The following is a 114,665-nucleotide window of genomic DNA, read 5'->3' as shown; positions in this document are numbered from 1 at the left end:
TGATTTCGCCGAGGATGCGCGCCTTGCCCAGATCGGAGGGCAGCGCGGGGCCGATGGCGATATGGATCGGGCCGGGGCGCTTGACGAAGGCGTTGCGCGACCAGCGCAGGCCGGAATCGGTCGCTACCGGGATGATGGGCAGGCCGGTATGGGTAGCCATGGCGACGATGCCGGGATGCAGCCGCCTTGTCTCGCCGGCCTGGGTGCGGGTGCCCTCGGGGAAGATCACGATCTGCCGCCCGTCGGCGGCGGCCTGAGCAGTGGCCGTGAGCAGGGCGCGCAGGGCCTTGGCGCCGTCGGCGCGGCGGACCGGGATCATGCCCGCCAGCAGCAGCATCGGGCCGACCAGTGGGATGCGCGTCAGTTCTTCCTTCATCACATAGGCCGGGCGATCGACCAGGTTCATCCAGACCAGCGTATCGAAGGCCGACTGGTGCTGCGAGGCCAGGAGGCAGGGGCCGGCGGGCAGGTGTTCGCGGCCCGTCACCACGACCCGGATGCCGCAGATATGGCGGAGCCCCGCCACCGAAAGCCGCGTCCACAGCTTGGCGTAGGGCAGCGCGTATCGCCGGGCGAACGCGCGGATGGGCATCGCGGCGATGCCCATCACGATCGTCAGCAGGACGAAATACAGGTTGAACAGGCACGCGCGAACGAAAATCATGGCGGGCGGGGGCGTTCCGGACAGGTGAGGCACGGCATGCGTGCGGCGTGGCGCGTACACCAGAAAAACGGCTGGGAGACAAGGGTACGAAGGCGGGGGGCTGGTCGCCGCCGGGATTGGCGTCAGTTCTGGGCCCTGATCGCCATGTTGCGGGCCAGGCCCAGGCTGGCCATCAGCCATTTGTCGTATTCCGTCGCCATCAGCCGCAGCGACGAGCCGCGCAGCGGTGAGCGCAGGGCCGGCGGGCGGACCGCGTAGGGATAGAGCGCCACGTCGGGCAGCGTGCGGTGGATTTCCATGATCGCGCGGCGGATGTGGTAGCCGGCCGTGACCACGATCAGCGAATGCAGACCGTTGTCACGGGCCCATTGGGCGGTTTCGTCGGCATTGCCGATGGTGGAGGTGGCGTGCCGGCCCAGCGTGACCTGCCGCCAGAGCCCGGCCGGCAGGCTGGCCGCGAGGTCGGGCTGGAGGGCGCCGGCGACGGTGGCGGTCGTGGCGTGGGGGGCGACGCCGGAGATCAGCAATTGCCGTGCCTGGCCCTGGGCCAGCAGCCGCAGCGAGGCTTCGATACGGCCCTGGCCGCCGGTCAGGGCCACGATGCCGTCCGCTACCGGTGGGCGGAGGGGGGATGTGAGCGCGTCGTTGACGAACCATGCGAAGCCCGCGCCCCACAGGAGCATGCAACCCAGCAGGCCCGTCAGCGTGCCGAGGAGAAATCGTCTGGCCGTGCCGCCGCCCTGCCTCATTACGGCAGGGTTCGCAGCCAGGCGCGCACCGTGGCCTGGGTGGTCAGCCAGCCGATCAGCGCGGCGGCGGGGGCCAGGGCCAGCAGGGTGGCGACCAGCGGCGCGGGCAAGGTGTCGAGCAGCATGTGAGCGCGCATCGTCCAGTCCGTCGCCGCCGCTGTCGCGGCCGGTGCGGGAGACGGGGCGGCGGTCGCGAAGGGGGCGGCGACGTGGGACAGCAGCACCAGGAGCGGCAGCGCCAGCACGCTGCCGGCCAGCCCGCCGATGAAGGCCAGCAGGGCGGTGCGGCGGGCGAAGCGCCCGGCGATGTAGCCATCGGTGGCACCCATGGCGTGGATCAGTTCGATCGGCATGCGGCGCGCCGCCAGCCCGGCGCGGGTGGTGGCCATGATCAGCACCACCGCGATCCCGGCCACGATTGCCACCGCCAGCAGCGCGCAGCCATGCAGGCTGTCGGCCAGCCTGCCCAGCCGCTCGCCCCATTCGGCGTTGCGCTCGACCAGCGTGCCGGGGGCGATGGCCGCCAGCCGCTGGGCCAGCGCGCCGGCCTCTTCGGTGGGGCCGGCGGCCAGGTGCAGTTCGATGATCGCGGGCAGGGTGAGGGCGAAATCGTTGTTCTGGCCCAGCCAGGGGGCCAGCAGGGCGTCCAGTTCCGTCTTGTCCAGCCGGTGGACGCGGGCGGCGCCGGGGCTGTCGGCCAGGGCGGCCAGCACGGCGTCGGAGCGGGTCATCGGGGTGGGGGAGGTTTTTGCCGCTGCCGGGGCGTCGGGGTCCGGGACCTGGACGGTGAGCAGCGATGCGGCGCCGCTAGACCAGCGGGCGGACAGGATCTGCGCGCCCGTGGCGCCGGCCAGCGCCAGCGCGGCCAGCACCGCCATGGCCGCCACCAGCAGGGGCAGCAGCCGGTCGGGCAGGGCGTGGCGCAGGGCCAGCCCGTCGGCGCGCCGGGCCTGGTTCCAGCGGGTGAAAAAGCCGCTGCGGTGCGTGCGTTCAGCCATCGCGCACCAGCCTGCCCTGGGCCAGTTCCAGCGCGTGGGCCGGGTAGCGGCGGATCAGGGCGTCGTTATGGGTGGCGACCAGGATCGTGGTGCCCAGGTCCGACAGGTCGCGGAACAGTTCCATCAGCCGGTTGGCCTGGCGTTCGTCCAGCGCGTTGGTGGGTTCGTCGGCCAGCATCAGGGCCGGGCGGTGGATCACGGCGCGGGCGATGGCGACGCGCTGCTGCTCGCCGCCCGAAAGCTGGGGCGGCAGGGCAGCGGCGCGGGAGGCGAGGCCGACCCAGTCGAGGATGGCGTGGACTTCGTCGCGCACTTCGTCTTCCGGCCGGCGTTGCAGGCGCAGGGGCAGGGCGATGTTGTCGAAGACCGGCAGGTCGGGCAGCAGCCGGAAATCCTGATGCACGACGCCGATGCGCCGCCGCAGCCGGGCCAGCGCGGCGCGGCTGGCGTGGCCGATCGTGCTGCCCAGGATCTCCAGCGTACCGGCGGTCGGGCGGGCCCCCAGGGCCAGCAGGCGCAGCAGGCTGGATTTGCCGGCGCCCGACGGGCCGAGCAGCCAGCGGAAACCGCCCTGCGGTACCTCGAACGAGACCTGGCGCAGGGCGACCGGGGCCGAAGCGCCGGAAGCGCCCGAGGCATCGTAGCGGAAACCGACGTCGCGGAGCCGGATCACGGGAGAAGGTCGGGCGGTCGGTGCGTCACATCTCGCGCGCCGCGACGGCGGCGAGCGTGGCGCAGAGGGCGGCCGCCGCCATCATCAGCAGCCCGTCGGTGACCAGCGAGCCGGCCGTGACGACATGCGACCCGATGACGATCTGGTGCGGAATGGTGCCGGCGACGTGGGTGACGATGTCGCGCGTCTGCGGATCGGCGGAGGCGGCGCTGGTGCCGATGGCGCCGACGATGTGGGGGAGCGCGCTCCAGCCCACGCCCAGGATCAGCACCAGCGGGGCCAGGAGCTCCGTGACCTGCTGGACGAAATAGAAAAGCCCGTAGAAGACGGCGCAGATCGCCACGCGCACGATGCGGGCGATGGGAAAGCGCGACGTTCCTTCCGCGCGGGGCGGCAGGAACCGGTCGGTGGCGCGGTCCGAATTGAAACTGTCCATGACGGTCGGATCTCCGGCGGCGGCTGCGGCGCGCCCGATCTGCCGGGAACGCATCCCTGCCGGAGGTAGCCGTCACTTGTATTAAATGCAATCTTCGGGGAGAAAAGGAGGCAGGGAACGCGCCGGAAAGGCTTTGCCGGACCGGCTCGGATGGAAGGCAGCAAAGCCCCCGTGTCAGTGGCCGTCGTCATCTTCCGTCTCGTGGATACGTGCTACGGCCTGCCCGCGCCCGCGGTGCGGGAATGCATGTCCATGCCGGCGCTCGTCCGCCCTGCCGGGACGCCCGCGCCGGTGCTGGGGTTTTTTCGCCTGGGTGCCGAACGGGTGGTGGCGATCGACCTGGCGGCGCTGCTCGGCCTGCGGGGGTGGAGCGTGCCGGACGATGACGCGATGCTGTATCGCCCCCTGCTGCTGTGCGGCCCGGCCGACGGGGTGAAGGTGGCCTTCATGGTCGACAGCGTGCTGGATGTGCGGCAGACGGCTGGGGCGGTGACGGCGTTGCCCGCCGAGGGGGTGCCCGCCGGCGGCTGGCTGACGGGGGAAGTCGAACTGGCCGGAGGAATGAGCGCCTTGCTGATGGACCCGGACCGGCTGCTGATGGAACGCGAACGGCGGCGGATCGAGTCCCTGGCCCTGGATACGGCATTGCGCGACGCCCTGTGGGAGAGCGCGGATGGCTGACCGGCAGCGCGCCCTCGAACGGCTGGCCACCCGGATCGTCGCGCGGACCGGGCTGCATTACTACGCCGACAAGATGGACCTGCTGGAGATGGTGCTGCTGCGGCGCATGGACGCCTGCGGCTGCGCCCGGCCGATGGATTACCTGGCGCTGCTTTCGGACGATGCGGCGGGCGAGGCCGAGTGGCGGGCGCTGGAATCGGCCGTGACGATCGGCGAGACGTTCTTCTTCCGCTATGCCGAGCAGTTCCATGCGCTGGAACGCACGATCCTGCCCGACCTGATCACCCGGCTGCGGCCGCTGCGGACCATCCGGATCTGGAGCGTGGGCTGTTCCAACGGTGCCGAGCCCTATTCGCTGGCCATCCTGATGCGGCGCCTGCTGCGGATGCGGGGCGAGCAGGACTGGACCGTCGATATCCTGGGTACCGATATCAGCGAGCAGGCGCTGGAGCGGGCCCGCGCCGCCGAATATGGGGCGTGGTCGCTGCGCGATGTCGGCGCCTCGGAGCGGCGGCAATGGTTTCGCCCCGCCGCGTGCGGACGGCAATGGATCCTGCGTGACGTCTTTCGCCGCATGGTGCGCTTCGAATACGGAAACATCATGGACCTGCCCGCGGGCGGGGGGCCGGCGGGGCCGTTCGACCTGATCCTCTGCCGCAACGTGCTGCTTTATTTCGAGGAGACGCAGGCGCTGGAGCTGGTGCGGGCGCTGGCGGACCGGCTCTCGCCGCCGGGATGGCTGCTGCTGGGACATTCGGACCCGATCAGCGAATGCGGCGGCATTCTGGAAACGGTGACATTCGCCGGCACGGTGGCGTTCCGGGCGGCGGGCTCGCGCCAGGGGCCGGCCGCGCCCCGCCGCTGCGTGCTCTCCCGGTCGCCCGATCCGCGGCCTGCCGTGCCGGTGCCGCGCCCCCCGGTGCGGGAGGGGGCGCCCGATATCGTTGCCCGCGCGGATGCGGGGCTGGCGCGGGCCGAGGTGCGGGCGCTGGCCGATCGCGGGGCGGTGGCCGAGGCGCGGGCCAGTTGCGGCGCGGCGCTGGCGTTGCATCCGCTGGATGCGGGGCTGCATTTTCTCTCGGCCGTGCTGGCGGAGGATGCCGAAGCCGCCGGGGAAGGGTTCCGGCGCACGCTCTATCTGGATCGCGAGCACATCATGGCGCATGTCCATCTCGCCCGGCTGCTGCGGGATGCCGGGCAGGCGGACGAGGCCGAGCGGATGTTGCGGCAGGCACGGGCCCTGCTGCACCGTCTGCCGCCCGGCGCGGCGGTGCCCGATGGGGATGGCCTGACGGTTGCCGGATTGCTGCGGCTGGTGGGCGAGGATGCCGACGACATGGCTGAGGACGGATCGTCGCTGCTGGCGCGGAGCGTGTTCTGAGCGGTCGCGCTTTCATGCCCACGCCGCATGAGGCGGGCGACGATGCCGCCGGGAGCGCGGAGGGCTATGCCCGCCGGGTGATGGCGGAACGCGCGCGGCTGCTGGCCGCGCGGGGGCAGGCGCCGATCGACGATGCGGGACGGCGGGCGGCGGTGATCCTGGATGTGGGCGGGCAGATTCATGCCATCGACCTGCATCATGTGCTGCGCATGACCGAACCGGCCTGGAGCGTCATGCCCCGGCGCCTCGACTGCCCGGCGGCGGTGCGGGGTGTCTTTGGCCATGTCGGCCATCTGTATACAGTGATGGATCTGTCGGTTCTGCTGGGCGGGGCGCCGATGGATCATGCCGGGGCGATGGCGCTGCTGCGCCCGGTGGCCGGCCTGCCGGTGGCGCGGATCGCGCTGCTGGCCGGGCGGACGCTGGGGGTGGACGATGTGGTGGATGCGCCCGCCGCCGTCTCCGTGCCGGGCCACCCGATGGCGGCCCTGCCGGACGGGCGGCTGGCCGCAGTGCTCGACCCCGCCCGCCTGTTTGCCGCGCGTTCATTCGGAGTCTGACCTGTCGTGACAATCGCCAATCGTCTTCTGTTCGGGTTTCTGGTCGGCGTGATGCTGATGGTGTCGATCGGCGTCTATGCGCTGGGGCAGATCCGCAATGTCCGCGACGAGATGACGGTGATCGTGACCCGCGACCTGCTGGTCTATCGTCATCTGAACCATCTGCGGGTGCTGGAGAATGATCTGGTGGCGCGGCGGCTGTCGATCCTGTCGCATTATTACGCGCGGGATTACCAGAAGGACCCGGCGATGCTGGATGCCGCGATCGCGGACTGGACCGGGATCGACCGGCAGGCCGAGGATACGCTGGTGCAGGCGCTGGCCGCCGCCAGCCAGGCCGACGACGAGGCGCGGATCGACGCGCGGCGCGCCATGTTCGCCACCATTTCGACCCGCCTGCACGAGGCGCTGGACCAGGCGCGGCAGAATGCCGAGGCGGCGTCGGACCTGTTCGCGGCGATCCATCAGGGCGACGACGCGGCGGTGCGCCAGCAATCGGCGCGATCGGACACGCGCGACCAGACCATCGACCGGCTGATCTCGGAGGCCGGGACCACGCTGGATGGTGGGGTGCAGGCCGGGGAGACGCAGAGCAGCGCGCTGTATGAATTCAGTCGCCGGTCGCTGATCCTGGGGCTGGCGGTGGCGGTGATCGTGGCGCTGATCGTGACCTTCTGGACCCGGCGCTCGATCCTTGCCCCGCTGGCGGCGCTGATGCGGGTGATGGAACTGGTGGGGCAGGGAGACCTGTCCACCCATGTGGCGGTCGGCGGGTCCGGCGGGGGGCGGGACGAGTTCGAACGGCTGGCCAGCGGGCTGAACCGGATGATCGACGGCCTGCGCGAGATCGCGCAGCAGAGCCGGGATGCCACGCGCAACCTCGATGCGGCGGTGGCCGATATCCGCGCCTCCGCCCAGCAGCAGGCGGCGAGCGTGGAGGAACAGTTCGCGGCGGTGCAGGAGACGGCGGCGACGGTGGACCAGATTACCCATTCCGGCGCGCAGATCAGCAAGCGCGCGCGGGAGGTGATCTCCTCGGCCGAGACCATCGTCCATAGTTCGGCCAGCGGGCTGGAGGCGGTCGAGGAGACCGCGCGGGCCATGGAGCGCACGCAGGAAGGTGCCGAGGCCGTGGCGTCGAACATCGTGGCGCTCTCGGAGCGGACGGATGCGATCAGCGAGATCATCACCGCCGTCAACGATCTTTCGGAACGCTCGCACCTGCTGGCGCTGAATGCCGCCATCGAGGCCGCCGCCGCCGGGGAGCATGGGCGCTCGTTCGCCGTGGTGGCGGCCGAGATGAAGATCCTGGCCGACCAGTCGCGCGATGCCACCCAGCATGTGCGCTCGATCCTGGGGGATATCCAGCGCGGCATCAACACCTCGGTGATGCTGACGGAAGAGGCGGTGAAGCGTGTCTCGGCCGGCAAGGAGCGGACCGATATCGCCTATCGCACCATCGAGCGCATGACCGGCGGCATCGAGGAAGGGGTCAATGCCTTCCAGCAGATCGTGGCCTCGACCAACCAGCAGCAGATCGGCATCGAGCAGGTGATGACCGCGTTGCAGAGCATCCGCCAGGCCAGCCAGCAGACGGCGGCGGGAACCCGCAACCTGGAAGCCTCGGCCAGCAATCTGGGCAGCCTCTCGCACCAGCTTCTGGCCATTTCCGCCCGTTACCGGACCTGACGGCCGGCCGTGGAGGCTCTGCGACAGGAACTTCTGGCGGTCTTCGATGCCGAATATCGCGACCATCTGCGGGTGGTGCGCGATATTCTCGCCGCAGGCCCGCTCGACGGGCGCGGGATCAGCGAGATTTTCCGGCGGGTGCATTCGCTGAAGGGGGCGGCCCGCGTCGTCGAGCGCGCGGATATCGAGACCATCGCCCATGCGCTGGAAAGCCGGCTGTTCGGGCTGCTGGAGGGGCAGCAGCCGGTGACGGCGGAGGATCTGGCGGCCATCGGCACCGCGATGGACCAGATCGACGCCCGTATGCAGGATGTCGAGGAGCCTCCGGCCGGGCCCGAGCCGGGGGCGGCGGGCCCGTCGGCGCGCGAGGAGCCGGCCGACAGCTATGTGCAGGTGCCGGTGTCGCGCCTCGATGCGCTGGTCGGCGTGGTGCATGACATGATGGGCATCGCCGAGCGGCAGGAGCGGCTGTGGGCGGACCTGGAGGACCTGACCGCCGCTGCCGCGCGGCGGATGGGGCCGACCACCGATCCGGCGGCGGAACTGGCGCGGCTGACCCGTGCGCTTTCCGCCCTGTCGCGCGAGCGCGGGCGGATCGCGGGGCAGGCGGACCGGGCCATGATGCGGCTGGACGAGGAAGTGCGGGCGGTGACGCTGGTGCCGGCCGGGACCGTCTTCGGGTCGTTGAGCGGCATGGTGCGGCAGATCGCGCGCGAGCATGGCGGCAGCGAGGTGACGGTGCGCCTGCTGGGCATGGATGTGCGGGCCGACCGGCGGGTGATGCAGGCGCTGCGCGACCCGGTGATCCATCTGCTGCGCAATGCCATTATCCATGGGATGGAAAGCCCGGCCCGGCGGCAGGCCGAGGGCAAGCCGGCGGAGCCGGTGCTGACGCTGTCGGTGCGGATGCTGGGCGTGCGGCTGCTGGTTTCGGTCAGCGACGACGGGCGGGGGCCGGACCTGGAGGCGATCGCCGCGCGGGCGGTTCGCCAGGGGCTGATGCAGCCCGACGATCCGCGCCTGCCCGAGACGCTGCTGGGCATGGTGTTCGCGCCGGGCTTTTCCACCCGGGCGGCGGCCGACCGGATCTCGGGACGGGGGATGGGCCTGTCGGTGGTGGCCGAGGCCGCGCGGGCCTTGCAGGGGTCGGTCCGCATGGAGGCGGGCAGTCCTTGGGGGACGGTGGTGACGATGGCCGTGCCGGTCTCGCGCCGGCAGCGCACGACGCTGGTGGTCGAGGCCGGGGAGATGACGATCGGGCTGCCGGGGCGGGTGATCGAGCGGCTTGTGCGGGTGCGGCAGGCCGATGTGCGCATGGTCGATGGCCGCGCCTGTTTCGCGCTCGATCGGCGGCGGGGCGCGGCGAGTGGCGCGGCGGGCGCGGCGGTGCTGGTGCCGGTGGTGCCGCTGGCCGCTTTCCTCGGGCGGCCGGACGCGGCGCTGCCGGTGCATGACGGGGCGCTGTCGGTCGTGGTGCTGGGCATGGCGGATGGCGGGTGTTGCGGGTTTGCCGTCGATCAGATGCGCGAGGTGCGGATCCTGCATATTTCCGACGCCGAGGCGGTGGGGTTGGACAGCGAATTGATCCCCGGTGTGGGGTGGCCGCGCGGCGATCGGCCGGTTTTCGTGCTCAACCCCGATACGCTGCTGGAGCGGTGGCAGAAGGCGGGGGCGACCGGCGGGCATTTCGACGGGGCCGAGGACGCGGCGCCGGAGGACGGGGGGCTGGCGCCCCGGCAGGTGCCGACCATCCTGGTGGTTGACGATTCGATTACCACACGGACTCTCCAGAAGACGATCCTCCAGACCCATGGCTATGATGTGCTGCTGGCGACGGATGGCGTCGAGGCGCTGTCGTTGCTGCACCGGTCGTCACGCCGGATCGACGTGATCGTGACGGACGTGGAGATGCCGCGGATGGATGGTTTCGCATTGCTGGACGCGGTCAGGTCCGACCCGCGCCTCTCCCGGATTCCGGTGGTGCTGATGACGTCGCGCAACGAGGAAGCCGACATCAGGCGCGGGCTGGAAGGCGGGGCCCGGGCCTACGTGACCAAGCAGGGATTCGAGCAGGGCGAATTGCTGGATATCATCCGGGGCGTGCTGTGACCGGCGGGACCGGGCCGCGCGTCCGGGTGCTGGTCGTGGAGGATTCGGCGGTGGTCCGGCATGTGCTGGTGCGGCTGATCCGCGACGATCCCCGGCTTGAACTGCTGGAAGCGGTGGAAACGGCCGAGGAGGCGCTACGCCTGGTGCCGATGCTGCGGCCCGACGTGATTTCGATGGATGTGCGGCTGCCCGGCATGGACGGGCTGGAAGCAACCCGGCGCATCATGGCCGAGTGCCCGACGCCGATCGTGATCATCAGCGATGCCTCGACCGATCCGGCGTTGCGGATTTCGATGAATGCGCTGCGTTCCGGCGCGCTGTCGGTGGTGCAGAAGCCGGCCGGCTGGCCGGTCGATGCCGCCGGGGGGCGCGCGATCGCGACCCAGCTTTACATCATGAGCCAGGTGCCGGTGATCCGGCATCGGGTGCAGTATGGCGCGGTTGTGCCCGCCGCGGGGGCCGCGCCGCCGCCGCCGCGCCTGCGCCCGCGTCTGGTCGGCATGGCGGCCTCGACCGGCGGGCCGCAGGCTTTCGCGCATGTCATGGGGGCGCTGCCGGCCACGTTCCCCTGGCCGATCCTGCTGGTGCAGCATATGGGCATGGGGTTCATGGAGGGGTTCGCCGCCTGGCTCGATACCCAGACGAAGCTGCCGGTCGGGCTGGCCCGGCAGGGGGAAATCCTGCGGCCGGGGCATGTTTATGTCGCGCCGGCCGAAGCGCATCTGACTCTTGGGCTCGGTGATGAAATCCGCCTGGTGAACGCGCCGCCGGTGGGCGGGCAGCGGCCTTCGGCGACCGCCCTGTTTACCTCCATGGCGCGGGTGGGGGCCGGGGGGATCGGCGTCCTGCTGACCGGCATGGGTGAGGATGGGGCCGTGGGGCTGCGCGACATGCGCCGGGCGGGGGGATATACCATCGCCGAGGACCGGAGCACGTCGATCGTGCATGGGATGCCCGGTGCCGCCGAGCGGATTGGTGGGGTTTCGATCAGCCTGCCCCTGGGGCAGATCGCGCCGCATCTGGTTGCCGTCGCCTCGGCTGCTGCACCCATGCCGGTGGCGGCCGGGATGGAAGGACGGGCGTTATGACCGACGCTTCCGCCGAGGCGCAGGTGCCGCCGACGCTGTTGCTGGTCGAGGATTCCGACACCCAGGCGCTGCGGATACGCCGCATGCTGGAAGGCCATGGGTTCGCGGTGACGCGGGTGGCCAGCGGCGAGGCCGCGCTGGATACGCTGGATACGCGGATTCCGGACCTGGTGGTGGCCGATTACCATCTGCCGGGCATGAATGGCGGGCAGATGGCGCGCCAGCTTCGCATGAGTGCCGCCACCCGCATGATCCCGGTGCTGATGCTGACCGAGGGGGGCGAGCCAGGCCTGGAGCGTGAAGGGCTGGAGAGCGGCGCCGACGCCTATGTGCCGAAATCGGCCGAGCCGGACCTGATCGTTTTTCGCATCCGCGCGCTGCTGCGCGAGGGGGCGGGCACGGGGGCCGGGCAGCGGGATGCCAGCCCGCTGTTTCGCCGTGCGCGCATCCTGATCGTCGGGGGCGAAGGCGCGCGCGAGGAGGTGGTGGCGGGGCTGGCGGCCCTGATGCGCAATGACGGGCATGATGTGACGGTGATCGGCTCGCCCGGCGCGATGGTGCGGGATGACTGGTTCGACCCCGCACGCGCGCCTGACTGCGTGGTGGTCGATCTGGTGTCCGACCGGTTCGACGGCATCGCCTTCTGCCAGGCGCTGGACGATCTGCGGCAGGATGTGGTGGTGGCGGGCGGCGGGGCGCCGCGTATCCTGGGGCTGAGCGGGCCGGACGCGGCGCGGGGGGCTTTTCCCGCCCGGGCGTTCGAGGCCGGGGTGGACGATATCGTGGCCGACGATATCGAGCCCGATGTGCTGGCGTTGCGGATTCGCGCGCTGGTGCGGCGCAAGCTGTTGCAGGACGATGTGCGGCGCCTGGAACTGGACCGGCAGGCGCGCGAGATCGCGGTGGAGGCCGCGCGGGCCGAGGCGGCGGCGATTGCGTCCAAGGCCTCGCTGGCCGAGGCGCTGGAACAGGCGAATGCCGAACTGGCCGATGCCAACCGCCGGCTGATCGAAACCCAGGGCAAGCTGGTGCAGACCGCCAAGATGGCCTCGCTGGGCGAACTGGTGGCGGGGATCGCGCATGAGATCAATAATCCGCTGGCCTTTATCCTGGCGCACAAGGACACGGTGGCGCGGCTGCTGGCGCGGGTGATCGCCGAGGACGAGACGGCCGGGGATGCGGATGGCGACCGGCACGCCACGCTGATGAAATGCCGCGACCGTGTCGACTCGATGAGTCTGGGGCTGCGGCGGATCCAGAACCTGGTGCTGAACCTGCGGAAATTCTCGCGGCTCGACGAAGGGCTGTTCCAGGTGATCGACGTGCCCGAGGCGCTGGAGACGGTGCTGGCGCTGCTGACGCAGAAATTCGGCAACCTGATCGTGGTGGAACGGGATTATCGGGCGCCCGAGCGCCTGTACTGCCAGTCCGCGTTGCTGAACCAGGTGATGATGAACATCATCAGCAATGCCGCCGATGCGATCCATTCCATGCTGGAGGATGCCGGGCAGGGGGGCGACCCGGCGGGGCCGGCACGGGGGGTGATCAGGATCGCCACCGAATTGCGGGTGAGCGAGGGAACGGGCGAACAATCCTATGTCTTCATCGTGACGGATAATGGGCCCGGCATTCCGTCGGAGGTGAAGGAGCGGATCTTCGAGCCGTTCTTCACCACCAAGCCGGTCGGAGCCGGGACGGGGCTGGGGCTGGCCATCGCCTACAGTGTGGTGCAGGCCCATCATGGGACCATCACGATCGCCGATGCGGTGCAGGGTGCCGATAGGGGCGCCAATTGGGGCGCCAGTGGAGGACGGGGAAGCGTGTTTACCATTTCGGTGCCGTGGCAGCCGCATTTCGAGGCGATGGCCGAGCCTGCCCGTGGCATGACGGAGATGCAGGCGTGACCGATCGCCCCGTTGTGCTGCTGGTGGATGACGAGCCCGAGATCCTGGTGGCGCTGACCGATCTGTTGGAGGATGATTTCACCATCCTCTCCACCACCTCGCCGGTGGAGGCGCTGGAGATCCTGGCCGGGCGGCGGGATGTCGATGTCATCGTGTCGGACCAGCGCATGCCCGAGATGGGTGGCGACGTGATGCTGGCGCGGGCGCGGGGGCTGTGCGACGCGCAGGCGATCCTGCTGACCGGGTACGCCGATATCGGCGCGGTGGCGGCGGCGCTGAACCAGGGGCGGATTTCGTTCTATTCGCACAAGCCCTGGGACGGGGATGCCCTGCGCGCGATGGTCGTGCAGGCGGCGCATCGCCACAAGCTGGAAGGCGAATTGCAGACCGAGCGGATGCTGCTGCGGGGGTTGCTGGGGAATCTGCGTGCGGGGCTGGCCTTCAAGGACCCGGATGGGCGGTTTATCCGGATCAATCGCAAGGCTGCCGCTTTCTATGGCCGGGACGAGGCGGATTGTCTTGGCCGGCGGGAGGAGGATCTGTCCGATCCCGCGCTGCTGCCGGCGGTGCGCGCGGCCGAGGCGCGGCTGGAGGCCGAGGGGCGGGACGAGGAAGTGATGTCGGTGCCCGGCCCCGGCGGCAGCGTGACGTGGCGGGAGTTCACCCGTGCGCAACTGGGTGTGAACAGTCGGGGCGAGGCCTATTCGGTTCTGATCAATCGGGACATCACCCGGCAGCGGGAGATGGAGGCCCGCCTGCGCCAGGCGGAGAAGATGCAGGCGCTGGGCACCATGGCCGGCGGCATCGCGCATGATTTCAATAATCTGCTGACGGCGGTGATGGGGTCTCTGGAACTGGCCGTCGATATGGGCGAGGGGCTGGACGAGCGCACGACCCATCTGCTGGACAATGCCATGGGCGCGGCGCGGCGGGGCGCCGACCTGACGCGGCGGCTGCTGAATTTCAGCCGGCCACGGGATCTGAGCCTGCAACCGGTCGATGTGAACGCGCTGTTGCGCGGCATGCATGACCTGCTGGTGCAGGGGGTTACGGCGCGTCGGCGCGAGGCGGCTTCGCGCGCGCCGGTCGAGATCGGGATCGAGACCACGGATGCGGCCGGGGATGTGCCGATGGTGCGGACCGACGCCGGGCAACTGGAACTGGCGCTGCTGAATCTGTGCCTGAATGCCAGCGATGCCATGCAGGATGGCGGCATGATCATGCTCTCGACGCGGGTGGCCCGGCTGGAGGCACCGGTGGCGGAAGGCGGTGTGCCGCAGCATGACCTGCCGGAGGGCGAATATGTGGTGGTGTCGGTGGCCGACCAGGGCACCGGCATGGCGCCGGAGACGCTCGCGCGGATCTTCGAGCCGTTCTTCACGACCAAGGATGTCGGGCGGGGGACCGGGCTCGGCCTGTCGATGATCTATGGCTTCGTGCGGCATGCCGGGGGCGATGTGCGGGTGAGCAGTGCGCCGGGGCAGGGAACGCGGGTGGATCTGTACCTGCCGGTCCATCGGTGCCCGGCGGCTGCTCTCGATCGGCCGGAGGTGCTGGTGCATCGGCCCGTTCGCAAGGGGCTGCGGGTGCTGGTGGTGGATGACGAGGATACGGTCAGGACCGTGACGGCGGGTTTCCTGCGCGGCATGGGGCATGAGGCGATCGAGGCGCCGGGTGGGGACGAGGCACTGGCGCGGATCGGTGCGATGGCGCCGCATCAGCCCGACCTGGTGGTGCTGGATGTCATGATGCCGAAAATGGGAGGGGAAGAGGCGGCGCGCCGGATCGGGGCATTGTGCCCCGACACGCGGATCCTGTTCCTGACCGGCTATGCCGACAATGCCGCGCTGCCGGAGGATGCGCTGGTGCTGCGCAAGCCGTTCACGCAGGCCGAATTGTCGGGACATGTCGCCCGCGCGATGGGCGGATGATGGGGCTGCTCTTGTCCTGAGGCGGGAACGGCCTATTTCTGTCAGTCATGCAGAACTTACACGCGACCCCCCATGATCCAGTCGGCTGGCATGGAACGACGATCCTGTGTGTGCGACGCGGCGCACAGGTGGCGATGGCCGGTGACGGGCAGGTGACGCTGGGCGCCACCGTCATCAAGGGCAATGCCCGCAAGGTGCGGCGGATCGGGCCGGCCGGCACCATCCTGGCCGGTTTTGCCGGCGCCACCGCCGATGCCTTCACCCTGCTGGAACGGCTGGAGGCCAAGCTGGAGCGGTTTCCCAACCAGCTTGAGCGCGCCTGTGTCGAACTGGCCAAGGACTGGCGGACCGACCGTTATCTGCGCCGGCTGGAGGCGATGATGGCGGTGGCCGATATCGAGCGCTCCTTTACCCTGACCGGCAATGGCGACGTGCTGGAGCCCGAGGATGGCATCATCGCCATTGGCTCGGGCGGCAATTATGCCCTTTCGGCCGCGCGGGCGCTGGCCGGGATGGATGGGCTGACGGCCGCCGAGATCGCGCGGCGGGCGATGCGGATTGCCGGGGATATCTGTGTCTATACCAACCATTCGGTGATTCTGGAGACACTGGGCGAGAAGGGCGGGGAGAACGCATGATGGATATTCCTAACCATTCTCCGCGTGAGATCGTCTCGGAACTCGATCGCTTCATCATCGGCCAGGGCGACGCCAAGCGCGCGGTGGCCATTGCGCTGCGCAATCGCTGGCGGCGGGCGCAGTTGCCCGACGGGATGCGCGACGAGGTGGTGCCGAAGAACATCCTGATGATCGGGCCGACCGGCTGCGGCAAGACCGAGATCGCCCGGCGGCTGGCGCGGCTGGCGCAGGCGCCGTTCCTGAAGGTGGAGGCCACCAAGTTTACCGAGGTCGGGTATGTGGGCCGCGATGTGGAGAGCATCGTGCGCGATCTGGTCGAGGTGTCGCTGAACATGCTGCGCGACCTGCGGCGTCGCGACGTGCAGGCGCGGGCCGAGCAGGCGGCCGAGAACCGGCTGGTGGATGCGCTGGTGGGCGAGGGAGCCTCGGCCGATACCAAGGGCAAGTTCCGCCGTATGCTGCGGGCCGGCGAACTGGAGGAAAAGGAGGTCGAGATTTCGGTCGCCGATGCCCAGAGCGGCCCCAGCATGGGCGAGATGCCCAACATGCAGCCCGGTACCGTCATCAATTTCTCCGACATGATGAAGGGATTGATGAACCGTGTGCCGCAGCGCCGGAAGATGACCGTGGCGGCGGCGCGCGAGGCGCTGACCCGCGAGGAAGCGGACAAGATGCTGGACAACGACGCCCTGGTCGGCGAGGCCGTGGCGCATGCCCAGGATCATGGCATCGTGTTCCTCGACGAGATCGACAAGGTCTGCGCCCGGTCGTCGGAAAGCGGGTTCCGGGGCGGGGATGTCTCGCGCGAGGGCGTGCAGCGCGATCTGCTGCCGCTGATCGAGGGAACGACGGTTTCGACCAAATACGGGCCGGTGAAGACGGACCATATCCTCTTCATCGCCTCCGGCGCGTTCCATATCGCCAAGCCGTCGGACCTGCTGCCGGAATTGCAGGGGCGGTTGCCGATCCGCGTGGAACTGGCGCCGCTGACGCGCGAGGATCTGCGGCGGATCCTGACCGAGCCGGAACATTCGCTGCTGAAGCAATATACGGCGCTGCTGGGGACGGAGGGGCTGGATCTCGCTTTCTCGGACGACGCGGTGGATGCGCTGGCGGAACTGGCGGCCGACATCAACGAGCGGGTCGAGAATATCGGGGCGCGGCGGTTGGCGACGGTGCTGGAGAAGCTGCTGGAGGAGGTGTCCTTCACGGCGGCGGATCGGTCCGGCCAGACCGTGCGGATCACCGCCGCCGATGTGCGCGACCGGGTGGAGCCGCTGGCCAGCAAGGGTGACCTCAGCCGCTTCATCCTCTGAGCTTGTGGTCGTAAACGCGCGCTGGCGGCGATCCGGCGCGCGTCTCTTGCGCTTCGGTGCTCACGGCCCATCAGGCCGCTCCGCTCCGATGCTCGGAAATGCACGCCGGGCGTGCCGCTGCGCGGCACTCTCGCTCGCCAGCTCACGGTTTCCGGCCACAAACCGGGGGCGGGGCGGGGCGGGCTTCTAGCGGGTGAGGATGTGTTTTAGTCTTTGTCCGTCCATTTGCTTATTCTTGTCAGGTAGCCTTGATGACTGATCCTTTCGTCTTGCCCCAGGATGCCACCGCCGCCGCCGCGATTGCGGCGATCGGCGAGGAACTGGACCTCTTCGATGACTGGATGCAGCGCTACCAGTACATCATCGAACTGGGCCGCACGATGCCGCCCTTTCCCGCCGAATGGACGAATGACGCCCATCGCGTGCCGGGTTGCCAGAGCCAGGTGTGGCTGGAAATGACCGACCGCGATGGTGTGCTGTTCTTTGCCGGTGCGTCGGATGCCGCCATCGTCTCGGGCCTGGTGGCGCTGCTGCTGCGGGTTTATTCGGGCCGGAGCGCCGAGGAAATCCTGGCGACCGATTCCGGCTTCCTGCGCGATCTGGGGCTGGTGCAGGCGCTTTCGACCAATCGTGGGAATGGGGTCGAGGCGATGGCGCGCGCCATCCGGCATGCGGCTTCGCAGGTCGTTCCCTGAACGGCGGTTTATGACGACCCGGCCTTATTCGCGGTCGGCCGGTTCGGCATCGGCGTCGTACAGCACTTGCAGCACGACGCACCAGGGGTAGCGCGGGTCGTAGCTGTGGCCGGTGGGGTCGGCCAGTTTGCCGTCCGGCCCGACGGGAACGTGGGTCAGGGCGACCGCGTCGTCGACATTGCCGCCGATGATGCTGATCTGATGGCCGAAGGGCTGCCCGTTCTGGTTGGTGGCGACGACGATGCCGCAATGGGCCGGGAAACCATAGCGGGTCGGCAGGTCGGCGAAGCGGACCGATTTGCTCGCGCCCCGCCCGACGCAGATCAGGTCGCCCAGCGCCGGGGCGTAGGAGACCGGGTCCTGGGCGCGGACGCCGCTTTCGGTACCGGCGGCGGCGGCGTTGATATAGGTGGAGTGATTCGGCGAATAGGCGAAGCGGTCGTTCGCGCCCGCGACCCGCATGACGTAGGAAATGAACGCCGCCGACCAGGCGAACATGCCGTCATGAACGTAGTTGGTGATCGCGCCTTCGGTATTGTGCTTGCCGGTCCAGGCGACCTCGCTTTCGCCCGGGTCCTGGCCGATCCACCAATATTCGCCCACGCGCTGCCACAGGCCGGGCATGCGTTCCGGCTTGACGGTCGCGCTGGCGGCCTCGGGGCGTTGTTCGGGGTCGTCGTCATTCACCGGCTGGCCGAACAGCCGCCATTCCCGCATCGCGATCGCGGCCACGTCCTGACGGGTGAAGGGTTCGAAATTGCGGCTGGCGAAGTCGGGCACGTGGTCGTCCACCACCAGCGCGCCCTGGCCGGCGGCATATTGCGCCGATGGCGTGTGGGCCGGATGGGGGGAGGGGTAGCGCGGGGCGCAGGCGGCGAGGAGTGCCAGGGGGGCCATCAGGGTGATCGTGCGTGATACCGTCGGGGCAACCTTGCGCGACATTGCTTCGCTTCTCCATTCAGCGCGGGCCGGTCGTGTCGCGCACACGACGCCGGCACCCTACCCATAGGACGCGACGCAGGACGGGGAAAGAGGCGGCGTTGCGTGGCGGGGCCGCGTGACGCTGCCGTTCACGGCAAAGATAACAAGATGAAATGCTTTTTCATTGTCGTGCGAGCGGTTCGGGTGCCGGATGGAACGTGACGGCTCGGCCGTCGCTTGCATACGAGGGAAAGACTTGGCCGGGGTGCTCGTGCGCTCCGGTCCTTTTTTGCGTTCTTTCCCGATTGCTGAGTCCGTCCTCCAAGGGAGGCGGGCAGGAAGGAGCATTTCATGCCGATGGAAACCATTGCCGTCTCGGGCATTCCCTTTCCGGTCTCGCGCATCGCGCTGGGCACCTGGGCGATCGGCGGGTGGATGTGGGGCGGGGCCGACGACCGCCAGGCCGTCGCCACGATCCACGAGGCGCTGGATCTGGGGATCAGCCTGATCGATACCGCGCCGGTTTATGGATTCGGCCATTCCGAGGAGGTCGTGGGGCAGGCGCTGGACGGGCGGCGCGACAAGGTGGCCATTGCCACCAAGGTCGGGCTGGACTGGAAGGACGGCAAGCCGTTCCGCAACTGTTCCGCCGCGCGCATCCGGCAGGAAATCGAGGATTCGCTGCGCCGGCTGCGCACCGACCGGATCGACCTCTACCAGATCCACTGGCCCGACCCCTCGGTACCGCTGGACGAGACCGCGCGCGTGCTGGAGGACCTGCACCGGGAGGGCAAGGTGCTGGCGCTGGGGGTGAGCAATTTCTCCGTCGCGCAGATGGAGCAGTTCAGCGCCGTGGCGCCGCTGGCGGCCGTGCAGCCGCCCTATAATCTGTTCGAACGCGCGATCGAGGATGATATCCTGCCCTGGTCGGTCAGGCATGGTCTGGCGGTGCTGGCTTATGGGCCGCTGTGCCGGGGGCTGCTGTCGGGCAAGATGACGGCGGCCAGCCATTTCGGTAGCGACGATCTGCGCAGTGCCGATCCGAAATTCCAGGCACCGCGCTTTGCCCAGTATCTGGCGGCAGTGACGGCGCTGGAGGTGTTTGCGAAGGAGCGGTTCGGGCGGTCGGTGCTGGCGCTGGCGATCCGTTGGGTGCTGGACCAGGGGCCGACCATCGCGCTGTGGGGGGCGCGCAAGCCCGAGCAGATCGCAGGCATCGACCAGGCCTGCGGCTGGCATCTGTCGGTGGACGACAAGGTGGAGATCGACCGTATTCTGGCCGCGCACATCACCGACCCGGTGGGGCCGGAATTCATGGCGCCGCCGGGCGGCTGATGGGGGGCGTGACCGGGCGGACAAGGCCTGATCGCGTCATTGAAAGGGGTCTTCTGTCGTGCGGGTGGAATGGCGGCCTGGCGAAATTAATGTACGTCATATCGCTGCATCAACTGGCTGTCCGGGCCGCCAGAGTGATCTCTGGCCTCTTCGCGCTCGGCCATGACGGCCCATTCGCGCGTCATAATTTGTTCTATGGCGAATGGGTCAGCGTATTTGTTAATACCAAAATGACCTCGGCGCATCTCGATGCGTCAGATCTATCGCTGCGATGTCATGAGGCAGGCAACGAAATCTCGCCGTTCAGAAACCGTAGCTGACTTCTTTTGTTGCCCTGACCGGATTATCCTGCGCACCGCCTGCCGCGAGATTGAAAGGTTCCAGCAGTTCTCCCTGATCGCCGTTCCTTCAACAAAATGCGTGTGATGGAGCTTTCCAATTGACATATTCCGGTTCTCCATGAAAATTGAAATAATATAGAGGCATGCTAAAGAGGGGGTTTTATCTTCAAATAAAATTTGAAATATTCAGAATGTATGGTCCAAATTCTAACAAATATTTTGTGAGATCAAAATGAATAATTTACTTGTAGACACCCTTAATAAGGATTTGTCCAATGAAGATTTTGTCAAGGTCCTGTATAATATTATATTGAATCGACCGGCAGATGATGCAGGGTTATCTGCACATGTGAGTTCTCTAAAGAATGGGAGGCCTAGAAAAGATCTGATCAATGCCTTCACAAAGTCGCCGGAATTTCGTTCTGGGTACTATGCTGAGCCTGAGAACAGGTGGCCGGAATATTCCAAGGAAGATATAGATTTTCTTCAGTCTTGGGAAATCAAAGATCAGAAGCCACTTCCAGGATTTGTGACGGATTTCGTTGGGCAGAAAACCCGCATAAGTTCTCTGTGGCATGGATGCGAAGGATTGGACAATGTGGTCCTTGGTCTTCCCGTCCCTTCCGACTATCGTTCCGGCGCAGGAGAATGGATTGGTACTCTACGCGCGGTCGCGGCGACCAAAGGCGATAGTTTTTCCGCTATTGAACTTGGTGCAGGAAACGGGCCGTGGATTACGGCTGCAGGAAAAGCGGCGGAACTTCGCGGCATAAAAAATATTTATCTTGTCGGGGTGGAGGGAGATCCAGCCCGCTTTGAAACCATGCAGCAGCATATCAAAGATAATGCACTTGACAAATATTCAGTGGAATTAATTCAAGGGGCTGTCGGCATTGAAAATGGCACCGCCCGTTGGCCTATTCTTACAGATCCCAAAAATGAGGCCAGCGCACGGCCAATGCAGGAGGGTAATTCCGAAGACGAAAAATATCTCAGCTCTTCATTTAATCTTGAAAATATGATAGAAGTTAAGGTTTTATCTTTCTCTTATATTTTATCTAAACGTCCATTGTGGGACTTTATTCATATCGACATCCAAGGGGGGGAATATGATATTTGCAATAAAACCATTTCCATACTTAATGAGAAAGTCAGGTATATCATAATTGGAACGCATTCGAGGAAATTGGATGGGGATCTTATAGATCTTTTCTTCCAGAATGGGTGGTGTTTGGAAAACGAACATCCTACAGTTATGAATTATAATCCAAATTTAAATTCTTTGCTCAATGCTACCATTGCTGATGGTCTGCAGGTCTGGCGAAATCCGCGTCTCTGATCTTTAGAGCGCGTGACGAGTGGGGCGTTCAGGCCGACACGGGAAATGCGGTCGCGCTTTTTTCAATCCGAAGGAATCAGCTTCGAAAAAAGCGTGCTGCCCTGCGAGCAGGGTCAGTCTGACATTGCGCGTAAGCATAAGTTCTGGAAGCGATATCAGGCCGATATAGATCCCACCCGTCTGGTCTTCATCGACGAAACCGATTGACTATGAGACGAATGCAAGAGAGCATCACCCGGCCTTTGGTCGAGGACGCTCTCGGACTCGTTCTGTATTGCAATGACCGTTTGGCGTGCGGGGTGGTGAGAAGACGGTTTCTGCCTTATTCCGATACAAAACAGACGGTCAGGCTGCGGACGCCCTGGGCGCCGCGGATGAGGACGCCCTGGATGTCGGCGGTGGCTGAGGGGCCGCTCATGAGCACGCCGTAGCGGGCGGTGTGGAATTCCGGGCGCAGATAGGCGGTGTGCAGGTTGGCCGTGATCTGCGCCGGGTCCAGCAGGACTACCATGTGCTGGGTCAGGTGGGCGATGGCGTTGAGGTGGAGCTGGGCCTCGCTGAGGAAGATCGAGCCGGTTTCCGCGATGCCGAAGGCGGCGCGGACGATGGTGACGTCGACCGGTTCGGCGGCCTGCGGGGTGGGCAGGTCCTCGATGCGCACCGTGCCGGTGGCCTCGGGCACCAGCGAGCAGATCATCAGGCCGGGCTTGGGGAAGCGGCGGGCGATGGCCTGGTCGAGCGGTTCGTCGGGCTGGCGGTCCAGCATCGTGCCGCCCATCTGCAGCAGGCTGGCGCTGAAGCGTTCCGGGCTGGCGTCGGCTTCGCCCAGCACGGCAGGGTCGGGCAGGGGGTGGGCGGCCGGCGGGGGGCTGTTGCGGCGCAGGGTCGCCAGGATGCTGTCGCGGGCGCTCATGCCTTGGTCTCCGTTTTGGCGTTCTCTGGCGTGGCCTTGCCGTCCGCCGGGCGGTTGCGGCGGTACCAGCTATGGAAGGTTTCCTTGACCGGCTTGGGGAGTTCGCGATTCTTGCCCCACGGGTTCAGCCAGTTATAGAGCGCGAAGCGCGGCAGGGTGCTGAGGGCGGTTTCGGTGCCGTTGATGGCGGCGCGATAGAGCTTGGGCTGGCCCATCAGCTTGCCGGCCATGTGCATGATCTCGCGCTTCACGAACGGCATCTGGTGGTGCTCGACCAGCACCTGGCGCCATTTGTAAAGCTGCTCGTGGATGTTGATCTTGACCGGGCAGACATTGGTGCAACTGCCGTTCATCGTCGAGGCGTAGGGCAGGGTGCTGTATTTGCGCTCGTTGAAGGTGGGGTCGATGATCGCGCCGATCGGGCCGGAATAGACCGCGCCGTAGGACAGGCCGCCCGAGCGGCGGTAGACCGGGCAGGTATTCATGCACGCGCCGCAGCGGATGCATTTGAGCGAGGTCCAGAAATCCGCCATGCCCAGGCGGGCGGAGCGGCCGTTATCGACCAGCACCACATGCATCTCGCCGCCATCCTGCGGGCCGCGGAAATGGGTGGTATATTGGGTGATGGGCGAGCCGAGCGCGCTGCGCGACAGCAGGCGGATGAACACGCCGAGATCGGCCATGCGGGGGACGACGCGCTCGATGCCGATGGTGGCGATATGCACGCCCGGCACCGTGGCGCTGAGATCGGCGTTGCCCTCGTTGGTGCAGACGACGAAGGTGCCGGTTTCGGCCACGAAGAAATTGCCGCCGGTCATGCCCGCGTCGGCATGCAGGATGACCGGGCGGGCGGCCAGGCGCTGGGCCTCGGCGAGCTGGTGCGGGTCGTCGGCGTTGGGGTCGGTGCCGTAGGAGCGGGCGAAGATGCGCGCCACGTCGCTGGTCAGCTTGTGGACCGACGGCACGACGATGTGGCTGGGCAACTGGTCGTCGAGCTGCTGGATGCGCTCGCCGAGGTCGGTTTCGGTGACCGTGACGCCGCGCGCCGCCAGGTAGGGGCGGAGGTCGCATTCCTCGGTGACCATCGACTTGCTCTTGATGAGCGTCTTGGCGCCGCGTGCTGCCAGGATTTCGCCGACGATGCGGTTATGTTCGGCGCCGTCGGCCGCCCAGTGGACGTGGATGCCGTTGCTCTTGGCGTTGCGCTCGAACTCTTCGAGATAATCCGCGAGGTTCGCCAGCGCGTGTTCCTTGATGGCGGAGGCGCGGCTGCGCAGTTCCTGCCATTCGGGCAGCAGGTGCATCTGGGCGTCGCGCTTCTGGCGCATGTCCCACAGCCTGGCATCGTGGAAATCCAGATGCGGCTTGTCGGCGATGAAGGCGACGGCGGCGGCGGCGTGGTTGACGGGCTTTTCCTTCATTGCCGGGCTCCGTTCAGGATTTCAGCGATGTGAATGAAGCGGATGTCCACCCGGTTGCGTTCGGCACAGCCCTGCTGGTGCATCATGCATGAAGAGTCGGCCGAGACGATATATTCGGCGCCCGCGTGGAAATGATCGCGGACCTTGTCCAGGCCCATGCGGGCGGAGACGGCTTCCTCGGTGACCGAGAAGGTGCCGCCGAAGCCGCAGCATTCGTCGGGCCGCGCGGGCGTGGCGAAGCGGATGCCCTTGACTCCGGAGAGCAGGGTCATGGGCTTGGAGAAGGCGGGTTCGCCCAGTTCCGACATGCTGGCGGTGCGCAGCGCGCGCAGGGACGAGCAACTGTTATGCAGCCCGACCGTGTGGGGAAATTCCGCCCACGGGAAATCGCGCACCTTCAGCACGTCGTGCAGGAATTCGACCAGTTCGTAGGTGTTGGCGCGGACGTGGCGCACCGCGTCGGTCTGTTCGATCGCGTCGAAATGCGAGCGGACGTGATGAGTGCAGCTTCCCGAGGGCATCACGATGGCGTCGAAACCGGAGAACAGCTTGACGAACAGGGCCTCGGCCGCCGCCGAATCCGACACGCAGCCGGCATTGGTCATTGGCTGGCCGCAGCAGGTCTGCTCGGTGGGGTAGGTGACGTCCTGGCCCAGCCGTTCCAGCAGTTCGAGTGTCGCGATTCCGACGCCGGGGTAGAAGGCGTCGATATAACACGGCACGAACAGGCCTATTTTCATTCCCATCGGGTCTTTTCCCTCGGCGCCGCCGCTTGCGCGGGCCCTTGTGTGCGGACCATTCGGTCTTCTGAGCGTTCGGACAGGGTCTTGTTATAACAAGATGCCGGACGGACTCAACCGGGGGATTTTGCAGGGGGGCTCTGTCCGAGTCAGTGATCGTCCGGGCGGTCGCCGGGGGCGTTGCCGGTGATCCGTATCCATGCGCCCCGGCTTTCCATGCAATGGGCGTAGTACGTCTTCAGGCGCTTGAACTGGTTGCCGCCGCTGCCGGTCATCACGGCGCCGCTGGTCGCGGCGCTGACCGAGGCGTCGGTCTGGCAGAAACTGTCGGCGGACCGGTAGGCGTCGCTGTCGTGATCGAGGATCGCGCGATAGCCGGCAATGGAGCCGTAGATCGAATGTTCCTTGTGCGCGCGTGCCTGCGCGGGGCCGGCAAGGGCCGCGCCCGTTCCGGCCAGCAGCAGGAGCAGACGGCGGGCATTGAGGCGGATGATCATGGTCGTGGTCCCTTTTTCGTGCCCCAGCCTAGCGTGCCTCAGGCCGGGCGCGAAGCCGCCTGCCGGGCAGGCGCGCGTGCAGGATGGCAGCCTTGCGTGCGGGCTTACATTGACCGGTCGGCGGCTGCTCCCCATTATTTCAGACAGGGGGCGTGTCCGGATGATGGCGCGCCGGGGCGGAGCCGGGTGCTGCGCCCGATTTGTTCGATATCGCGTGCCGCCAGGGAGAAGACGCATAACCGTGAGTACCGATCCGTACGAGATCCTGGGCCTGTCGCGCACGGCCAGTCAGGACGACATCCGCAAGGCCTATCGCAAGCTGGCCAAGAAATATCATCCGGACCTCAATCCAGGTGACAAGGAGGCCGAGGAGAAATTCAAGGCGATCGGCTCGGCCCATGCGCTGCTGTCGGACGCCGACCAGCGCGCGCGTTTCGACCGGGGCGAGATCGACGCCGCGGGCCAGGAGCGCGGCTGGGCGGGCGGCGGTGGCAGCGGCTATCGCGACCATGCCGAGGGCGCGCAGGGCTTCCGGTATTCGGGCGGTGGATTTTCCGAGGACGATCTGGGCGACATGTTCGGCTCGATGTTCGGCCAGCAGCGCGGCTTCCGCCGCCGTCCGCAGGGACCGGCGCGGGGGGATGACCGGAATTTCTCGCTGACCGTCAGTTTCGAGGATGCGGTCAATGGCGGCACCTCGCGCGTGACGCTGCCGGGCGGCGGGACGCTGGACGTGAAGATCCCGCCGGGGATCGAGGACGGGCAGATCATGCGTCTGCGCGGCAAGGGCGGCGAGGGGCATCAGGGCGGGCCGGCCGGCGACGCGCTGATCACCATCACTGTCGCGCCCAGCGAGACCTATACCCGGGACGGCAACGACCTGCGCATGACCCTGCCCGTGGGGGTGAAGACCGCCGTGCTGGGCGGGCCGATCAAGGTGCCGACCCCCAGCGGGTCGGTCTCGATGAACGTGCCGGCCCATTCCGACACCGGCAGCGTGCTGCGGCTGCGCGGCAAGGGCGTGAAGGCCCATGGCGGGCAGGAAGCGGGGAACCTGTATGTGACCTTGCAGGTGACGATCGGCCCCGTGGACGCGGCGCTGGAGACCTTTCTGAAATCCTGGACCCCTCCGGGCGAGGCGAAGGGGGGAGGTGCCGCATGATCACGATCGAAACCCTGTGCGTCCGGGCGGGCAATGTCAGCGTGGTCGAGGTCCAGCACTGGATCGACAGCGCATGGCTGCGGCCGGAGGGTGAGCCGGGGGCGTATGTCTTTCAGGACATCGACGTGGCCCGGGCGCGGCTGATTGCCGAGCTGACCGGTGACCTGGGGATCGGGGAGGACGGCATGCCCGTGGTGCTGTCGCTGCTGGACCAGCTTTACGACGCGCGGCGCCAGATGCGGCATCTGCGCGCGGTGCTGGACCGCCCCCAGGCCGCCGACCTGCGCAAGCGCCTGCTCACCCTGCTGGACGCGCCGGAACAAGGACGCGGGTAGGTTTTTTCATCGAAGCTGACGGTGGCCGGGCAAAACCTGGTCGGAAATGTGGGCTGGTGAGCGAGAGTGCCGCGCAGCGGCACGCCCGTCGTGCGTCCGCGAGCACCGAAGCGGAGCGGCCTTGATGGCCGTGAGCATCGGAGCACAGCGGACGCGCGTCGGATCGCCACCAGCGCGCATTTCCGACCAGGTTTTTAGTTGTTGCGGCTTAGGGGGAGATTGACCATCTGCCCCGGCTTGGTGCCCTTGACCGTCAGGGTGGCGCTGTTGGCCGAGACCAGTTGCAGCGTGACCAGCGGGTCGTGGCCCAGCGATTGCAGATTGTCCTTGCCGTGGGGCGCCAGCGTGACCTGGTGCGGCGCGTAATTGTGCAGTTCGTCGGGCAGCGTGACCTGGACCTGATGGTGGGCATCGGGCGCGCCGACCACGACCGGGGAGAGGCCCATGGCGGCCCATTCGCCCGTGAACGGGCTGGCGGTGCCCGCCGCATGGGCCTGGCTGACGGAGAGGGCCAGCAGCGCGGCGGCGAGGGCTTGAAGGCGGGGCATGGCGTACTCTCCGGGTCTGTCTCGTTCCTGGGCGGACCTTACTGCTTCCGGTCCGCGTCCGACAGGGGCGCGCTGGCGTGGGCGTGCAGCACGGCGTTGGGCGGTTTGGGGCGGACCAGGAGACGCTTCAGGCCGTCGAACAGGCTGGTCCATGACAGGCGGGGCCGGCGGCCGTCCGGCATGACCATCGCGACGCTGGCCGTCATGCCCGCCGAGAGCGTGAGGCCGGCGGGGATGGTGTCGATATGGATGCGCACCGGGATGCGCTGGGCCAGCCTGACCCACGTATAGACCGGATTGACCGAGGGCAGGCCCTGGGTGGAGCGTTCGGCGTTGGTCGAGGAAATACCGCGCGTGATGCTTTCCACATGGCCCCAGAGCGGGGTCGGCACGCCCATCAGGTCGATGCGCATCAGGGCGCCGCGATAGAGGCCGCGCAGCCGCGTTTCCTCGAAATAGCCGTCGACCCAGAAGGAATCGGCGTCGATCACCTGGATGTCGGCCACGCCGGCGGTCGCGTAATCGCCGACGCGCATCGTCAGGTTGGTGACGTAGCCGTTGACGGTGCTGTGGATCTGGGTGCGTTCCAGGTTGATCCGTGCCTGCGACAGGGCGGCCAGGGCCTCGGCATACTGGGCCTTGGCCTGTTCCGCTACGGCTTCGAACTGCTGCTTTTCCTCGGCGGAGGCGGAGGCCGAGGAGAGTTGCTGGCGGCGCTGGTGCTGGGCCAGGCGCATGGTCATGTCGGCCTGGCGTTCGTTGACGCGGGCGGTGGCCTGCGCCACCGCGATGCGGAAATCGAACGGGTCGATGGTGTACAGCACGTCGCCGCGATGCACGTACTGGTTGTCGGTGACCTGGATCTCCACGATCTGGCCCGAGACGCGGGGGGCGATATTGGCCACCTGGACGCGCACCTGGCCGTTCCGGGTCCAGGGTGCGGCGGTGTAATATTGCCAGAGCGCCAGCAGGACGACCGAGGCGAGGGCCAGGATGGCCAGTGTGGTGGTAATCCGCATGACCATGCGGGCACGTTCGAACACCATCAGACCCTTTTAGAGAAGAAAGACATAGAAGCCGAGCAGGCAGATCAGGATGCCGAATTCGGCCAGCGGCACGTTCCACAGCCGCTTCTGCACCATGCGGCTGGCCAGCAGCGGGCGCAGGGCCATCAGGGTGAGGACCGCCAGCCCGGCATCGACGAGGAAGGAGGCGATTTCCACCCCGGCGATGGTGATGGTGGGCGTCATCGCGCGGTCTCCGGCACGGGCAGGATGCCGTAATGGCGCAAGGCGCTTGCGTTGCGGTCCAGCAGGCGGGCGGCGCCGAACAGGCCGGAGACGGCGCCGATCAGCGTTTCGCGGTCGGCGGGGGCCAGGCTGTCGGCCGCCGCCAGCAGGTGGGCGGCGTGGCTGAGGATGGGGGTGCCGGCCTCGGACAGGTTGAGGGTGCGCAGCATGTCCTGCGTGCGGGCGACCGGTTCGGCCACCGCCGGGATGGCGGCGGCGCGCATGAGGTGGCGGCGGGCGCGGGCCAGCGCGCCGTTGAGGTCGCCCAGGGAGACGATGCGGTCGAACACGCGCAGGGTGATGGGTTTCTGTGGCAGGTGGCCGCTCCAGGTGCGGGCCTGGAGCAGGCGGTCATATTGCCGGCTGATCAGCAGGGGACTGGCGATGTCGCCATGGCCGGTGAATTGCCGCCGCAGGGTCATGGCCACGGCCATGGCGATGCGGAACCGCCGGCGGCGGGCCGAGGGCGGTGCCAGCGTAAGGGCGAAATACAGGATGATCGAGGAGAGCATGTAATAGAGATTGCGGTCGACGAACTGGGTGGGATCGTAATTATGGAAATTGTCCAGGCCCAGCACGATGAAGAAGAAGACCCCGAAATTCAGCCCGATCGGCATCAGGCGCGGGTGGATCAGCAGCAGGCAGCTTGCGAAGATGATCGGGGCCAGCATCAGCGAGAAGAAGACCATGCCCGAGCCGTAGGGCAGGATGCGGGTATCGAGCACCATCGCGCAGACCGTGGAGAGCGGCACGCCGATCAGCGCGCCCATGCCGAAGGCGCGGGTGTCGAAGGTGGTGATCGACAGGGTGAGGATGGTGGCGACCTGCAACAGGGTGGTCGTCGTCTCCGGCAGGCCGCTGAGGATGCATATGAAGGCGGCGGCGGTGAAGCCCATCATGACCCGCGTGCCGTTCAGCAGGGCCAGCACCGGGTCCTGCTGGCGGCCGATCTGGACCTTTTGCGCGAGGCGGGGGGCGGTGCGGCCTTCCTCCAGCGTGCGGATGCCGTCGCGGACCCAGCGCCCGTAGGAAAGCAGGGCCATCGTGCGTTCGATCAGGTAGGCCTCGGCGGGAGTGAGGGGGGGCTCGCCGGGGTCGCGGTGCAGCAGGTCGGTCATCGCCTGGCTGGCCTCGTCTTCATCGGCGAAGGGGGTGCCGTCGCCGAAGCGCCGGCGTACGCGGGCCAGGAGGGCGGGCCGGACTTCCTCGTCCATGCGCAGGATGCCGCTGATGGCGCGGCTGCATGAGATCATGTCCAGCATCGCGACCATCGCCGAGCGGGCGCCGGTCATGCGCAGGGCGCTGTCGGCCAGTTCGGTGCGGGCGAAGGAGACCTGGCTGGTCAGCGCCATGATCCGCCCCGCCAGGGATACCCAGGTGACGTCGTCGGGGGCGGCGAGCCCGCTGACGGCATCGCGTCCGATCTGCTGCACCTGGGCCGCGCCGTGGCGCAGGCCGGTGGCCAGACGGTGCCAGGCGGTGGGGGAACCGGTGACGTCATTGACGATGGCGACCGAGACGATGCCGATCATGATGGCCGACACGCGGAAGATCGCGACATCGAAGACGTCCTGGGGGCGGTCGATGCAGCCGATGCCGATGATGGCGACGGTGTAGCCCGCCAGCAGCGCGCCATAGGCCCGGAAATCGCGTGCCAGCGTGCCCAGCACCACGCACAGCCCCAGCCACAGCCCGACGCCGCCCAGGAACATCATCCGGTCCTGCCCGAAGGTCGCGATCAGGCCTATGGCCACCGCCGCGCCGGCCAGGGTGCCGGCCATGCGGTACAGCGCCTTGGACAGGATCTGCCCGCGCAGGGGCTGGCTCAGGATCATGACCGTGACGCCCGCGCTGGCGGGAGAATCGATCTGCAGCCAGAAAGCCGCGCCCAGCGCCAGCATGACGGCGGCCCAACTGCGCAGGCAGAAGGCGACGCTGCCCGCCGGCAGCCAGGACGGGCGGGCTGCCGGCAGCCAGAGCCAGCGCGCGAGCGCCGCCGCCGTGGCTGTTACGCCGCCCTGTTCCATCGCCTTCATGGTCCTCCACATGCTCGCAAGCCGCGGACTATGGCGGCTGTGGGCGAGCCGTATATGTCGGGCTTGCGACAAACCGTATCAGACGCCGGAGGTTTCGGGGATTGGAAAAGAATGGATTGGAAAATTAATGATTGAATAAAGAAAGATTTCCTTCCGCCGGTTCGGCGTGGGTTTTGTCCTGCGATGACGATGGCTGGTATGCAGGAGGGGCATGCCCCATTGTGCCCTCTGGCCGTCGCCGCCGGATCGGGCGATAAGGGGGCATGCGCCTGCTTCATACGTCTGACTGGCAGATCGGCAAGGTCTTCCGCTTCGCCGACGACGACATCCTGCCCGTCCTGCAACAGGAACGGCTGGAAGCGATCGGACGGATCGGCCGCCTGGCCCGCGCCCAGGGGGCGGAATGCGTGGTGGTGGCGGGGGATATCTACGACCATCTGCGCCCGTCCGAACGCACGTTGCGCCAGCCGGTCGAGCGGATGCGCCAGTTTCCCGACCTGAGCTGGCACCTGATCCCCGGCAATCATGATTTCAACGAACGGGACGGGCTGTGGGACCGGCTGGCACGGACCGGGCTGCCGGATCATATCGTGCCGCATCTGGCCCATGTGCCGGCGCCCCTGGATGCGGCGGGCACGGCGTGGCTGCTGCCGGCGGGGCTGGGGCATCGGCATGTGATCGGCGATCCGACCGCGTGGATGGATGGGGCGGTGACGCCGGAGGGGGCGATTCGCGTGGGGCTGGCGCATGGGTCGGTGCGCAGTTTCGGTGAGGAGGCGCCGGGCCATAACCTGCTCGCCGTCGATCGGGCACGGCAGGCGGGGCTTTCCTATCTGGCGCTGGGCGACTGGCATGGCGCCGTGAAGATCGATGCCCGGACCTGGTATTCGGGCACGCCGGAGATCGACGGGTTCGATCTCGGCGGGACGGGGGGCGGCCAGGCGCTGCTGGTGACGCTGGATGGGCCGCGGGCCGAGCCGTTGGTGGAACCCCATGTCGTGGGGCGCTTTCGCTGGGAGCGCGCACAGGCGGTGCTGACCTGTGCCGATGATATCGCGGCGCTGGAAGGGCGGCTGCGTGCGCTCGACCCCGACGACCCAAGCCGGGTGCTGGTGTGGCTGGCGGTCAGCGGGGCGCTGGGGCTGTCGGACCTGGAGGGCTGGCAGGCGCGGATCGTGGACGGGCTGGGGTCGGCATTGCGGCTGCTGCGGATTGACGGCGCGCCGGGGCTGGCGCCGTCATCGGACGATCTGGAGGCATTCGGGCCGGGGGGCGCGGTGCGGGCCGCCGCCGAGACGCTGGCGCGGCAGGCCGGCGAGGGGGACGATGCGGCGCGGGCGATCGCGGCCGCGGCGTTGCAGCGGCTGTATCTGCTGGCGCGTGATGGGGCCGGGGGGATGGCATGAGCGGCGGCATGATCCTGCGGGGGCTGGAAGTCGAGCAGGTTCGTCGGTTTGGCGACGCGGTGCGGCTGGTGGGGCTGGGGCCGGGGATCAACCTGCTGGGGGCGCCGAACGAATTCGGTAAATCGACGCTGCTGGCGGCGTTGCGGGCGGTGTTTCTCCTCGCGCATGGGTCCAAGGCAGGACCGGTCGCCGGCCTGCAACCTTATGGAGGGAAAGGGGCGCCGCGTATCGCGGTCGATTTCACGCTCGATGGCTGCGACTGGCGGCTGGAAAAGCGCTTCATGCAGCGTGCCTTCGCTCGGCTGGAGGGCGGGGGCGAACGGCTGGATGGTGATGCGGCGGAAGCGCGACTGCACGATCTGCTGGGTGTGGAAGCGGGCAGGCGCGGTGCCGAGGCGATGGGCCTGCTGAACGCGCTGTGGGTGACGCAGGGGCAAAGCCTGGTGCAGCCGGATTTTTCGGACCCCGCGCGGGCGACCATCCGCTCGTGCCTGGAGGCGGATCTGGATGCCATGACGGGCGGGGATGCCGCCGCGCGGGTGCTGTCGCGGGTGGCGGCCGATCTGGCCGTGCTGCTGGACGGGCGGGGCAATCCGCGTGGCCGTTTTCGCGCGGCGAAGGAGGGCGAGCAGGAAGCGGCGGCCGAACTGGCGCGGCTGGAAGGCCGGCGGCAGGCGCTGGAAGATGATTTGAACGCCATGGCGGATTTGCGCCGCCGCCTGGCGCATGAGGACGATGCCGACCGGCGCGAGAAGGAACGGGCCGATCTGGCGGAGGCGGGCCGGGTGCGTGACCGGCTGCGCGATTACGATGCCCGGTATCGGGCCGCGCGCGCGGTGCGCGACCATGCGGCGGCGCAACTGGCGGCCGTGCGGCAGGATCTGGCGGGGCGTGTGGCCTGGGAGCGCGATCTGGTGGCGGGGACGGCGCGGGTGGCGGAACTGGAGGCGGCGTTCCTGGCAGCGCAGGGCGTGCAGGCGGCGGCGACGGCGGCGCATGCCGCGCGGCTGGACACGGTGCGGGTGGCCGATATCGCGCGCCGGACGGCACGCGAGGCGCTGGATCGGGCGGCCGGCCGGGTGGAGCGGGCGCGGCTGGCGCATGAGCGGCGCGAGGCGGCGGCGGCGCTGGATCGGCTGGAGCAGGCGGCGCGGGCGGTGACGCGGGCGGTGGCGGAGCGTGAAGCCTGCACGATCGACGATGCGCGGATGGACGCGATCCGGCAGGCTGAACGCGCATTGGATGCGGCGCGGGCGGCCAGCCAGGCCCAGGCGACGACGCTGGATATCGTGCTGGCCGACGGCGCGTACGGGCGGCTGGTGCTTGACGAGGTGGCGCTGGAGAGCGGCCGCGTTGTGGTGACGGACAATGCGCTGCTGCGGATCGAGGGGATCGGCACGATCCGCATCGCGCCGGCCAGCCATGGGCGGGATACGCTGCGTGCGGAACTGGCCGGGGCGGAAGAAGCGCTGCGCCGGGCGCTGGCAGAGGCGGGCTGCGCCGATATTGTCGGCGCCGAGGCTGCGTTGGCGGCGCGTCGGCAGGCTGAACTGGCTTTTCAGGCGGCACGGACGGTGCTGGGTGGGCTGCTGGCCGCCAGTGGTCAGTCGCCGGTGCATGCGACGGAGGCGGCCCGGCGGCGGCTGGCGGATCTGGATGTGCGGATCGCCCGGATCGGCGAGGCTGACGCGGAGGCGGCGGCGGGCGATCCGCTGGCGGTGCTGGAGGCGGCCCGTGAGGCGATGCAGGCGGCCGAGGATGGGTATGAAGCCGCGCATCGGGCGCTGCTGGCGCCTGACGAGACGATGCGGCGGGCGGCGGAGGATCTGGCGCGCCTGCGGGCCGAGGCGCAGGTGGCGCGGGATGGCGTGGCCCAGTTGGCGCGCGACCTGGAGGCCGCGCGGGCGGTGGAGGCGGATGACGCGCTGTCGGCCCGGCTGGCTGCCGACCAGAACGCTGCCGAGAGGGCGGAGCAGGCGTTGCTGCGCATCGAGGAGACGCGGCCCGAAGGGACCGAGGCCTTGGCCGATGCCGCGATCCAGCGGTTGGAGCGCACGATTCAGGATGGGCATGCCCGCCTGGCCGCATTGCGGCAGGAGATGGCGGCGCGTGAGGCTCGCATTCGCGCGGCGGAGGGCGATGGGCTGGACGAGCGGATTGCGGCGCAGGAGCGGTTGCGCGCGGCCCATGCCGCCGAGGACGCGGCGTGCGAACGCGAGGTGGCGATCCTGAAGTGCCTGCGCGATGCGGTGGCGGCGGCGGAGCGGGCGGCGACCGAGCGCTATCTGGCCCCGCTGGCCCGTGCGGTGCAGCCGGCGTTGAGCGCGCTGTTTCCGCGTGCCGTGGCTACGGTGGAGCCGGATTTCAGTATCTCGGCGCTGTCGCGGCGGATCGACGAGCCGTTCGTGAATCTCTCGGACGGGACGCGGGAGCAGATCGCGGTGCTGGCGCGGCTGGGGCTGGCCGACCTGATGCGGGCGCGGGGGCGGCCGGCGATGCTGGTGCTGGATGATGCCCTGACCTATGCCGATTCGGGGCGGCTGGACCGGATGTTCGACATTCTGACCGAGGCCGCCGGGCGGTTGCAGATCCTGATCCTGACCTGCCGGACGGAGCTGTTTACCGGGCTGGGGGCCAGGCGGCTGGCGGTTGAGCCGGTGGGTGGCGAGGCAACGGAAGGCCATTGACGCCGTTTCCGCCGATGGGGGAACATGGCGCCATGTCAAAGCTGGATCTTACCCGTCCCTTCCTGCCTGTTCGTATCGCGGTGATGACCGTGTCGGACACGCGTACCCTGGAAACCGATACCTCCGGCGCCTTGCTGGCCGAGCGGATCGTGGCCGCCGGGCACGAACTGGCGGCGCGCAGTATCGAGCCGGACGATGTGGACCATATCACCGGGTGCCTGAAGGAATGGATCGCCGATCCCGATATCGACGTGATCATCTCGACCGGGGGCACCGGCGTGACCGGCCGTGATGTGACGCCGGAAGCCTATGAGCAGGTGCTGGAGAAGCGCATCGAGGGGTTCGGCGAACTGTTCCGCATGCTGTCGTACCAGAAGATCGGGACCTCCACGATCCAGTCGCGCGCGCTCGCCGGGGTGGCGCGGGGCACTTATCTGTTCGCGCTGCCGGGATCGAGCGGAGCGGTGAAGGATGGGTGGGACGATATTCTGGTCTGGCAGCTCGACAGCCGGCATCGGCCCTGCAACTTCGTGGAACTGATGCCGCGCCTGCGTGAGCATCTGCCGGCTTCGCACGACTGAACGGACGACCGTAGAGAGAGGAACGCGATCCATGAGCGCGAAGAAATTGCTGCTGCTGGCGGGCGACTATGTCGAGGATTACGAGATCATGGTGCCCTACCAGGCGCTGTCGATGCTGGGGTTTACCGTCGATGCCGTCTGTCCGGGCAAGAAGGCGGGCGAGCATGTGCTGACGGCGATCCATGATTTCGAAGGGGCGCAGACCTATAGCGAGAAGCCGGGTCATCGTTTTGCACTGACGGCGGATTTCGAGGGGGTGAATGCGGCGGATTATGCCGGGCTGGTGATTCCGGGGGGCCGGGCGCCGGAATATCTGCGGCTGGATCAGCGGGTGATCGACCTGGTGCGGGCCTTTGCCGGGCGGCCGGTCGCCGCCGTGTGCCATGGGGCGCAGTTGCTGGCCGCCGCCCGCGTGATCGAGGGGCGCACCGTGTCGGCCTATCCGGCCTGCCGGCCGGAAGTGGAACTGGCGGGCGGGATCTATGCCGATATCGCGGTTGATGACGCGGTGACCGACGGGTGGCTGGTGACGGCGCCGGCATGGCCCGCGCATCCGCGCTGGCTGGCGCAGTTCATCGCCGTGCTGGGAGCAAAGGTGACGATCTGATCGTTTCGGGGCCGCCCATGTCGGGCCCCGGCATTGGCATGGGCGGATAGCTGTGCATCATGGACGGGCAAGGGCGGCGTTTCGGTCGCCCGGTCATGCTTGGGAGAATTCCGTCTTGCGCACCCGTCATCTTCTGGCCCGCTCGGCGCTGGCCGTTGCGATCGCCACCGGCTTTGCCTCCGCCGCGTTCTCCGGCCCGCAGGCCCTTGCCGCTTCGCCGCCGGCGGCCAATGCGCCGCTGAAGCTGAAATCGCTGGTCATTACCGGGAACAAGCAGGTCTCGACCGACGAGATCCTGGCGGCGCTGCCGTTCCATCAGGGTGATACCGTGACCCGCGACCAGATCACTGCCGGCGCGCAGGACGTGATGGGCGTGTATCAGAAGAAGAACGTGGGCCTGAAATTCGGCCAGAAGATGAAATTCGTCGGGGCCGCCGTCTATGTCGAGTGGGGGATCGAGGAGCAGGCGCCGGAGGTGGTGCAGACCGCGCTGGTGGTCGACCAGATCGTCTTTACCGGCAACAAGAAGCTGTCTGCCGCCGACCTGACCAATGCGACGAAGCTGCGTCCCGGGTCGCCGATCGATCAGGCGGCGATGGCGGCCGACCAGACGGCGGTGCAGAAGGCTTATCAGGCGCATGGTGTCAGTGCGGCGATCCAGGTGGTGCCGTCGCAGGCCGCCGGGAGCAACCATGTCGTGCTGACGTATCAGATCAGCGAGAAATAAGCGTGGTGGGCGCGGGGTGCGGCTGTTGGCCGTGCTCCGCGCTTTTTTCCGTATCGCCGTAGCGTGCGGTTTCGGGTGGGCTACTCAGAAGCGGACGGTCAGGGCTCCATTTTGGGGGATCGCGGCCCATTGAAGCGTCAGTTCGTCGATCCGCTTTCGGATTGCCGCTACATCATGAGATGAAATCGCGGCGATACCGTGTCCGCGCGCCGTGCAGGCATGCTCGTATGTGGCAAGGAAGTCCGCCACCGGGACGCGGCCGCCCCACATTTCGGCTTGAAACGTCTCAACCAGCCGCTCGACCGCTTCCTCGATATCTCCGCCACTGGTGGTGAATATTGCTGCCTGTCCTTCCTTTGCGAGGGAGAGGAAGCCGCGATGAGCGAGCACGCTCTCCACGGCGTAATGCATCATGTCATGCGGGATGATGCCTTGTTTCGGGCATGCGATCGTCTCCGTTGCGCCCCCGCTTCGCACGATGGTCAGCTCGTCATGTTTGCCGCTGCGTTTTACGAATGTCAGTTCCATCATGCCAGTCCATCCGGCCGAACGGCACGGTCTGATGCGCGGGAATGGTTTCGGCGCAGGTTCGATTGCTGAAATGGGGCGGATTTGCCGGTTGAATGTGGGGGAGTGTGCCGATGCACGCCGGATTGCTCCGGCGTGCGGTTGCGGGGTTGGGGTCAGTTCGGGTCCGTGCCCAGGATGCGGTGGTTGAGCATGGGGGTGATGTCGGGGTCCTTGCCGTAGAAGGCGCGGAACATGGGGCCGTAATCCTGCGTGTGGCCCTGGGAGAGGATCATGTCGCGGAAATGCTGGCCGTTTTCGCGGGTGAGGCCGCCATGTTCGCGGAACCAGGCGAAGGAATCGTCGGCCAGCATCTGGGTCCACAGATAGGCGTAGTAGCCGGCGGAGTAGCCGTTGGACCAGATGTGCAGGAAGTAGCTGGTGCGGTAGCGGGTAGGGACGAGGGCGGTGTTGAGGCCGGTCTTGTCCAGCGCCGCTTTTTCGAAGGCGTCGACATCCTGCTCGGGGGCGCTGGCGGGGAGGGCGTGCCAGGCCATGTCGAGCTGGGCCGCCGCGATGAGCTCGCCCATGCTGTAGCCGCGATTGAAGGTGGCGGCTTTCTTGATCTTGTCGACGAGGGCCTGCGGCATCGCGGCGCCGGTCTTGTAGTGGCGGGCGTAGTGGGCGAAGACGGCCGGGTCGAGCGCCCAGTGCTCGTTGAACTGCGAGGGGAATTCGACGAAGTCGCGCGCGACCTGGGTGCCTGAGACCATCGGGTAGGTCTGGTTGGCGAACAGGCCGTGCAGGGCGTGGCCGAATTCGTGGAACATGGTGACCACGTCTTCGAAACTGATCAGGTCCGGCTGGCCGGCCGCCGGCTTGGCGATGTTGGCGACGTTATAGATGACCGGCTTCGTGCCCAGCAGTTTGGACTGGCCGACGAAGTTCGACATCCACGCGCCGCCATTCTTGTTGTCGCGCTTGAAATAATCGAAATACATCAGCCCGAGCGTCGAGCCGTCCTTGTCGAAGACCTCGAACACCATCACGTCGGGGTCGTAGACGGGGATGTCCGTCCGCTGCTTGAAGGTGATGCCGTAGAGCTGGGTGGCCGCGAAGAAGACGCCGTCGCGCAGGACCGTGTTGAGCTCGAAATAGGGCTTCACCTGATTTTCGTCGAGCGCGTAATCCTGTTTGCGCACCTGTTCGGCGTAATGCGTCCAGTCCCAGGGCTGCAAGGTGAAGGACTGGCCGTCCTTGCGGATGGTTTGCTGGATGCGGGCGGCCTCGTGATCCTGCTGCGTGCGGGTGGCCGGGGCCAGTTCGGCGATGAAACGCTGCACGGCGGCCGGTGTGTCGGCCATCTGGTCGTACAGCACATAGGATGCGAAATCGGGGTAGCCGAACAGGGCGGCTTTCTGGGCCCGCGCGTGGGCCAGGGTCGCGATCGTGGCGCGGGTGTCGTTGGCGTCGCCCTTTTCGGCGCGCGTCCAGCTCTGCTGGAACAGGGCCTCGCGGGTGGCGCGGTCGGTCATGTCCTTGAGGTCGGGCTGCTGCGTCGTGTTTTGCAGCGGGATCACCCATTTGCCGGGCAGCTTGCGGTCGGCGGCATTTTTCGCGAAGGCGGTGATCGTGCCGTCATCGAGGCCGGCGAGGGCGGCCTTGTTGTCGACGACCAGCGCGCCGTCGCGGGTGGCGGCCAGCAGCTTCTGCTGGAACGCCGTTTCCAGCGTGGAGATCTGCGTATTCAGGGCGCGCAGCTTGGCCTGGTCGGAGGGGGAGAGCTTCGCGCCGGCATGGACGAACTGCTGGTAGTACAGCGTGAGGACCTGCGCCTGTTCGGGTGTCAGGTCCAGATGGGCGCGGTCGTTGTACAAGGTCTCGACGCGCTTGAAGAGTTTCGCATCGAGATAGATCGAATCCTGATGTTGCGAGAGCAGCGGGGCGATGTCGCTCTGGGTCTTGTCCAGCGTGGCGTTGGTGTTGGCCTGGTAGACGCCATAGAAGGTCATCGATACGCGATCGAGCATGCGGCCCGAGCGTTCCATCGCCACGATCGTGTTGTCGAAGGTCGGGGCGGCATGGTTGTTCGCGATCCGGCGCATCTCGCCCTTCTGGATCGCCATGGCCTGGAGGAAGGCCGGCTTGTAGTCGCTGTCATGGATCACGTCGAAACGCGGTGCCTGGAGCGGAAGCGTGCTGGGACTTGCAAACGGATTGGGTGCGGCCATTGCTGCGCCGGAAAGACCGGCAAGGGTGGTCGTGGCGACCAGTGCGCTGATGCGGAAAAATCGTGTCATTCGGGAAGCCCTTGGAACCCAGGCGGCGCCGGACGGTGCCGCTGGCGAAAGCCGGATGATTCGGCCGATGGTCATTTATAGGCAGGCTGGACCGGTGTGGGAACCCGCGCGGGGTGACAGGTACGCGACCGAAGGAAAGCGCGGGCGCGTGTGGATTTGTTTATGCTATTTAATATAGCATATTGCATATTTTGGTCCGGTACGATTGACTGCCGCGTGGCGTTCCGTTGCTCTGGTTTTCGGCCCGAAGCTGCGTTCGCTCCTTGAGGTCCCTTGGATGGTTTTTGGAATATCTATTGGAGAACGCATGTTTCCGATGTCTCGCCATGTATATAGCAAATGCTATATTTGTGAGTATATGCAGTTTCATGGCGGGTCGGGAAGTGCTCGTCTTCGGCTGGGTGCGGGAGGGTGGAAGGTCGTCTTTGCCTGCCTGGTGATCGGGACGGGTTGGCCGGGCAAGGGCGCCGCATCGGCGGCTCCGGCGAAGGGCATTGTGCCTGCGGCGGTGGATGCGACGCGGGAGAAGGGCGTGCGGCAAAATATCGCCGATGCGAGGGGCGTGCCGGATCGGGCTGGGAAGAATGCGCGGGGCCGTGGTACCGGAGGGGCATCGGTTGCCGCGTCGGCGCCGCCGGACGGTCGTGAGACGGTCAATGTCGTCGGGTACCTCAATCGGGAGCGGGCCCGCATCTTTCCCGGTCTGGGGGCCGTCGATTACAGGATCGACCAGCGCCAGATCGCGGCCACGCCCCAGGGGCAGAATGCGGCGTTCAATCAGATCCTGTTGCGTGTGCCGGGCGTCGTGCTGGACAGTTACGGAGAGGTGCATGTGCGCGGCGAGCATGGTGGCCTGACCTATCGCGTCAATGGCGTGCTGCTGCCGGAGGGGCTCAACGGGTTCGGGCAGGAACTGGATACCCGTATCATCCAGTCGCTCGACCTGCTGACCGGTACGCTGCCGGCGCAGTTCGGTTTTCGGACCGCCGGGGTCGTGGATGTCACGACCAAGACCGGCGACAGTCTGAAACATAATCAGGTTTCGCTTTACGGGGGGAGTTACAACAGCTTCGTCCCGTCGCTTCAGCTCGGTGGGCAGCGCGGCAGATTGGATTATTTCACGACGCTGTCGTTTACGCGCAACGCGATCGGGATTGAAAACCCGAGTGACACGTTTCGGGCTGTTCATGACGTAACGGAGCAGGAAAAGGCTTTTTCCTATCTGTCCTACCATATCGACGACGCCAGCAGGGTGACGCTGCTGACCAGTGCGTCCTATGCCGATTTCGAGATTCCGAATTCGTTCAAGACGTTCGATGTGAACAGTCCGGATTACACCAGCATTTATGATGTGGCGGGCGTCGATCGGCACGACCCGGCCATGAACTGGGCCAAACTGGATGACAGCCAGACGGAGCAGAATTATTATGCCGTGCTCTCCTATCAGCGGAGTACGGACAAGATGAATTTTCAGGCCTCGCCGTATTTTCGCTATGGCCGCATAGATTATACGCCGGATCGGGATCGTGACCTGATTTATCAAGGGGTTTCGGAGCATGAGGTCAACGACTTCACGACCGGCGGCATGCAGTTCGATCTGTCATATGAGATCGCCCCCCGTCATACCGTGCGGGCGGGGATTCTGGGGCAATATACGTCCGAACGGCTCGATACGAATACGCTTGCCTTTCCCGTCGATGCGCAGGGTGAGCAGACTTCCGACGTGCCGGTGCGCCTGATCGACAATACGGGAAACTGGTCGGTGGAGGCGGGGGCGTATATTCAGGACGAATATAGGATTACCCATGACCTGACATTCAATTACGGGATTCGCTACGACCGTTTTGCGTCGTCGTTCGGCAATGAGGGGCAGTTGAGTCCGCGTACGAACATGGTCTGGAAGCCGAACCGCAGCACGACCCTGCATATTGGGTATTCGCGCTATTTCGCGCCGCCTTCGCCGCAATACGTCTATCCCTCGACGCTGGCGCGCTTCGCGGGGACGACCAATGCGGCGGCGAACATGATCGACGACGCAACGAAGGTCGAAAAATCACATTATGTGGACGGCGGGATTCTCCAGCGCATTACCCCGGAATTTCAGATCACGCTCGATGCTTATGCCAAATGGGCGCATGACCTGACGGACCTTGGACAATTTGGCCGCGCGGTGATCCTCGCACCTTTCAGCTACAGGCGGGGACGTGTTTATGGCGTGGAATTCGGGAGTTCGTGGCGGCATGGTCCGTGGTCGGTGTTCGGGAATTTCTCTTATGTGAAAACATCCGCGCGGAACATCAATTCAGCGCAGTACCAGTTCGATATGGCGGAACTGGCCTACATAAAAGGCCATGCGATCCAACTGGACCACCAGGGGGAATATACGGCGACGGCCGGCGCCTCGTGGACCACGACGCATGACATGGCTTACGTCGATTTCGTGTATGGCTACGGCCTGCGCAGCGGCTTCGCCAATCTTGCGAAAGAGCCGGACTATGATGTGTTCAACATCGGCTACGAGCATCGTTTCACGAAGGTGCCGTTCGGGCATGACATCAGGATCCGTGCCGATGTCGTCAACCTGTTCGACAGGCGCTACCAACTCCGGAACGGGAGCGGTGTCGGGATCTATCAGGCGCAATATGGGCAGCGGCGGGGCACGTATTTCTCGGTGGTTGCGGAATTCTGATCTTTTTCGAAGATAGGGTGGCCCTTAGGGCGCGTTTTTGGAGCACGCGCGGAGGGCTTCGACGACACGTTGCTGGTCGGGCTCGGGCAGGGGGAGGATCGGCCTGGGTGGCATGGCCTGGGACAGGCCCAGGTGATGGATTGCGGCGTAGGCGACGCGGAGGCTGCCGAAGGCGCGGAAGAGCGCCCATAATGGCCGGAGTTGCTGCGTGCAATGCAGCACTGTGGCGTGGTCGCCGGTTCGTGCGGCGGTGGTCAGGGTGCGGGCCAGGTGCGGCAGGAAGCCGCCGAGGACGCTGAACCAGCCGTCGCATCCCGCCAGCAGGGCCTCGGCGGCGATCCAGTCGCCGCTATAGCCGATCGCGAGTTTGCCCACCGGGCTGGCCCGGAGCCGGGCGAGTTCGTCGGCGACGGTGCCTTCGGGCGGGGGTGGCATCTTGACGGCGGCGATGTTGGGAACGTCCGCCAGGCGTTCGAGCAGTTCCGTGCCGAAGGTGAAATGGGTGGTGCTGGGGTTGTTGTAGATGCACAGCTTCAGCCGGGTGGCGCCGGCGACCGCCACATAGTGCTGGTAAGCCTCTTCCTGCGTCAGGGGCGTGTAGGACACCGGAGCCATCAGCAGGCCGTCGGCGCCTTCGGCCTCGGCGTCGCGCGCGAGGGCCTGGGCGTCGTCGGTGCGCAATGTGCCGATGCCGACGATCAGGGGCGTGCGGCCGCCGACGCTTTCGACCGCGGCAGCGATGGCCCGGCGGCGTTCGGCGCGCGTGAGATAGGCATAGATGCCGGTGCTGCCCAGCAGGCCGATGGAATCGACACCGGCCGCCGAGAGATATGCCGTCAGGCGGGCGACGCCTTCGACATCCACGGTACCGTGCGCGTCGGCCGGTGTGATCGGGAAGGCGGACAGGCCGTGGAAGATCGACATACGTTCACTCGGCGGCGGGGAGGGGAATATGGGAGGCTGTTTCAAATGCTCTGATAGTGAGTGGAAGCGTGGCGTCAGCCGCGCGTCTGGCGGTGGTTTTCGAGCATCGGAGCGGAGCGGCCTTGATGGCCGTGAGCACCGAAGCGCAGGAAACCGCCGTCAGGCCGCCGCTAGCGGGGCTTTTGAAGCAGCCTCTTACAGGTGGGCGGTGGCGACCGAGGGGCGATTGAGCATGGACATCAGCTCGCGCCGTGTGTCGGAATTGGTGCGGAAGACGCCCAGCATGCGGCTGGTGACCATCGAGACGCCGGGGCGGTGGACGCCGCGCGTGGTCATGCACTGATGGCCGGCTTCCAGGATCACGGCGACGCCGTGCGGTTGCAGCACGTCGTTGATCGTGTTGGCGATCTGTGCGGTCAGGCGCTCCTGGATCTGCAGGCGGCGGGCGAAGGCGTCGACCACGCGGGCCAGTTTGGAAATGCCCACCACCCGCTTGCTGGGCAGGTAGGCGACGTGGGCGACGCCGATGATCGGCACCATGTGGTGCTCGCAATGGCTTTCGAAGCGGATGTCGCGCAGCAGGACGATCTCGTCGTAATCATCGACCTCGGAGAAGGTGCGCGACAGGATCGCCGACGGGTCCTCGCCATAGCCTTCGAAGAATTCCTCGTAGGAGCGCACGACGCGGTTGGGCGTGTCCAGCAGGCCCTCGCGCGACGGGTCCTCGCCTGCCCAGCGCAGCAGGGTGCGGATCGCATCTTCCGCCTCCTCGCGAGAGGGGCGGAGAAGGGGGGCCTGGGACATTTCGGTCATGAATCCTGTCTTCGGGGAGAAGCGTGCGCGGCGCGCTAGTGGATGATGGTGGGGTGGTAGGGACAATCCAGGCTGAAGGGCGGGACCTGGACGTCGAACGGCCGGTGCGAGCGGGCGTCGATCATGTGGTAGCGGCCGCGCATGAAGCCGGTCGGCGTCTGCAAACCGGTGCCGGACGTGTATTCGAAGACATGGCCGGGTTCCAGCACCGGTTGCTCGCCGACCACGCCGTCGCCGTGGACATGCTCGATCCGGCCGGTGCCGTCCATGATCTCCCAGGTGCGGCGCAGGAGCTGGACCGTCTCGCTGCCCAGATTCTCGATCCGGATGCGATAGGCCCAGGCGAAGCGATGCTCCTCGGGCGTGGACTGGTCGTCCAGCCAGAAGGTCTGCACGACCACGCGGATCGCGTTGGTGGTCGCCTCGTAACAGGGGGCGCCTTCCATGGCCTCCGCCAGAGCGGCATCCGGGTCGGGGGGCATTCCCGGAGGTGGCGGTCTGTCAATGGCCATGGCGTGGTTCCTGTCGGTTCAGCGCGACCGCAGGGCCGCGAGGCCGCGATCGAGGTCGTCTTTCAGGTCGGCGATATCTTCCAGGCCGACCGAGAAGCGGATCGCGCCGTCGCTGATGCCCAGGCGCGCGCGTTCCTCGGGGCCGATCTTCATGTGCGTGGTGGTGGCCGGGTGGGTGACCATCGAGCGGGCGTCGCCCAGATTGTTGGAGATCGCGATCAGGCGCAGGGCGTTCATGAAGGCGAACGCGCCCTCCTTGCCGCCCGCGACCTCGAATGCCACCAGCGTGGAGGCGTCGCTCATCTGGCGCCTGGCCAGTTCGTATTGCGGGTGGTCGGCGCGGCCGGGGTAGAAGACGCGGGTTACGCCCTCGGCGGCGGCCAGGTGGTCGGCGACGGCGGCGGCGTTTTCGGTCATCGCGCGCACGCGCAGCGGCAGCGTTTCCAGGCCCTTCAGCATCACCCAGGCATTGAAGGGCGAGAGCGCGTTGCCGGTGTTGCGGGTGAAGGGTTGCAGCGTCTCGGTGATCCAGTCGCGGCGGCCCAGCACCGCGCCGCCCAGCACGCGGCCCTGGCCGTCGATATGCTTGGTGCAGGAATAGACGACCACGTCGGCGCCGAGTTCCAGCGGCTTCTGGTAGAGCGGGGTGGCGAAGACGTTATCGACCACCACCAGCGCGCCGGCCTTGTGCGCGAGGTCGGAGATTGCCTGGATGTCCAGGATGTCGAGCATCGGGTTCGACGGGCTTTCCAGTAGCACCGCCGCCGTCGGGCGGGACAGGGCGGCGGCCCAGGCGTCCAGATCGTGCCCGTCGACGAATTCGGTCTCGACGCCGTAGCGGGGCAGCAGGTTGGCGACGATCCAGTGGCAGGAGCCGAACAGCGCGCGCGACGCCACCACCCGGTCGCCGGCCTTGACGTGCGACAGCAGGGCCGAGGAGACGGCGCCCATGCCCGTGGAGGTCGCGATACAGGCCTCCGCACCTTCCAGGTCCGCCAGGCGGGATTCCAGCGCCGCGACGGTGGGGTTGCCGAAGCGGCTGTACTGGTAATGGACGACATCGCCGGTGAAGGTGGCCTCGGCCTGCTCGGCATTGTCGTAGACGAAGCCGGAGGTGAGGAACATCGCCTCGCTCGTCTCGCCGAAGGGCGTGCGCTCGACGCCCGCATGCAGCAGGCGGGTAGCGGGGCGGTAGGTGGAGTCTGTGCTCATCGTCAGTTCCCGGAACAAAACCGTCAGGAGGCCGAGGCTGGGAGCATCCGGGTGACGGACCGGTTCCGTGGCCCCGCGTCCTGACGCGGAAATCCGACCGTGGAAACCGTGACGCCCGCGGAGTCTGGCGGTGTCAGGCCTCTTTAGCGCGTCTGTTTAACCTCGTCGCAAGCCGGCCGATCCAAATCCCGAGGGTCCGTCGGCCCCTATCGGGGGCTGGCAGACGACAGGGTTATTGCGGATCGGGGGGGCGCTCGTCAACCATAGTGGGGCAGCGGCGGTGGATTGCATCGGGGCGGGCGGTGCGGTATAGGGCTGGTCGCGACGCGGGTGTAGTTCAATGGTAGAACGGCAGCTTCCCAAGCTGCATACGAGGGTTCGATTCCCTTCACCCGCTCCATAGCATGTTCCATGGAAATCCACCGAGTTCCACAAGGGCTTGAAACCGCAGGAAATTTCCCCGGCCGAGTTCCACTGGGATCCATGGAAATCTACCCGCAGCCACTCGCGTTTAGTCCATTTTTTAGTCCGTCTTTGCGGGTGTACGCGAATCCGGTTTCTGCCGGGTATGGACGGCGAAGGTGACCGACGATCGCTCCTGATGTCCCTCAGGAGTTCCTCATGTCTCTTACCGACGTCGTCGTCCGCCAGGCCAGGGCCACGGGCAAGGACTACACGCTGGGCGATCAGGACGGTCTGTCCCTCTGTGTCACGGCCAGAGGCGGCAAGTCGTGGCACTTTCGCTACAGCTGGCTTGGGCGCCAGAAGCGTATGTCGCTCGGCAGCTACCCGGAGGTCAGCCTGCGGGAGGCCCGCACTTTGCGAGATCAGGCTCGGGCGCTTGTCGCGCAGGGAGCCAATCCCCAGGTAGAGCGCGACCAGCGGCGTTCCGCAGCCCGGCAGGCGGCCGAGCATAACTTCGAAGTGGTCTTCACCCAGTGGCATGCCCATCGCGCCCTGTCTCTGCGCCATGGTCGCCAGACCGCGTTGTCCCAGGTGGAGCGTATCTTCGCCAAGGACGTGCTGCCGGTTCTCGGTACCTTATCGATCTACGACATCCGGCGTCATCACCTGCTGGACGTGCTCGATCGGGTGGAGAAGCGCGGCGCGCTCAGCATGGCGAAGAAGATTCGGTGCTGGCTCAACCAGATGTTCCGCTACGCGCTGGTGAAGGTCCCTGGGCTGGAACAGAATCCCGCCTCGGATCTCGACGTGGTCGCGCGTCCGCTGCCGCCGGTGCGCAACAATCCGTTCCTGCGTCTGGATGATATGCCCGCATTTCTGAAGCGGTTGCGTCGCTATCGTGGCCGTCTTCAGACGCAGGTCGGCATCCGTCTGCTGCTCCTGACCGGTGTGCGCACCGGCGAGTTGCGCGCGGCCACCCCCGACCAATTCCATCTCGACGAGGGGCTGTGGGTGATCCCGGCCGAGTCGGTGAAGCAGCTGCAACTCACGCTGCGCAAGCAGCGCAAGAGGCCGCAAGATATCCCACCCTATATCGTTCCATTGTCAGCCCATGCGATCGAGATCGTGCGTTTCCTTCTGGCGCAAATGGCCCCCGCGCAGCGCTATCTCTTTCACCACGACTCGAACCTGCGGAAGCGGATCAGCGAGAACACTCTCAACGCCGCGCTCAAGCGGATGGGGTACGCGGACCAGCTGACGGGTCACGGTATCCGAAGCACACTCTCCACGGCGCTCAATGAGATCGGCTACCCGATGAACTGGATCGACGGCCAATTGTCGCACGCCGATCCTCACCGTGTCAGCGCGACCTACAACCACGCGCTTTATGTGGAGCCCCGTCGGCGCATGATGCAGGACTGGGCCGATCGTTTGGACCTGCTGGAACAAGATCAGGTGATGGCCGCCAGTACCCCGCTGGCCGTTCGGATCGAGGAGGGAGCGGCAGGCGGAGAAAAACCATCGCCGTCACGTCCCCTCCCACCGTCGCCGCAATTGCGGCTTGTCGCGGAGGTGGCCGGCGAACCGATGCCCACAGTCCCGGTGCATCGCCTGTCGGCTGTCCGCCGACCGGCTCAGGAAGAGAACCCGGCGCTCTCGCAGCTTCAGCGTGACCAGATGCTGCTCATGGACACGCTGGAGGCACCGCACAATCTCCCGGTGGCCGAATTCGCCAAGCTCGCCGGGAAGTCTCGCCGTTGGATCAGCTACGAGGTCCAGGCGGGGAACCTGTTGGCGATTGCCGTGGGCAACCGGGGGCAGCGTGTGCCCGACTGGCACCTTGATCCGGTCAAGCATCGGATGATCCAGGCGGTGCTCAAGCAGGCGTGGGACGCCGATCCTTGGCAGATCTACCACGCCCTGTCCCGTCCGAATGCGATGCTTGATGGACGTGTGCCGGTGGAGACGGTCACGCAAGAAAATCTCCCGGAAGTGGCCCGCGCCACGTGCTTCAGTCTCAAGGCAGCGGATAAGGGGTTCCGCCGGACGGCCTGACGTATGTTCCAATCGCGACGGGCGGTCTCGTGACCAGGCCGCTCTGGCTCAGCGGGCCTCCTTGATCTGCCCTGGGCTCTGAAAGGAAAGCCCAGGCGGACCGGAAACGAGGCGACCATGCCGAGGTGGCTCGGGTTCCTATTATCGGGGCACGCTCGATTTCAACAAACGGCTGGACAGCACCACCGCCCTGCGCATCACCGGCATGGGTAGCGAAAACAATATCGTCGGCCGTGACTTCATCTATTCCCATCGCTGGGGCATCGCGCCGTCGATCGCCTTCGGGCTGGGTCAGCGCGCGACGCTGGTCCTGCAATATATGCACCAGCAGGAAAACTCGGTCCCCGATTTCGGCGTGCCTGTCGTCAAAAAACCGGGTGCGGCCTTTGGTGCGCCGATTACCGGATACGGCATTCGCCGTACCAATTTCTACGGTACGAACAACGACCAGAATGCCTCCAACGACAATATGGAGACCGCGCGCCTCTCCTTCAGGCTGAACAAGCACATCACCTTTTATGACCACCTGCGCGGCGGCGAATATTACCGCACTTTCGCGGCGTCCAAGGCGACATGCGATACGACCTGCGTCAATAATTACTTCCTGGGCAATCCCAACGCCGCCCTCGTCGCCCGGTCCGGCCCGGTCGGTGCTGGCAATGGGTAATCATCCGGCGAGAGACGCGGGCGTATTCAGGCGGCGATGGTATTATGGTCGTGGTGGCGGGCTTTCCAGTGCCAGGGCAGGAGTTCATGGAGGCGTGGATTGGGGATGTCGCTGATCCGTGCCAGGACATCGGCGAGCCAGGCCTGGGGATCGACATTGTTCAGGCGTGCCGAGACGATCAGGGAATACATGGCGGCGGCGCGTTCTCCGCCACGATCGGAACCGGCGAACAGCCAGGCTTTTCTGCCCAGGGCAATGCCGCGCAGAGCGCGTTCTGCTGCATTGTTTGAGAGACAGATCCGGCCGTCAGTGAGGAATCGTGTGAATGTATCGGCACGTCTGAGAAAATAGTTCATGGCCTGGGCAACGGGATTTTTGGTCGACATGCGCCGGCAACACTCCCGCATCCAGTCGAACAGATCGTCGACCAGAGGGGCTATGTCTGTTTGACGGACCGTCAGCCGGTGTTCCGGGAACATGCCGTTGATGGCGCGTTCAGCTTCGAATATGGCGTCGATCCGGTGAACCGCCTCCATAGCCAGCGGGGCCTTGTCCTTCTCGGCGATTTTGAACAGCCCTCTGCGTCCGTGGGCCCAGCATCCGGCGGAGACGACCGGCGCGGGTTGGCGTCCCGGTTTCGCCAGAGTGTTATAACCCGCATAGGCATCTGACTGCAGAATGCCGGTCCAGCCGGTGAGATGGTCCGTGGGATGTTCGCCCTTGCGGTCCCGGGAATAACGGAACCAGACGGCTGGCGGTGCTGGCCCACCAAATGGACCATCATCACGCACGTAATTCCACAATCGTCCGGTGACTGTCCGGCCTTTCGCCAGAACCGGCACGGTGGTGTCGTCCGCGTGCAGGCGTTGTGCCGCCAGCACATGCGCCCGGATCAGCGTAGTCAGGGGGGCCAGCGTCGCGGTGCAGGCCCCCACCCAGTCGGCCAGTGTCGACGTGTCGAGATCGATCCCTTCGCGGGCAAAGGCATCGCTCTGGCGGTTCAGCGGCAGATGCTGCAGGAACTTGTCGCACAGGATGGTCGACAGCAGCCATGGGCCGGCGCGTCCACGCGCGATCGGATGGAAGGGGGCGGGTGGCTGGGTGATGCTCTCGCAGTCCCGGCAGGTGAACTTCTCCCGCACCGTCTGTATGACCTTGAACTGGCGCGGGATCATCTCCAGCGTCTCGGTGACGCTCTCCCCCAGTTTGCTCAGACGATCGCTGCCACAGCACGGACACTGTGTCGGTGCGGGGATGACGACCCGCTCGCGCGGCAGATCGGCACGCAGGGGCTGGCGCCCCCGGTTGCTCCTGGGTGCTGTCGCACGGACGGCGGGATTCACGGCGTTTTCGGGCGCGTCCTCGGCGAGTGTCGTCTCCAGCTCTTCCAGTTCGAGTTCGAGCTGGGCCAGCAGGCGGCGCCCCCGCTCCGACGAGGCGCCGAAACGGTCCTGGCGCATCCGCGCGACAAGATGTTTGAGATGGGCAACCTGCGCTTCGGCGCTGGCCGCACGGGCTTGCGCGACCTCGGCACGCGCCTCGGCAGCGGCAAGTGCTGCGCGCAAGGCGATGATGTCGTCCGTGTCTCCCGTCATGAAGGCAGTTGATCACATGGGCGCTCAAAAGGGTACCAGTATATGCGGACCTGGCGCAGTTTTTATTATCCCGCCAGTTCAGGTCTCCATGTTTTCTGCGGATTGCGCCAATCCACACCCTCCAACAGACAAGTCAATTGTGACGGGGAGAGATGGATCGCTCCGTCCTTTGCCGAAGGCCACAGGAAATGCCCGCGCTCGATCCGCTTCGCATATAAGGAAAGGCCGATCCCATCGTGCCAGATCAGTTTCACCAGGTCGCCGCGTCGGCCCCTGAAGGCATAGACGTCACCCGCGAAAGGGTCACGACCCAGTGCTTCCTGGACCTTCAACGCCAGTCCGGGCATCCCCAAGCGCATATCGGTCACGCCGGCCGCCAGCCATATCCTCAGCGTGGAGGGAAGCGGGATCATGACCGCAGTGCGCCCACAATCTCACGCAGACGATCAGCGGACAGCCCTGTGTCGAACTCCAGCCGCACACCGTCCGGAAAGACCAGGCTGACGGCTCGGCCGGACAGCGTTCCCTGTTCTCTCCGACGCTCCAATGGCTGCGGCTCGGGGGCCGGGGCCACCATGACAGGTATGAACGATGTCCCGCCTTTGGCTTGCGCTTTGGCCCGAGCCTCTCGCCGCCAGCGAAACACCAGACTTGGATGGATTGAAGCGTCCCGGGTTTTCCGGAGGCTCCTATCTGTGAGAAGGAGCTACCATGAACAACATGACCAAGAAGTTTTCGCCTGAGATCCGGGAGCGTGCTGTCCGTATGGTTGGCGAGCATCGCGTCGATTACGGCTCGGAGTGGGCCGCGATGACCTCGATTTCTGCCAAGATCGGCTGCACGGCCGAGACTTTGCGCCGTTGGTGCCGCGAGGAGGCGAGCCGGCGAGCGGGTCCCGCGGCGCAAACCGGGGACGACCGCGTTCGGCTCAAGGAGCTTGAGCGCGAGGTAAAGGAATTGCGGCGGGCCAACGAGATCCTGCGCAAGGCGTCGGCGTATTTTGCGATGGCGGAGCTCGACCGCCACGGGAAATGATGATGGCGTTCATAGACGCCCATCGCGAGGACTTGGGTATCGAGCCGATCTGCCGCGAACTGGCGATCGCCCCGTCTTCCTATCACGAGCATGCCCGACGCCTTGTCGATCCTGGCAGGCGGCCTGCCCGTGCCCGGCGCGATGCCGAACTGAAGGACGAGATCAAGCGGGTGTATGAGGCCAGTTCGAGGCTCTATGGGACTCGCAAAGTCTGGCATCAGATGCGCCGTGAAGGCATTCAGGTGGCCAAGTGCACCGTGGAACGCCTGATGCGCGCTATGGGTTTGGCTGGCATTCGGCGAGGGAAGAAGACGGTCACGACCATCAGCAATCCCAAGGCCTCATGCCCGCTGGACAAGGTGAACCGCGAATTCCGCGTGAGCCGACCGAATGCCCTGTGGGTGGTCGATTTTACCTACGTCCACACGTGGAGCGGCTTCGTCTACGTCGCCTTCGTGATCGACGCCTATGCCCGGCGCATCGTGGGCTGGAAGGTCAGCACCAGCGCCACCGCCGGGTTCGTGCTGGACGCCCTGGAGCAAGCAATCCATGCTCGCAGGCCCGGCCCCGAGGATGGCCTGATCCACCACAGCGACAGGGGCGTTCAATACCTCGCCATGAACTACACCCAACGCCTGGCCGAGGCCAATCTGGTGCCCTCGGTCGGCAGCGTCGGTGATTCCTACGACAACGCCTTGGCCGAGACCATCAACGGCCTCTACAAGGCCGAGGTCATCTGGCGGCAGCGCTCTTGGCCGGGGTATCGGCCGTAGAAATGGCAACGCTGCGCTGGGTCGATTGGTTCAACAACCACCGCCTCTTCGGCCCCATCGGCTATATCCCACCCGCCGAGGCTGAAGCCAACTACTATGCAGCCCTTGAGAACATCGATATGGCTGCGTGACTCAAACCAAACAGCCTCCGGAAAACCCGGGACGCTTCAGATCCCATACTGTGCAGCCACCTCCCTTATGGGGCGCCGGCTCTCGTAGGACGCGATGACCACTCGCGCGCGAAATTCAGGGGCGTGCCAGCGGCGGCGATCCGAAACGATCTCGATCCGCGAGGCGTCCGCCAGCCTGTCTCGATCGCCTGTCTCTCTACCGCTCCTTTGGAGCCTCTCTGCGGTACTACCTGCGACACTCGCAGCTAGTACCGCGTCCCTATCTCTTAAATCGCTCATGCTTCATAGCTGAACCAGACCAGAAATATTCAGCAAGGCGTCAGTCGCCGGGAGCTTACGGCAATGGCGTGGGGCCGGGTACTTACATGGCGCCGCTGTCCTACCAGCAGACAAGCTGGTCGGTGCAGAATGTCGGCTCCATGGTCGCGGATTTCGACACCGGTTTCCTGAAGCATCAGATCGTGGCCGGCTTCGATATCGAGCGCGTCAACGACGTGCGCTCGCAATCGACCTATCTGAAGGCCAAGCCTTACGCCAATCTGGTCAATCCCAACCCGTATGTCGGCAATCTCGACCTCGTTCCGGGCGATGCCAATCCGGGCGGCCTGGTCACGCTGGGCAGCCTGGGCGCCAAGCCGCACAGCAACGGCTATGGATTCGATACCGGGCTGTTCTTCTTCGATCAGATCTGGATTACGAAATGGCTGTCGGCCAAAGGCGGCTTCCGCTGGGACCGCTGGCAGACCAGCTACAATCTGACTGGCGGCAATGTCGCCCGGAACCCCGATATCCACTTCCACAATGTCAGCAGCGTCTTCAATCCGAATGTCAGCCTGGTGCTGACGCCCGGCGAGCACCAGACATACTATTTCACCTGGGCTAACTCGACGACGCCGATGGGCATGTATGTCACGAACGGTTCCGTGCCGATCCGTCCCGGCACCAACTCTTATGCCAGTCCGGAGAAGGCCAATCTGTATGAAGTCGGCGCGAAATACAGCGCCTTCCTTGACCGGATCGGCTTTACGGCATCCCTGTTCCGGCTGGAAAAGGGCAACGCGATGAATGCCGACCCGGTGACGGGCGAAATCCTGGGGAGTTCGGACCGTCAGCGCAACCAGGGGCTGGAACTCTCCGTCGGCGGCATGATCATGCGTGGATGGAATGTCAGTGCCACCTATTCCCTCTATGACAGCGATACGACCAGCTCTCCCACGGCAGCCAATCGTGGCCGGCGGGTGCAGTACGTGCCGCATAATCAGGCGACGCTGTGGTCGGTATATGAGGCATTCCCTAACAAGCCCTACAACATCGCCTTCGGCGGCGGACTGACCTGGCGCCAGCATGTATGGCTGGACGCGGCCAACACGATGCGCGCCCCGGCCAATCTGGATTTCGATGCCGTCCTCGCGCATCACTTCGGCGAGCATTGGAAGATTGCGATGAACGGTTATAATCTTGCCAACAGGCTCAATTACCAGAGCCTGTTCTCCAACCGCGCCACGCCGACGGCCGGCGGCACCTTCATGGGGCAGCTCAGCTTTACCTATTGATTGGCCCTTGCTGGCCGGAAGTTTCTTAGCCGGCCAGCTATGGGCTCAAGTCAAATAAGCGCCTGGTGTCGTCTGAAATGTGAGAGTGATCCCGTCGCGAGATGGCGGGGAGCGGTCAGCCTGAATTACAATGATCGTCTTTCGGGTATCGCTTCCCCCGTCTGGGCATTTGCACCCATCTGGTTCTCTGCCAGACTAACCGCAGGACAGAGGGAGCACATCGCAATGGATTTCAAGGGGCTCTTCTCCGGTATGACCTTGGCTTTCGGCGCCTATGCCCTGTTCTCGATCAGTGATGCGTTCTCCAAACTTCTGGCCGGATCGCTTAACCCGTTCGAGGTCGCGTTCTCCAGCGGCGTCTTCGGCCTGCTGCTGCTGCCCTTCGTTCGCAAGCCGCACGAATCCTATCTGGATGTCTTCCGGCCGCGTCAGCGCGGCACCTGGCTGCTGCGCGCGGCGTGCGTGTTCGTGGCCACCGCCGCCAGCGTCAAGGCCTTCATGCTGCTATCGATGCCCGAAGCCCTTGCGCTGATGTTCCTGATGCCGCTCTTCGTCACCATCCTGTCGGTGACGCTGCTGAAGGAAAAGGTGACGGCCTGGGCCTGGCTGGCGGTCATCCTCGGGTTTATCGGCGTGCTGATCGTGCTACGCCCGGGCGTGCGCCCCCTCAATCTGGGGCATCTCTGCGCCCTGATCGCCGCCTTCGCCAATGCCGGTAGCGTCATCGCCTACCGCCTGTCCAGTGCGGAAACGGTCCGCCTGTCGCTGCTGGGCTCCAGCCTGGTCGGCCCCCTGGTGGGCGACGGCCTGCTGATGGGGCTGAACGCCACATGGCCCGCCACGGCCGAGGCCTGGATCTACCTGTTCGGTTACGGCTTCCTGGCCGCCCTCGGCCAGCTCCTGATGATGCTGGCCACCGCCCAGGCTCCGGCCAACCGCGTCGCCCTGCCGCAATACAGCCAGATGGTCTGGGGCGTAGCGTTCAGCTACCTGCTCTTTCACCAGCCGCTTGATGGCTGGACCTTCGTGGGCATCATCGTCCTCACCCTCTCCGGCCTGCTGAACTGGATCCGTCAGCGTATCCGCTACGAACGCTTGATGATTGAAGAGCGTCTGAAACGTTGGCAACGCCCAAAGCCTCTTCAGAGGGAAGGTGGAGGGTCTCACGCCTCCTGATAAAGATCAAAGGAAGCGCTTGAACGCGAGATCCACTAAATCGCATTCATCGCCCTTGGGGGCCATGGCACCGCCCCGGCTGAAGAAACGGGATCATGATTGCGCTCACAGCACGATGTTGAACTGTAGCGCCATGACGGCCGCATCGTGAATAGTACTGGTAGCCCCCGGGCGTTGAATGAATTGGAAGTCGGGCTGAAGACTTACACAGTTGACAACGTTGATGTTATAGAATGCTTCGTAGACGTTCTCATGTGTCTGCACCCCATAGACAGGCCCCCATGGGTTTGACTGAAATGGCAAACCCAATGCCTGCGACGCCTCCTGTTGAAGCGTCGCACTCCTGCTCATCTGCAGCCATCCATAGCTGATACCGATTGTGTCCAATGGACGTCCCCATGACGCGCCGGTTTCGATGGCGCCGGCCCATAAATGGTGGTTCATGGCCGTCGTATGGCCCGACGTATACATATAGCCGCCGAGAAGTATCAGTCCATTTGTTGCTCCCGGACCATTCCGCATGACCATCTGGTTGGCGATGATCCATGCGCTGCTGCGTCCCGACTGCTTTCGAGCAGGGAGCCCCGTTGCGACCCATGGGTCTCCGTGGATGTCCTCGTACAGATCATTGTAATGCGAGTTGTCATAGCCATAGCCTGCCTTGTAGTGGCCGAGCAGACGATCCTTTCCAAATTCTGGTGTCCAGCCCACCTCAACCGGCGTGGTGAGCTTGCCTAGGCCGTCCTGTGCCCATGACCAGCCGGAAATGCCACCACTATAGGCGTGCGGAGACACTGCAAACAGACCGCCTGTCACATAAGTCCTCAGTGTCGGCCGAATTCGAAGAACGACGCCGAGATTCCCCGAAGGCCAGTCAAGATCGCTCTGCGTGTATTTGCTCGGCGCCGGATTCCCGCAGATCGAGACGTTCATAAAGTTACATTCGAGAATGGTGGATGCGAAGAAGCTGCCGACCGGCAACCATCCCGCACTGATGTCGACACGGTTATGAAAGAATGCACTTTCGCCGTACATGTACACGAGGTGTGCAACGACATTCCCGCGGCTGCCATAGATCTGCTGAACAGCCGCCACATTTCCGATATATTGGGAACTCAGGCTACGACCATGCCCGTTGACTATCATGGTGTGGGTCCAGAAATTCGGCAATCCGATGAACTTCGTCCAGTCGATATCGACCTCGACGCCGACCTGCCCGGCATTGGTCACGCCCTGTCTACGGCCCCCCCGGAAGTTTCCCGCCAACTCTTCGTGGACATCAGCAGCCACATGGATGCCTCGGTTGCGCAGCCATGGTTGCATTCCTTGCCAGTCACCAAAAAAATGGCTGTCGCCATATGGTGCCGAGAAGAATGAGCCGGGATCGTCGATCGATGAACTGCCTGGCTGGTTGAACCGGAGGGATGGCTGAACGCCAGCGCGGTCGGTGGTGGACACGGAACCAGCATCTTGGGCGACTGCGTCACAGGGAGCCTGCGCGATCGCGAACAATACAAGAAATGGACAGATATGACGCATACAATGCACGATAATAATTAATCCTGAAGTTCGAATTGAGGAATGGGGATGCCGGCACCGAGCACCACATGTGATGGTTCTTGCGTGTCGTAGATACCCTCAGCGCTCAGGAGGCTACCGTAGGTATCGCGCGGCTTCTGGATCGTCGACGTGTCCAGTCTTGGACACTGAGCGACCTGCTGCACGCTGCTGGATGGCCTTTCGTGCCAGCCATCTAGGCAGCATGGAGGCACACCCCTCGTTATTCTCCGTTGTCGCGTGAACGGCAGGAGACACTAAGTGCGGACGGATTGAAATCTCCTAGAGAGTTCGGAGCATACCGCCGTCCACGAAATAGGAAGATCCTACACTGTAGGATGCTTTGTCCGAGCAAAGAAACACGAAGAAATTCGCCAACTCCTCGGGCGATCCGAATCGTCCGATAGGGGCATGTTCGTCGGCGACCGACTGGAGATAGGCTTCCCAATCACCTCCGGTATTCTGCGTCAACTCCTTCGCGGTCTTGATCCAGTCTGGCGTGAGGATCAGGCCCGGATTGACGCAGTTGACGCGAATATTGTCTCTTACGAGTTCCGTTGCGAGAACCTTCGAGAACATCATGAGTGCAGACTTCGTCACATTATAGATTGGCTCGTACCAAAGGGGCTGCGCAGCACAGATGGACGCGTTGTGAAGAATAACGCCGCCGCCACGCTGGCGCATGCCGGGCGCCAGGCCTCTTGCCAGCCTCACCGCCGCCATGACGTGCAGATCCCAGTAGAACTGCCACTTTTGATCTGGCGCTTCCATGATGGTTTCGTTGGAACCGGTCCCGGCATTGTTGATCAGGATATCTGCCCCGCCAAACGCGTCCGTTACAACTTTTACCAGTTCGTCCGTCCCGTAAGAGGATGCGATGTCCACGGAAACACTCAAGGTGGGAATGCCATAAGCCTCTGTAAGCTTCTTGGCTGCTTCTTCCATCCTTTCACGTTGCCGAGCGACAAGCACGACGGTCGCACCTTCTTTCGCGAGGCCCTCTGCGATGGCGAGCCCAATTCCCGCGCTGGATCCGGTTACGACTGCAACTTTTCCTTCAAGACCCAATTCCATAATACGATCGTCCTTCTTATTGATTCGAGATCGTCATCTGGCAGATCGATCGGCCACGTAGGTCGCAAAGAAACGCCTGGCTACCAACGATATTGGAACCCTCCATCCTCCCGCCGGCGACAGCGGGCATCCACCGGATACTGAAACGGCGAAATCCAGGCGTTCCGCCGTTTGGTGTGATCTTCCAGGCCACCATCACTTTGACAGTCTCTCAATGCGCGAGGCAGCGGTTCGCGCCATGGCTTTTTGTGCATTCCGGCGATATTGACGTGGCGTAACGCCTTTTTCGGTAAGAAAGTAACGATTGAAGTTTGAGAGATTGGTAAAGCCCGCTTTCTCACCTATGGCCGAGATGGCCTCATCGGTTGTCACGAGGAGATCGCAGGCCCTGCTGAGGCGTAGCCGACGCAGGAACGAGGTGAAGGTGTCTCCCGTTGCACTGCGAAAAAGCCTTGAGAAAGCAGAGGGGGTCATCACAGCACGTCGCGCGATGTCCGACTGCTGGATGTCGCGCAGATCGCTCGCTAACAGGTCGCGGACGATCATCTCCATTTTGTCGGCCTCGACCGCGCCGCCAGGACGCAGATCCGTGGAAGTGCATAGCGTTCGACGAGGGCATCGCGACAGGCCGACAAGCAGCGCGACGAACATCGCGACGCGTGACGCGGGATCCGTTTCCTCCAAGGCTTCCATTTGTGCGCTTAGAGCCTCGGCCTCCATTCCAAGGAACTCGATGCCCTTTGCCGAGTCGTCCAGCAGCTTCGACACCTCGTTCAATTCCGGACACAGCTTGACGAGACCACGCAACCACGAGTCATGCGCTTGAATGACCAGGTCGCGTCCTTGGATAATTTCGTCGGGTTTGAGGTCACTAAACCAATTATGAGGTACGTTGGGCCCGGTCAGGACCAAGCTGCCAGGCTTGAACGTGCCGACAAAGTCGCCGACCATATAAAAGCCCTGGCTGGCGGTAATAAGATGAAGCTCATATTCGGGATGGTAATTCCAGCGGGCGCAGTCCGCCGGGTAGTCATGCCGATGGACGACGAAGCTGGTTGCTGGCGCAGCAGTCACCATCTCGAAAACAGGCGGTGGCCGCTTGTCTAGTATGCGTCCGTTTTGTGGCATGAGGGGGTACTCTGGTTCACTCAACGAGGTCGCGTGGACGCCGAAAGGGCGCTTTCAACGTTTTGCATCAGTATCGTAACGAATCCGCCGGCCTGAGAAGGATGCGCTTCGGGCATGCACCTGCAAAAACCAGCCACCTACGAGCACATAAATGATACTCCCTTGTAAATCTAAAACAATCGCGGTTTCCGAAACGTTTGGACAAAACACCGACCGCAACCCTGACGAGAAGCGGTCATACACACTAATTGAACCCGCATTCCGGGGGACGAATCTAGCCGGAAAATTTTATTTTTATGATACTCTCTTGCTGGGTTGATTCTTCTCCCGGTCAGGAGGCTCGCCGACGTTACATTAACGCGGCTGGCGGCCTCTCCGTTTAAAGTGGACGAATTTATTATTTTTTTTCATGTAGTTGACGCGGAACGTATGCATCTCCCCGTTTGAATGGAAATTCGGCTGTCCGCAGCGCGCACGCGTCAACAGGATGCTGAGGAATACGCATAATACTCCCCTTTTTCACGTCTGCGTGATGGTCAAAAAGGAGTTTACGGCCTCAAGTTATTATAGCTATGGCAACGACCTAGTTGTTGAGCGCCGTTCGGGGAAACCAAAACGCAATTATCGGGTCTGCTATATTCGATTGTCCCACTGTATCCCCCAACGGTTCGCTTTCGTTGATGGCTACGGTGGAGAAATAGCAAGCATCACAAATAATGGCGTGCGTAGACGCGGCGTGTTGAATTTATACGGAGGCTGATTAGTCAAGTGTATAACGGACAAGCGATTTCGTCTGGCAGCGCGAGTTGCGGACAGAAGCAACTTCGTCGGCGTGCATTGCTTGCTGCGGGAGCAAGTCTCCTGGCCGCCGCGTCGCTGCCGCTACCCGCCCGGAGCAGTACTCTCTCGACGACAACGCCGGAAGAGTTGCAGCGTTTCATGACCGTGTCTCTTCGGCTGACGGATCGAGATACCCTTCAACCGCTGATGGGGCGAGCGTTGTTCGATACCTTGCTCGAAGTCAACGCCACTCGTCGCCGTGAAATCGGACAACTGTATGACCTGCTGCAAGCTGGACATTTTGCATCGGCTTCTGAGTTCGCGCATGCTGCGGAACAATCCGACCCGGCATTCAAGGAAACGATCCATGATCTGATGCATGGATGGTATCGCGGTGTGGTTGGGCAGACGGTGGTCGTTTATCGTGCCGCCATCATGTTTGCCCTGACTCAGGACGCTGTTTTCCCAAAGACCTATGCGACTGCGAAGCCGTTTTACTGGACGGAGCGACCGCCTGTCGTCGGGCAGCCGCAAGGGCAGCCAGCGCTGTCGCCTTCTCAATATGTCGCCGAATCTCAGTAAGTGTGAGTTGAGTGTCAATGAATTCGTCAAATAGCCTGTCAGCCGACATCGTAATTGTCGGTTCTGGCGTTGCGGGCGCCAGTATTGCCAATCTACTGGCACGAGCCGGCTTGTCGGTAATCGTACTGGAGGCCGGTCCTCGGGTCGACCGGCAGCATATCCTCGAGAATTTCCGCGCTTCCGAAAACAAGGGCGCTTATCAGTTGCCCTATCCGCCAGTTCCCTGGGCCATGCATCCGCCCGATCAGGGATCGCCGAATGGATATCTGCACACAACCGGTCCCGATGGTGCGGCCTACCAGCAAGGCTACCTTCGTGTCCTGGGCGGCACGACGTGGCACTGGGCGGGCTGTGCATGGCGCTATCTTCCCTCGGATTTCGAAATTCAGTCCCGATATGGAGTCGGCCGCGACTGGGCGATCTCCTATGATGATCTGGAGCCATTCTATTATCAGGCAGAAGTCATGATGGGTGTTTCGGGACCCAACATGGACGTTGACGATTTGGGGTCCCCTCGTTCCCACGATTACCCGATGAAAGAGGTGCCGCTTTCTTATGCGGCTGAGCAGTTCCGCAAGCTCATCCATGAGAAGACACCTTACCGGGTGGTTCACGAGCCTCAGGCGCGCAATACGCGGCCTTATGACAAGCGCCCGACTTGTGAAGGCAACAACAATTGCATGCCGCTCTGCCCGATCGGGGCGATGTATAACGGCATCCATTCTGTCAATCATGCCGAAGCTGCCGGTGCACGCATCATACCGAATGCCGTCGTTTATCGTCTGGAAACCGACGGCAGCAACAAGAAGGTCACCGCAGTTCATTATTATGACCCGGACAAGAACTCCTATCGCGTGACTGGGAAGTATTTTGTTGTCGCGGCACATTGCATAGAGAGCGCCAAGTTGCTTCTGCTCTCCGCTGATGAGAAGAATCCCCGGGGCATCGCCAACAGTTCCGACCAGGTCGGCCGGAACATGATGGATCACACCGGTGTGCAGCTTGCCTTCATGAGCGGCGACGACTCACTTTGGCCAGGACGTGGCCCCCTGCTGACCAGCATCATCGACACATTTCGAGATGGGCCATGGCGGAGCGAGCGTGGTGCATATCTCGTTCATATGGTCGATGACAATCAGGTCGATTTCGCGACAGGTCTGGCGATTGCCAAAGGCTATGTCGGAAAGGAACTGGAAGAGCAGATCCGCTATGGGTCGGCCCACGCCGTCCGGTTGTTCAGCCATAACGAGGGGATTGCCGATCCCAACAACCGTTTGACACTCAGTAAGACACACAAGGACGTCCTTGGTATCCCTCATCCCGAGGTCTATTACAAGTTGCCAGATTATACCGTGAAGAGTTGCGATCATACCAAGGAGCTGTTCAAGGAACTGATGGCCCTTATGCACGGAACTGACCCACAGTGGACACCGGGGTATTTTCCGCAATGCCATCCTGCCGGAAGTACTATCATGGGAAAGGACCCGACGAACTCGGTCGTGGACCATGAGTGTCGTACACATGACCATGAGAACCTGTTCGTAGCCAGTTCCGCGGTCTTTTCATCCGTGGGTACCGGCAATATCACGCTGACCATCGCGGCTTTGGCCCTTCGTGTTGCTGACTCGCTCAAGAGAGAGATGCTCCATGCCTAAGTTTCTCTCTTTCTGGACGGTCGCCCATGCCGCGGTAGCCGTTGCTGGCCTTGCGGGGATTGGTACGGCGTTTGCACAGGGCAAGGATATCTCTGTCTTGGAGCGTGGGGCGAGTCTAGCCACGGCAGGCGATTGCGTTGCCTGCCATACAGCTCCAGGCGGGAAACCGTTTGCTGGCGGTCTCGTCATTTCGTCCCCGATGGGCGGTATTGTCTCTTCCAACATCACGCCGGACCAGGGCACCGGAATCGGCACATATACCGAGGCGGACTTCGCGAAGGCGCTCCGGCAGGGCGTCCGCAAGGACGGTGCTCATCTTTATCCCGCGATGCCATACCCGTCCTATTCCGCCATCACGGACGCGGACATCCATGCCATGTATGAGTATTTCATGCATGGCGTACAGCCCGTGATACAGACGAACCCAAAAACGGCGCTGAATTTTCCGTTCAATATCCGCGCGATGATGATCGGATGGAACCTGTTGTTCAGCGGCCCGCCGCCGGCGACGGGGGATTCCCAGCATATGTCGCAGATCGAGCGGGGGCATTATCTTGCCGACGCGCTTGAACATTGCGGCACCTGCCACACGCCCCGTAATTTCCTGCTGGCCGAACGCGGCGGTGAATATCTCGGCGGGGCCACGCTGGCAGGGTGGTATGCACCAAACATTACGTCCAGTGTCAGGAGCGGCATAGGCGACTGGAGCGAGGACGATCTGGTGCAGTATCTGCGGAGCGGCTCCGTGCCTGGACGTTCGCAGGCCGCAGGTATGATGGGAGAAGCAGTTGAGCATAGCCTCAGCAAGCTCAGCGACGATGACCTGCGCGCGATCGCTGCCTATATCAAGCAGGTCCCCGCGATAGAGAATGGTCCCGGGGACCGCCCCCGCGATCGCTACGGTAGTGCTCAGCCTGTGCTCGACATCCAGAAGCCGAAGTTAGACCGGGAAGACGTACTATTTCCGATGGATGGCAAGCGCACTTATGTGAACAATTGCGCGGCCTGCCACGGCCTCGACGGCGCCGGTGCTGCCGACCATTTCACGCCGTCGCTTTTTTCCAATGCTGTCGTGGGGGCACCCAATCCGGACAACCTGATCATGGCGATCGTGCATGGTGTTGATCGCGATGCAAATGGACAGCATGTGCTGATGCCTGGTTTTGGCCCCGACTCCGATGTCCAGCGCCTGAGCGATACGGAGATTGCCAACCTCGCCAACTATCTGACGAAGACATTTGGAAGCGGCGACCACCACGTGACCGCGGACTACGTGCTTACTGCCCGCAACGGGGGCCCGTTACCCGGTCTTGTCAGAAACCTGCCCTATCTGATTACGGGTGCAGGTGTGGCGGTCCTTGCCCTTGTCGGCGTCTTTGTCGGGTGGCTGCTACGACGCAGGTAGACGAGTTTTCACGTTACTCGTGTCGTCCTGACGGAGGGTGATTTTAACGACCGTGATACACTCAATCTGACCGCAGGTTACGGTGACGGTTACCGCAGGTGTCCAATGAGGAGCGCGACGTACGGGGGTTCCCGTCATCGGTGTCGGAGAGGGTATAAAGAGGAGACACGAAGTGGCTTCTGGAATAAATATTCATTCCATTAGAAATCCATGGCCCGCGATGTCCGCGCGTGGTGCCCGGGAGGCGGCGCCTTCACTTCGTTTCGACTTCATATGTTCCGCTTCCAGATTTATTCCCTCATATTCCGGGAAGCCCGCTTAGACGACGGCGAACGAGGAGCATCTCTATGAACGTTAAGACAAAGGCAGGACTGCTGATCCTGAGCGTTGGCATCGTCACCGCTACGGCCAATGTTTCTCCGGTTGCGGCAAAGGGATCGAGCCTGGATCTCGCGACGTCTCTTGCATTTATCGATCAGGCAAAACGGGCTGCGGACGCAGACCACGCGCATATTGCGATCGCGATCGTCGACGCAGGCGGGAACCTCATATCATTTCAGAAAATGGACGGAACCCAGCTGGGTAGCGTTGAACTGGCAATTCGCAAGGCCAAGACGTCGGTGTCGTTTGCCCGTCCGAGCGCAGACATGGAGCGCGCGCTCAATAGCGGGAATTACATGATCGCGACGTTACCCAATGCCCTTCCGGCGGGCGGAGGATATCCAATCGTCATCAACAATGAACTCGTGGGAGCGCTTGGTCTGAGTGGCGGGGAGGGCGAGACTGATGCGCGCCTCGCACAATCGGCCGTGACAACAATCCTGCGAACCTCAAAACCAAGGGCGCCTGAATGAGCAGCGGACGTCAGACCTCATGGAAAATGCTGACAGGCGTTTTTCTTTGCATGATCGTGAGCTTGACTGCGCTGGATCGCAAGGCGATCGCGCAGAGCGAGACTTCCCAGAGTTTGGCCGAGCCTGAATCTTATAAATCGCGCGCCTTTGCGATGGACGGGGTGGGAAGCTTCGCGGTCGGTCCACTTGTGCCGACACTGAATGGCAATCCCCATCTCTTTGGCGACTGGGGCGGGATACAGCCGTGGCTGACCAAACGCGGCCTTTACTTTAATGTCGCTCTTAATGAAGAGTACATGGCGAATGTCACCGGCGGGCGGACACGTGACAACGTGCTGGCTGGACAGGTTGCTGCCGAGCTGGATATCGATTGGCAACAACTGGCAGGGGTGAAGGGTCTTTGGACTCATCTGCTGGTCATTAACGGTCACGGGAGAAGCTTCAGCAATACTCTCGGTGATTCTGTAACCAATCCGGAGCAGATCTACGGCGCCCGCGGTAACGTGGTGGCCCATCTCGTATCGATGTATGCAGACAAGGCCTTTCTGAACGACCGGATCGTTCTCTCGCTGGGAGATATCCCGACCGGGAGCTTTTTTGCCTTCGATTATATTGCCTGTTCATTTATGAACGTTTCTGTGTGTAGCAATTTCGCGCCAGGGAAATATGTACCGGGCGGAAGGGATTGGCCGTCAGGCAATATCGGCGGCGTGCTGCGCCTCCGTCCGACGGAACAGACCTATATCATGGGCGGTATTTTTGCCGTGTCTCCCCATAACTATAACGGTGGTATTTCGGGCTGGGCGCTCGGACAAAGTGGTCTTGGCAAGATCTCGTCTCAGATCGAGATTGGCTGGATGCCGTCTTTTGGGAAAAACAAGTTACGTGGAAACTATAAAATTGGAGCTTGGTACGATAACTCTCGCTATCCTAATCTCTTTGAAGACATTAACGGCAATTCGTTTCAGGAAACAGGACTTGGCCGCCGCTATCAATCCGGCGTATCGACTGCCTGGTTCATGTTCGACCAGATGCTTGTTCGCAACGGACCTGGTGTGGCGGAAGGCTTGATCGTCCTGGGCGGGGCGGGCTACTCCCAAGGCAATGTTGTCGCGATGCGTGATCATGAGTGGATCGGTCTCGTCGAGACCGGACGCCCTTGGCATCGAAGCGGCGACCAGATCGGGGCCATGTTCCAGCATATGGATATGAGCCGTACGGTAAGTCTTCAGCAGGAATCATCTCTCGCTCTCGGTCAACCCTTTCTTTCGAATCAGTGGGGACCGGTCTGGGGAGTGCAGAACTGGGAAAACGTCTATGAGGCTTTCTACAGTATGCATATCATGCGTGCGACAACGCTTCAGGCCGACTTTCAGTATCTTCAACGGCCCGGTGCCACAACGACTTTCAAGGATGCTGCCGTTATCGGCGGACAATTTACGACCAATTTCTGACATGAGCTAATTGGAAAAATGAACAGGGTGTCCTTTCGAGCTGCAGGGCCGCTGCATAGGGCTTAGGCACTTCTTCATGATTTCATTCTTCAGCGGTCTTTCGTCGACGATCGGTGCGATTTGGTAGCACAATTGATCGTCGGCGCAAGAACTGGCAGGTGCCGGATATTCTGCTATCCGGTGGGTAATTTTATTTTCTCCTTATCAGAACATATTATTTGAGTTTCGGACTGGCTCAGTCGCGATGACGACACTGTTATTGGCGCACGGCGGCTTATTCCAATACCTTAAACTGATCCAATATCGGAAGTCTCGTCTAAATATCGGGAGATTTATAAAACGATAGGAGAGTTCCTGCCGATTGGAGCAGTAAGTCAGGCCTCGGATGTGCAGGCGTAGGAATAAGAAACCAGTTGGCCGGAAGACTCTCCCTCATAAAGCACCCTGCGTTTCAAAGAGGAATGGGAAGGGGGACTACAGTGTGCCTTCAGGTAGCGCCTCTGAAAATAGCTAGGTTTATTGAGTAAATTTCGCCGCATTGAAAGGTTGTGCTCGTGATGGATTCGCCGAATAAAATAACAAAAAGAGGAGACTATCTTCTGATAGCTCTGTATCTGTTTATGGTCGCATTTGGATTGATGGAACTTTACGGAGGAATTATTCTAACATCAGTTGGTGGATCTTTATATTATATATTGTCTGGTGCCTCTCTCGTGGCTTCCGGCGCGCTGCTTTGGAAGCGGCGTATGGAGGGCGCGTGGGTCTTCTCGGGTTTGTTTGTTTTTACAATCATATGGACATTGTGGGAAAGCGGTTTTACCTACTGGTCTTGGATACCGCGCCTTGATGTGCTCGTGGTTCTTGCCTTTATTCTTGGATTCGAGCTTCCCCGATTGGGGAACGGCGTTACACCGACGGTATCCCGCTCTGTTTCCGGGGGAGCCGCTGCGATGTTCCTGCTAGGGATCGCGGGGGCCTTCTATCCTCACTATGTGGTCGAGCCCCCTTCAGGATTTCAGGGAAAGCCGTTGGTGGAGACGGCAGAAACTGTCACGTCAGAGCCTGACAGCGATTGGGACACATACGGGCGGGACAAGAATGCCACCCGCTTCTCGCCGCTTGACCAGATCACGCCGGCCAATGTGGGGAGCCTAACCCAGGCATGGGTTTACCGTACTGGAGCGTTGACACCGGAAGGTCATGCCAATGCGCGCGGTCCCGAAACAACGCCGTTGAAAATTGGCGACGGTGTCTATCTTTGCTCGGCTCTCGACGACATCATTAAGCTGGACCCCAGAACGGGCAAGCAGATATGGCGACATAATTCGGGGATAGAATGGAAGAACACGCGGTACGCGCAAAGCTGCCGGGGTGTTACCCACTATGTTTCGACCGTGACACCGGGCGGAGATCCGTGCCACGAGCGTATTATTGTCGGAACACTTAATGATGGACGCTGGCGCCTCCTCGCAGTGGATGCGGCAACAGGAGAATCCTGCGCCGCGTTTGGTCAAAATGGCGAAGTGAACCTGCTGGAAGGCATGGGTGCCGCGGCTCCCGGAATGGTGGATGAAGCTTCACCGCCTCCTGTCGTCGACGGCGTCATCGTCACCAATCAGGAAGTTATGGATGGACAGCGCCGCGATCCGCCATCGGGCGTGATTCGTGGATATAGCGCAGAAGATGGACAATTGCTCTGGGCGTGGGACGTCAAGCGCCCGGATCGGAAGGGGCTCCCGCCGGCAGGAGAGACATACAGCCGGGGCACGCCCAATTCCTGGGCGGTGATGACGGGAGACGACAAGCTGGGATTGGTATACGTTCCGACCGGAAATACGGCGGTCGATTACTATAGTGTTACCCGTTCACCGGAAGAGAACGCCATATCATCCTCGGTCGTCGCGCTCGATGTTCATACGGGCACGGTTCGTTGGGTGTTCCAGACCGTCCACAAGGACGTGTGGGATTACGATATCGGCAGCCAGGCCACCTTGTTCGACTTCCCCGGGCCTGATGGCAAGGCCGTTCCTGGCTTGGTCATACCGACCAAGCGCGGGCAGCTTTTTGTCCTGAACCGGGTAAGTGGCAAGCCTTTGACGGCGGTGGACGAGAAGCCGGCTCCGCAATATCTTGAGATCTCGGAGGATCCGCATTCTAAAACGCAGCCCTGGTCCGTAGGGATGCCTCGGCTGGGTATGCCTAACCTTACCGAAGCAAAAATGTGGGGTATGACCCCGCTCGATCAGATCTTCTGCAGGATCAGGTTCCGTCGGGCGCATTATGAGGGAGAATTCACAGCGCCTACGACCAAGGAGCCCTGGGTAGAGTTTCCGGGTAATAACGGTGGGGTAGACTGGGGTAGCCTGGCCTACGACCCGAAAGATGGCGTGCTGGTGTCCAACTGGAACGCGGTCGCAATGTATAACCAGCTGATTCCCCGAGCGGAGGCTGATAAGCGCGGTATGAAGGCCTTCGACGATCCGACCTATCATCCAGGTGCTCGGGGCGGGGAGGGCGGCGGCGCGCAAGCCGGCAGTCCTTACGCGATCCTGGTCGATGTTCTTCAGAACCCCTTCACCGGCGTGTTGTGTAACGAACCTCCATACGGCATGATTTCGGCGATCGACATGCACACTCAGAAGCTGCTTTGGCAGAGGCCACTTGGTACGGCGCGGGCGAACGGACCATTCGGTATGCCGACTTATGCGCCGATCGAATTCGGTGTGCCGAGTAACGGCGGGCCGATGATGACGGCGGGCGGCCTGGTATTTATCGCTGCGGCGACGGACAATCTGATCCGAGCCATTGATACGAAGACCGGCAAGGTCGTCTGGAGCGCGGTGTTGCCCGCTGGTGGTCAGGCGACACCGATGACTTACGAAAGTGGTGGTCAGCAATATGTGGTTATTGTCGCCGGAGGCCATCATTATATGAATACGCCGAATGGTGATTACGTCGTAGCTTACGCACTTCCCAAAGGATGATCATAAAGATCATTGGAAACTAAGGTAGGAAGATCTGGTGGCGAGCAGGATATGCTCGTCACCAGTCTTTCCATCGGCATCATGGATGGCAGCCGGGCCCGGCTTGACTAGCCCATCTTATTCACGGCATTGAGTATTTTGCGTGGATTTTTCCGTTTCTATGGTTTGGGCGCGCGGGATCGCACCGGGTTGAGGCGGTGTCATTTTGAAACGGTGGATGGCTGCGGCTGGGGTTGCGAGGACGGGGCGCGTTCGGGGGCGATAGCCCCGTCTGTCACGGGCCGGCAGCCTGCATCGAGATGGCGAGACTGCGGAACAGCGCCGCTTCGGGACAGGCGGCGGCAAACGCGATACGGACACGGGTCGCGGTTTCCAGGATACGCCCGGCGATTTTCAGAAGACGATTTCGTAACGTGGTGAACTCGGCCGAGGCGAGCGGCTGTGGGGCTGGGATGGCGTCCCGCAAGGTGAGCATCAGCCAGTATGCGGCAGTGTGCGTAAGCGTGAGCTGAACCCCACATAGCGGTCGATCGGTTTGTGGGGGGATGATGTCATCGATTTCCCCCCCGGAGAACGATGGCATGAAGAATACGGATTTGACTGACGAGAGCGAAGGGGATGACGTTCCGGTTCCGTGGGAGGCCCTGGGTCGTGTGAGCGGTCGTAATAGCGGACATACGAGCGCTCGTACGACCTCGGGTTATGGTTTTGCCGACGGGCAGGCTGAGATTGAAATCCGGCCGCGGATTGTTCGTCGACGCGTCTGGAGCGATGACGACAAGCAGCGCATTGTGATGGAAGCCTTTGCTCCAGGAACGTGCCGACGGGCGGTAGCAAGCCGGTATGGCGTTTCCTCGGGCCAGCTTTATACGTGGCGGAAGAATTTGACCACGAGCGCGGAAGGTTTCATTCCGGTTCATGTTGGTCCTGCCGCTTTTGACAGGAGAGTGCCGGGCAAGTGTTTGAAGATCCCTGGCGGATTGGAAATCACGTTGGCTGACGGTGTCAGCATCCGGGTTGATGGGTCCTGCGATCCCGATATGCTCTGCCAGCTGGTTCATGGATTGAAACGGTCATGATCTGGCCGTCGGGAGAGGTCCGGATCTGGCTGGCCTGTGGTGTGACGGACATGCGGCGCGGGATCCATTCCCTGGCGCTGCAGGTGCAGAATACGCTGGGGAAAGACCCCCACGATGGCTCGATCTATATTTTTCGGGGTCGCAGGGGCGATACGATCAAAGTTCTTTTTTGGGATCGGCAGGGCATGTGCCTGGCGATGAAACGCCTCGATCGGGGGACGTTCATGTGGCCCCAAGCCAAAGATGGCTCGGTGTCCCTGACGGCGGGTCAGATGGCGATGCTCGTTGAAGCCATCGACTGGCGCGCTACGGCCTGGACGGCAAGGCCGCAGGTGGTCGGCTGAGCGGGTCAAACTGCTTGTACCGGGCCGCCCTCTCCGGTATGATCGGAGCATGTCCAGTCCGAACCCCGGCGAGGCTGAAGAACTGACCGCGCTCCGGGCGGAACTTGCGGCGGCCCGGCATGCCCTGAGCGCCGCGGAAAGCAAACTGGCCCTCGCGGAATCGCGCTGTGCGGCCCTACAGGTGCAGATCGAGCGTACCCGCGAACAACTGGCCCTGATGCGGCGGCAGAAATATGGGCAGAAATCCGAGCGTCACCAGAAGGAGATGGACCAGCTCGAGCTGGTGCTCGACGACCTCGAGGAGACGCTGGCCGAGGCCAGTGCCGAACGGGCGGCCCGGGAGCGCGAAAAGGGCGAAACACCCAAGCCACGCCGCAAGGCCATCCGCCGCCCGCTGCCTGACCATCTGCCGCGCGAAGTGATCGAACTGGCGCCGGCTGCTGCGCGACAATCTGGGTGAGAATCGTATTGCCTCATGAAAAAATGTTCCCGAACGTCTGATTGTCGCCTCACGTCATTGATCCCGCTGCCTCACGCTTCGATCCCCATTGCCGCCCGATCGGGCGGCAATGGGGATTCGGTCGCGCCGACCGCATAGAGTGCCTCTGCCGCCGCCGCTCGCCAGTCCCTGATCCGACGTTGCACCGTTCGCAGCAGACCATCTGGATAGCGCCCGGGATAGGTGGTCTGGAGGCGTTCAAGGAAATGTCGCCCCGTCCGCCAGGGCTCTTCGCTAAACCAGCCCTGCAATTCACCGCCAACGTCGGCGAGCGGATCGGGTCGGCGCCGCTCCCGCGGTCCAGACGTCTTGCGACGGTGGGTCGGCCGGATGACCGGGCCACTCTCCCACACCGTTTTCAGGCTGGCGAGGAATGTGTCCAGCGTCACCGTGTCCGGCGCACCGTGACTGCCGGGAACCGTTTCGTCCGAGAGGCTGACCAGTTCCTCCTGCAACTGACGGATGGTCTGGAGCAACCCAATCGGATCCAGCGTCGCTGCTTCCACCTTCAAAGCCTCCTTGACGCGATCGCCGATCCGACGATCGTCTTCGGCCCGTTGGCGCGGCGTCGCGGGCACATGATACCGCTTCACGATGCGCGCGCCGTTCCGCTCCTTGCTCAGCAGCTTGAACGAGGGCTGGAAAAAATTCACGTAAAGCCGAAGGTGGACGTAAAAACGCGCCAGCAGGCGGGCCGCTTCCAGGCCCTCATAGCGCCTGTAACCGATGGCACGCCGCACGATCGATCCGTTCTTCTGCTCGACCCAGGCTTGGTCATTCTTCCGATAGGGACGGCAACGCGTCAGTTCGATGCCGTGTTCGGCGCAGTAAGCCTTGACCGTCTCGTTCATGAACACGCTGTCGTTGTCCGCATCGATCCCCGACAGGGGAAACGGCAGGCGCGTGCGGACCTCGTCGAGAACCTTCGTCAGCAGATGCTGCTCGCGCACCAGCAGCGGCGCGCATTCCGTCCAGCCAGTCGCAATATCCGTCAGGACCAGCGTCTGCACATAACTGCCCTTTTGGGTGCCGCCGCTGTGCGCGACCAGATCCATCTCCATAAAGCCGGGCGCCGGATCGTTCCAGTCATCGAACGTCCGGATCGGGATGTCACGGCGTACCGAAGGCACGCCCGCCTTGCGCCGCGTCGGCGGCCGGACGTTCTTGCGGTTCAGTGCCCGGTCGATGGTCGCAGCACTCATCGTAATCAACTTCGCCCGGACGTCCGGCGCAGGCAACGCATGACCGTGGCGCTCCATGGCATCGAGCAGGACGGGGATCAGCGCCTTCAGGCGGCGGCTGCAAATCCGGTCCGAAACCTCCCACAGCATCACCAACGCCTCGCGGGTCGTATCGTCATACAAGCGCCGATCGACACGCTCTTTCCTGACGGCCGGCCGCTCCATCCGCAAAATGCGCATCGCGTGCTTGCGATGGAACCCGGTGACGGCCGTGAATTCATCCAGAATTCGACGACGGTCGATCCGTCCCGACTTCGCATAGCGCCCTCTCAGCGCCGCTACAATTTCATCACGTGTTGCCATGCTGACCCGCCTCATCTCCGCCTCCCCGGAACATCGTCTCCGGGAGCATTTCAGGTGAGGCAACAATCGTCACTTCAGGAGCATTTTATACGAGGCAATGCGTCCCTCATCCAGATTGTCGCGCTACATCATCGTCTCCGAGGCGGCCTGGAACAGCAGGGCGTAGAGAACGGCCTTGTTCTGGAGCGCGATGTCGGCGATCCGCGCTGGCAGGGTGAAGACGACATGGAAATACCCGACCGGCAGCAGATCGGCCTCCCGCTCGGCCAGCCATGTCCGCGCGGCGTTCCCCTGGCAGCGCGGACAATGACGGTTGCGGCAGCTGTTATAGGCGATCCGCCAGTGTCCGCAGTCCCCGCAGGCCGCGACATGACCACCAAGGGCCGCCGTGCGACAATGTTCGATCGCCGACATGACCTTGAGCTGCTGCAGGGGGAGACGGCCGGCATGGGCTGACCGCCAGGCAGGGCCGGCAGCCCGGAAGATGTCCCCCAGTTCGAGGGAGGCGGACATGACCGCCCCCGCCCGGGGATCAGCCGTCGGGCCTCGCCTGCGTTGTCGCCAGCATGCCCAGTCTGTCGAGCGGACTGATGACGGCCCGCACGGTCCGTGTCGCCACTTTTGTATAAAGGGCCGTGGTCTCCAGACGGGCGTGGCCCAGCAGGACCTGGATCACGCGGACATCGACACCATCCTCAAGCAGGTGCGTGGCAAAGCTGTGCCGCAGGGTATGAGGCCCCACACGTCTGGTGATCGCAGCGGCCCGCGCCGCATCGACAACCACGCGATGGAGCTGCCGTGTGCTGATGGGCCTCATGGTGTCCTGCCCGGGAAACAGCCAGCCACCCGAATGCATCACGCCCTGCTGGCGTCCGGCCTTCCACCACTCCCGCAGTAGGGGCAGAAGGTCTGCCGGAAGCATGGCGTTGCGATATCGTCCCCCTTTGCCCCGTTCGACCCTGAGCAGCATGCGCTCGCTGTCGATATCACTGATCTTGAGAGCTGCGACCTCGGCCACCCGCAGGCCTGCCCCATAGGCGACCGACAGGGCGGCCTGATGTTTGAGGCATACGGTCGCGTTGAGCAGACGGGCAACCTCATCGCGGCTCAGCACGACGGGCAGGTTGCGGGGATGCGCCACCCGGACCAGCTTGCGTGCGAGGTCGGGTCGGTCGAGTGTCTGGGTGAAGAAAAAACGTAGGGCCGACACGATGGCATTCATGGTCGGTGTCGGCATGCCAGCCTCGTTCTGCGCAATCTGGAACTGGCGCACATCCTCGGCTGTTGCCGTATGGGGTGAGCGGCCCAGAAACGTGGCGAAACGGCCGACATCGCGAAGGTAATTGCGCTGCGTCTCCCGGGAGAACCGCCGCACCGCCATGTCATCAAGCAGGCGCTGGCGAAGGGGACTGATTGCAGCAATGCACAGGGACTCTGTCATCATCCGGCTCCTTCTGGTGGGAAGAAGCCAGAGTGCTTGGCCCGATCAGGACAGTTCCAAATAAAACAGATCGCTCACGCCGTGGTGACAGACCTACACACCGTACCAATCCCGCGCAGCGGGTTCGTTCTCCCCCGCATAGCCGCCGCATCAGCAAGAGAGGACCAGCTCTGCCATTCCATCCAGTCGTGCCTTATGCCGCTCCCAGTCTGGCATGACACGCGCTATAAGAGCCCAGAATGCTGGGCCGTGGTTGTGCTCCTTCAGATGGCACAGTTCATGCAGGATCACGTAATCAATGCAGCCGCGTGGCGCTTTGACCAGATGCGGGTTCAGCGTGATGGTGCCGCCCGGCGAACAGTTACCCCACTGGGTCCGCATCACCTGAAGTTTCAGGGCTGGGAACGTTGTCACCCACAGCGTTGTGGGAAGGAGGGCAGACAGGCGATTGCGAAAGACTTCCTGCGCCCTCGCAAAATACCAGAGTTCCAGCAGCTTCAGAATCCGCAGGGTCTGGCGTTCCTGCACGGAAACCTCCAGTCGTCCCCGCAGCATGCGCACGGTCTCTGGCGCATCAGGCTGATGATGCACTTTCAGCAGATGCCGTCGCCCGAGATAGAAATGGCTTTCCCCACTGACATACGCGCGCGGCGTGGCGTGTTCCTGCACCGCCCGGAAGTCCCGCAACTTCTGCCAGATCCAGCGGGTTTTCTGGTGCAGCGCCTTCTCCAGATCCGCATCGGATGTGCCTTCAGGGATGACAGCCTGAACAGTCAGGTCCGGATGCACCTTGATGCGCAGGGTTGTGCCAGAACGTGCACGAGGCACGACGTCTACCCGGATCAGCTCTCCCCCATAAGCCAGAAGGCGGTGTGTCCCGTCGCCCATGCTTAGCTACGCACTGTATCAGCAGGTCCGGCCCGCATGATCTGGATGACCTGCTCGATGATCTCCTGTGCCTTGTCCACGCCAAAGCCGGCTTTCTGGCCCGTGCTGAACAGGAGGGGAAGCAGCTCCTTCTTGACCGCCTTTTCCATATCCGGGCGGCTGAGCGAGTTCTCCCGCACGGCCTTGTCCACAATCCTGTCAATCTCGAATGCCAGATCAATCCAGCGCTGTTTCTCCTCGTCTGTCTGCCTGTGGTTAAAGATAGCCGCGAGTGTTTTCAGAAATACGCCATAATAGGCCTGGGCATGACGATGCCCGTCAAAAGCAGACGGGATACTGTCCAGTTTGCGGTTGGCCACCTGTTCCTCGAACTCCTGAAACAGCATGAACTGCTTGAGCGGATGGTCGAACAGGCTTTCCGCTTCCTCGATCACCTTGCGCAGCAGGGCCGAGAACGCTTCCTTCGCATACGGGTCGTCCTGCATCTCGTGGTCGATCATTTTCGTCACACGCGTGCGGATCAGATCCGTCTCGTTGCGGGTCTTTTCCTCGCTCCAGGTGGCGGGCTGGTTGTCTTCCTGCTTCTGACCCATCTTGCCGACCGCATACAGGCCCTCAGACTCATGGACCTTTACCCCGGCCACATGCCGATCCAGCAGCTTCTTGACCTGCTCGGCATACTGGTCGAAGTCCACGGTTGCGCCCGTATCCTGCATCACCATCTGCCGCAGGCTGGTCAGTTGTTTCAGTGTTTCCTTGTAGGTCGCGCGGTCCTTTTCCGTGAAGCTGGTATCTTCAAAGAAGGCAACGGATTGCAGCGCCACCTTCAGACAGGCGGCAAACTTCGTCAGCGCCTCATAGAAATCATCGCGGCGCTTGAGGTTCACGTCCACCATCTGGCCGTGTTCCTCCGCCATGCGGGGCATGAGCACGGCACGAAGCTGCTGGAGGTCACTCCTGTTCTTCACGCCGTCAAAAATGGCCCACAGCGCTTTGTGCAGGGCCGGGAGTTCCCGGTATTCCGTGCTCATCTGGCTATAGAGCCCGGCAATGTCCTTCGGGTCGTACCCGCCGACATTCTCGGCAGCCAGCTCGTCATACCGGGCCAGCGTGGTGTCCAGCTCCGCCAGAATGCCGCGATAGTCGATCAGCAGCCCGTGCTTCTTCTGGTCATGCAGCCGGTTCACGCGGGCAATGGCCTGCAACAGATTGTGCTGCTTCAGCGGCTTGTCGATATAGAGCACCGCGTTCTTCGGTTCATCAAAGCCGGTCAGCAGCTTGTCGACCACGATGATCAGCTTGAGGTCCGGGTCTTTCTCGAAGCGCTCGATGACGCCGCGTGTGTAGTCATCCTCGCTCTGGCTGCCGACATTGTCCTTCCACCACGTCTGGATTTCTGGCTGTTTGCGCTCATCGACCTCCGTATGGCCTTCCCGCGTATCCGGCGGGCTCATGACGATGGCACTTTCAAACAGACCGACCTCGTCCAGATACTGCTTGTAGCGGATGGCGGAGAGCTTGCTGTCACAGGCCAGCATACCCTTGAGGTTTTTGTCGATGTTGTTGTCGAAATGCGTGGCCAGATCCATGGCAATCAGCCGGATGCGGTCATCCGCCTTGTAGACCTGATTGGCGCGGGCAAAACGCTTCTTGAGATCCGTGACCTGCTCCTCGGTCAGTCCCTGCGTGATGCGCTCGAACCAGGCATCAATGGCGCGGTCGTTCACATCCAGATCGGGTTTACGTTCCTCATAAAGCAGGGGCGTCACGGTCCCGTCCGACACAGCCTGCTGCATGGTATAGGAGTGGATGATCCTGCCAAACCGGCTGGTGGTCTCGCTGCCCTTGAGCAAGGGCGTGCCGGTAAAGGCGATGAAGGCGGCATTGGGCAGGGCGTGCTTCATGCGGGCATGGTTCTCACCGCCCTGACTGCGATGGCCTTCATCTACCAGCACGATGATGTCCGCGCTGTCATTATGACATTCGGGCAGAGTGGTGGCGGTGTGGAACTTGTTGATGAGCGAGAAGATGATGCGTTCCTGCCCATGCCCGATCTGCTGCGCCAGACGGCGGCCAGAGGTGGCGAGTGCTTCTTCCTTGTCCTTCTTGTCTGCTAGCTCGCCCCCCGTGGAGAAGGTAGTGCTGAGTTGACGTTCCAGATCCTTGCGGTCTGTCACGACAATAATGCGACATTGCTTGAGATCGTCATCCAGAATGAGGGCGCGGCTGAGGAACACCATGGTGAAGGACTTGCCAGACCCCGTGGTGTGCCAGACCACACCGCCCTCACGCCCGCCATCGCTGCGGCGGGACTTGATGCGCTCCAGCAAACGCTTGATGCCAAAGACCTGCTGATAGCGGGCGACGATCTTGCCTGCCTTGCGGTCGACCAGCGTGAAGTATCGCGTCATTTCCAGCAGGCGTTGGGGGGAGAACAGGCCAATCAGCAGCCGATCCTGATCGGAGACATGCAGCGGGCGGGAGGCCCAGTCCTCGAACCACACCCGGTCAGATGCCTTGCGCTCGGCAAACAGCGCGTCTTTTTGCGGACTCGAAAGCGGCGTGTTCTTGAGCGTCTCCATCCGGCTTTCGGGAATGTCCTCTTCCTTCCAACTGGCCCAGAACTTCTTGGGCGTGCCACAGGTGCCATAGCGTCCGTCATGCCCGGTTATGGAGAGTAGAAGCTGGCTGTAGGCAAAAAGCTGGGGGATTTCACCCTTGCTCTGGTTGCGAATACTCTGGGAAATCCCGGCCTCCACGGTCGGGCCTTTGCCCGGCTGACCATCGGGGCGCTTGGCCTCGATCACGGCCAGCGGAATCCCGTTGACGAAGCAGACGATGTCCGGCCTGCGGGTCTGTGTCAGATCGGTGCGCAGAACGCTGTATTCTTCAGTGAAGGTAAAGCTGTTGTTCTCCGGGTTCTGCCAGTCGATCAGGGCAATGGTCGGGTTGGCTTTGCGCCCGTTGATAAACTGGGTCATGGCAATACCGAACAGCAGATGGGTCGTCATCTTGTCATTGGCATCGCGCAGACCGGAGACAAAGTCCGGATGCGTAACGTGCGACACCAGTGCATCAATGGCCTGATCGGACAGGCTGTGCTCCTGCCCTTCAAACTTAAAGCGCCGCTTTTTCAGTTCCGCCCGCAGGAGGGTGTCCAGCACGACGGCGCTCTGCCTGCCGCCCCGCAAAGCCAGCGCCTCGGATGGAGGCAGAAACCGCCAGCCGAGCGTGCTGAGCAGGGCCAATGCGGGCAGTTTGGCGCTGTATTCTTCCTGAAATTTCGGGGCAGAAACCATGATGTTCAAATATCCTGTAAGCTGAAATACCTTAATCGACCGTCACGCGGCGCTTGCCCGTGAGAAGCTGCTGCATCAGGGCTTTCTTCTCTTGGCGCAGGCGCGAGAGGTCGGATTCAAGGGATGCTATTTCTTCGTCCGCTGTGGTCAGGACAGTGGCGATGGCCCGCTGTTCGGGGATGGGGGGAGTTACAACAGAAAAGTCCTTTAATGTTCCAAGTTTGATATATGGCATTGCCCCATGTTGTTTTTCCTTTGAAATATCTAAAGGTAAGAAGAACTCTATGAAATGTAGAAGGAAAAATACTGATATATTCGTGAAATCACTCAATATATAAGTTCTCTGATAAGCCTCGAATTTTCCGTTGTAATAATGTGTTTTTCCGACTTCTCCATTTCCTGCGATGAGTATGGCTTCACAGTCGTAAGAATAATTCTCGCTAAATGTATGTTGTTTCGCACAGGTGAAAAACGGATATTCCCCATTTTCACATCCTTCATTTACATCTTTTTTGCCTGTTTTTATCTGACAGACATTAGACAGTGTCTTTTTCTTCCACTCCCCCGTAAACCCCGGCAGGCGTTTTTTGCCTGTGAGGAGTTGCTGCATGAGGGCTTTTTTCTGCTGCTGGCTGTTGGCCAGAAGCTTCTCCGTCCCCTCAATCGCACGATCCCACGTCGAGAGGATCGCCGCGATCTTCTTCTGTTCGGGGAAGGGAGGGAGAAGAATACGGATATTTTCACAAATGGCTTTATTTAGTTTCGGTTGTGCCGAACCTGTATTGTATTTTTCGTAATTTAATGATTCAAGATAGGATGATAAAAAGCGAGTGTCACAATATTTTTTCGCTTTTAGAACATGAGCATGGTTATTAACCCATGTTTTTCCAGATATAATGAATACATGTGGAAGATTTCGAGAAATAATATTCTCTCCATCCTCTCCCATTAGTATAAGAGTGTCGTCGAATATATAATCATTTACATAGTCTATAATGCCCGTTGCGCCATAATATGGATACTGACCGCGAATTTTTAAACGATCTTCAGATTTCAATGGTTTTCGTTTCCCATCCAAGAAGGAAACCGCTTCTTCTAATTTTACTTCTTTCCAGCCCTCAGGAAGCATAACCCAGCTCCTTCAGATAGGCGTCCATCCGGGCTTCCAGCTTGGCAAGTTCTGCCTTGATCTCCGCCCGCTCTTTGCGCACGGCGTTGAGGTCAATCTCTTCTTCTTCCTCAAACGTATCGACATAACGCGGAATGTTCAGGTTGTAGTCGTTCTCCCTGATCTCATCCGGTGTGGCGAGGTGGGCGTATTTGTCCACATCCTTGCGGGCACGGTAGGTCTCCACAATCTTCGTGATGTTTTCTTCGGTCAGCACATTCTGGTTCTTGCCCGCCCTGAACTCGCGGCTGGCATCAATGAACAGCACGTCCTTCGTCTTGCGGTCCTTGCGGAAAATCAGGATGGCGGCTGGAATCCCTGTGCCGAAGAATAGCTTTTCCGGTAGACCGATCACGGCGTCCAGCAGGTTTTCCTCAATCAGCTTCTGGCGGATCCTGCCTTCCGAACTGCCTCGGAATAACACGCCATGCGGCACCACCACGCCCATGCGCCCCGTGCGGTCTTTCAGGGTGGCAAGCATGTGCAGAATAAAGGCGTAATCGCCCTTGGTCTTGGGCGGCACGCCACGGGCAAAGCGATGATGCACGTCCTGTTCAGCCTCATCATGGCCCCATTTGTCGAGGCTGAAGGGCGGGTTGGCTGTCACCACGTCAAAGCGCATCAGATGGTTTTTGTCATCCAGCAGCTTGGGGCTGCGGATGGTGTCGCCCCATTCAATGCGGTGGTTGTCCTCGCCATGCAGGAACATGTTCATCTTGGCAAAGGACCAGGTCGAGCCAATGGCTTCCTGTCCATACAGGGCGTAGTCCTTGCTGCCGTTGTGGTTCTGCGTCACCTGTTTGCCGCACTTCATGAGCAGGGAGGCCGAACCACAGGCCGGGTCACAAATGCTCTCACCCGGTTGCGGGTTCAGCAGACGGGCCAGCAGTTCACTGACTTCCGGCGGGGTATAGAACTCACCCGCCTTCTGTCCACCACTGGCAGCAAAGTTCTTGATCAGGAATTCATAGCCGTTGCCAATCACATCCAGATTGCCAACGCGTGAGGGGCGCAGGTTCAGGTCCGGCTTGGCAAAATCTTCCAGTAGATGCCGCAGAATGGTGTTCTTCTGCTTTTCATCGCCTAATCTGTCGGAGTTGAAGCTGATGTCCTGGAAGACACTCTTGCCCGCGTCCTTCAGTTTGGTGCCGTTGGCCTCTTCAATGGCGTGCAGGGCCTTGTCAATCCGCTCACCGTTTCCGGGCGTATTACGCTCCCTGTGGAGGGTGTAGAAATCAGAGCCCTTGGGCAGAACAAAGCGTTCCTGTGCCATCATGGCTTCAATCAGTTCGGGATTGTCGCCGTATTCCTTTTTGTAAGTGTCATAATGGTCCTGCCACACATCGGAGATGTATTTCAGGAACAGCATGGTCAGCACGTAATCGCGGTAGGTGTCGGGGCTGACAGTGCCACGGAAGGTGTCACAGGCGCTCCAGAGCGCCTTGTTGATGGTGTCCTGTGAAATCTGTTCGGTCACGAAGTCAAATCCTGTTTCAATATATGCACGAAATATCAGTCCGCCAAAAGGTCTCTGGCAAGCCCGGTCATGATCTGGTGGTTGGTCTGGCGCAGGCGTTGAAGAAGTTCTTCCTCGCGCTGCATGGCGTTTGCCAGCGCCACAATCTGTTCCTGTCGGGGCAGGGGAGGCAGCACGACGGGCGTGGCTTCCAGCACCGGCCGGGCAATGTTGCGCACAAGGGTGGAACTCTGGGCGTTCTGTTCCAGATGGCGCTGCGCCGGTTCCTGATTGAGCCACCAGGCCAGATAGGCAGGCAGCACGTCGGAACGTACCACGCGCAGGAGGAAGAAGTGGGGGGCTGCCACGGCCCGAAGCCTGCCGATGCTCTCATCGATCAGAACCGCCTGTGACACATTGCCACGGGCGGGGAAGAGAATATCACCCGGACGCAGCCAGTCGGGCTCACGACGCCCGGCCACTTCGGTCCGCACGCTGGACGTCCAGTCCACGCCAGAAGGTGAGGTGTCACGCATCTGCACAACAACCGTTTCAGCCCCTTCGGTCGGGTCAATCCGTCCTCTGAACGGGTGGCCTGCCGAAATGGTGGCCACTGCGGCGAGATCTGTTTTGTATGCACCATTGGGCTTCATGTGAACTTGATAGCCAGCCATAAGCCCGACGTCAACAGAATTCTTCCATCGTCTTTGGTGCAAAGAAAAGCTCCCATAAATTTTATCTTCATGGGGTGATGACGCGTCATGACGGCGTCATGACGCCACTCAAGGAGGTGTCACGCGTCCGGTGACGCTGTCATCAGCCGCACCAGTCCCGTCTCGCGTGCCAGCAAAAGCACATGCACGAACGCCGCCTCGATCGCCGTGCGGTTGCCGCGCCGGAACGCCGCGATCGTGTTATGGTCAGGATGCAGGTTCGCCGCCACAAAGCGCATACCGATGTCACGATACGTCGCCCGTTCGATCCGACGCGATGAGAATACCCCGTTCGCATGGAGGCATCGAAGTTCACCGAGGTGCAGATTGCATTTATTTTGAAGCAGGCCGAAGGGGGTACACTCACGCCCGCGTGGGCGTGGGTGAAGGGTTTCCTATTCGAAGTCGTGGAAGAAACTGTCCCCCATCTCCTCATACTGGACGACGTCGGCGAAAGGACCGCTCCGTTCTGGCGGCGGCACAAGAGTACTAGACAGGGCGACCATCATGTTGGGCCGGCATCGTCGCAGCAGGCCCAGGGTCAACGTCTGCGCTGCCCACAGCCGCGACAACTCATGCCCGCCGAAGAAGACGTCGGTGTCGCCGGGAATGATATCGCTGGCCAGATCGCGCAGATCGAAGCTGGGCCGGTCCGGATAGTGCAAGCGTGCATTCCTGTAGAGGCAGAGCCAGTGCGGCGGACTGTCCAGCGGACCGCCCAGCAGGCGCCGCACGAAGCCCGCGTGATAGGCCGCGAGAATGAGCGGCCGGGGAACGCCATGCGGCAGCACCGAGCGGAAGGCCACGTCGCCGACAACCAGCGCAGGCTTCCCTTCATCGTCCTGCGTCGCCTCAAGCGCAGTTCGCGCAGCCATGGCATGACCGCACCACCAACTGAGGCAGGAATTCTCGCCGGCCGCCTGGAAGAACCCCTCACGGGAGTGGACGACCACCTCACTGCCCGCGACGAGAGGACCGGGCGCCACGGGGACGATATCGACGACCAGAATACGTCCCATGGACCAGCGTGGCAGGAAATTCGACCGACGCGCGGAGGGCCGAAATTGGGCGGGAAGGAATTCGCTCATGCCCGAACCTCCTTGCCGCGCAGGGTGACGATGGTGTCATGAAATACTTGCCGCAGCCCGGCTGGGTCCATCAGCATGTCAAGAAAAACGCAGACCGGCGTGATTCCGAGAGCGCGATAAAAAGCCAGGCGGCGGTCCAGACGGTCGAGCCATGCCTTTTCCTGAGAGTTGCGAACCACGCGGTCGGACCCGCACGCGCCCACGACCTCGATATAGGCTGCGTCCGCACCCCGCCGGACGGTCATGTCGGCCCGCTGGTCGCCCCGGTCCGCAGAAATTGGCTGATGGAGATCCAGGCTCAGATCCCTGGAAAGCAGGGGACGCAGCTGCTCATAGGCGGCTCGTTCAGGCAGGGAGGCTAGAACCGTGCCATCGGCGGCGACAGGGCCACCCGGCGGAAGGGTCGGCCAGCGCCGGTAGAACTCGCGCAGGAAGCGCGCCCAGTCGGGTTGACCGCTCTCGCCAATGAACACGAGATGCGCGGCCTGGTTCCCCGCATAGCGAAGCATGGCGGAATTGGGCGGTACACCAAGGCTGAGGGTGAGGCGCCGATAGGTGTGCAGGTCGGCCTCGGTGGCACGAAATTGCGTAAAGGCGACGTTCCCGCCATCAGAGCGGGAACGAAACGATGAAAAGGACATGGTTTTTCCTATGCAGGAGAAAAACCCCAGCGGGTGGGATACGGGCCTTTCAGGCGCCGCCCGCCCCGGCATGAGCCGGTTACTGGGGAGAGTGGCCTTTATGACCACCTACCGTGTCCCGAAACCGGCTGCTGGGGCCGGGTGACGAGGCCCCGACGTCGTTAGACGTCGGGCAACGACGCGCACGTAAACCGCATGACTCACGATTGGGGATGGAGCGGTACAGGGCGCATTGCATTCTACGGTCTATCAGTAAGGATCAAGGCGGACCGAAGGAAACAAGGGCGCTGAAGGCGGTCGCTGATGCGCCGGTCACGCGCTCGGAAGGGGAAACCGCCCCTACCGGATCGGCTTCCGCCCGGAGCAAACGTGCATCCGGTGGAAAATCCGTTCTTCTGGTCAGATCGCGTTATAGCCGCGACGGCGACGAATGGTCATCTGGTCGGCGAGGGCGTTCAGGGCTGCACCTTCGTTCGGATGCAGATCGAGACGTTGGGTGCCTCGAGTGCCGATACGTCCCCACTGGCGGACGAGTGCGGCACCGCCAAACAATTCCGGCTGAATCGACAGCGTATAGAAGCGCCATTCATTCTCTTTCGGCCTGATCCGCTGGAAATGGGCGCGAATGGGAAACAGGTCGATCTGAGAGGGGGCCGGCCGCCGTTTACTAGTCATGCTCCCCGGATCTCCGAACTGTTCAGGTGTGAACTTACCATGTGCTGATTCAGGGTACCAGGAAAATTGCGTCTGCGGGCCGTCCAGAGGCGCCTCAATGAAAGTCGCGGGATCGGATGGCAATGCGGTCACCAGGCAGATCGGCGCACATAGATCTGGCATCGTCATGCCCATCCCCACGCCCCGCCCGATTACCGACATCCGCCAGCAGCGCTGATCGATCGACAATCTCCAGGGCGATCAGATGGATCACTTCCCCCTCCTTCTGAATCCGCCCCTTCACAGCCACCATACTGGCGGACAGGACCACTGGCCGGAACTTCTCGAACACGTCCGCCCAGACGATGACGTTCAGCGTTGCCGTCTCGTCCTCCAGCGTCATGAAGACCACCCCCTTGGAAGAGCCCGGCCGTTGGCGCACCAGGACGATTCCGGCCGCCGTCATCCGCTTGCCGTCCTTGGCGCCGATGGCGTCCCGGCATGACAGGATGCCTTCCCGGCGCAGATCGTCCCGCAGGAAGGCAACCGGATGGTCCCGCAGGGTCAGGCCGACACGGTTATAGTCCCGCGCGACCTCGGCGCCGGCCCGCATGGGCTGGAGCAGGACATCGGGTTCCTCGGCCTCCCGCGTGATGGCCGCAGCCGCGAACAGGGGTAACGGTTCATCCCGTAGCGCCTTGATGGCCCACAATGCCTCGCGCCGGGCCAGCCCGAACCCCGGACGGAACGCATCCGCCTCGGCCAGATGGGTCAGGGCAGCCGCCTTCACGCCGGATCGTCGCCACAGATCATCGACGGATGCAAAGGGCTGATTCCCACGGGCCGCCACGATCCGCGCGGCATCTTCATTGGCCAGTCCCTTCACCAGGTGCATGCCAAGCCTGACGGCGAACAGGCCGTTCGCCCGTTCCGGCCCTTCCAGCGTGGCATCCCACCGGGACCGGTTCACGCAGATCGGCCGGACTTCCACCCCATGAGCCTGGGCGTCGCGGACAAGCTGGCCCGGCGCGTAGAAGCCCATCGGCTGGCTGTTCAGCAATGAGGCCAGGAACACGTCCGGATGGCGGCATTTCATCCAGGACGACGAATAGGCCAGGATGGCGAACGACGCGGCATGGCTTTCCGGAAAGCCGTAGGAGCCGAAGCCCTCAAGCTGCTGATAGATGCGCTCGGCGAATTCCTCCGGGTAGCCGTTCTCCCTCATGCCTTCGAGCAGGCGGGTCTGGAATTTCGATACCGTGCCGGTGTTCTTGAAGGTCGCCATGGCCCGGCGCAGGCCGTCCGCCTCGGCCGCCGTGAACCCGGCGCAGACCATGGCCACCTGCATCACCTGTTCCTGGAACAGCGGCACGCCGAGGGTCCGCTTCAGCACCTCTTCCAGTTCCGGCGTCGGATAGTCCGGATGCTCCAGTCCCGCCCGCCGGCGCAGATACGGATGAACCATATCACCCTGGATCGGTCCGGGTCTCACGATAGCGACCTCGATCACCAGGTCATAATAAGTCCGGGGCTTCAGGCGCGGCAGCATCGACATCTGGGCGCGGGATTCGATCTGGAACACGCCGATCGTGTCCGCCTTGCGGATCATGGCGTAGGTTCGCGGGTCTTCGGCCGGGATGGTGGCCAGGGTCAGCGCCTGCCCCTTATGCTCGGCCAGCAGGTCGAGGCTCTTCTTCATGCAGGTCAGCATGCCGAGTGCCAGCACATCCACCTTCATGAATTTCAGCGCGTCGATATCGTCCTTGTCCCATTCGATGGTCTGACGGTTATCCATCGCCGCCGGTTCGATCGGCACCAGTTCGTCCAGCCGGTCGTGGGTCAGCACGAAGCCACCCGGATGCTGGGACAGATGACGCGGCACGCCGATCAGGGCACGCGCCAGATCGAGCGTCAGACGGATACGCCGGTCGGTCAGGTCGATTCCGGTCTCGGCGAATTTCTCCGCATCGACCTCGCGCGACCAGCCCCATATCTGTTTCGACAGCAGGGAGATCAGGTCTTCCGGCAGCCCCATCACCTTGCCCACATCACGGAGCGCTCCCTTGGCCCGATACCGGGTGACCACGGCGGTCAGTGCCGCGCGGGTTCGACCGTAATGGTCATAGATCCACTGGATGATTTCCTCGCGACGGGCATGCTCGAAATCCACGTCGATGTCCGGCGGCTCGCCCCGCTCTTCCGAGATGAACCGCTCGAACAGCAACGTCGTCCGCGACGGGTCGATCGCCGTGATCCCCAGCACGAAACAGACGGCGCTATTGGCCGCCGATCCGCGACCCTGGCACAGGATTCCCCGCCGCCTCGCCTCGCGGACAATGCTGTTCACCGTCAGGAAGTAGGGCGCGTAGGACATGCGCCCGATCAGCGCCAGTTCATGACGGAGGATTTCGGCCACGTCCTCGGGGATGCCATCCGTATAGAAGGCGCGGGCACCTTCCCACGTCAGGGCCTCCAGTGCCTCCTGGGGTGTCTGGCCTGGCGTCGTGATTTCGTCCGGATATTGATAGGCAAGGTCGTCGAGGCTGAACCGGCAGCGTTCGACGATCTCCATGCTCCGGTCGATCGCTTCGGGATATCGTGAGAACAGGCGCGCGATTTCCTGGGGCGGCTTGAGATAGCGATCGGCATGACGCTCGCGGACGAAGCCGGACCGGTCGATGGTCGTATTGTGCCGGACGCAGGTGACGACATCCTGGAGGATGCGGCGGTCATGGATATCGAACAGGATGTCATTGGCGACGACGGTCTTCACCCGGCGCGCATGGGCCAGGTTCGCCAATTCATAGAGCCGCATCTGATCATTCGGCCGGCGGCGCAGGGTCAGGGCCATATAGGCACGGTCCCCGAAGGCATCCCGCAGCTTCCGCAGATGCAGGGCGCAGTCCTCGCCGGCGACATCCGGCACCAGCACGGCCAGCAGCCCGTCGCCCCACTCGGCCAGGTCGGCCCAGTTCAGCAGGCATTTCCCCTTGCCGGCGCGCGCCTTGCCGATCGAGAGCAGCCGACATAAGCGGCCATAGGCGGCGCGGTCCATCGGATAGACCAGGACCGGCGGAAAGTCGGCGAGGTCGAGCCGGCACCCGACCACCAGCCGCATGCCGGTATCTTTCGCGGCGATGTGGGCCTGGACAATGCCGGCCAGCGTGTTGCGATCCGTGATCCCGATGGCGGAGAGCCCGAGGCGCCTGGCCTGGGCAAACAGTTCTGCAGGCGACGACACGCCCCGCAGGAATGAGAAATAACTGGTGACCTGAAGCTCGGCATAGCGGGTCATGCGAACAGTCCGTGCATGAACCATCTCTGCGAGCCGGTTTCCCCATGCTCGCCGTCGCCCTCGCGGAAGACCCAGAACCGGTCGCCGGCCGTGTCCTCGATGCGGAAATAATCCCGCGCGATCGTCAGTTCCGCATCGCCCTGCCACCATTCGCCGAAGACGCGCTCAGGTCCGTCGGCGCAACGCACGCGATGCCGGATGCCGCGCCAGATGAAGAAGATCGGCGGCTGGTCCGGCAATTCGGCCATGGCCTGGACAGGTTCCGGCCGGGAGAGCAGCCGGGTCGGTCGTGGCCATCCGGCCGGCCAGGTGGTGCCATCATCCGGAGCCAGTGCCGGCACCCGGCAGACCGACCGCTCGGGAATGTCGCTCTCCACAGGGGCAAACCGGTAGAGCGATTCCCCGCCGACGCGATTGGCCAGCGTGTCGATCAGGCCGGAGATGTCGGCTTCTTCCTTTTCAATCAGCGAGGAAACCCGCTGCCTGACCTCCATCGGTTCGGCCAGGACGGCGACCAGTTCCATGCGCTCGATGCCATAGCCCGGATCGACCGTCTCGATCTTCTCGCACAATAGGCGCGTCAGATGCTTCGCGTCCCTTGCCGGCCGGGCCGTCGCGATCCGGATGGTCTGGGTCTGGCTGTCCACCCGGTGCAACAGGAGGTCGAGCAGCCGTATGCCGTCACCCCTCGCATCTAGCCCTTCGCACAGGACGGGAACCAGCTTGCCGATATAGCGGGCAATGGTCTCGGCCGCGCCGATGGGTTCGGCGAAGTTGCGCGCGACAGAAACCGGATCGACCGGACGCACGGCCAGGATGGGTTCGGCGACCCGCCCATACGCCTGGTCCAGACGACGCTCCAGTTCCGGCCCGAACCGCAAGGTCAGCGGCGCGCGCGGCATGGCGGCCAGTTTGCCGATCCGGGAGATACCCAGCGTCCGCAGTCCCTCGATGACGGCAGCCGGAAGCCGCAATGCCTCGATCGGCAGGCCGGAGAGCGCGTCGGGGATGCCTCCGTCGGGCACGATGACGATCCGGCCGCGTCCATATCTGGCCAGGGCATGGGCCGCACCCCACGTCCCGGCGATCGTGACCTTGGCGGTGAAGCCTGAGTCAGCTAGGCGCCGGGCCACGGTTTCCAGCATCGCCGGTTCGCCACCATGCAGATGATCCGTGCCGGTCGTATCCATTACGATGCCATCGGGGAATCCGCCGGATGCGTCCACGGCCACGATCGGCGCGATCCGCCGCTGGAACCACAGAGCCAGAGCCTCCAGCCCGGCCCGGTCTCCCTCAGGGTCGGCGTCCATGATGGTCAGATCGGGATAGAGTGCCTGGGCCTTGGCAACCGGAATGCCGGGCGTCACCCCGATCTTGCGGGCGGCAAGGTCGGCGGACATGACGACGCGACGGCTGCCTTCCTGGCCGGCCAAGGCCAGCGGTCTCTCAGGCGCGGCGTTGCCCAGCTTCTTCCTGATGCGCTCCGTCGGCCACAGCGGCAGGTAGAGCGACACCACACGATTCGATCCTCCCGTTGGCATCGCACCCCTCCACCTCGAAATCCGCGCATTCCCCCGATCGCGCGCGCAGCAATTCCAGCATCCACCGGGGCCGCTCCACGCCGGGCACGGGAAGCGGCGCGGATGGCAGGACGGAGACCCGCCAGCGTGTGGTGCTGGCTGTCGGCTGTCCGAAATCGGCGGCTTCCGTCTGGCGGCGCCATCTCCGGACAGCCAGGCCGATCGTTCCGGTCCCTTCGGCCGCGATCTGCAAGCGCCGCGAGGCCGTCATCGTCAGCCGCCCGACCTCGGCGACCACGGAACCCAGCCCGCCATGCCGCAGACCTTCCTCGAAGCAGGCCAGGGCGTCGTTGTCCGAGGATGCTTCGACATGGATGACCCGGCGGGCAGCCAGTCCGGCCTGATCGAGAGCCGGCGCGAAGATGTCCTGCCGGGTGACAATCCACAGCACCTTGCCCTTGGTCCGGGCGGCGATCCCTGCGGCAAACAGGGCCGCTGCCGTCGCGTTCAGGGCGTCATTCCCGCCACCGGCCACTTCGTGGAACGCCCCGAGGGCCAGGCCGCCACCCGGCAGTCTCGTATCGATCGCCTTCACCCCGAACGGCAGGACGGCGCGCTTGCGGTTCTTGTGTCCCTCGATGCGGGCAATGGTCGCCTGGAGCGCTTCCAGGGCAGGCTTCTTCTGGGCTGGGCTCCCCTTCGTGGTCATTTCGATCCGTCCGATGCTGGCGGGCGTCAGTGATAAGAGTTCATGCTTTGTTCCTTAAATGCGATGAGAGTCAAGGCACGATCTCCGGAGATGTGGCACAGTGCAGGGAATGGCTGAGGCCCGGCTATGTCTCTGATATCTACAAGGCTTTGACTCACGGTCGTTTTCTCTGTCCGACGGCGGAAGGCAGGCAGCGATGTGCAACCTCTACTCCGTAATGACGAACCAGGAGGCGATCCGGACGATCGCCAGGGTCATGATCGACCACATCGGCAACCTGCAACCGTTGCCCGAGGTGTGGCCGAACACGATGGCCCCGATTGTCCGCAATGCCGAGGGTGGCCGGGAGCTGGTCATGTCCCGCTGGGGGATGCCGACGCCGCCCGGCATGCTCAAGGGCAAGAAGGTGGACCGGGGCATTACCAACATCCGGCACACGGAATCGTCCTGGTGGCGGCGCTGGCTGGGTGTGGAACACCGCTGCCTGGTCCCGCTGACGGCCTTCGCCGAGCCCGAACATCTGCAGGGAGGACGAAGCCGTCAGGTCTGGTTCGCCAGGGCCGACGGTGAGCCGCTGGCCTTCTTCGCAGGGCTCTGGTGCCGGTGGACATCTGTCAGGAAGCTGGCCGATGGCGAGACGACGGACGACCTGTATGGATTCCTGACCACCGAGGCCAACCGGGAGGTCAGTACCGTTCATCCAAAGGCCATACCTGTCATCCTGACGCGGCAGGAGGATATGGATTTGTGGATGACGGCGCCGGCGGATGAGGCGCTGAGGCTTCAGCAGCGGTTGGCGGATGGGGCGTTGGTGAGGATTGCCTCGCCGGAGGGGGCTTCGTGATAGCAGTTCTGGGGGGGGAAGCGGATAGTCGGTTATCGGGAAGAGATGCCCGAAGGCAGCCATTCGCAATGTTCACATTCATGATAGCTATCGACCAATGTAAGTCATCACCAACAGATCAGACACAACCTGAAAGGCGGACGCACCGCTTCGTCGCGCGAGGTGATCGCCGCCCACACCGCATGTTCATCGGCGGCCCGTAATCGCGTAATCGTCGCTGCGGTGGGGGCTTGGCCTCTTAGTCGCGCCGTAGGTCGGCCGCCGTTTATTTCGATTACGCATTACCATTACCCATTCGGACCGCGCCGCCTGTGAAGCTGGTGTGGACTGTAGGATTGCGCTATAAATCACAATGGAGGCGCATTGGATTGATCATGGCTACAGGACGGATATTCTCAATCGGCTATGGAAGCCAAACTCAGAGCGAACTTCTCAATCAACTCGCTCGTGCCAAGATCAGCTATGTGATCGATGTACGGTCATCGCCCTTTTCTCGATTCCAACCCGATTTCTCTCGAGAGCCATTGGCGAAGTCGCTAAAAGACAACAACATAAAGTATGTTTTTATGGGTGACCTTCTTGGAGGGCGCCCAAAGGATGATGATTGCTATACTGACGGACGCGTGGATTACAGGAAGACACGCTCTAAGGACTTCTTTTGCAAGGGGATCGACCGTTTAAAAACGGCTCATAGTAAAGGGCTGAGTATCTGCATGATATGCAGCGAGGGTCAGCCATCCCAATGCCATCGCTCCAAACTTATTGGCGAGGCGCTCGTCGAGCATGGGATCGACGTCACCCATATCCTACCAAATGGTTCTACCAAGTCGCAATCCGAGGTGATTGCCGAACTCATCAATGGACAGTCGGATATGTTCGGCGAGGAATTTCTGTCGCGTAAATCTTATAGATAGGGGCGTTAATTGCGAATCCTGACTATTGGCGGGTATGGCTTTACGGAACAGAGCTTTATCGCTGCGTTGCAGCGCTCGCACGTCGATGTGTTTATCGACGTGCGTCAGAGGCGGGGGATGCGGGGGGCAAAATATGCTTTTCTGAACAGCAAGCGCTTGCAAGAGCTATTAAGCCACTTGGGTATTCAATACGTTTACGCTCAGGGGCTTGCGCCGACATCCGCTGTCCGCGACGCGCAGAAAGCCGACGATCGTGCTGGGGGCACTGCCAAGCGAGACCGAGCACACTTGTCGTCGGCATTCATTCAAGAATATCGTGCTTATATATCAGGGTCCTTCGATCCTGAGCCCCTTCGTGACCAACTGAAGGATGCTAAGGTAGTCGTCTTGTTCTGCGTCGAGGGTCCGCCGGCGGCCTGCCATCGTTCGCTTGCAGCGGAGTATTTAGTTCACGTGTTCCATATCGATGAACCACTGGAGCATCTACGTCCATGAATGTCCTGATCGTCGGCAAAACTAAGATGTCAGGTAACTTTCGCTGTATCGGGGGCCTCTTGCCGAACGGCAAGTCCGTCCGCTTAATTAAGCCTCATGGACAATGGGATACATCTTCGAAGTTCGACATCGGTGACATTTGGGATATCGAATTCACGCAGATTACAGAATTGGTTGCCCCGCATACCGAAGATGTAATGGTCACAAAGCGTAGCTATGTCAAAGATCAGGAACAATTAACCCAACGTATTCTGTCAAGTATTACCCCATGGAGAGGAGGTATAGATCAAGTCTTTGGCGGTCAATTGGAGTTCACAGGCAATAGCAACGGCTACATATCGCACGCAGGGGGCGTTCCAAACTATAGCACTTGGTTTTGGGTGCCGGACAGGGACCTAACACTGCGAGCTGACGGAAAGCATTACGATTACCCAGGTGTCTATTCAGACAAGGGGATGTCCTACGTCGGAGAGCCTGATGCGATCCCCGTTATCCCAGCCGGAAGATTGGTCCGCATTTCTCTTGCCCGATGGTGGAAGCCGCAGGGAATCGATAACTTGGAGGAGCGCTGTTACCTCCAGCTATCAGGCTGGTTCTAACGAGGCGGGGAAAGATCAATATCTTCAAAACGTAATGAACGAACGTCGGCTATTGGATGGAGCAACAAGGCCATCGTACGACCGAAATGAGGGCGACTGCTGCCTGTCTTCTCCTATATCGCTGAGCAAACAGGCAAATCGTGGAAGAAAACAAAACAGTTGGACTGCTTCCGGATAAAAGGTGCGGAAAGCTGCCAGCTGATTTCACAGTTTGAAAGATGCCCCTAACAGATTTTATCTCCACTCAAAGCCAGAAAATTCCAGATCCAAAAAACTGACAATCTATTCATCGTAGTTTACTCACGAAATATCTGAGATGATCTGCAATAAAACTGGCTACAAAATAATAGCTGTGATCGTAATCAGGACGAAGATTCAGGATGAGTTCCTGCCCTGCATTCTGTGCGGCGTCCTGGAACAGTTCTGGCCTGAGCTGTTCTTTCAGAAACTGGTCCGCCAGACCCTGATCTATCAGAACAGGCAGTCTTTCCTTCGCTGTCCGCACAAGTTCAAGCGGGTCATAGGCTGCCCAACTGGCACGATCCGGACCCAGATAAGCACTGAATGCTTTTTTACCCCATGGTACCTGCGTTGGCGCCACAATGGGTGAAAAGGCTGACACAGAACGATAGCGGCCAGGATTACGCAGCGCGATCATGATGGCGCCAAATCCACCCATCGAATGTCCCGCAATGCCTCGCTGCTGCGTAACCGGAAAGCTCGCCTCAATCAGCGCAGGAAGTTCCGTGACGACGTAATCATACATCCGATAATGCGCAGCCCACGGCTCCTGCGTCGCATTGACGTAAAATCCGGCACCCTGTCCAAGATCATACGCATCGTCATCAGCCACACCCACGCCCCGTGGACTGGTATCCGACGCGACAATGGCGATGCCCAGTTCTGCGGCCACGCGTTGCGCGCCAGCCTTGCCAATGAAATTCTGCTCCGTACATGTCAGACCGGAGAGCCAGTAAAGAACGGGAACCTTTTCAGTTTTTGCCTGCGGCGGCAGGTAGATCGCGAAGTTTGCTTCCACACCCAACGACACGGACTTGTGTCGCCAGACTTCCTGCACGCCCCCAAAAGAGGCGTGTGTTTCCTTGCGTTCCATGGCTCTCACTGCCTTTTGCGCATGTCAGTTACCGTCCGTGAAGGTATAACTGCAGATCTTGTTCCCTGCCGGATCCCGGAGATAGGCAGCGTAAGCGCCCGGTAAGTGGCTTCGCGGGCCGGGTGCGCCTTCATCGGTTCCCCCATTGGCAAGACCTGCGGCATGAAAAGCCTCCACTTCGGCGGGTGTCGCTGCTGCAAAACCGATGGTGACACCGTTGCTTGAGGGCGCTTCACCGTTGCCTGGACGTGCAATGATGAAGGCTGGCTTTTCGCGGCCATACAGAATCCACCCATGCCCGAACGGCCCCAGGTTTTTTATGCCCAGAGCCGCAAGCGCGGCGTCATAGAATTTCGCGGATACCGCAGTATCCACTGCCCCAAGAAAAACGTGAGAGAAAACACCGTCACCGGAAATAACTGCCATGATCGTTCTCCTGTAATTTCCAACCATTGGAAATGATGTTGCGCGGTGAGACGCAGACCTTAGAAATGAATGACGGAACGGATGGATTTTCCTTCATGCATCAGATCGAAGGCCGTATTGATGTCTTCGAGCGGCATGGTGTGGGTTACGAAAGGCGCAAGTTCGATATCGCCACGCATGGCATCTTCGACCATGCCGGGAAGCTGGCTGCGTCCCTTGACCCCACCGAAAGCCGAGCCGCGCCACGAACGCCCCGTCACAAGCTGGAAGGGACGGGTCGAAATTTCCTGACCGGCCCCTGCCACCCCGATGACGATCGACTGCCCCCACCCACGATGCGCGGCTTCTAACGCCGCGCGCATGACGTTGACGTTTCCGATACATTCAAAGGTGTGATCAATACCCCAGCCGGTCATTTCCACAAGAACCTGCTGAATCGGTTTGTCATAATCCTTAGGATTAAGGAACTCCGTGGCGCCGAATGCTTTGGCAAGTTCAAACTTTTCCGGGTTGGTATCAATAGCGAAAATCCGGCCAGCCTTTGCCTGTCGCGCTCCCTGAATGACCGCCAGACCGATCCCGCCCAAACCGAAGACGGCAACCGTATCTCCCGGCTGCACCTTGGCCGTGTTGTGTACCGCACCAATCCCTGTGGTGACGCCACATCCCAACAGACAGACATGCCCTGGATTGGATGCGGGATTGATTTTTGCCAGAGAAACCTCGGCGACAACCGTGTATTCGCTGAACGTCGAACACCCCATGTAATGATGGATCGGCTGACCTTTGTAGGAGAAGCGTGTCGTGCCATCCGGCATCACACCTTTACCCTGTGTGGCGCGCACTGAAATGCAGAGATTGGTTTTTCCCGACTTACAGAACAGACATTCACCGCATTCCGCCGTGTAAAGCGGAATGACATGGTCGCCGGGGGCAACGCTGGTGACCCCTTCTCCGACCTCGATGACAATTCCCGCGCCTTCGTGACCCAAAACGGCTGGGAACAGTCCCTCGGGATCATCCCCTGACAGGGTAAACGCATCAGTGTGGCACACACCCGTATGCGTGATCTGCACGAGCACCTCACCAGCACGAGGAGGCGCTACATCGATCTCGACAATCTCAAGGGGCTTACCCGCCTCGAAAGCAACTGCGGCCCGTGATTTCATGATTTTTTCTCCAAATAACCTATCAGCCAGCATCGAGGGCATTACCGGAGATAGGATCGAACGAGTGACACCACATTCTCGATCGAACCACTGGCAGCATCACGATCACCGGCACACTCAACAAATTCTTCCCGCAGGTGGCTTTCGAGAACACCGGCCATTAATCCGTTGATCGCTCCCCGGATAGCCGCCACCTGTTGCAGCACCGGACCGCAATCAGTTCCCTTCTCCAAAGCCTGTTCCAGCGCATCAAGTTGCCCGCGAATACGGCGCACGCGGGTCAGAACGCGCTTTTTCTCAGCTGGTGTGTGCGGCACGAACGCTTACTCCCGAATATACTACCCTTGAGTATCCTTGTCATACTATAGGGCAGTATGACGAGGATATAAGGGCGTGCTTGTCATATGATCCGATCACAATTCCGTATCGCTGAAATTTTCATCGCAACGTCCATGGGTTGCCCGTCTGTGTCTTGGGATCATTCAAGAGGTACAATTAGTGAGATCCAGACAATCTCTGCAACGAGGCTTTGAAGCGCTGATGTCCGCTATTTGGCAAACAACCTGGTGGTCCAAACGACCGACATGAGGGCGGAAGCAGTCACCCCTCCCAGTTCGCCCCACTTGGCATCCTATTTCGTCCTCCGCGCCGCCTCAACCACCCCCTTCACAGCCGCCAGCACCACCTTCCGCTGTTCCGCCGGGATTTCCCGAATGAGGGCCAGCAAGTCCAGTTCCAGCCTGTTCTGGGCATAGGCCAGCCGCTCCGGAGTCATTCCGCTGACGTGCCGAGAGCCTCGGCCAGGGCATCCAGGCGCTCCTGCTTGGGAACCGCCCGGTTTCGTACTGGGTAACGGCAATGGCAGTCACCTCGATCGAACGTGCTACGTCACTGGTCGAGAGGCCGAGCATCTCCCGTTTCAGTTTGATCCGGGCGCCAACGTCTGTAGTCAGTTCGGTGCGGGGCCGACGTTGGCGTGCTGGGGCGTCGGTCATCGTCACTTCGCTCGCGGCGCATTGAGTAACTGTGCCTTTACCTCGGATGAAAGCGCCGGGAACGGGTCGACGCCCGTCACGCGAACCAGGGTCTCGACGGTGACCTCGCTGCAATGGGGTGATCTCACCTCGTTCCGGCACACATAGACCATCGCCCCTCCCCGTTTCGGGTCGTAGACGGCTTTCCAGGTTGAGGTCGGCACCTTCACATGATCCGGCCCGATCGTCGCGATCACCGACGAATGGTAGGCAGGCCCGGTGACCACGTAAACGTCACCATCCCGAAGCGCGAGGCTCCGGACCGTCTGCTCGATATGCGACCATGCGCCGCTGTTCAGCGCATTGGTCTGGGGAACGACATTCGACAGCGCGAAGGTCTCGGCCTGGGTCGCCTCGGTTGGCGCATCTCCGCTGGGGGTCATGTGCCCACGATCGAAGCCGGAGCGTCGATAGTCCTCAAGCTCGGACCTGGCCTCGATCGGCAGCCGCAGGTCTTCATGGAACCGGCCATGGCGCTTCAGTCGCTCGGCGGCCCGGACATCATCTCGCGTCAGATGTTCGGCCGACCAGAGCGGACCTCGCGTCGCATCAGCATCCAGGGCGGCATAGGTGCCATTGCATAGGAGCGTGGTCCGTCCGGGGAACTGCTGGTGGATCACTGCCGGTAACTCGCCTTCGACGCCGAACTGTGGGCAGGAGGGCGAAGCGTGGGCAACGAGAGGAGTGAGCGCTACGACAGCGGCGAGCAGCAACGACCTGGACATGGGTAGCCGGGTAGCGGTCAATTGCGGTCAGGACAAGGCGAGCGATATAGTCAGATCGCCTCTCAGCGCCGCATCGAGGACCATGAATGAGGTTTACCGTGTTTTCGGTTCCATTGCCGCAGCCGTCCTAATCGGCGGCAGGCCGGCATTCAGCTTCGACCAGACGAAATCTCACCCGTCCCGGCCTGAACCCCAGGAACAGCAACTCACCGAACATCAGCATTATGGTAAGCGCCGATGTAAGGCGGCGTTGACGTAACGACTATTTGGCCTTTCGCTGGCGGGGTGCCCATTTCTTTGCCAGGGCAGTGAAGCGGGTTTGGATCAAGTCGACGTTTGGCTGAGTGTGGAGATCATGGGCGTCCCCCAGGGCTTCCAGTGCGTCCTCATGAAATTCATGCGTCGGATCAGTGAGGGCCTCCAGCTTTTCAGCATAGCCCCAGGGGCCTCCCGAGTCCTCGGGCGGACACATTCCGGTGGCCTCGAGCAGGCGTGGATAGCTGGCGTGCGGGTCGGCAGGGGCGATATCGTGGATCCTGACGCTATGCTCCCAGCCATCGCCGAAGTCGTAGAGGTATCGGAAGGACTTGCCTCGCATTTCCTCCAGAGCCTCAGCCAAGGTCGTCTTGCGCGCATCGAGCGGACCATCGAGACCATAGGAGGGGTCGGGGATGCCGAATCCCGTGCGTCCGAAGGTCAGTTCCCACAAGTGGCTGTCGGTCCATGCCAGCGCAGCCTGGAGGACGGTGTGCAAGCGATCGAGCCTGATACCCAGCGGCACTTCGATCATACGGCTCACAGCCGGTGTCACGTCATCCAGTGTGATCGTCATCCGCACGACGAAGGCATTGCTCAAGCAGCATGCTCCAGTTTTTGGATCTCTCTCGCTGCCTGCCAGTTCCAGGGCAGGAGTTCGTCGATCCGGTTAATCGGGTGGTTGCCGATACGTGCGATGACGTCGGTGAACCAGGCTTCGGGGTGCACGCTGTTCAGGCGGCAGGTCTCGACCAGCGAGTAAAACAGGGCCGAAGCGTCGCCCCCCTTGGTCGAACCGACAAACATCCAGTTGCGGCGGCCAAGGGCAACCCCACGCAGGGAATTTTCGACCAGATTATTGCTGATTTCGAGCAGACCGTCATCGCAATAGCGGACCATCGCCGCCCAGCGGTTGAGCGGATAGCGGCATGCCTTTGCCAAGGCACTGTCCGATGACAGCCCCCGCATCCGCGCTTCCAGCCATGGTCGCAAGGTAGCCAGCTTCGGGCATGCCAACTGCTGGCGAACCTGCCGTCGTTCATCGGGAGGCGCCCCCTTGATGGCGCGTTCGATCGCGAAAAGCTCGCCGATCCTTACCACGGCCTCGGCCGCGATCGGCGACGGGTTCTTTTCCAGGATGTCGGTAAACTTGCGTCGCGAGTGGGCCCAGCAGCCGACCTCGGTTACCTCGCGCGGTGCCTTCGTGCTGGGATCACGGTACAGCGTGTTGTAGCCGGCGTAGCCGTCCGCCTGAAGATATCCCCGATAGCCGGCGAGATGAGCTGCGGGATGCTCACCACCGCGACCGATTGTAAAGCGGAACGTTACGGCGGGCGGGCGCATGTCACCGCTCGAACGATCGTCGCGCAGATAGACCCAGAAGTACGCGGTGTGGCTACCGCCCTCGCCTGTGAGCAATGTGACCGGCGTCTCATCACCATGTATCTTGGAAGCTTCGAGAATGTAGGAGAGCAGCCGTTCGCCGAGCGGGGCCATCAGCCAGGCCAGTTTGCGGGACCAGCGGCCCATCACATCGCGATCGATGTCCACGCCCAGGCGACGCAGGATCATCGATTGACGGTGCCAGGGCTGATGATCGACGAAGCGGCTGACGAGAAGATGCGCAAGCAACGCGCTGCTCGCCATCACCTTCGGCAACGGCAGATCAATGGCTGGAGCCTGGCCGATTTTCTCGCAGGAACGACAGGCGATGCGGGGACGAACATGGCGCAGGACGCGGAAGCGGGCCGGAACGTAGTCCAGCACTTCGGTGACGTCCTGGCAGATGATGGTTTCGGCGCCGCCACAACCGCATGGCTGCGGGCGATGCTCCGTCGTCACGCGCGGGATGTGCGCGGGGATCGGCGCCCGGGTTCCAGCTTTCCGTGCAGATTGCGGCTTTGACGCTGCGGGAGCATCATCGTTGGCGAGTTGGGAGGCATCGACCTCTTCGAACATCAGGCGCAGTTGCGCGATGTCCATCTTCTCGGAACTGCGACCGAACTGGATGCGCAGAAGCCGAGCAAGGCGATGCTCCAGCTTTTCGATTGTCAGGGTCTGGATTTTGACGGTCTGCTTCGTTGCCCTCAGTTCGCTCCGTTCCAATTCCATGGCTTCGGCCATCTCCCGCAGCATTTTCTGCAGGAGAACCGGATCTGTGGGGAGGCGATCAAGGTCGAACCGCATGCCTTGAACTATAGCGCGAGCAACGTTCCGATCCTATATAAAACCTCAGTTTTCTGCGGTTTTACCGTTCACGCAAAGGTCGGTGCAGGCACCTCGTCATGGATGATCGCCTGCCTCCAATCGAGACCTTCAATCAGCATCGCCAATTGCGCAGCCGAGAGTCGGGCTGCCGCCCCGTCCTGGGTTCGGGGCCACACGAACTTCCCACGCTCAAGGCGTTTCGCATACAGGCAGAGCCCCGACCCGTCCCAGACCAGCGCCTTCAACCTGTCACCTCTTTTGCCGCGGAACAGGAATACAGCGCCGGAGAATGGATCGAGTTGCAGGATATTACTAACCTGGGACGACAATCCGTCGAAGCCTTTGCGCATGTCGCACGGCGCCAGCGACAGATAGATCTTCGCCGACGGCGGCAGCGTCAGACTCAACGTTCAAGCTCCCCGACGATGTCGAGGACCAGCCTCAGTGCTTCCCGGTCAACGAGCCTGTCGACCGATACGGTGAAGCCGCCCTCCCGCCGAATGTCGATGCGGCCGACCTCCGATGGCTTTGCAGGAGACTCGGAACTCACCAGTTCGACCGGCACGAACCCGGCCATCGCACCGCGCACCAATTGCTTGCGCCATGTGTATAGCTGGCCAGTTCCGATCCCGTAGCGTCGCGCCACTACCGCAACGATAGCGCCTGGCTGCGTCGTCTCTTTCAGAATCGCGAGTTTTTCCTCATTGCTCCAATGCCGCCGCCGCTCCATTCGCACGACCGCTCCACCATCCCGGCATGCGCTCATACGAGGCTCTTTTGACTGCTCAATATCCACTCGCAAGGCCTCCATGTGCCTCGCCAGCTTCACGCTATTCCCGCCCCGAACAAGGTCGGGTTCCGTCGGCGCTTACGGTGTCCCTCTGGCGAATACAATTGGGCAATCATTCGGCTGGCGGTGGGCGTTTGGTCTTATCGCACTTCTATCTTTGGTGACTACAGCGCTCATTGCGCTTAACGTGCCGATGGATTCTGCACGTCCCAATGCGGACATCTTCACAGAATTGCGCGCTCTGAAGATTCGTCAGGTATGGTTGACTCTTGGCATCAGTGCCGTGGGGTTCGGCGGTATTTTTTGCGTTTATACCTATCTGACAACAATCATGAGCGAAATCATTCACGCGAAGCCGGCGATGATTTCACTGGTGCTGGGCGTCTTCGGTTTCGGAATGACATTGGGTACCTTGGCATGCGCTTGGGCAGCGGACCGTAAAATGATGCTGACCATGGGAGGGATCTTGCTGGTAAATGCGGCTGCTTTGGCAGGATTTTCCGGGTCATCCCATGATATCTCCGAGCTGGTGCCGGTTGTCTTCATGATTGGATTTGGCGGCGGTCTTGGCACTGTGATTCAGTCTCGCCTGCTTCAGGTCGCCGTTGGTGCCGAAGCCATGGCTGCAGCTTTGAACCAAAGCGCGTTTAATCTCTCGAACGCTGTAGGGCCATGGTTAGGAGGACTGGCGATCTCTGCCGGCTGGGGACTGACGTCCGTGGGATGGGTTGGATCGGCTTTGGCTATGGGAGGTTTCGCAATCTGGCTGCTGACGTTGGGCGATCTTCGTTCGGAAGATCTTCGCCGTTCGAGATAGGGCGGAATTCGGCACCCTTCTCTTTCTTCTTTGATATGGCATCAGCTACTGTCAGGTTCTCAGGTGGAAAGATAATTCGCTTACGATCTGGTCAAGAGTAACCAATGGAAAAGAAAAACTTTCACTCAGGGATAACAATTTCATGACTTTCCGAATGTTTGCGTTGGCTACAGCTATGTTGACGGTACTCGGCCCCGTCGGCGCGTTCGCAGCTGACAGTGTCGATCATGGCGCGGTGCCAACGGGCAACGTCACCATTGTCGCCCGCTTCGCCGACATGCAGCCTTCGGGAATTGCGACGTTGCCGGATGGACGTGTGGTCTTGACGTTTCCGCGTAGTGCAGCCGACCATAAAGGGCCACGTCTTGCGGTTCTGCGTGATGGAAAGGCCGTCGCGTTTCCTGACGAGCCAACACAGAGCCGTCTGATTTCGCCCCTTGGCATGACGATCGACGCGACTGGCCGGCTTTGGATTGTGGACGAAGGAACAGTCGCAGGTCAGAAGGAGGAGGCTACGCCATCGCTGATTGCATTCGACGGTCGCAGTGGCCGGATTGTCACCGTCATCCCCTTGGGACATGATGCTGTCCGTGAGGACAGCCATGTCAATGACATACGCGTGGACATGACACATGGCGCGCAAGGTACGGCTTATGTGAGCGATACCTCATTAATGGATCATCCTGCGATCATCGTTGTCGATATTGCCACGGGACACGCGCGGCGTGTTTTGGAGAACGCTCAGTCAACGCGCGCGGATCCCGGTTTTGCCATGGAGTTGGACGGTCAGATGTTCCGCTACAATCTGGCTCATCCGGGGATGGGGCAGGGGGGCATAGACGGTATTGCGTTGAGCGCGGATTCAAGGCGGTTGTACTGGCAGCCGGTATCGAGCCGGAGGCTGTATAGTGCGCCGACAGCGCAGTTGGCCGATCCCGCTGTTTCCCCGACGCAGTTGGCGGGGTCGATCCGGGACGAAGGTGAGGATTCTGTAGTTGATGGCATGATAACTGCGCCGGATGGCTCTTTGTACCTCACCGACTTGGAACGCCATGCCGTGCTGCATCGCTCGCTTGATGGTGGCCTCTCTGTCGTCGCGCATGATTCGCGTCTGATTGCCCCCGACAGTCTGACTTTGAAGAATGGGGATCTATTGCTAACCGTCGGTCAATGGAGTCGCCTACCGATATTCCATCATGGGCGTGACATGGAAGAGCGTCCATGGGTCGTCGTGAAAATATCGTTGAAATAGTAGCTGTCTGACGTGTTCACCATGAGAGTGATTCACGGGATGCGTCGAGGTGGACCCCTTGGAGACGGTGCTGGCGTCGAAGAAAAAGTTCGGCCGGTGAAGCAGTCAGGGGGGAGAAGAACGGTGGAGCACGCCTGTATAGCCGTGTCCTTGAGGACAGTAATCTCCTTGATGTTGGTTTGCCGCACGGACGAGGTTCGAGATCGCGGGCCGCTACCCCCTTGCGGCCCCAGCGCGCCACAGGTGCTGGGCAGGCGCAGTTCCATAGGGTCGACATGATGCTCTCGGCGGGAATCGGTGGTCACGCGTTGCAGTTCTGGTAAGAACGCAGTGGCCTGCGGCTAATGCAGGTGCGTACATTGGTCCGGGCGGCCAGTCGGATTGGTGTCCCATGCCCGAGCATCGGGGCAGGTGCGCCTTATGCGGCGGAATAACGCTTGGGTAGGAACAGTGATGGACACGAGGAAACCCCCGGAGTACTACGCCTGCTTCCCAACGCCATTGTGACCTCCAGCCGCCGGAAACAATCCCGATCCGTTCTTGTTCCGAGCTGTCGTCATGAACCGAGCCAGACCGCCATTCATGGCGATCCGAAATGCATCAAGTGTCTCGGTGCCGACGTAATGCTCCAGGCCTTCAGCATCAATTCGAGCGTTTTCGGAGCTTATTCCCAGAGCAAGAAGAAATGCCTCGACAATCCGGTGACGGACGCGCACCTCCTCCGCCATTCTCCGACCTGTCTGGGTAAGAAAAGCACCACGGTAGGGCTTGCGCGCGACAAGTCCTTCGTCTGCAAGCCGCGTTAACATTTTCGCAACGGTTGGCTGAGATACGCCCAGACGTTCGGCCAGATCGACTTGGCGCGCTTCCTGCCCCTCATCCAGAAGATCGGCGATCAACTCCACATAATCCTCGATTAGAGCGTTCTGCCTTGCGGCACGATTGGCGCGAAACCCTTCAGAATGCGTTTCGGCGTCCGGGAGCGTGTCAGGCGTGGTCATGGGTCGCTTCATTTTGTTTCATCATGATGGTTCGTCCCTCGGAAGCTACGCGGGATATGATTATTCCGTTTGGAATATGTTATCATCCAGAGTATATCATGGCACAGGCTGTACGAAAATCCCTTTGCATTGGATTTTTCTGTGCGCTCTATATTATAGCATATTGCATATCATGCGCTGATGCGATTTAGTGCATCATCATGCCACACGATCCTCTCGTCAGTGCCACCGTGCCAGCACCCGACAAAACTGTCTGGCGCTTTACCAGACTGACGGAATCCGACAGCAACAGCCTGCCGGAAGCCTTTGCTACGGTGCGTCTGCCGTCTGGCGACGCATCCTGGTTCCGGCGCTTTCTGGCCTTCGTGGGACCAGGCTACATGGTTTCGGTCGGCTACATGGACCCCGGCAACTGGGCGACGGATCTCCAGGGTGGCGCGCAGTTCGGCTACACGTTGCTTGCCGTCATCATGCTGTCGAACCTGATGGCGATCCTGCTCCAGGCGCTATCGGCCCGACTGGGCATCGCCACCGGGCGCGATCTTGCGCAGGCCTGCCGCGACCATTTTCCGCCGGCCGTCAACATCATGCTGTGGCTGGCCTGTGAGCTGGCCATCATCGCCTGTGACCTGGCCGAGGTCATCGGTACAGCCGTGGCGCTTCAACTGCTCTTTGGCATTCCCCTGCTGGCGGGTGCCGTGATCTCGGTACTGGATGCCTTCATCGTCCTGTTCCTGATGAACCGGGGCTTCCGCTATCTGGAAGCCTTCATCATCGGGCTTTTGAGCATCATCGCCGTCTGCTTCGCGGTTCAGGTTGTGGCGGCTGCCCCGCCGCTGGCGGGCATCTTGAAGGGTTTTCTCCCTTCGCCCGAGATCGTGACCAACAGCAGGATGCTGTACATTGCCATCGGCATCATCGGGGCGACGGTCATGCCTCACAACCTCTACCTGCATTCGTCGATCGTACAGACCCGCGCCTTCGCACGAACGTCCACCGGGCGGCGCGAGGCGATCCGCTGGGCGACATGGGACAGCACCATCGCACTGATGCTGGCCCTGTTCATCAACGCCGCCATCCTGATCGTCGCGGCGGCCGCCTTTCACACCACCGGTCATCAGGATGTCGCGGAGATCGAGGACGCCTACCGCTTGCTATCCCCGATCCTGGGACTGGGCATCGCCTCCACCCTGTTCGCCGTGGCCCTGCTCGCCGCTGGCACCAACTCGACGATCACCGGAACGCTGGCCGGCCAGATCATCATGGAGGGATTCCTGCGGCTTCGCATCCCGCACTGGGCGCGACGCCTGCTGACCCGTGGTCTGGCGATCATTCCGGTTGTCGTGGTGACCGCGATCTATGGCAGCAGTGGCGTCGGGCAATTGCTGCTGTTCAGCCAGGTGATCCTGTCGATGCAACTGCCCTTCGCCGTCATTCCCCTGGTCCTGTTCGTCTCCGACCGCGGGAAAATGGGTGAATTCGTCATTTCCCGGAAACTCGCCGCCCTCTCATGGACCGTGGCGGCTGTCATTCTGGTTCTCAACTTCAAGCTGCTCTTCGACACGATTTTCTGAGTTCAACCGCCCTCCGGGCATCCTTCGCAGAAGAAACGCATCCTCATGCACACCTCACGATATAGCAACTGCTATACTAATAAGCTCAGACGTTCCGGGAAGAGTTCCGGCCATCAGTACGACCAGTCCCGTTTGGGTTCGCGCGCCATGCTGTGTTCCTGTGTGGCTGTGGGGCTGAGCTGGTTCAGCATGGACGCGGCAAAGGCCGATGAGACCATAACGCACGGACCCGGTGCGGTGGCAGCGAAGTCGGTATCGGCGGCGCAGAATGCCGGGTCTGCGCACCATCAGAGCGGGAAAGCCGCGCGGACAGCCACCCCTTCCGGAAAGTCGGCCCCGGCCGACGCAACCGGCCCCGAGCACATCAATGTCGTCGGCCATCTCAATCGGGAGCGCGCGCGCATTTTTCCGGGGCTGGGGGCCGTCGATTACAACATCGACCAGCGCCAGATCACCAGTACGCCCGGGGGACAGAACGCGGCCTTCAGCCAGATCCTTCTGCGTGTGCCCGGCGTCGTGCTCGACAGCTACGGGGAAGTTCATGTGCGTGGCGAGCATGGGGGCCTGACCTACCGCGTCAACGGCGTGCTGCTGCCCGAAGGACTGAACGGCTTCGGGCAGGAACTGGATACGCGCATCATCCAGTCGGTGGATCTGCTGACCGGCACCCTGCCGGCGCAGTTCGGCTTCCGGACGGCCGGGGTGGTGGATGTGACCACCAAGACCGGCGACAGCCTGAAGCACAACCAGGTCTCGCTTTATGGCGGCAGCTACAACACGTTCGTGCCGTCCGTGCAGCTTGGCGGCCAGCATGGAAAGCTGGACTATTTCACCACCCTGTCGTTCACCCGCAACAATATCGGCATTGAGAACCCGAGCGACACATTCCGGGCCGTTCACGATGTGACCGAGCAGGAGAAAGCCTTCTCCTACCTCTCCTACCATATCGACGATGTCAGCCGGGTGACGCTGCTAACCAGCGCCTCTTATGCGGATTTCGAAATTCCCAACTCGTTCAAGACGTTCGACGTGAACAGCCCGGACTATACGACCATCTACGATGTAGATGGCGTGAACCCGCACGATCCGTCAATGCACTGGTCCAATCTTGATGACAGTCAGACGGAACAGAATTACTATGCGGTACTCTCCTATCAGCGGACGACGGACAAGCTGAATTTTCAGGCTTCTCCGTATTTCCGCTATGGCCGTATTGATTACAGCCCAGATCGCGATCGGGACCTGATTTATCAGGGCGTCTCCGAACATGAAGTCAACGACTTTACAACTGGCGGCATGCAGTTCGATCTGTCGTACGAGGTGGCTCCCCACCACACCTTGCGGGCCGGTCTTCTGGGGCAATACACATCCGAGCGGCTGGATACCAACACGCTGGCTTTTCCCGTGGATGAGGCAGGAAACCAAAGTTCGAATGTGCCGGTGCGTCTGATCGACAATACGGGCAACTGGTCGGTCGAGGCGGGAGCCTACATCCAGGACGAATACAAGATCACCCGTAATCTGACGTTCAATTACGGCATCCGCTACGACCGGTTCGCCTCATCCTTTGACAACGAGGGACAACTCAGTCCTCGCGCGAACATGGTCTGGAAGCCGACACGCGCCACCACCCTTCATATCGGCTATTCACGTTATTTCGCTCCCCCGTCGCCCCAGTACGTCTACCCGTCCACGCTGGCCAGGTTCGTGGGCACGACCAACGCTGCGGCCAACCTGATCGATGAGGCGACGAAGGTGGAGAAATCCAACTACGTGGATGGCGGCATTCTCCAGCGCATCACGCCCGAATTCCAGATCACACTCGATGCCTACGCCAAATGGGCCCATGATCTCACCGATCTCGGGCAGTTTGGCCGTGCGGTGATCCTGGCACCGTTCAGCTACAAGCGTGGGCGCGTCTACGGTGCCGAGTTCGGGAGTTCCTGGCGGCACGGGCCGTGGTCATTATTCGGGAATTTCTCCTATGTGAAAACGGCCGCGCGCGACATCAATTCGGCGCAATACCAGTTTCCGACAGACGAACTGGCCTATATCAAGTCCCACGCCATCCAGCTTGACCATCAGGGAGAATTTACCGCGACAGCCGGTGCCTCATGGACCACGAAGCACGATATGGCCTACGTCGATTTCGTCTACGGTTACGGCCTGCGCAGCGGCTTTGCGAACCTTGAGAAAGAGCCGGAATACGACGTGTTCAACATTGGCTACCAGCACACGTTCACAAAGGTCCCTTTGGGACACGATATCAAGGTGCGGGCCGATGTCGTAAACCTGTTCGATAAACGTTATCAGCTTAGGAATGGTAGCGGTGTCGGCATCTATCAGGCTCAATATGGCCAACGACGGGGGACCTTTTTTTCCATTGTTTCGGAGTTCTGAACGTCGCTGGCAAAACTTGGTGAAAGGGGAGGCATGCATGTGCCTTTGCGCGTCCTCCTTGTGCCCAGCTATTAGAGTCCGTTTGAGAATGGTCATGGATGGGCAATTCTGCGGAGCATGAGGCTACCGAGAGCGACATGGATCATCGCCTGTCAATCGGCATTGAACTTTGACCCCCAATCGGCATCCAAAAATGACCCCTTGGAATCGAGACCGGGCTTCTCCCTGGAGCCGTAGGCGCAAGGGAGAAGCCCGGTCTCGATCGTCCGTTCTTGTGGGGGGTCAAAGTTCAATGCCGATTGACACACAAGGTTCGTAGCGCTCCGCGATGTCTCAGAAAACGGTGCACCACCCCACCGAACAGATGCAGGCGTCTGTTACCGATGTTGGGGATGCGCGGGGCGAAACGGAAACCGAGGAGATGGCATAGGGCGAACACATGATCCGAAACGCCCCCGCCATCGGTATGGTGACGCTCGATCGCAAGGTCGGCGCCATGATGGAGCAGGCCGTCGAGTACATGCGCGGCCTCGCTGGCACCGGCGGAGATGACTGTAGAATGGAACGGCGCGTAGCGATCGGAGACATGGGTGTAGAAGGAGATGGCGGGTTCGCTGCCCTTGTGCGGATTGACGGCGCCGGTCGCCTGCGCAGGCCGATCGAGCGGGAAGTGCTGCCCGTCCGAGCGGGACGCGGTGCCGTCGCCGAACAAGGCGGCAAGCGGCAGCCGATGCTGCGCCTCGACCAGCCTCGCCAGCGCCGCGCCGTAACTATCCTCGCGCAAGGTGCCAGGCCGAGAGCCAGCCGAGCTGACGCCGAGTTACCAACCCACAGGCCTCGGCCATGCGGGCGTGGCCGAGATTGGTCGCATCGGCAAGAACGGCGGTAAGGATCGCGCGGGGATCGTCGTGGGCCCGGCCGGTAGTCAAATGCGTGAAGCAGCCGGCAAATCCCGTCCAGCGATCCACGTCGGCCAGCAGATCGGTGATTCCGATGGCCGGCAGGCGTTATGGGATCGCCCGTGGTCATAACCGAACTCCGTCCCGGGACATGGCGTAGTTTACCGGCGGATATACCGAGCCAGCAGCGTATTCTTGTAGTGAATTTGAGTGGTGCAGAGTAGGCCAAATGGTGATGCCGTCGAAGCCTCTGCGGCTTGGGATGAATTGCTGCGCCGTGGCCGGGTCGAGATGGAATCAAGGTCTCTTTCCCACAACGCTCTCTTCCGTGAGCTTTACGTAAGGGTTGTCCGTAAATGGTTGCGCAATGATGAGAGTCGCGTCGACCAAAAGATATCCATGTAGACGCTTGGTTTTTCTAGGCCCTTGAACCTCGCAGGTCCAAATATTCAATCCATTTGTTTGCTTACGATGGAGATGAAGCTTTTCGAAGGCCTTTTGTACGCATTGCCAGTCGGGAAGCTGACTCAGTTTGGCAAGCGCCGATAGGTCAGGGTGTTCCTGGGCGTACCGCTGAAACACGCCAGGACTGACCAGATAGATGGTACCTGCCACGGTATGAACGACGGCCTTCGCGTCATTGATGATAAGGCGGTGCGACAGAATGCTGTTTCTGAGCCAGCAAACAAAATGCTCTCCTGACGGGGAGGAGCCGTCCGGAGAGGGGGCTGGTGTCTGAGCCGGGGAGACCGGAGTGGAGACAAACGGCGGCTCGCCAGGTAGCACGGATGGTTCTTCAGCCGGTTGGGGCTGCGGCTCGAGTTCGGCGGCTCCGCCAAGCATTGATAGCAGATCGGATACGGCGTCCTGGGCGAACTCGACATTCGAAGAGGACGCGATATCAGATACCGGAGGTGCGGCTGCGGATGACGTGTGCTCCGCAGACGGTTCGTCGGCTGTCACTGTTCCGGCGAACGGTTCCGGTCGCTCGGCTGACGACCAGACCATGGCTGGGGAGAGCTTCAGGAAAGTGAAGCTGTGCGACCAGCCAGTGTCGCTCGCTACGGTGGCCTTCCAGATGGCTTTGCCGTCCGCTGAGGGCTGCGCGACGCCATGGTCCTGAAGGACATTGAAGACGGCCGTATTGTTGGCGGGAATACCATCGATGCCCTGTCCCAGCAGATAGGCCCGCAGCTTGTCGGACACGGTTTTACTGACCAGCCACAAGGCATCCTGCGTCAGCCAGCCATCGGACGCCTCTGGCTGGTTCAGCTTGAGTTCCTCCCGCACGAGGTACCGCAGGCCGTCGAGCAACTTACGTTGCAGCGCGTGTTGGGGGGCCGTGGTCGCCTTGGCCGGGTCGCCGCCGAGCGCCTGGGCGACCGAAGCCTGGTCTGCCTTCGTGACCAGTTCGCCGATCATGCCGGCCCGTTCGTACTGCCCCGCCAGCACGAACAGCAAGGCAGCCCAAAGTTCAGCGTATCCACTGAGCCAATCCAGATGGATGGGATCGATCACGCGCGTGTAAAGCAAGCCGGTGGCGGCACCGTGCAGATGGTAGTCACGGTCCTTTCGGTAGCGGAAACGGTAGGGAGATTGTAGCGGGCCATTCCACGGGTGCCAGACACGACCTGTATCGTCTTCCACATCCAGATCGACGGCGATCTTACCGAGATCGTGCAGAAGAGCCGCATAAGCGATGCCAGCGGTCCATGCTTCGGATTGTTCGGCCTGGGTTTCGGGCGTGGCGCCGGCGGGCAGAAGGTGTGACTGGCGCAGCTTCAGCGCATATGCGACGATTTCGAGGCCGTGATCCAGCATGCCGCCAGCATAGGCATGATGATGACTTTCAGAGGCCGGGATTTGCTGGACCAGTTCCGCATAGCGCTCGATGGGACCGCGGTAGAGTTTTCCGAACTGCTGCCGCGAGAGCGAGGTGCGCTGCCAAATATGCTCGATCAGGATTTGCCTGCGCGGTGTGGCCAGCAGCCTAGAGGCCGGCAGGGGCATCAGCAGCCCTTTGTCCGTTTCTGGCCGAGCGGACGATGTAAGGTTGGTGAAGACGCCTTTGCGTCGGAATGGCAGGAGCATGGTGTATCCCGAAGATCGGCGAGGAGGCGAGCCTTTTGGCCTTTTCAGGTAGGGCCTTTCCCCTTGACCTCCATTCCCTTGCCCCTTCCTGGCCCTTTTGCCCTAACCTTTTGAGCTTAGGGCGAGCGGCAGAAAAATTCCGGTAGCCAATAAGGGAGAGGACAGTTCCGTGTTTAGAAAACGGACTGCACCAAGACGGTTGGCGGCCACAAGAAATGTGGAACCGACGAATGCATCTATGGCACAATACTCACCATGACACCGAAAACCCAGAGCAACAACGCGGAGCGGATGGGCCGATGGCTGGGCAAAGTGTGGCGCGCCTATGCGCGTCGCGAGCGGCAGACTATGGCGTGGCTGAAGGCTCATGGGCTGCCTTCGGGTGTTGTTATCGCGTCGTCGTGGATCGTCAGGCTGGGCGTTCTTGCGATGCTGTGTCATGTGGCATTCTGGCTGACACTGCTACTCGTTTTCGGGCTGGTCGCGGCAGGGATGATCTCGACTAGCGACACCTGTCAGGACGAGCCCACGGGAACCGAGTGGCGATACGGTCCGCTGGGGCATGGACTATACACATACGATGGATATCGAGTGGATCCGCATGATCCAGATGAAGAGCAGGATTAGATTATATCTGCTTTACCGCCTTCATGATGGAATCTGTCCCTTTGGCTCCGGCGGTCTGAACGTCTTTCGTACCTGCTGCCAACCCTTGGAGCGCTGTTCCTGCGCGGACGCCAACCCAGCCTAGCGCTGAAACCCAGAACGTCGGCAGCACGATGAACATCGTCGCCATGACGAAGTTCAGCAGCATGTCCCCGAATGCGTTGCTGAGGCCGATCAGCGGATCGAAATTGACATGAGGACTCGTTGCGGAGATCCCTGACCCGTAGAGTGCGTCGAGAATCGTGCTGTCGATCCAGCGTGCGAGCTGGAACCAGAACTCGACGAAGAAGAGCGCGAACTCCACGCAGCTGACGGCCATGACCGCCTTCAGTTCATAGGTTCCGACCACCAGCACCAGCGGGATGCAAATCACCAGCGCCATCTTGAGCATGGAAAGCACCATTGGAAGGGCTTGGCGCACGGCATCCATGGCCGGGAAAAAGCCCGTCGCCCCCACGGTCAGCCCGACATCGCCAACGCCCCGTGAGACGACATTCGGCAAGGTCATGCCGATCTGTCCGCCATAGTCGGAATAGACCTGCCCCTGGTTCATGATCTGCTGCCGGGGCGAGACGACCGTCCGGATGACCGAGTTGTTGACGTCGTCCTGCGACAGGAAGCCGGCCCATTTGCCGATGCGCGACAACAGACCAGGATCGACCTGGGCCAGAATCCGGCCGCGCAGTCCCTGGCTGCCATCCGACCACCACTGCTTGCAGGTGGGATAGCCGCCGTCGCTGCTCACCTGAGCCAGCCCCGCATCGCGGGTCGAATCATAGGGCCAGGCGGTCCGGGGTGTCTCGGAATGATAGCTGTCGTAGAAGCCGCTGGTGCTGGTGAAGTAGCTGGAGCCGATCCAGGTAACATCATTCATCTGGCTGTCGGACAGCGTGGGACGGTTCATGAACAGCCTGGCTCGCGCCGGACCGTAGCAGTCATGCGTGAAGTCCGCGACCTCCTGCGCCAGCACCGGATCATTGATGCGGGTGGCGTTCACATCCATCCGGATCTGCTGGAGGTCCGTTCCGCAGGGGATCGCCGCGACGGCCGCCCCGGTGATCGCCTTGGAAATCGCGTGCATGAAGAACCACCAGACCGGAACCAGGGCGCTCTGGTTGTTGAGCGCGGTAAAGGACGTCGTCCAACCGGTGCTGGCCGGCTGTGGGGTGCTGACCTGGCATTGCTGCGAACGGGTCGTGTCGAACTGGATCGTTGACAGGCTCACCGGGATGAACGGGATGCCGGCGAACATGATGACCACGATCGCGACGAACACCCGGTTCTCGATACGCATGGAGGACAGCACGCCCTTGTTGCCCTCATCCGCGCCCTCGGCTCGCGCGCGCAGCCATTCCTGGATAATGATGCTCAGAAAGGGCAGGGCGAACACGCCGCTAGTGACGAGCGTATTCCAGATGCCATTGCTGACGAGCCAGCCGACCAGAGTCAGGTAATAGTCCAGGTAATCGGTCGTGTAGAGGGTCATGGCTGGTGGCCGCCTTGGCCGTCTTGCAGCCAGGCGCTGCCTTCCATGAGGCCGATGGCCGCGACGGCTGCGATTTCGATGCGCACGAAGCGTTGGCGCGTTTCTGCGGACGGCTCGCGCATCAGCACACGCTGGCGCATCCACCACCACCCGCGCGCGGTGATGGCGTAAAGGCAGAGCCGCCACGCCAGAAAGACACCCGCATGTACCCGCATCCAGCGCTCCCACCCGGCGACGTCTCCGACAACCCGGACGCCGGCGACGTTGGCGGCTACCGCGGCGCCGGCGATCAGTCCGCACCATGCGAGCGATAGGCCGATACGGCGGTTGATGAGCCAGGCGATTCGCCGCCAGGGGAGCGGCGTCATGGCGTGCCGCTCCGCGCTTTCTGGATCTGATCAAGGCGATCCGGTACGGCATCTCCCTGGAAGATGCCGCGTGAACCGTCGGCCCGTGCGTTGTGCCGTCCGATGAGGGTCATCGCTGAATCGCCCGCCAGTTCCCGTCGCAGTTCCAGTTCGGTCTTGAGGTTGCTGATCTCCTGCTCCAGCGTGGTATTTTCCTGGTCGACCGCCTTCGCGGCCAGATCGTTCGCGGCGACGTTGGGCTCCTTCGCGCCGGTCAGCATCGTGCGTTGCAACAGGAGCGCCTTCTCCAGCACGCTGGACAACGCCACTTCCGAGGCCAGGCGCTGTCCCAGCAGGTCCTGGTCCTGCTCGTCGCGCAGGGCTTCGACCACGCCGCGGGTAACCGGCAGCGCGTCGCTGCCCGCCGCTTCGAGATTGGCGGTGGTCGTCGGCTTGGCGCCGGTCACCAAATCCTGCAAGGCCTTGAGTTTGGTTTCGTATTCTTCCTGGATGACCGGAGTCAGGCCCACGCCCGGTGTGGTCTGCGTCTTGGTGCAGCTCTCGCAGGTCTGTTGTTCGCGCTCGCCCAGCACCCGCGTCGCCCAGTCCGAGGCCGCCTGCGGCGACGCCCATGTCTGGCAGGTCAGGCGGTTGCCGCAGGTTGAACTGTCGATCGACGAGGTATCGGTGACGCCGCGGCCGTTGAGGAGGTTGTAGCCGGCGCGGGTCACATCACTCACGACCTTGATCGCGGACTGGCCGCTGCCGCCGGCGTTGCTGCCGCCGACCCACGGCACACCATTATTGCCGTGGCTGGATTCGGCCTGACCGACCGCCGAGACAGCGTCTCCATTCCCGGTGCCGAGGACGTTTTTCAGGGTCATGCCTTCGGCAAGCTGATCCCAGCTGACCTGCCCGCCGGCGACGTCCGCCAGGCGATTGGCGATGTTACGGCAGGTCAGTTTGGATCGATCGAAATCGAGGCGCGCCTGCAGGATGCCGTTGGTCAGCAGATTGTAGAGCCCGGGATCCGCCCGTTGCAGGATCAGGGCGGGTAGTGACGCGACGGCACTGGTGGCGCTCTGGATCACCGAGGACATGATGGTCTGGAAGCCGTTGGTGACGCCGTTCAGCTGGTTTTGCAGCGTCGTCGCCAGATTCATGTTTCCGCATATCAGGTTGCTGTTCCATCCAAGGCCGACGCCAATGCTCTGCATGTTGCTGGCGCTGCCCATCGAGACAGCGCGCCCGCCGCCGATGCTGTAGAGCACGTCATCGCCGATTACGCTGCCCTGGATGCCGGCGCCATTGCTGTCCAGGTGAACTTGCTGTGCCTGAGCCGCATTGCCGCTGAGGAGCAGACAGGCGCTTGCGAGGACCAGTCCCATGAACATGGCACCGCCAAGGACGTAGAAAGACGGATACCGCATCGGCGCCTCGCTCAGTTGAAATCGGTGCTGCCGAGGAAGATCTCGCCCATGCGTTTGCAGCAGGTATAGGGGCGCCAGAGGGCCCAGGCATAGGCGCCGTCTGTGGCCTGTACGTGCGTCTCGCTGTTGGGAAAGACGGCACAATGGGACGAGAGGGTTGGCGTCAGCTCCTGCCACTTGCCCGTGGAGGCATCGCCTTCCTTGAGGGCGCCGGCCGGCCAGTAGCCGTCGTGGGCCGTCGCGAGGAGAGGCTGGTAGACATGCAACTGCCCGCGGCGTGTCACGATGTCCCCGGCCCGCTGGGCCACAACGGCGCCTGTCATGTAATCGTCGGTCTCGTGCAGGAAGCCGCCCCGCGGATAGACGTTGCCCCAAAGGTCGAGCGCGGCGCGGCTGCCGATCTCCCGTATCCCCGGAATCAGCGCCTCCGGATAGACCGATTCGGGAATGTTGTAGCGCCACGCTACGGTGTCGAGCGTGCTGAGCAGATACGGCATCAGCGGCGTGGCGGAGCCCGAACAGGCAAATCCGAAACCGCCGGCGAAGCGGCTGAACAGCACACCGGCGGGGTCGCCGATCACATCGGCGTTCTTGAACCGCGCGATGTCGTTCTCGTTGCTGTGGCTGGTCGTGCCGTCGCCGCCGGCCTGCGCCATGGGGTTGGGCAGGCTTAGGGGCCGGACATCGATCCACGGATTCGCACCAGTGTTCGCGTAGCTTGAAACCACCGCATCCGGAACGTAGTGCCGGATCTTCACCGACGTGCGTACCGAGCAGCCATACCAGGAGCAATGGAGCCAGTAGCAAATCCCGACGATACGGTAGTCGAGGCAGTCCGGCGAGAGAGCCGACATGGTGATGGTGGCGGTGCTCAGGGTGGATGCCGAGGCGGAGCCGGCCAGGAGCATGACCGCGGCGGCGAGCCGCAGGCGCGTGGCCCGTGCGACCCGGCGGCGGTTCATGGCCGGCTGCCCCGAAAGCGCTCGATGCGTGTCACGGCACGTGCGACATCGGGGTCGCCGTAAACGACGTAGCGATGGTCGACGACGACTGCGGGAATCCTTGCGACGCCCAGTCCGAATGCCATGCCGACGCCCTGGTAGGCCTGTTCGAAACGCCGCTGCAATGCCGGGCCACCGTCGTGCAGACGCTGGCGGACAAGCGTGGCGGCTTGCTCGGGATCCCCGGGCAGGCGTTCTGCGAGTTCGTCTTCGATCCATGTCGGCGCGTCCAGTTCCACCACAGTGGCGTTGGCAGTCGGTTCGACCGGATGGTGGCTGTCGGTGACGACCAGCACTTCGGCGCGGCCGCTGGGGCTCCAAACCGCGACGCTTGCGAGCACGGCGAGCATCATAATCGCTGTTGCACGGCGTCGAAGGCGCTGGTGAGGAGAATTCCGCATGTCAGGGGTTCCGGGAGTCGATCGGGTTAGCCACTTGATCGTCTCGGGCGCGTCGTAGCGACCAGGAAGCCGCACTGCGTGAATGCCGCTTTGTTGCCGGATGAAGAAAGAAGCAGGAGCCGAAGCTCCCGCGAACGATTTCAGGTGGAAGGGACTGTGATCGCCCTGCGCG

Annotated in this window: 100 protein-coding genes, 1 tRNA gene, 5 pseudogenes, 1 riboswitch and 1 other annotated feature (2 of these 108 only partly in view); of the genes and pseudogenes, 46 read left to right on the top strand and 60 right to left on the bottom strand. The window is 62.5% G+C overall.

Annotated features, from left to right (window positions below; translation table 11 throughout):
• From ACMAUO_RS15395 to ACMAUO_RS15375, 5 genes are all read right to left on the bottom strand, one after another.
• Positions 1-664, bottom strand: partial view of a lysophospholipid acyltransferase family protein gene (locus tag ACMAUO_RS15395; RefSeq protein ID WP_420357822.1) — the 5' portion only. It extends 107 nt beyond the left edge of the window; 664 of the gene's 771 nt are visible here — the first part of the coding sequence; its start codon is at positions 662-664; its stop codon lies off the left edge, out of view.
• A gap of 122 nt (positions 665-786) precedes the next feature.
• On the bottom strand, positions 787-1,413 hold the full coding sequence (locus tag ACMAUO_RS15390) for a YdcF family protein (protein ID WP_420357821.1): 627 nt from the start codon (positions 1,411-1,413) through the stop codon (positions 787-789).
• Entirely contained in the window at positions 1,413-2,411 is a 999-nt protein-coding gene (locus ACMAUO_RS15385; RefSeq protein ID WP_420357820.1) for a cell division protein FtsX, read from the bottom strand. The genes ACMAUO_RS15390 and ACMAUO_RS15385 overlap by 1 nt, the downstream gene beginning before the upstream one ends.
• Complete coding sequence (locus tag ACMAUO_RS15380) at positions 2,404-3,084, bottom strand: cell division ATP-binding protein FtsE (RefSeq protein WP_420357819.1); 681 nt, start codon at positions 3,082-3,084, stop codon at positions 2,404-2,406. Before ACMAUO_RS15380 ends, ACMAUO_RS15385 begins: the two co-directional genes overlap by 8 nt.
• A 25-nt stretch (positions 3,085-3,109) precedes the next feature.
• Positions 3,110-3,520: a hypothetical protein gene (locus tag ACMAUO_RS15375; RefSeq protein ID WP_420357818.1), complete on the bottom strand. Its 411-nt coding sequence runs from the start codon at positions 3,518-3,520 to the stop codon at positions 3,110-3,112.
• A gap of 171 nt (positions 3,521-3,691) precedes the next feature.
• On the opposite strand from ACMAUO_RS15375, the gene ACMAUO_RS15370 reads away from it, so the two are divergent.
• The 11 genes from ACMAUO_RS15370 (at position 3,692) to ACMAUO_RS15320 (ending at position 17,512) form a co-directional block, all read left to right on the top strand.
• Positions 3,692-4,201 carry a chemotaxis protein CheW gene (locus ACMAUO_RS15370; RefSeq protein WP_420357817.1) on the top strand — a complete coding sequence of 170 codons (510 nt, stop codon included), beginning with the start codon at positions 3,692-3,694 and terminating at the stop codon, positions 4,199-4,201.
• On the top strand, positions 4,194-5,582 hold the full coding sequence (locus tag ACMAUO_RS15365; protein ID WP_420357816.1) for a CheR family methyltransferase: 1,389 nt from the start codon (positions 4,194-4,196) through the stop codon (positions 5,580-5,582). The genes ACMAUO_RS15370 and ACMAUO_RS15365 overlap by 8 nt, the downstream gene beginning before the upstream one ends.
• 14 nt (positions 5,583-5,596) lie before the next feature.
• The gene (locus tag ACMAUO_RS15360; protein WP_420357815.1) at positions 5,597-6,142 is read left to right on the top strand and encodes a chemotaxis protein CheW; all 546 of its coding nucleotides are present in this window, start codon (positions 5,597-5,599) and stop codon (positions 6,140-6,142) included.
• Positions 6,143-6,148: 6 nt separating this feature from the next.
• A complete protein-coding gene (locus ACMAUO_RS15355) occupies positions 6,149-7,831 on the top strand; it encodes a methyl-accepting chemotaxis protein (RefSeq protein ID WP_420357814.1) in 1,683 nt (560 codons plus the stop codon).
• Positions 7,832-7,840: 9 nt separating this feature from the next.
• The gene (locus tag ACMAUO_RS15350) at positions 7,841-9,940 is read left to right on the top strand and encodes a hybrid sensor histidine kinase/response regulator (protein WP_420357813.1); all 2,100 of its coding nucleotides are present in this window, start codon (positions 7,841-7,843) and stop codon (positions 9,938-9,940) included.
• Positions 9,937-11,028, top strand: a complete 1,092-nt coding sequence (locus ACMAUO_RS15345; protein WP_420357812.1) for a chemotaxis protein CheB — start codon at positions 9,937-9,939, stop codon at positions 11,026-11,028. Before ACMAUO_RS15350 ends, ACMAUO_RS15345 begins: the two co-directional genes overlap by 4 nt.
• Positions 11,025-12,932: a response regulator gene (locus ACMAUO_RS15340; RefSeq protein WP_420357811.1), complete on the top strand. Its 1,908-nt coding sequence runs from the start codon at positions 11,025-11,027 to the stop codon at positions 12,930-12,932. The genes ACMAUO_RS15345 and ACMAUO_RS15340 overlap by 4 nt, the downstream gene beginning before the upstream one ends.
• Positions 12,929-14,863 (top strand): response regulator, encoded by a 1,935-nt coding sequence (locus ACMAUO_RS15335; RefSeq protein ID WP_420357810.1) that lies wholly within the window; start codon positions 12,929-12,931, stop codon positions 14,861-14,863. The genes ACMAUO_RS15340 and ACMAUO_RS15335 overlap by 4 nt, the downstream gene beginning before the upstream one ends.
• Before the next feature lie 47 nt (positions 14,864-14,910).
• Positions 14,911-15,501, top strand: coding sequence for an ATP-dependent protease subunit HslV (hslV, locus tag ACMAUO_RS15330; RefSeq protein ID WP_420357809.1), 591 nt, complete (start codon positions 14,911-14,913; stop codon positions 15,499-15,501).
• A complete protein-coding gene (gene hslU / locus ACMAUO_RS15325; RefSeq protein ID WP_420358286.1) occupies positions 15,501-16,817 on the top strand; it encodes an ATP-dependent protease ATPase subunit HslU in 1,317 nt (438 codons plus the stop codon). The genes hslV and hslU overlap by 1 nt, the downstream gene beginning before the upstream one ends.
• Before the next feature lie 251 nt (positions 16,818-17,068).
• Entirely contained in the window at positions 17,069-17,512 is a 444-nt protein-coding gene (locus ACMAUO_RS15320; protein WP_420357808.1) for a SufE family protein, read from the top strand.
• A gap of 24 nt (positions 17,513-17,536) precedes the next feature.
• Here ACMAUO_RS15320 and ACMAUO_RS15315 read toward each other — a convergent pair whose 3' ends face one another.
• Entirely contained in the window at positions 17,537-18,454 is a 918-nt protein-coding gene (locus ACMAUO_RS15315) for a DUF2272 domain-containing protein (protein ID WP_420357807.1), read from the bottom strand.
• Positions 18,455-18,784: 330 nt separating this feature from the next.
• Here ACMAUO_RS15315 and ACMAUO_RS15310 point away from each other — a divergent pair, with 330 nt between their 5' ends.
• The 3 genes from ACMAUO_RS15310 to ACMAUO_RS15300 all read left to right on the top strand — a co-directional run bounded on the left by ACMAUO_RS15310 (position 18,785) and on the right by ACMAUO_RS15300 (position 21,448).
• Entirely contained in the window at positions 18,785-19,768 is a 984-nt protein-coding gene (locus ACMAUO_RS15310; RefSeq protein WP_420357806.1) for an aldo/keto reductase, read from the top strand.
• A 249-nt stretch (positions 19,769-20,017) separates the two neighbouring features.
• The gene (locus ACMAUO_RS15305) at positions 20,018-20,194 is read left to right on the top strand and encodes a hypothetical protein (protein ID WP_420357805.1); all 177 of its coding nucleotides are present in this window, start codon (positions 20,018-20,020) and stop codon (positions 20,192-20,194) included.
• Positions 20,195-20,341: 147 nt separating this feature from the next.
• Positions 20,342-21,448 carry an FkbM family methyltransferase gene (locus ACMAUO_RS15300; RefSeq protein ID WP_420357804.1) on the top strand — a complete coding sequence of 369 codons (1,107 nt, stop codon included), beginning with the start codon at positions 20,342-20,344 and terminating at the stop codon, positions 21,446-21,448.
• Positions 21,449-21,770: 322 nt separating this feature from the next.
• Here the strand turns inward: ACMAUO_RS15300 and ACMAUO_RS15295 are convergent, their stop codons facing one another.
• The 4 genes from ACMAUO_RS15295 to ACMAUO_RS15280 form a co-directional block, all read right to left on the bottom strand.
• A complete protein-coding gene (locus ACMAUO_RS15295) occupies positions 21,771-22,361 on the bottom strand; it encodes a LutC/YkgG family protein (RefSeq protein ID WP_420357803.1) in 591 nt (196 codons plus the stop codon).
• On the bottom strand, positions 22,358-23,782 hold the full coding sequence (locus ACMAUO_RS15290) for a lactate utilization protein B (protein ID WP_420357802.1): 1,425 nt from the start codon (positions 23,780-23,782) through the stop codon (positions 22,358-22,360). Before ACMAUO_RS15290 ends, ACMAUO_RS15295 begins: the two co-directional genes overlap by 4 nt.
• The gene (locus tag ACMAUO_RS15285; RefSeq protein ID WP_114726688.1) at positions 23,779-24,522 is read right to left on the bottom strand and encodes a (Fe-S)-binding protein; all 744 of its coding nucleotides are present in this window, start codon (positions 24,520-24,522) and stop codon (positions 23,779-23,781) included. The genes ACMAUO_RS15290 and ACMAUO_RS15285 overlap by 4 nt, the downstream gene beginning before the upstream one ends.
• 149 nt (positions 24,523-24,671) lie before the next feature.
• Positions 24,672-25,019, bottom strand: coding sequence for a hypothetical protein (locus ACMAUO_RS15280; protein WP_420357801.1), 348 nt, complete (start codon positions 25,017-25,019; stop codon positions 24,672-24,674).
• A 241-nt stretch (positions 25,020-25,260) separates the two neighbouring features.
• Between ACMAUO_RS15280 and ACMAUO_RS15275 the strand changes: the two genes are divergently transcribed.
• Complete coding sequence (locus tag ACMAUO_RS15275; protein WP_420357800.1) at positions 25,261-26,181, top strand: DnaJ C-terminal domain-containing protein; 921 nt, start codon at positions 25,261-25,263, stop codon at positions 26,179-26,181.
• Positions 26,178-26,516, top strand: coding sequence for a chaperone modulator CbpM (locus ACMAUO_RS15270; protein WP_420357799.1), 339 nt, complete (start codon positions 26,178-26,180; stop codon positions 26,514-26,516). The genes ACMAUO_RS15275 and ACMAUO_RS15270 overlap by 4 nt, the downstream gene beginning before the upstream one ends.
• A 194-nt stretch (positions 26,517-26,710) precedes the next feature.
• Here the strand turns inward: ACMAUO_RS15270 and ACMAUO_RS15265 are convergent, their stop codons facing one another.
• From ACMAUO_RS15265 to ACMAUO_RS15250, 4 genes are read right to left on the bottom strand one after another with little or no spacing between them, the layout of a single operon-like run.
• Positions 26,711-27,064 (bottom strand): hypothetical protein, encoded by a 354-nt coding sequence (locus ACMAUO_RS15265; protein ID WP_420357798.1) that lies wholly within the window; start codon positions 27,062-27,064, stop codon positions 26,711-26,713.
• A 38-nt stretch (positions 27,065-27,102) separates the two neighbouring features.
• Positions 27,103-28,107: an HlyD family secretion protein gene (locus ACMAUO_RS15260; protein WP_420358285.1), complete on the bottom strand. Its 1,005-nt coding sequence runs from the start codon at positions 28,105-28,107 to the stop codon at positions 27,103-27,105.
• 12 nt (positions 28,108-28,119) lie between these two features.
• The gene (locus tag ACMAUO_RS15255; RefSeq protein WP_420357797.1) at positions 28,120-28,314 is read right to left on the bottom strand and encodes a DUF1656 domain-containing protein; all 195 of its coding nucleotides are present in this window, start codon (positions 28,312-28,314) and stop codon (positions 28,120-28,122) included.
• Positions 28,311-30,389 carry an FUSC family protein gene (locus tag ACMAUO_RS15250; RefSeq protein ID WP_420357796.1) on the bottom strand — a complete coding sequence of 693 codons (2,079 nt, stop codon included), beginning with the start codon at positions 30,387-30,389 and terminating at the stop codon, positions 28,311-28,313. Before ACMAUO_RS15250 ends, ACMAUO_RS15255 begins: the two co-directional genes overlap by 4 nt.
• A 263-nt stretch (positions 30,390-30,652) precedes the next feature.
• On the opposite strand from ACMAUO_RS15250, the gene ACMAUO_RS15245 reads away from it, so the two are divergent.
• The 5 genes from ACMAUO_RS15245 (at position 30,653) to ACMAUO_RS15225 (ending at position 36,397) form a co-directional block, all read left to right on the top strand.
• Positions 30,653-31,795 carry a metallophosphoesterase family protein gene (locus ACMAUO_RS15245; protein WP_420357795.1) on the top strand — a complete coding sequence of 381 codons (1,143 nt, stop codon included), beginning with the start codon at positions 30,653-30,655 and terminating at the stop codon, positions 31,793-31,795.
• Positions 31,792-34,482: an AAA family ATPase gene (locus ACMAUO_RS15240; RefSeq protein ID WP_420357794.1), complete on the top strand. Its 2,691-nt coding sequence runs from the start codon at positions 31,792-31,794 to the stop codon at positions 34,480-34,482. Before ACMAUO_RS15245 ends, ACMAUO_RS15240 begins: the two co-directional genes overlap by 4 nt.
• A 32-nt stretch (positions 34,483-34,514) precedes the next feature.
• On the top strand, positions 34,515-35,063 hold the full coding sequence (gene moaB / locus ACMAUO_RS15235) for a molybdenum cofactor biosynthesis protein B (protein ID WP_420357793.1): 549 nt from the start codon (positions 34,515-34,517) through the stop codon (positions 35,061-35,063).
• Positions 35,064-35,094: 31 nt separating this feature from the next.
• Positions 35,095-35,670: a DJ-1/PfpI family protein gene (locus tag ACMAUO_RS15230; RefSeq protein ID WP_420357792.1), complete on the top strand. Its 576-nt coding sequence runs from the start codon at positions 35,095-35,097 to the stop codon at positions 35,668-35,670.
• A 115-nt stretch (positions 35,671-35,785) separates the two neighbouring features.
• Positions 35,786-36,397 (top strand): POTRA domain-containing protein, encoded by a 612-nt coding sequence (locus tag ACMAUO_RS15225; protein ID WP_420357791.1) that lies wholly within the window; start codon positions 35,786-35,788, stop codon positions 36,395-36,397.
• An 84-nt stretch (positions 36,398-36,481) separates the two neighbouring features.
• On the opposite strand, the gene ACMAUO_RS15220 is transcribed toward ACMAUO_RS15225, so the two are convergent.
• Positions 36,482-36,928 (bottom strand): hypothetical protein, encoded by a 447-nt coding sequence (locus tag ACMAUO_RS15220; protein WP_420357790.1) that lies wholly within the window; start codon positions 36,926-36,928, stop codon positions 36,482-36,484.
• 152 nt (positions 36,929-37,080) lie between these two features.
• The gene (locus tag ACMAUO_RS15215; protein WP_420357789.1) at positions 37,081-39,204 is read right to left on the bottom strand and encodes a M3 family metallopeptidase; all 2,124 of its coding nucleotides are present in this window, start codon (positions 39,202-39,204) and stop codon (positions 37,081-37,083) included.
• 307 nt (positions 39,205-39,511) lie between these two features.
• On the opposite strand from ACMAUO_RS15215, the gene ACMAUO_RS15210 reads away from it, so the two are divergent.
• Positions 39,512-41,893 (top strand): TonB-dependent receptor, encoded by a 2,382-nt coding sequence (locus ACMAUO_RS15210; RefSeq protein ID WP_420357788.1) that lies wholly within the window; start codon positions 39,512-39,514, stop codon positions 41,891-41,893.
• A 24-nt stretch (positions 41,894-41,917) separates the two neighbouring features.
• Here ACMAUO_RS15210 and ACMAUO_RS15205 read toward each other — a convergent pair whose 3' ends face one another.
• From ACMAUO_RS15205 to metZ, 4 genes are all read right to left on the bottom strand, one after another.
• Positions 41,918-42,817, bottom strand: coding sequence for a dihydrodipicolinate synthase family protein (locus ACMAUO_RS15205; RefSeq protein WP_420357787.1), 900 nt, complete (start codon positions 42,815-42,817; stop codon positions 41,918-41,920).
• Positions 42,818-43,012: 195 nt separating this feature from the next.
• A complete protein-coding gene (gene folE / locus ACMAUO_RS15200; RefSeq protein WP_500862076.1) occupies positions 43,013-43,630 on the bottom strand; it encodes a GTP cyclohydrolase I FolE in 618 nt (205 codons plus the stop codon).
• A gap of 35 nt (positions 43,631-43,665) precedes the next feature.
• Positions 43,666-44,142 carry a Co2+/Mg2+ efflux facilitator ApaG/CorD gene (gene apaG, locus ACMAUO_RS15195; protein ID WP_420357786.1) on the bottom strand — a complete coding sequence of 159 codons (477 nt, stop codon included), beginning with the start codon at positions 44,140-44,142 and terminating at the stop codon, positions 43,666-43,668.
• An 18-nt stretch (positions 44,143-44,160) separates the two neighbouring features.
• Complete coding sequence (metZ, locus tag ACMAUO_RS15190; RefSeq protein ID WP_420357785.1) at positions 44,161-45,354, bottom strand: O-succinylhomoserine sulfhydrylase; 1,194 nt, start codon at positions 45,352-45,354, stop codon at positions 44,161-44,163.
• Between the two features lie 122 nt (positions 45,355-45,476).
• Positions 45,477-45,557, bottom strand: a riboswitch (SAM riboswitch).
• Between the two features lie 123 nt (positions 45,558-45,680).
• Here metZ and ACMAUO_RS15185 point away from each other — a divergent pair.
• The 3 genes from ACMAUO_RS15185 (at position 45,681) to ACMAUO_RS15175 (ending at position 48,481) form a co-directional block, all read left to right on the top strand.
• Positions 45,681-45,754 (top strand) — tRNA-Gly (locus tag ACMAUO_RS15185).
• Between the two features lie 221 nt (positions 45,755-45,975).
• On the top strand, positions 45,976-47,814 hold the full coding sequence (locus ACMAUO_RS15180; RefSeq protein WP_420357784.1) for a tyrosine-type recombinase/integrase: 1,839 nt from the start codon (positions 45,976-45,978) through the stop codon (positions 47,812-47,814).
• Between the two features lie 205 nt (positions 47,815-48,019).
• The gene (locus tag ACMAUO_RS15175; protein WP_223846537.1) at positions 48,020-48,481 is read left to right on the top strand and encodes a hypothetical protein; all 462 of its coding nucleotides are present in this window, start codon (positions 48,020-48,022) and stop codon (positions 48,479-48,481) included.
• A gap of 26 nt (positions 48,482-48,507) precedes the next feature.
• Here ACMAUO_RS15175 and tnpC (ACMAUO_RS15170) read toward each other — a convergent pair whose 3' ends face one another.
• Together tnpC (ACMAUO_RS15170) and tnpB (ACMAUO_RS15165) are read right to left on the bottom strand one after the other, a co-directional pair.
• Entirely contained in the window at positions 48,508-50,076 is a 1,569-nt protein-coding gene (gene tnpC / locus ACMAUO_RS15170) for an IS66 family transposase (protein ID WP_420357783.1), read from the bottom strand.
• Positions 50,077-50,141: 65 nt separating this feature from the next.
• Entirely contained in the window at positions 50,142-50,489 is a 348-nt protein-coding gene (gene tnpB / locus ACMAUO_RS15165) for an IS66 family insertion sequence element accessory protein TnpB (RefSeq protein WP_019092242.1), read from the bottom strand.
• Between the two features lie 298 nt (positions 50,490-50,787).
• On the opposite strand from tnpB (ACMAUO_RS15165), the pseudogene ACMAUO_RS15160 reads away from it, so the two are divergent.
• From ACMAUO_RS15160 to ACMAUO_RS15150, 3 genes and pseudogenes are all read left to right on the top strand, one after another.
• Positions 50,788-52,015 (top strand): annotated as a pseudogene (locus ACMAUO_RS15160) (IS3 family transposase).
• Positions 51,069-51,183, top strand: a sequence feature (AL1L pseudoknot). It overlaps the preceding pseudogene by 115 nt.
• A 113-nt stretch (positions 52,016-52,128) precedes the next feature.
• A complete protein-coding gene (locus ACMAUO_RS15155; RefSeq protein WP_420358283.1) occupies positions 52,129-53,568 on the top strand; it encodes a TonB-dependent receptor in 1,440 nt (479 codons plus the stop codon).
• Between the two features lie 225 nt (positions 53,569-53,793).
• Positions 53,794-54,744, top strand: coding sequence for a DMT family transporter (locus tag ACMAUO_RS15150; RefSeq protein WP_420357782.1), 951 nt, complete (start codon positions 53,794-53,796; stop codon positions 54,742-54,744).
• Between the two features lie 105 nt (positions 54,745-54,849).
• On the opposite strand, the gene ACMAUO_RS15145 is transcribed toward ACMAUO_RS15150, so the two are convergent.
• From ACMAUO_RS15145 to ACMAUO_RS15135, 3 genes are all read right to left on the bottom strand, one after another.
• Positions 54,850-56,283, bottom strand: coding sequence for a carbohydrate porin (locus ACMAUO_RS15145; RefSeq protein WP_420358282.1), 1,434 nt, complete (start codon positions 56,281-56,283; stop codon positions 54,850-54,852).
• A gap of 300 nt (positions 56,284-56,583) precedes the next feature.
• On the bottom strand, positions 56,584-57,375 hold the full coding sequence (locus tag ACMAUO_RS15140; RefSeq protein ID WP_420357781.1) for an SDR family NAD(P)-dependent oxidoreductase: 792 nt from the start codon (positions 57,373-57,375) through the stop codon (positions 56,584-56,586).
• Between the two features lie 195 nt (positions 57,376-57,570).
• Positions 57,571-58,452 carry an AraC family transcriptional regulator gene (locus ACMAUO_RS15135; protein WP_420357780.1) on the bottom strand — a complete coding sequence of 294 codons (882 nt, stop codon included), beginning with the start codon at positions 58,450-58,452 and terminating at the stop codon, positions 57,571-57,573.
• An 819-nt stretch (positions 58,453-59,271) separates the two neighbouring features.
• On the opposite strand from ACMAUO_RS15135, the gene ACMAUO_RS15130 reads away from it, so the two are divergent.
• From ACMAUO_RS15130 to ACMAUO_RS15105, 6 genes are all read left to right on the top strand, one after another.
• Positions 59,272-59,865: a sugar dehydrogenase complex small subunit gene (locus ACMAUO_RS15130; RefSeq protein ID WP_420357779.1), complete on the top strand. Its 594-nt coding sequence runs from the start codon at positions 59,272-59,274 to the stop codon at positions 59,863-59,865.
• A gap of 17 nt (positions 59,866-59,882) precedes the next feature.
• Positions 59,883-61,520, top strand: a complete 1,638-nt coding sequence (locus ACMAUO_RS15125) for a GMC family oxidoreductase (RefSeq protein WP_420357778.1) — start codon at positions 59,883-59,885, stop codon at positions 61,518-61,520.
• The gene (locus ACMAUO_RS15120) at positions 61,513-62,925 is read left to right on the top strand and encodes a c-type cytochrome (RefSeq protein WP_420357777.1); all 1,413 of its coding nucleotides are present in this window, start codon (positions 61,513-61,515) and stop codon (positions 62,923-62,925) included. Before ACMAUO_RS15125 ends, ACMAUO_RS15120 begins: the two co-directional genes overlap by 8 nt.
• Positions 62,926-63,272: 347 nt before the next feature.
• Positions 63,273-63,779 carry a GlcG/HbpS family heme-binding protein gene (locus ACMAUO_RS15115; protein WP_420357776.1) on the top strand — a complete coding sequence of 169 codons (507 nt, stop codon included), beginning with the start codon at positions 63,273-63,275 and terminating at the stop codon, positions 63,777-63,779.
• A 26-nt stretch (positions 63,780-63,805) separates the two neighbouring features.
• Complete coding sequence (locus ACMAUO_RS15110) at positions 63,806-65,233, top strand: carbohydrate porin (RefSeq protein WP_420358281.1); 1,428 nt, start codon at positions 63,806-63,808, stop codon at positions 65,231-65,233.
• Positions 65,234-65,790: 557 nt separating this feature from the next.
• Positions 65,791-68,217, top strand: coding sequence for a membrane-bound PQQ-dependent dehydrogenase, glucose/quinate/shikimate family (locus tag ACMAUO_RS15105; protein WP_420357775.1), 2,427 nt, complete (start codon positions 65,791-65,793; stop codon positions 68,215-68,217).
• A 274-nt stretch (positions 68,218-68,491) separates the two neighbouring features.
• On the opposite strand, the pseudogene ACMAUO_RS15100 reads toward ACMAUO_RS15105, so the two are convergent.
• A pseudogene (locus ACMAUO_RS15100) lies at positions 68,492-68,716 on the bottom strand (transposase); the annotation flags it as partial.
• Positions 68,717-68,798: 82 nt separating this feature from the next.
• Here ACMAUO_RS15100 and tnpA (ACMAUO_RS15095) point away from each other — a divergent pair.
• The 3 genes from tnpA (ACMAUO_RS15095) to ACMAUO_RS15085 are packed head-to-tail and all read left to right on the top strand — an operon-like array spanning position 68,799 to position 70,100.
• The gene (tnpA, locus tag ACMAUO_RS15095; protein ID WP_420357774.1) at positions 68,799-69,296 is read left to right on the top strand and encodes an IS66-like element accessory protein TnpA; all 498 of its coding nucleotides are present in this window, start codon (positions 68,799-68,801) and stop codon (positions 69,294-69,296) included.
• Positions 69,293-69,640, top strand: a complete 348-nt coding sequence (gene tnpB / locus ACMAUO_RS15090; protein WP_420357773.1) for an IS66 family insertion sequence element accessory protein TnpB — start codon at positions 69,293-69,295, stop codon at positions 69,638-69,640. Before tnpA (ACMAUO_RS15095) ends, tnpB (ACMAUO_RS15090) begins: the two co-directional genes overlap by 4 nt.
• A gap of 49 nt (positions 69,641-69,689) precedes the next feature.
• Positions 69,690-70,100: an IS66 family transposase gene (locus ACMAUO_RS15085; protein WP_420357772.1), complete on the top strand. Its 411-nt coding sequence runs from the start codon at positions 69,690-69,692 to the stop codon at positions 70,098-70,100.
• A gap of 71 nt (positions 70,101-70,171) precedes the next feature.
• Here ACMAUO_RS15085 and ACMAUO_RS15080 read toward each other — a convergent pair whose 3' ends face one another.
• The 15 genes and pseudogenes from ACMAUO_RS15080 to ACMAUO_RS15010 form a co-directional block, all read right to left on the bottom strand.
• Positions 70,172-71,698 (bottom strand): ISNCY family transposase, encoded by a 1,527-nt coding sequence (locus tag ACMAUO_RS15080; protein WP_420357771.1) that lies wholly within the window; start codon positions 71,696-71,698, stop codon positions 70,172-70,174.
• A gap of 111 nt (positions 71,699-71,809) precedes the next feature.
• Positions 71,810-72,196 (bottom strand): annotated as a pseudogene (locus ACMAUO_RS15075) (IS91 family transposase); the annotation flags it as partial.
• A 19-nt stretch (positions 72,197-72,215) separates the two neighbouring features.
• On the bottom strand, positions 72,216-73,127 hold the full coding sequence (locus ACMAUO_RS15070; RefSeq protein ID WP_253541963.1) for a tyrosine-type recombinase/integrase: 912 nt from the start codon (positions 73,125-73,127) through the stop codon (positions 72,216-72,218).
• Between the two features lie 147 nt (positions 73,128-73,274).
• Positions 73,275-74,012 carry a M48 family metallopeptidase gene (locus tag ACMAUO_RS15065; protein ID WP_420357770.1) on the bottom strand — a complete coding sequence of 246 codons (738 nt, stop codon included), beginning with the start codon at positions 74,010-74,012 and terminating at the stop codon, positions 73,275-73,277.
• 2 nt (positions 74,013-74,014) lie between these two features.
• On the bottom strand, positions 74,015-77,311 hold the full coding sequence (locus tag ACMAUO_RS15060; protein ID WP_420357769.1) for a type I restriction endonuclease subunit R: 3,297 nt from the start codon (positions 77,309-77,311) through the stop codon (positions 74,015-74,017).
• A 31-nt stretch (positions 77,312-77,342) separates the two neighbouring features.
• The gene (locus ACMAUO_RS15055; protein ID WP_420357768.1) at positions 77,343-78,440 is read right to left on the bottom strand and encodes a restriction endonuclease subunit S; all 1,098 of its coding nucleotides are present in this window, start codon (positions 78,438-78,440) and stop codon (positions 77,343-77,345) included.
• Positions 78,430-79,956: a type I restriction-modification system subunit M gene (locus tag ACMAUO_RS15050; protein WP_420357767.1), complete on the bottom strand. Its 1,527-nt coding sequence runs from the start codon at positions 79,954-79,956 to the stop codon at positions 78,430-78,432. The genes ACMAUO_RS15055 and ACMAUO_RS15050 overlap by 11 nt, the downstream gene beginning before the upstream one ends.
• Positions 79,957-79,991: 35 nt before the next feature.
• Positions 79,992-80,588, bottom strand: a complete 597-nt coding sequence (locus ACMAUO_RS15045; protein WP_420358280.1) for a restriction endonuclease subunit S domain-containing protein — start codon at positions 80,586-80,588, stop codon at positions 79,992-79,994.
• A gap of 146 nt (positions 80,589-80,734) precedes the next feature.
• A pseudogene (locus tag ACMAUO_RS15040) lies at positions 80,735-80,950 on the bottom strand (transposase); the annotation flags it as partial.
• 93 nt (positions 80,951-81,043) lie between these two features.
• Positions 81,044-81,736, bottom strand: a complete 693-nt coding sequence (locus tag ACMAUO_RS15035) for a hypothetical protein (protein WP_420357766.1) — start codon at positions 81,734-81,736, stop codon at positions 81,044-81,046.
• Entirely contained in the window at positions 81,733-82,485 is a 753-nt protein-coding gene (locus tag ACMAUO_RS15030) for a hypothetical protein (protein WP_420357765.1), read from the bottom strand. Before ACMAUO_RS15030 ends, ACMAUO_RS15035 begins: the two co-directional genes overlap by 4 nt.
• Positions 82,486-82,776: 291 nt before the next feature.
• Positions 82,777-83,184 carry a WGR domain-containing protein gene (locus ACMAUO_RS15025; protein WP_420357764.1) on the bottom strand — a complete coding sequence of 136 codons (408 nt, stop codon included), beginning with the start codon at positions 83,182-83,184 and terminating at the stop codon, positions 82,777-82,779.
• The gene (locus ACMAUO_RS15020; protein WP_420357763.1) at positions 83,147-86,326 is read right to left on the bottom strand and encodes an error-prone DNA polymerase; all 3,180 of its coding nucleotides are present in this window, start codon (positions 86,324-86,326) and stop codon (positions 83,147-83,149) included. The genes ACMAUO_RS15025 and ACMAUO_RS15020 overlap by 38 nt, the downstream gene beginning before the upstream one ends.
• On the bottom strand, positions 86,323-87,843 hold the full coding sequence (locus ACMAUO_RS15015; RefSeq protein WP_420357762.1) for a DUF6504 family protein: 1,521 nt from the start codon (positions 87,841-87,843) through the stop codon (positions 86,323-86,325). The genes ACMAUO_RS15020 and ACMAUO_RS15015 overlap by 4 nt, the downstream gene beginning before the upstream one ends.
• Positions 87,773-88,555 carry an ImuA family protein gene (locus ACMAUO_RS15010; RefSeq protein WP_420357761.1) on the bottom strand — a complete coding sequence of 261 codons (783 nt, stop codon included), beginning with the start codon at positions 88,553-88,555 and terminating at the stop codon, positions 87,773-87,775. Before ACMAUO_RS15010 ends, ACMAUO_RS15015 begins: the two co-directional genes overlap by 71 nt.
• 196 nt (positions 88,556-88,751) lie before the next feature.
• Between ACMAUO_RS15010 and ACMAUO_RS15005 the strand changes: the two genes are divergently transcribed.
• The 4 genes from ACMAUO_RS15005 (at position 88,752) to ACMAUO_RS14990 (ending at position 91,407) form a co-directional block, all read left to right on the top strand.
• Entirely contained in the window at positions 88,752-89,399 is a 648-nt protein-coding gene (locus tag ACMAUO_RS15005; RefSeq protein ID WP_420357760.1) for an SOS response-associated peptidase, read from the top strand.
• Positions 89,400-89,773: 374 nt separating this feature from the next.
• A complete protein-coding gene (locus ACMAUO_RS15000) occupies positions 89,774-90,313 on the top strand; it encodes a DUF488 domain-containing protein (RefSeq protein ID WP_420357759.1) in 540 nt (179 codons plus the stop codon).
• A gap of 9 nt (positions 90,314-90,322) precedes the next feature.
• Positions 90,323-90,808, top strand: a complete 486-nt coding sequence (locus ACMAUO_RS14995; RefSeq protein WP_420357758.1) for a DUF488 family protein — start codon at positions 90,323-90,325, stop codon at positions 90,806-90,808.
• Entirely contained in the window at positions 90,805-91,407 is a 603-nt protein-coding gene (locus ACMAUO_RS14990) for a dual OB domain-containing protein (protein WP_420357757.1), read from the top strand. The genes ACMAUO_RS14995 and ACMAUO_RS14990 overlap by 4 nt, the downstream gene beginning before the upstream one ends.
• Positions 91,408-91,693: 286 nt before the next feature.
• On the opposite strand, the gene fghA is transcribed toward ACMAUO_RS14990, so the two are convergent.
• The 10 genes from fghA to tnpA (ACMAUO_RS14940) form a co-directional block, all read right to left on the bottom strand.
• Positions 91,694-92,521: an S-formylglutathione hydrolase gene (gene fghA, locus ACMAUO_RS14985; RefSeq protein WP_019087628.1), complete on the bottom strand. Its 828-nt coding sequence runs from the start codon at positions 92,519-92,521 to the stop codon at positions 91,694-91,696.
• 24 nt (positions 92,522-92,545) lie between these two features.
• The gene (locus ACMAUO_RS14980) at positions 92,546-92,947 is read right to left on the bottom strand and encodes a VOC family protein (protein WP_003618982.1); all 402 of its coding nucleotides are present in this window, start codon (positions 92,945-92,947) and stop codon (positions 92,546-92,548) included.
• Positions 92,948-93,006: 59 nt separating this feature from the next.
• The gene (locus ACMAUO_RS14975) at positions 93,007-94,116 is read right to left on the bottom strand and encodes an S-(hydroxymethyl)glutathione dehydrogenase/class III alcohol dehydrogenase (RefSeq protein ID WP_003618980.1); all 1,110 of its coding nucleotides are present in this window, start codon (positions 94,114-94,116) and stop codon (positions 93,007-93,009) included.
• A gap of 41 nt (positions 94,117-94,157) precedes the next feature.
• Positions 94,158-94,433: a formaldehyde-responsive transcriptional repressor FrmR gene (frmR, locus tag ACMAUO_RS14970; protein WP_025829448.1), complete on the bottom strand. Its 276-nt coding sequence runs from the start codon at positions 94,431-94,433 to the stop codon at positions 94,158-94,160.
• Positions 94,434-94,747: 314 nt separating this feature from the next.
• Positions 94,748-94,891: a hypothetical protein gene (locus ACMAUO_RS14965; protein ID WP_420357756.1), complete on the bottom strand. Its 144-nt coding sequence runs from the start codon at positions 94,889-94,891 to the stop codon at positions 94,748-94,750.
• Between the two features lie 222 nt (positions 94,892-95,113).
• On the bottom strand, positions 95,114-95,770 hold the full coding sequence (locus ACMAUO_RS14960) for a DNA/RNA non-specific endonuclease (protein WP_420357755.1): 657 nt from the start codon (positions 95,768-95,770) through the stop codon (positions 95,114-95,116).
• A gap of 367 nt (positions 95,771-96,137) precedes the next feature.
• Entirely contained in the window at positions 96,138-96,731 is a 594-nt protein-coding gene (locus tag ACMAUO_RS14955) for a plasmid pRiA4b ORF-3 family protein (protein WP_420355401.1), read from the bottom strand.
• Positions 96,728-98,242: an IS66 family transposase gene (tnpC, locus tag ACMAUO_RS14950; protein ID WP_420355400.1), complete on the bottom strand. Its 1,515-nt coding sequence runs from the start codon at positions 98,240-98,242 to the stop codon at positions 96,728-96,730. Before tnpC (ACMAUO_RS14950) ends, ACMAUO_RS14955 begins: the two co-directional genes overlap by 4 nt.
• A gap of 143 nt (positions 98,243-98,385) precedes the next feature.
• Positions 98,386-98,745, bottom strand: coding sequence for an IS66 family insertion sequence element accessory protein TnpB (tnpB, locus tag ACMAUO_RS14945; RefSeq protein ID WP_420355399.1), 360 nt, complete (start codon positions 98,743-98,745; stop codon positions 98,386-98,388).
• A complete protein-coding gene (tnpA, locus tag ACMAUO_RS14940; RefSeq protein ID WP_420355398.1) occupies positions 98,742-99,149 on the bottom strand; it encodes an IS66-like element accessory protein TnpA in 408 nt (135 codons plus the stop codon). Before tnpA (ACMAUO_RS14940) ends, tnpB (ACMAUO_RS14945) begins: the two co-directional genes overlap by 4 nt.
• Between tnpA (ACMAUO_RS14940) and ACMAUO_RS14935 the strand changes: the two genes are divergently transcribed.
• Entirely contained in the window at positions 99,148-99,945 is a 798-nt protein-coding gene (locus tag ACMAUO_RS14935) for an MFS transporter (RefSeq protein ID WP_420357754.1), read from the top strand. The two genes, tnpA (ACMAUO_RS14940) and ACMAUO_RS14935, sit on opposite strands and share 2 nt — an antisense overlap.
• Before the next feature lie 142 nt (positions 99,946-100,087).
• A complete protein-coding gene (locus ACMAUO_RS14930; RefSeq protein ID WP_420357753.1) occupies positions 100,088-101,197 on the top strand; it encodes an L-dopachrome tautomerase-related protein in 1,110 nt (369 codons plus the stop codon).
• A gap of 479 nt (positions 101,198-101,676) precedes the next feature.
• Here the strand turns inward: ACMAUO_RS14930 and mntR are convergent, their stop codons facing one another.
• A complete protein-coding gene (gene mntR / locus ACMAUO_RS14925; protein WP_420357752.1) occupies positions 101,677-102,198 on the bottom strand; it encodes a manganese-binding transcriptional regulator MntR in 522 nt (173 codons plus the stop codon).
• Positions 102,199-102,398: 200 nt separating this feature from the next.
• Here mntR and ACMAUO_RS14920 point away from each other — a divergent pair, with 200 nt between their 5' ends.
• Positions 102,399-103,772, top strand: a complete 1,374-nt coding sequence (locus ACMAUO_RS14920) for an Nramp family divalent metal transporter (protein ID WP_420357751.1) — start codon at positions 102,399-102,401, stop codon at positions 103,770-103,772.
• Between the two features lie 189 nt (positions 103,773-103,961).
• Positions 103,962-106,172, top strand: coding sequence for a TonB-dependent receptor (locus tag ACMAUO_RS14915; protein WP_420357750.1), 2,211 nt, complete (start codon positions 103,962-103,964; stop codon positions 106,170-106,172).
• A gap of 349 nt (positions 106,173-106,521) precedes the next feature.
• Here the strand turns inward: ACMAUO_RS14915 and ACMAUO_RS14910 are convergent.
• Both ACMAUO_RS14910 and mobH read right to left on the bottom strand, forming a co-directional pair.
• Positions 106,522-107,176: pseudogene (locus ACMAUO_RS14910) on the bottom strand (Tn3 family transposase); the annotation flags it as partial.
• Between the two features lie 192 nt (positions 107,177-107,368).
• The gene (gene mobH, locus ACMAUO_RS14905) at positions 107,369-109,162 is read right to left on the bottom strand and encodes a MobH family relaxase (protein WP_166498096.1); all 1,794 of its coding nucleotides are present in this window, start codon (positions 109,160-109,162) and stop codon (positions 107,369-107,371) included.
• Positions 109,163-109,417: 255 nt separating this feature from the next.
• Here mobH and ACMAUO_RS14900 point away from each other — a divergent pair, with 255 nt between their 5' ends.
• Entirely contained in the window at positions 109,418-109,789 is a 372-nt protein-coding gene (locus ACMAUO_RS14900) for a DUF3742 family protein (protein WP_166498097.1), read from the top strand.
• Position 109,790: 1 nt separating this feature from the next.
• Here the strand turns inward: ACMAUO_RS14900 and ACMAUO_RS14895 are convergent, their stop codons facing one another.
• The 6 genes from ACMAUO_RS14895 to ACMAUO_RS14870 form a co-directional block, all read right to left on the bottom strand.
• On the bottom strand, positions 109,791-111,314 hold the full coding sequence (locus tag ACMAUO_RS14895; RefSeq protein WP_420357749.1) for a conjugal transfer protein TraG N-terminal domain-containing protein: 1,524 nt from the start codon (positions 111,312-111,314) through the stop codon (positions 109,791-109,793).
• Positions 111,311-111,682: a hypothetical protein gene (locus tag ACMAUO_RS14890; RefSeq protein WP_166498099.1), complete on the bottom strand. Its 372-nt coding sequence runs from the start codon at positions 111,680-111,682 to the stop codon at positions 111,311-111,313. The genes ACMAUO_RS14895 and ACMAUO_RS14890 overlap by 4 nt, the downstream gene beginning before the upstream one ends.
• On the bottom strand, positions 111,679-113,055 hold the full coding sequence (locus ACMAUO_RS14885; RefSeq protein ID WP_473965183.1) for an integrating conjugative element protein: 1,377 nt from the start codon (positions 113,053-113,055) through the stop codon (positions 111,679-111,681). The genes ACMAUO_RS14890 and ACMAUO_RS14885 overlap by 4 nt, the downstream gene beginning before the upstream one ends.
• A 47-nt stretch (positions 113,056-113,102) precedes the next feature.
• A complete protein-coding gene (locus ACMAUO_RS14880) occupies positions 113,103-114,053 on the bottom strand; it encodes a TIGR03756 family integrating conjugative element protein (RefSeq protein WP_420357748.1) in 951 nt (316 codons plus the stop codon).
• A complete protein-coding gene (locus tag ACMAUO_RS14875) occupies positions 114,050-114,445 on the bottom strand; it encodes a TIGR03757 family integrating conjugative element protein (RefSeq protein ID WP_420357747.1) in 396 nt (131 codons plus the stop codon). Before ACMAUO_RS14875 ends, ACMAUO_RS14880 begins: the two co-directional genes overlap by 4 nt.
• 188 nt (positions 114,446-114,633) lie before the next feature.
• On the bottom strand, positions 114,634-114,665 hold the end of the coding sequence (locus ACMAUO_RS14870) for a hypothetical protein (RefSeq protein ID WP_420357746.1). It continues 538 nt past the right edge of the window; only the last 32 of its 570 coding nucleotides appear in the window; its start codon lies off the right edge, out of view; it ends in the stop codon at positions 114,634-114,636.

This window comes from Gluconacetobacter brunescens, assembly GCF_048695475.1.
GTDB lineage: Bacteria > Pseudomonadota > Alphaproteobacteria > Acetobacterales > Acetobacteraceae > Gluconacetobacter.
The sequence above is the reverse complement of the archived record's forward strand: the minus strand, read 5'-3'. Positions and strand labels throughout refer to the sequence as shown.

What these genes read in the sequence shown, in the direction of transcription:
- ACMAUO_RS15390 (WP_420357821.1), bottom strand. Translation starts at nt 1,413, where the DNA reads ATGAGGCAGGGCGGCGGCACGGCCAGACGATTTCTCCTCGGCACGCTG.
- ACMAUO_RS15385 (WP_420357820.1), bottom strand. Translation starts at nt 2,411, where the DNA reads ATGGCTGAACGCACGCACCGCAGCGGCTTTTTCACCCGCTGGAACCAG.
- ACMAUO_RS15375 (WP_420357818.1), bottom strand. Translation starts at nt 3,520, where the DNA reads ATGGACAGTTTCAATTCGGACCGCGCCACCGACCGGTTCCTGCCGCCC.
- ACMAUO_RS15365 (WP_420357816.1), top strand. Translation starts at nt 4,194, where the DNA reads ATGGCTGACCGGCAGCGCGCCCTCGAACGGCTGGCCACCCGGATCGTC.
- ACMAUO_RS15360 (WP_420357815.1), top strand. Translation starts at nt 5,597, where the DNA reads ATGCCCACGCCGCATGAGGCGGGCGACGATGCCGCCGGGAGCGCGGAG.
- ACMAUO_RS15340 (WP_420357811.1), top strand. Translation starts at nt 11,025, where the DNA reads ATGACCGACGCTTCCGCCGAGGCGCAGGTGCCGCCGACGCTGTTGCTG.
- hslV (WP_420357809.1), top strand. Translation starts at nt 14,911, where the DNA reads ATGCAGAACTTACACGCGACCCCCCATGATCCAGTCGGCTGGCATGGA.
- hslU (WP_420358286.1), top strand. Translation starts at nt 15,501, where the DNA reads ATGGATATTCCTAACCATTCTCCGCGTGAGATCGTCTCGGAACTCGAT.
- ACMAUO_RS15320 (WP_420357808.1), top strand. Translation starts at nt 17,069, where the DNA reads ATGACTGATCCTTTCGTCTTGCCCCAGGATGCCACCGCCGCCGCCGCG.
- ACMAUO_RS15315 (WP_420357807.1), bottom strand. Translation starts at nt 18,454, where the DNA reads ATGTCGCGCAAGGTTGCCCCGACGGTATCACGCACGATCACCCTGATG.
- ACMAUO_RS15310 (WP_420357806.1), top strand. Translation starts at nt 18,785, where the DNA reads ATGCCGATGGAAACCATTGCCGTCTCGGGCATTCCCTTTCCGGTCTCG.
- ACMAUO_RS15305 (WP_420357805.1), top strand. Translation starts at nt 20,018, where the DNA reads ATGCGTCAGATCTATCGCTGCGATGTCATGAGGCAGGCAACGAAATCT.
- ACMAUO_RS15300 (WP_420357804.1), top strand. Translation starts at nt 20,342, where the DNA reads ATGAATAATTTACTTGTAGACACCCTTAATAAGGATTTGTCCAATGAA.
- ACMAUO_RS15295 (WP_420357803.1), bottom strand. Translation starts at nt 22,361, where the DNA reads ATGAGCGCCCGCGACAGCATCCTGGCGACCCTGCGCCGCAACAGCCCC.
- ACMAUO_RS15290 (WP_420357802.1), bottom strand. Translation starts at nt 23,782, where the DNA reads ATGAAGGAAAAGCCCGTCAACCACGCCGCCGCCGCCGTCGCCTTCATC.
- ACMAUO_RS15285 (WP_114726688.1), bottom strand. Translation starts at nt 24,522, where the DNA reads ATGAAAATAGGCCTGTTCGTGCCGTGTTATATCGACGCCTTCTACCCC.
- ACMAUO_RS15280 (WP_420357801.1), bottom strand. Translation starts at nt 25,019, where the DNA reads ATGATCATCCGCCTCAATGCCCGCCGTCTGCTCCTGCTGCTGGCCGGA.
- ACMAUO_RS15270 (WP_420357799.1), top strand. Translation starts at nt 26,178, where the DNA reads ATGATCACGATCGAAACCCTGTGCGTCCGGGCGGGCAATGTCAGCGTG.
- ACMAUO_RS15265 (WP_420357798.1), bottom strand. Translation starts at nt 27,064, where the DNA reads ATGCCCCGCCTTCAAGCCCTCGCCGCCGCGCTGCTGGCCCTCTCCGTC.
- ACMAUO_RS15255 (WP_420357797.1), bottom strand. Translation starts at nt 28,314, where the DNA reads ATGACGCCCACCATCACCATCGCCGGGGTGGAAATCGCCTCCTTCCTC.
- ACMAUO_RS15250 (WP_420357796.1), bottom strand. Translation starts at nt 30,389, where the DNA reads ATGAAGGCGATGGAACAGGGCGGCGTAACAGCCACGGCGGCGGCGCTC.
- ACMAUO_RS15245 (WP_420357795.1), top strand. Translation starts at nt 30,653, where the DNA reads ATGCGCCTGCTTCATACGTCTGACTGGCAGATCGGCAAGGTCTTCCGC.
- ACMAUO_RS15240 (WP_420357794.1), top strand. Translation starts at nt 31,792, where the DNA reads ATGAGCGGCGGCATGATCCTGCGGGGGCTGGAAGTCGAGCAGGTTCGT.
- moaB (WP_420357793.1), top strand. Translation starts at nt 34,515, where the DNA reads ATGTCAAAGCTGGATCTTACCCGTCCCTTCCTGCCTGTTCGTATCGCG.
- ACMAUO_RS15230 (WP_420357792.1), top strand. Translation starts at nt 35,095, where the DNA reads ATGAGCGCGAAGAAATTGCTGCTGCTGGCGGGCGACTATGTCGAGGAT.
- ACMAUO_RS15220 (WP_420357790.1), bottom strand. Translation starts at nt 36,928, where the DNA reads ATGATGGAACTGACATTCGTAAAACGCAGCGGCAAACATGACGAGCTG.
- ACMAUO_RS15215 (WP_420357789.1), bottom strand. Translation starts at nt 39,204, where the DNA reads ATGACACGATTTTTCCGCATCAGCGCACTGGTCGCCACGACCACCCTT.
- ACMAUO_RS15210 (WP_420357788.1), top strand. Translation starts at nt 39,512, where the DNA reads ATGTTTCCGATGTCTCGCCATGTATATAGCAAATGCTATATTTGTGAG.
- ACMAUO_RS15205 (WP_420357787.1), bottom strand. Translation starts at nt 42,817, where the DNA reads ATGTCGATCTTCCACGGCCTGTCCGCCTTCCCGATCACACCGGCCGAC.
- folE (WP_500862076.1), bottom strand. Translation starts at nt 43,630, where the DNA reads ATGACCGAAATGTCCCAGGCCCCCCTTCTCCGCCCCTCTCGCGAGGAG.
- apaG (WP_420357786.1), bottom strand. Translation starts at nt 44,142, where the DNA reads ATGGCCATTGACAGACCGCCACCTCCGGGAATGCCCCCCGACCCGGAT.
- metZ (WP_420357785.1), bottom strand. Translation starts at nt 45,354, where the DNA reads ATGAGCACAGACTCCACCTACCGCCCCGCTACCCGCCTGCTGCATGCG.
- ACMAUO_RS15180 (WP_420357784.1), top strand. Translation starts at nt 45,976, where the DNA reads ATGTCTCTTACCGACGTCGTCGTCCGCCAGGCCAGGGCCACGGGCAAG.
- ACMAUO_RS15175 (WP_223846537.1), top strand. Translation starts at nt 48,020, where the DNA reads ATGGGTAGCGAAAACAATATCGTCGGCCGTGACTTCATCTATTCCCAT.
- tnpC (WP_420357783.1), bottom strand. Translation starts at nt 50,076, where the DNA reads ATGACGGGAGACACGGACGACATCATCGCCTTGCGCGCAGCACTTGCC.
- tnpB (WP_019092242.1), bottom strand. Translation starts at nt 50,489, where the DNA reads ATGATCCCGCTTCCCTCCACGCTGAGGATATGGCTGGCGGCCGGCGTG.
- ACMAUO_RS15150 (WP_420357782.1), top strand. Translation starts at nt 53,794, where the DNA reads ATGGATTTCAAGGGGCTCTTCTCCGGTATGACCTTGGCTTTCGGCGCC.
- ACMAUO_RS15145 (WP_420358282.1), bottom strand. Translation starts at nt 56,283, where the DNA reads ATGCGTCATATCTGTCCATTTCTTGTATTGTTCGCGATCGCGCAGGCT.
- ACMAUO_RS15140 (WP_420357781.1), bottom strand. Translation starts at nt 57,375, where the DNA reads ATGGAATTGGGTCTTGAAGGAAAAGTTGCAGTCGTAACCGGATCCAGC.
- ACMAUO_RS15135 (WP_420357780.1), bottom strand. Translation starts at nt 58,452, where the DNA reads ATGGTGACTGCTGCGCCAGCAACCAGCTTCGTCGTCCATCGGCATGAC.
- ACMAUO_RS15125 (WP_420357778.1), top strand. Translation starts at nt 59,883, where the DNA reads ATGAATTCGTCAAATAGCCTGTCAGCCGACATCGTAATTGTCGGTTCT.
- ACMAUO_RS15120 (WP_420357777.1), top strand. Translation starts at nt 61,513, where the DNA reads ATGCCTAAGTTTCTCTCTTTCTGGACGGTCGCCCATGCCGCGGTAGCC.
- ACMAUO_RS15115 (WP_420357776.1), top strand. Translation starts at nt 63,273, where the DNA reads ATGAACGTTAAGACAAAGGCAGGACTGCTGATCCTGAGCGTTGGCATC.
- ACMAUO_RS15110 (WP_420358281.1), top strand. Translation starts at nt 63,806, where the DNA reads ATGCTGACAGGCGTTTTTCTTTGCATGATCGTGAGCTTGACTGCGCTG.
- ACMAUO_RS15105 (WP_420357775.1), top strand. Translation starts at nt 65,791, where the DNA reads ATGGATTCGCCGAATAAAATAACAAAAAGAGGAGACTATCTTCTGATA.
- tnpA (WP_420357774.1), top strand. Translation starts at nt 68,799, where the DNA reads ATGAAGAATACGGATTTGACTGACGAGAGCGAAGGGGATGACGTTCCG.
- tnpB (WP_420357773.1), top strand. Translation starts at nt 69,293, where the DNA reads ATGATCTGGCCGTCGGGAGAGGTCCGGATCTGGCTGGCCTGTGGTGTG.
- ACMAUO_RS15085 (WP_420357772.1), top strand. Translation starts at nt 69,690, where the DNA reads ATGTCCAGTCCGAACCCCGGCGAGGCTGAAGAACTGACCGCGCTCCGG.
- ACMAUO_RS15080 (WP_420357771.1), bottom strand. Translation starts at nt 71,698, where the DNA reads ATGAGGCGGGTCAGCATGGCAACACGTGATGAAATTGTAGCGGCGCTG.
- ACMAUO_RS15070 (WP_253541963.1), bottom strand. Translation starts at nt 73,127, where the DNA reads ATGATGACAGAGTCCCTGTGCATTGCTGCAATCAGTCCCCTTCGCCAG.
- ACMAUO_RS15065 (WP_420357770.1), bottom strand. Translation starts at nt 74,012, where the DNA reads ATGGGCGACGGGACACACCGCCTTCTGGCTTATGGGGGAGAGCTGATC.
- ACMAUO_RS15060 (WP_420357769.1), bottom strand. Translation starts at nt 77,311, where the DNA reads ATGGTTTCTGCCCCGAAATTTCAGGAAGAATACAGCGCCAAACTGCCC.
- ACMAUO_RS15055 (WP_420357768.1), bottom strand. Translation starts at nt 78,440, where the DNA reads ATGCTTCCTGAGGGCTGGAAAGAAGTAAAATTAGAAGAAGCGGTTTCC.
- ACMAUO_RS15045 (WP_420358280.1), bottom strand. Translation starts at nt 80,588, where the DNA reads ATGAAGCCCAATGGTGCATACAAAACAGATCTCGCCGCAGTGGCCACC.
- ACMAUO_RS15035 (WP_420357766.1), bottom strand. Translation starts at nt 81,736, where the DNA reads ATGAGCGAATTCCTTCCCGCCCAATTTCGGCCCTCCGCGCGTCGGTCG.
- ACMAUO_RS15020 (WP_420357763.1), bottom strand. Translation starts at nt 86,326, where the DNA reads ATGACCCGCTATGCCGAGCTTCAGGTCACCAGTTATTTCTCATTCCTG.
- ACMAUO_RS15010 (WP_420357761.1), bottom strand. Translation starts at nt 88,555, where the DNA reads ATGACCACGAAGGGGAGCCCAGCCCAGAAGAAGCCTGCCCTGGAAGCG.
- ACMAUO_RS15005 (WP_420357760.1), top strand. Translation starts at nt 88,752, where the DNA reads ATGTGCAACCTCTACTCCGTAATGACGAACCAGGAGGCGATCCGGACG.
- ACMAUO_RS15000 (WP_420357759.1), top strand. Translation starts at nt 89,774, where the DNA reads ATGGCTACAGGACGGATATTCTCAATCGGCTATGGAAGCCAAACTCAG.
- ACMAUO_RS14990 (WP_420357757.1), top strand. Translation starts at nt 90,805, where the DNA reads ATGAATGTCCTGATCGTCGGCAAAACTAAGATGTCAGGTAACTTTCGC.
- fghA (WP_019087628.1), bottom strand. Translation starts at nt 92,521, where the DNA reads ATGGAACGCAAGGAAACACACGCCTCTTTTGGGGGCGTGCAGGAAGTC.
- ACMAUO_RS14980 (WP_003618982.1), bottom strand. Translation starts at nt 92,947, where the DNA reads ATGGCAGTTATTTCCGGTGACGGTGTTTTCTCTCACGTTTTTCTTGGG.
- ACMAUO_RS14975 (WP_003618980.1), bottom strand. Translation starts at nt 94,116, where the DNA reads ATGAAATCACGGGCCGCAGTTGCTTTCGAGGCGGGTAAGCCCCTTGAG.
- ACMAUO_RS14965 (WP_420357756.1), bottom strand. Translation starts at nt 94,891, where the DNA reads ATGACTCCGGAGCGGCTGGCCTATGCCCAGAACAGGCTGGAACTGGAC.
- tnpC (WP_420355400.1), bottom strand. Translation starts at nt 98,242, where the DNA reads ATGGAATTGGAACGGAGCGAACTGAGGGCAACGAAGCAGACCGTCAAA.
- ACMAUO_RS14935 (WP_420357754.1), top strand. Translation starts at nt 99,148, where the DNA reads ATGTGCCTCGCCAGCTTCACGCTATTCCCGCCCCGAACAAGGTCGGGT.
- tnpA (WP_420355398.1), bottom strand. Translation starts at nt 99,149, where the DNA reads ATGGAGGCCTTGCGAGTGGATATTGAGCAGTCAAAAGAGCCTCGTATG.
- ACMAUO_RS14930 (WP_420357753.1), top strand. Translation starts at nt 100,088, where the DNA reads ATGACTTTCCGAATGTTTGCGTTGGCTACAGCTATGTTGACGGTACTC.
- mntR (WP_420357752.1), bottom strand. Translation starts at nt 102,198, where the DNA reads ATGACCACGCCTGACACGCTCCCGGACGCCGAAACGCATTCTGAAGGG.
- ACMAUO_RS14920 (WP_420357751.1), top strand. Translation starts at nt 102,399, where the DNA reads ATGCCACACGATCCTCTCGTCAGTGCCACCGTGCCAGCACCCGACAAA.
- ACMAUO_RS14915 (WP_420357750.1), top strand. Translation starts at nt 103,962, where the DNA reads ATGGACGCGGCAAAGGCCGATGAGACCATAACGCACGGACCCGGTGCG.
- mobH (WP_166498096.1), bottom strand. Translation starts at nt 109,162, where the DNA reads ATGCTCCTGCCATTCCGACGCAAAGGCGTCTTCACCAACCTTACATCG.
- ACMAUO_RS14900 (WP_166498097.1), top strand. Translation starts at nt 109,418, where the DNA reads ATGACACCGAAAACCCAGAGCAACAACGCGGAGCGGATGGGCCGATGG.
- ACMAUO_RS14895 (WP_420357749.1), bottom strand. Translation starts at nt 111,314, where the DNA reads ATGACCCTCTACACGACCGATTACCTGGACTATTACCTGACTCTGGTC.
- ACMAUO_RS14890 (WP_166498099.1), bottom strand. Translation starts at nt 111,682, where the DNA reads ATGACGCCGCTCCCCTGGCGGCGAATCGCCTGGCTCATCAACCGCCGT.
- ACMAUO_RS14885 (WP_473965183.1), bottom strand. Translation starts at nt 113,055, where the DNA reads ATGTTCATGGGACTGGTCCTCGCAAGCGCCTGTCTGCTCCTCAGCGGC.
- ACMAUO_RS14880 (WP_420357748.1), bottom strand. Translation starts at nt 114,053, where the DNA reads ATGAACCGCCGCCGGGTCGCACGGGCCACGCGCCTGCGGCTCGCCGCC.
- ACMAUO_RS14875 (WP_420357747.1), bottom strand. Translation starts at nt 114,445, where the DNA reads ATGATGCTCGCCGTGCTCGCAAGCGTCGCGGTTTGGAGCCCCAGCGGC.